The sequence below is a fragment of the Devosia sp. MC1541 genome (assembly GCF_012847305.1).
In the GTDB taxonomy this organism is placed as follows: domain Bacteria; phylum Pseudomonadota; class Alphaproteobacteria; order Rhizobiales; family Devosiaceae; genus Devosia.
This window is the reverse complement of record NZ_JABBDZ010000008.1, coordinates 53,911-161,172: the sequence shown is the minus strand read 5'-3', so window position 1 is coordinate 161,172 and position 107,262 is coordinate 53,911. Positions and strand designations below refer to the sequence as shown.

The window sequence follows — 107,262 nt, the reverse complement described above, 5'->3', positions numbered from 1 at the left end:
TGGTTCTTGCGAGGAGCCCAAGACCCGATCCCATCCCGAACTCGACCGTCAAATTCCTCCGCGCCAATGGTACTAAGTCTCAAGACTTGGGAGAGTAGGTCACTGCAAGGTCTGCCAAAAACATAAAATCTCTCGACGATCATCAAAACCAAATACAAAAAGCCCCGCTCACCAGCGGGGCTTTTTGCGTTTGTGACGTCGTCACCCCTACCTGGCGGAGCTCCATGTCTAGAGCGGTGCTTGCCGAAAGGCCCCCTCACCCGGCCCAAGAGGGCCGACCTCTCCCCCGAAGGGAGAGGTAAGAAGGAAGGTTCTGCCGGTTCAGACTACCTCCACCCTCATTCCCTCCCCGCAAGGGGGAGGGAAGCAGAGCAGCGTATGTTGAGGGATGTGTTCAACGGTTAGGGTGCTTGTGTCGTCTGCGCCCGAGGCTTAGCCTTCTTTCTCTTTGGGTGGGGAGAGATGAATGCGTGGGGCGGTGTTCTTTGATTGCGAGTTCCTGTGTATCGAAGGGTCACAGAGGCGGTTTTGGTGTGGGGGGCAGGATCCCGATCCGGTGATTGCCCAGATCGGTGCATTGAAACTGGGCTTGGAGGAGAACTTCCCGATCCTTGAGACTTTTACTCGTTATGTCGTTCCACATGAGCGGGATGGGAAGTGGCGCGGCTTGATCCTTTCTTCTCGCAGCTGACTGGCATTGAAGAACGGCATCTTTCGCAGGAGGGCGTGGATTTGGCGGGGGCGCTCGTTGCGCTCGATCAGTTTTCTCAAGGCGTGCAGATGTGGTCTTGGGGGAAAGACGAGCTCAATATGGTGGCTATTAGCTGCTACGTGGAGGGGATCGCTGCGCCCATTCCCGCGACGCGCTTTGATAATGCGGTCAAGTTGCTCATTGCCGGGGGCATGCCGATAGAGGATTTGGCGCGGACGCCGAGTAGTCGTTTGGCGGACTATTATGGAGTGGCGCCGGAGGGTCTGACTGAACATGACGCGCTCAGCGATGCATTCTCAGTGAGCCTTGCGGTGCAGCATTTGTTGCGCACGGGAGCGCTGACCGCGGCTGACTTCGGCGCTTAGAAAAGAAAAGGGACGCTCGAGCGTCCCTTTTTTGTTTTGGCGTTTATTTGGTTTGGGCGGCCTTTGCCTCGTCCCACCACCAGATCGTGGGGAAGCCCGAGGAGAATTCGGGCAGTGTCTCTGGATGGCTGAAGCGGTTCCAGCGGGCTGTGCGGGAGTATTGGAGGGCGTAGCCGGGGACGACGAGGTGCTTGTGCAGGAGGACACGGTCGAGGGCAGCGCTGGCTGCTTCTTGCGTTGCACGGTCATCAGCAGCGATGAGCTTTTCGATGATGGCGTCTACGCCCTTGTCAGCGAGCCCAAGATAGTTTTGTGAGCCTTCGGCCTCCGCGGAGCCGGTGCCGAAGAAGAAGCGCTGCTCATTGCCGGGCGAAAAACTCTGTGCCCAGCTGGTGTAGATCATATCGTAGTCAAAGCTGCGCAGGCGATTGATATATTGTGGGGTGTCGACCATGCGCAGGGTCATGGCGACGCCGATTTGGCGCAGATTGGTGATCATGTTCTGCGCGATGGGTTCGAGTGAAGCTTGATGCATGAGCAGCTCGATCTCGAGTTGCTTGCCGCTGGCGTCGACGAGCTGGTTGCCTTGTAGGGTGTAGCCCGCTTCGGTGAGGAGGCCGAGCGCGATACGAAGATTGCCACGCAGCTTTTGGGCGTCCCCTGCGACCGGGTTAGTATAGACCTCGGTGAAGACCGAGGCCGGGATAAGGTCTTTGACACTTTCGAGGATTTCCAGCTCCTCGCCTTGCGGGAGGTCTTTGGAGGCGAAGGGCAGGCCGAAGAAGTAGCTGTTGATGCGGTCGTATTGCTCGAAGAAGACCGTGCGGTTGAGCTCTTCAAAGTCGAAAGCGTAGTTAAGCGCTTCGCGGACCTTCTCGTCTTGGAACTTGTCGCGGCGTAGATTGGGAATGAAGCCGGTCATGGCGCCAGAGGCGTTATAGTCCTGCGCGAAGGTTTCTAGGACCACGCGGCCTTCCGCTACGGCGGGGAAGTCGAAGCCGGTGGCCCAGCGGCGGGCGGAATATTCGCTCCAATAGTCGAATTGGTCGCCCTTAAAGCCTTCGAACCAGACGCTCTCGTCGAGGAAATATTCATAAGCGAGGGTGTCGAAATTGTTCTGGCCAAGTTCGGTGGGTTTGCTGGCGGCCCAATAATCGGGGACGCGCTCATAGGTGATGGTTTTGCCCGCGTCGAAGCTTTTCAACTTATAGGCGCCGGAGCCGAGAGGGGGCTCTTGGGTCGAGGCGCCAATATCGCGCTTGTTGCCCGTGGCGTCGGTGCCTTCCCACCAGTGTTGAGGCAGAACCAGAAGCTGGCCCAAAATCAGGGGGAGTTCGCGATTGTTTTTCTCGTTGAAGGTGAATTTCACCTCGCCATCGGTCAGCGCTTCGGCATTGGTGACGCTGGCATAGTACTGAGCCTGATTGGGGCTCAGTTCGATCATCTTTTCAAAGGTCCAGACGACGTCGGCGGCGGTGACTTTTTCGCCATCGTGCCATTTGGCGTCGGGATCGAGGCGGAAGGTGACGGCGCTGTAATCGGGCTCGATGAAGAGCTCTTTGGCCAAGTGTCCGTAATAGGTGTTGTTCTCGTCGAGCGAGGGGGTCATCAGCGTGTCGTAGGTGAGGCCCAGCCCAGCCGCCGGATCACCCTTGGGCAGGATGGGATTAAACGTGTCAAAGGCTCCGCGGGTGCCGAGCCGCAGCGTGCCCGCCTTGGGCGCGTCTGGATTGACGTAGTCAAAATGCTTGAAGTCTGCCGGATATTTGGCAGCGTCGCCCATGGTGAAGGCGTGGGTCCAAGCGCCGGTGACCGTTTCGGCGAAGGCCAAAGCCGATGTGCTCAAGGAGAGAGCGGCGGCAAGGGTGAGGGAGAGAAGGCGTCGCGTCGATGTCATCGGCTGTCTCCTAAGTCAATGTGGGCGCTAATGGGGTGATGTCGAAGGCGGCGGTCAGCAATTGCTGGGTGTAGGCGTGTTGCGGCGCGGCAAAAATGTCTTCGGAAAATCCATGTTCGACCACCTGACCGCTCTTCATGACGATGAGGCGATGGGCAAGGGCGCGGACAACCTTCAGATCGTGGCTGATGAAGAGATAGCTCAACTGGCGGCGTTGCTGCACGGCGCGCAGGAGCGTGATGATCTGTGCCTGTATGGAGACGTCCAGCGCTGAGGTTGGCTCATCCAGGACGAGAAAATCTGGCTCCAGCACGAGGGCGCGGGCGATGGCGATGCGCTGGCGCTGACCACCAGAAAATTCATGCGGATAGCGCGTGGCGGTTTCGGGATCGAGACCTACCTCGCGCAGCGCGTCCGTTACTTTTTGGCTCCGCTCAGTTGCAGTGAGCCTAGGGAAGTGGACGGTCAGCCCTTCTTCTATAATCTCACTGACCGACATACGCGGGCTCAGAGACCCGAAAGGGTCTTGGAAGACGATTTGCATATTGCGGCGCGTCGGGCGCAGGGCGCGGCCAGATTGTTTGGAAATGTCATTGCCGAGGACGACAATGCGCCCTTGCGAACGAATGAGGCGCAAAATGGCATAGCCGAGGGTGGACTTGCCCGAGCCACTTTCACCGACGACGCCGAGGGTTTCACCCCGACGAATGGCGAGGGTGACGCCGTCGACAGCGCGTAAGTGGCCGGTTGTGCGCTTAAGTAGCCCGCGCTGAATGGCGAACCAGACTTTGAGATCGGTGGTTTCGACGATCGTGGGGGCGTCGGTGGCGGGGGGCAGCGGGGTGCCTTCTGGCCCGGCGGCAAGAAGGCGTTTGGTGTAGTCGTGTTGCGGAGCGTCGAAAATGGTGGCGACTGGGTCGGTCTCGACAATGTCGCCCTTATTCATCACTGCGACACGATCGGCGATGCGGCGGACGACACCCAGATCATGGGTGATGAAGAGTAGTGCCATGCCCTTTTCTGCCTGGAGGCGTTTGAGCAGCGCGAGGATCTGGGCTTGTACGGTGACGTCGAGGGCCGTGGTGGGTTCGTCGGCGATGAGGAGCTTGGGATTGTTAGCGAGCGCCATGGCGATCATGACGCGCTGGCGTTGGCCGCCGGAGAGCTGGTGCGGAAAATCATCGATACGGCTGACTGGGTCGGGGATGCCAACCTCGGTGAGCAGTTCGATCACTTTGGCTCGAGCAGCGTTTTTGCGCAGGCCTTGGTGGACTTCCAAGATTTCGCCGACCTGCTTGCCGATGCTGTGAACGGGATTAAGCGAGGACATGGGCTCTTGGAAGATCATGCCAATGTCATTGCCGCGAATGGCGCGTAGTGCGCTTTCGGACGCGCCGATCAGTTCTTGGCCGTCGAACTGTATCGAGCCGGATACGCTGGCGGCCCCGGTTTGGAGCTTTAACAAGGAGAGGGCGGTGATGGATTTACCTGAGCCGCTCTCGCCCACGAGGGCGAGGGTTTCTCCGGGGGCGATATCAAAGGCGATGTTGTTGACAACCTGAGAGGCGCCGAAGCGAATGGTCAGGTCTTTGACGGAAAGCAGGGGCGCGGTCATTTGAATATCTTCCGCGGATCGAAGGCATCCCGCACGGCCTCACCGATGAAGACGAGCAAGGTCATCATGACGGCGATGGTGAAAAAGCCAGTGATGCCCAGCCAAGGGGCCTGAAGGTTGTTTTTGCCCTGCGCCAGAAGCTCACCCAAAGAAGGGGAGCCGGGGGGCAGACCAAAACCCAGAAAGTCGAGCGAGGTGAGGGTGGTCACCGAGCCGGACATGATGAAGGGCATAAAGGTGAGGGTGGCGACCATGGCATTGGGCAGCAGGTGCCGCCATATAATCTGGCCGTCAGAAAGGCCGAGTGCTCGGGCGGCGTTGACGTATTCAAAATTGCGGGCGCGCAGGAATTCGGCCCGGACAATGGCTACGAGCGAGACCCAAGAGAACAGCAGCAGAATTCCAAGGAGCACCCAGAAGCTTGGGATGATCACTGACGAGATGATCAGCAGGAGATAGAGCGAAGGGACAGAGGTCCAGATTTCGATGAGGCGCTGGGAAATTAGATCGACCCAGCCGCCGAAGTAGCCCTGCATGGCCCCTGCCAGAATGCCAATGGCGGAGGAAGCAATGGTGAGGGTGAGCCCAAAGAGAACCGAAAGGCGGAAGCCATAGAGCAGGCGAGCGAGCACATCGCGGGCGCGGTCGTCAGTGCCGAGATAATGGTAATTGCCGGAGTGGCAATCAGGGTCCGCTGTGCCTTGCGGGTAGCGCGCGCAAATGGTTTCGCGGTCCATCAGCCAGCTTGGCGGATTGGCGCCAGAAAAGGCGATATTGCTGTCCACAGTGGCATCGCTGAAGTGGACCAAGGGCCAGAGGGCCCAGCCATTGGCGTTGATCTCATCGGCGATAAACGGATCGCGATAATTGGTGGTGGCGAGGAATCCGCCGAATTTTTCTTCCGGGTAATCGATGAAGGCCGGGACCAGCATCTCGCCCTTATAGGAGACGAGAATGGGCTTATCATTGGCGATGAATTCGGAGCCGAGGGTCAGAATAAAGACGGCGAGGAAAATCCAAAAACTCCAATAGCCGCGTTTGTTGGCGCGGAAATTGGCAAGGCGACGCTGATTTATTGGCGAGAGCTTGCTCATTGGCCACGGCTCTCGAAATCAATGCGTGGATCGACCCACATGTAAGTGAGGTCTGAGATAAGGCTGATGACGAGGCCAAGAAGCGAGAAGATGTAGAGCGTGCCGAACACCACCGGGTAGTCGCGGTTGATGATGGATTCAAAACTCAGAAGGCCAAGGCCATCGAGCGAGAAGATGGTTTCGATCAGCAAGGACCCGCCAAAGAAAGCGCCGATGAAAGCGCCGGGGAAGCCAGCGATGATCAGCATCATAGCGTTGCGGAAAACGTGGCCATAGAGAACGCGATGTTCGGTGAGGCCTTTGGCGCGCGCGGTTGTGACATACTGCTTGGAGATCTCATCCAAGAAGGAATTCTTGGTGAGGAGCGTTGAGGTAGCAAATGCCCCAAAGCCCATGGCGGTGATGGGCAGCACCATATGCCAAGCGTAGTCGAGGATTTGCTGCCACCACGGCATCACGGCAAATCCGGGCGAGGTGAGTCCACGCAGCGGGAAGATTTGCCAGAAACTGCCGCCGGCAAAGAGCACGATAAAGGCAATGGCGATGAGAAAGCCGGGCACGGCATAGCCGATGATGACGATGGTGGAGGTCCAGACGTCAAAGCGCGACCCATCGCGAGTGGCCTTGGCAATGCCGAGAGGAATGGAAATGCCATAGGAGATAATGGTCATCCACAAACCGAGCGAGATCGACACCGGCATTTTCTCAAGGATGAGATCGATGACCGAGATGTCTCGATAATAGCTCTCGCCAAAGTCGAAGCGCAGGTAGTTACCGATCATAGAAAAGAAGCGTTCGAGAGGCGGCTTATCGAAGCCGAACTGCTTTTCGATTCTGTCGACCAGCTCAGGAGGGAGACCTTGAGAGCCGCGATAGCCAGTGGCGTTGGGGCCTTGGTTGCTGCTCGGTGGCGCGATTTGATCGCTGCCGCCCCCCGTGACGCGCTCCATTATGCCGCCATTGTTCTGGCCGGAAAGGTTGGCGAGTGCCTGTTCAACCGGGCCGCCGGGGGCAAATTGGGTGATCAGAAAAGAAATGGCCATGATGCCGAACACGGTCGGTATCATCAGCAAAAGGCGGCGGAGAATATAGGCGCCCATTCTGTCTCCGATAGGCCAGACGCGTCGACATGCGCTGCAAGATCATAGGAGTACAGAATGCACGCATCGCCGCTTAAGGTCCAACAAATCTATAATTTATTCGGCGGAGTTTTGGCCAATCTGTTCTCCTCAGTGTGAGGAGCGGCAAGGGGATATGGGGTTGTATCGAACAAGGGCTTGGTTCACGGTTGCAGCACAAACAGGAGCCGCAGATGCGCTTTGAGACGATTGCCCGCGTGAAAGACCTTTCTGTGGCGAGGATTCTACTCGTGGCCTTGCGCGCCCATGGCTTTCACCCGCTCGAATTGCGCGAAGGCGGATTGCCGGGCGTGCCGAACCTTTTCGCCGAGGAAGGCGTTGGTATTGAGGTCCCGGACGATGAAGCGGAAGACGCAAAGCTCCTCGCGGGGGAATTGCTCAAGGATATGCAAGAGAGCTGAGCGTGAATGCGCCACAGTTCTGAGCAATAGGGGGTGCTTGGGATGTTGATTGAATGATGTTGGGGCTTTGCATATAAGCCGCCACAAGTGTTAATATGCCTTAATTCTTTGCGGCAGGAGTCTAACAATGCAGGTTTGGACGCGCAGCGTTTCTACCCTGACGAGCCTAGCGGTTATGGCCCTTGTGGTCGCTGCTTGTTCGCCAACGAGCCGGACCAATACGGCGAATCTTAATGTGGTCGGTACACCCCAGCAGCTGCAGCCAGTGCAGACCTCGGCTGTGCAAACCAATAGTTTGCCTCCTCTCGGTGGCGTTTCTGGCACTGTGGCGCCGGGTCTTTCTGGTCAGCCGGTTTTGGGCGGTCAGCAGACGTCGGCTCTTCCGCCTCTCGGTGGTACTTCGAACACCTTTGCAACAGCTGGTACCACTGGCGGTTCGTTCGCCAGCGTGCCAACGGCTTCCGGTCCAGAAGGCTCTTGGAATGTCGCAGCAGCCGGCCAGGCTTGCCAGTTGAATCTGCCGCTAACCTCCAAGACCGGTACGAGCTACTATCGTGCTTCGGCTCCGGGTTGTGGGATCCCGCAGGTTGCGGCCATCACTGGTTGGCAGCAAGTTGGCAGCCAGCTCCAGCTTTATGATGAGAACGGCAATATCGCAGCCTTCCTCGCACCCTCTAGCGGCCGTTATATCGGCACTATGAGTGGTGGCCAGGCGCTGTCGATGTCGCGCTAAAGCTTCGAAAGCCGGTCCTAGGGACCGGCTTTTTTGTTTGACGGCTTCCGCACCGCGCCCCTAAACATGCGCCCGTCGCCCCCGCACGCGCGGGGGACACTGTTTGACCGGCAGCAGACAGAGGTTTCCGGGATGCCCGGAAAGGCCGTGCTTAGATCGCTGCCGATAAAGTTGCCCATGTCCGTTCCTGCTTTTGGTCCCGTACGCCGCGCCTATGAAGATCTGGTCGCACGGAAAACTTTGACGCCCGATCCGGCCCAGCGTGATGCTGCGGGCGAGTTCGACCGCATTCTTACCGATCTCACCGGCGCCAAGACCAAGGGCGGTTTCTTCGGTTTGTTTGAAAAGCCGGTGTCGGTGAAGGGTCTCTACCTTGTTGGCGAGGTGGGCCGCGGCAAGACCATGCTGATGGACCTGTTCTACACAGCGCTGCCTTTCGCCGAGAAGCGGCGCGTGCATTTCCATGAGTTCATGGACGAAGTGCATGTGGCGATCTCGGCTTTTCGCAAATCTGCGAAAGATAGCGCGGCAGACCCGGTGGATGCGGTAACCAAGCCCATTTTGAAGTCCGGCCTGCGCGTGCTGTGCCTAGACGAATTCCATGTGCATGACATTACCAATGCCATGCTGCTCGATCGGCTGTTCTCAAAACTGTTTGCCGGTGGCGTGACGTTGGTGGCGACTTCCAATGTTGAGCCTGATGGCCTTTATAAGGACGGGCTCAACCGGCAGCTTTTCCTGCCATTTATCGCGCTCTTGAAAGAAAAGACGGTCGTGGCCACGCTTCTTAGCGATCAGGATTATCGCCGCCTTAAGTTTGCAGGCCAGCATGTTTACGCATTTGGCACTGGGCCTGAGGTGGACGCGGCCATGGATAAGATGTGGCTGCGCATAACCGGAGGTGGGCAGGGGGCTCCCGGCGTGGTGGAAAGCATTGGTCGGCAGATCCCTGTGCCGTTGGTGGCGATGGGCGCAGCGCGCTTCAACTTTGCCGATCTTTGCGAGAAGCCACTTGGCACGCGCGACTTCGTGCGGATTTCGCACGAGTTTGATTCGCTCGTGCTCGACAATATTCCGCAGATGGGACGGACAAAATCGGACGCTGCCAAGCGTTTCATACTTCTGATCGATAGCTTGTATGATCGTGGCGTCAAACTGGCGGCAAGCTTTGCGGTGCCGCTGGAGCAATTGGGCGCAGACGAAAAGACGGCGTTTGAGTTTCAACGCACGCTCTCGCGTCTCACCGAGATGCAATCGGAAGAATATCTCGCTAAAGGCCTACGTGACGCGCCGAGCGTATAGGCGGGTTGATTGGACCGTCCGACGACTGCCATTCAAAATGTACTGCGCAAGGCGTTTGGGTATTTCGTTCGGATAGGGAATGTTCTTGGCTAAGCTATCCGGGGAACGTAATTTTTATCGTCCAGGCTCTTGCCGTTTTCGGATTTCTTGATCTAGCGCCGATAAATCGTGTCGGCTGATTTGGGTGGATAAATGGCCGAAAACGCCGTTTTCCATACCACCCTCCGAATTGCTAACTTGTTCGGTACAGGGAAATCCGTAAAAGCCCAAAACCCCGGAATATCAGGGAATTTTGGGCGGAATGACCGACAGCTTAGGTTATTTCCGTCCTCTTTGTCGGCTGCCAATTGGGCATTACCCCATCGCTCATCGGCATGAGCGTTTTGGCAATTACGACGAAGGGTTCACTTGCCCGGATTTGGCACAAGCGGTATGAACTGCGCCAATTCAACGCAGTCTGGGATGAGACTTATGGCGCGCAAGAAAATTGCCCTTATCGGTGCAGGACAGATCGGCGGTACGCTGGCCCTGTTGGCGGCTCAGAAGGAATTGGGCGACGTAGTCCTGTTCGACGTGGTCGATGGCGTAGGTCCGGGCAAGGCGCTCGACATCGCGCAGTCGGCAGTGACCCAAGGCTTCGATGCCGTCATGAAGGGCACTTCTGAATATAAGGACATCGAAGGCGCTGACGTTGTTATCGTCACCGCAGGCGTGCCGCGCAAGCCAGGCATGAGCCGCGATGACCTTCTCGAAATCAACCTCAAGGTTATGGAGCAGGTTGGGGCGGGTATTGCAAAATACGCACCAGACGCTTTCGTCATCTGCATCACCAACCCGCTCGATGCGATGGTTTGGGCGCTGCAGAAGTTCTCTGGTCTGCCGACCAACAAGGTGATCGGCATGGCTGGCGTGCTCGATAGCTCGCGCTTCTGCCACTTCATCGCTGAAGAACTCGGTGTGTCGATCCAAGACGTCAACGCATTCGTTCTTGGCGGTCACGGCGACACCATGGTGCCGTTGGCGCGTTACTCGACCGTTGCAGGCATTCCGCTGACCGACATCGTTAAGATGGGTTGGATGACCAAGGAGCGTCTTGAAGAGATCACTCAGCGCACCCGTGATGGTGGCGCAGAGATCGTTGCTCTGCTCAAGACCGGTTCGGCTTTCTATGCTCCAGCCTCGTCGGCCATTGCTATGGCTGAAAGCTATCTCAAGGATAAGAAGCGCGTGCTTCCGTCCGCGGCTTACCTCAACGGCGAATATGGCGTGAAGGGCACCTATGTTGGCGTTCCAGTCGTCATCGGCGCTGGTGGCGCGGAAAAGATCGTCGAGATCGCGCTCAATTCGGCCGAACAAAAGGCCTTCGAAAAGTCGGTTGGTGCCGTTGAGGGCCTGATCGATGCTTGTAAGAAAATCGCGCCAAAGCTGGCGTAATACTTCAGAAGCCGCCGGATACTTACCGGCGGCTTTTGCCTCTCCGGTCTCTAGAATTGTCCGGGTCGAAACTGCCCACCCAAGGGGAATACGATGAACATTCATGAACATCAGGCCAAGGCACTGCTGAAAGACTACGGTGCTCCGGTCGCTGCTGGCGTCGCCATTTATTCGGTGGACGATGCTGCGGCAGCTGCGCAGTCGCTTCCTGGCCCGCTTTATGTGGTCAAGAGCCAGATCCATGCCGGCGGTCGCGGTAAGGGCAAGTTCAAGGAACTTGGTCCCGATGCTAAGGGCGGCGTGCGCTTGGCAAAGTCGATCGATGAAGTCGTCGCTTTCTCCAAGGACATGCTGGGCAACACCCTCGTTACCGCGCAAACCGGCGAGGCTGGCAAGCAGGTGAACCGTCTTTACATCGAAGACGGCGCTGACATTGCGCGCGAACTTTATTGCTCGCTGCTGGTCGACCGTTCCGTAGGCCGCGTTGCTTTCGTCGTTTCGACCGAAGGCGGCATGGACATTGAAGCTGTCGCTCACGACACTCCGGAAAAGATCCATACCATTGCGATCGATCCAGAAGCTGGTGTGACCGCGGCCGACGTCGCAACCATCACGAAGGCATTGGAACTCGATGGTGCGGCAGCAGAAGACGCCAAGTCGCTGTTCCCGATCATCTACAAAGCGTTTGTCGAAAAGGACATGGCGCTCTTGGAGATCAACCCGCTGATCGTCATGAAGGACGGGCATTTGCGCGTTCTCGACGCCAAGGTTTCCTTCGACGGAAATGCGCTGTTCCGCCATGACGATATCAAGGCGCTGCGCGACGAAACCGAAGAAGACGCCAAGGAAATCGAAGCCTCCAAGTGGGACCTCGCTTACGTGGCGCTCGATGGCAACATCGGTTGCATGGTGAACGGCGCAGGCCTTGCCATGGCGACCATGGACATCATCAAGCTCTATGGCAAAGAGCCAGCGAACTTCTGTGACGTTGGTGGCGGCGCGGGCAAGGAAAAGGTTGCTGCAGCGTTCAAGATCATCACCGCTGACCCGAAGGTTGAAGGCATTCTGGTCAACATCTTCGGTGGCATCATGAAGTGTGACGTTATTGCTGAAGGTGTGATCGCTGCGGTGAAGGAAGTTGGTTTGAAGGTGCCGCTGGTCGTGCGCCTTGAAGGCACCAATGTCGAACTCGGCAAGAAAATTCTCAATGAATCTGGTCTCGCCATTACGGCAGCAGACGATCTCGACGATGCGGCGAAGAAGATCGTCGCAGCGGTGAACGGCTAAGTTAGAGGACCGGAAACAATGTCTATTCTCGTCAATAAAGACACCAAGATCCTCGTTCAGGGCCTGACCGGCAAGACCGGCACGTTCCACACCGAGCAGGCGCTGGCTTACTACGGCACGCAGATGGTCGGCGGTATTCATCCCAAGAAGGGTGGAGAAACCTGGACCGGCGCTGGTGGCGAAAACCTGCCGATCTTCGCGACCGTTGCAGAAGCCAAAGAACGCACTGGTGCAGACGCATCGGTGATCTATGTGCCGCCTGCTGGCGCTGCTGACGCGATCATCGAAGCCATCGAGGCGGAAATCCCGTTCATCACCTGCATCACCGAAGGTATTCCGGTGGCTGATATGGTGCGCGTCAAGGCTCGCCTTGACCGTTCTAAGTCGCGCCTTCTGGGCCCGAACTGCCCAGGCATACTGACCCCAGAAGAATGCAAGATCGGCATTATGCCGGGTTCGATCTTCCGCAAGGGTTCGGTCGGTATCGTTTCGCGCTCTGGCACACTGACCTATGAAGCTGTGTTCCAGACTTCGAACGAGGGCTTGGGCCAGACCACGGCCGTCGGTATCGGTGGTGACCCGGTTAAGGGCACCGAATTTATCGACGTCTTGGAAATGTTCCTTGCGGACGACGCGACCGAGTCGATCATCATGATCGGTGAAATCGGTGGTTCGGCTGAAGAGGACGCTGCACAGTTCCTGATCGACGAAGCCAAGAAGGGCCGTAAGAAGCCAATGGCTGGCTTTATCGCTGGCCGCACGGCTCCGAAGGGCCGTACCATGGGCCATGCTGGCGCTGTGGTTTCGGGCGGCAAGGGCGATGCAGAATCCAAGATTTCTGCCATGGAAGCTGCTGGTATTCGCGTTTCGCCATCGCCAGCGCGTCTGGGCACCACTCTTGTGGAAGTGCTCAAGGGCTAAGCGCTTCGCGCAGGCTCGGACATGAATTAGACCCAATCGCCTTTCAAAGGCGGTTGGGTGGAAAATAATCCCACTAGGTCAGTGAAGTTGTCTTTTCTCGCCTGGGCTGGATAACGAAATATACCGCAGGCCCGCTCGGGTTTGTCTGGGGCGCGACAAGCATATGCCGCGTGTCATTTAGAACGATGCTAGCCGTCAATTAGGCCAAGGTCGTTCGAAATTGAGCCGCACACCTGCTCAGGGTGTGCTCACTTAACAGGATACTAAGGATAAGCGGTCAGTATCCGATCGAAATTAAGGACCGCGTTAAGGCCGGTTCACCGGCTCGTTTTAAAGGATGGCGGGGCGAGCGCCTCGCACAAAAAGCGATGACACGACAGGAAAAGAACGAGACGTTCTTACTGACCTCCTTCTTGTATGGGGGCAACGCCGACTACATCGAACAACTTTTCTCTCGCTATAAAAGCGATCCTTCCAGCGTCGATGAGACTTGGCAGAATTTCTTTGCGCGCTTGGACGACAGTCCGGCAGACGCGCAGAAGAATGCCGATGGCCCGAGCTGGGGGCGCGCTGATTGGCCGAAGGCCGAGAGTGGCGACCTTGTTGCTGCACTTGACGGCAACTGGGGCGAAATCGCGGTAAAGACCGAAAAAGCTGCTGCGAAAAAGGCTACCACCGAGGGTAAGCCCGCGCCAAGCACGGCAGACGTGCTGCAGGCCACACGCGACAGTATTCGCGCCATCATGATGATCCGTGCTTACCGCATGCGCGGTCACTTGCATGCCGATCTCGACCCGCTGCGCATGCTGGCTAAGGAGCCAGCTCCGGAACTCGATCCGGCAAGCTATGGCTTCACGGAGGCTGACTACAGCCGCAAGATTTTCATCGATAACTATCTGGGCCTCGAATACGCGACGCTTCCAGAAATGCTCGCCATTCTGCAGCGCACCTATTGCGGCACGATGGGTATCGAGTTCATGCACATCTCCGATCCGGAAGCCAAGCAGTGGCTGCAGGAGCGGATCGAGGGTCCAGATAAGGAAATTACCTTCTCGCCGGAAGGCAAGAAGGCGATCCTGAATAAGCTGGTAGAAGCTGAAGGCTTCGAGAAATTCCTCGACGTGAAGTATACCGGCACCAAGCGCTTTGGCCTTGATGGCGGCGAAAGCACCATTCCTGCACTGGAGCAGATCATCAAGCGCGGTGGCGCGCTGGGGATCAAGGACATCGTCCTTGGCATGGCGCACCGTGGTCGTTTGAACGTGCTGACGCAAGTCATGGCCAAGCCGCATCGCGCGCTGTTCCATGAGTTTAAGGGTGGTGCATTCTACCCAGAAGATGTCGAAGGTTCGGGCGACGTGAAGTACCACCTTGGTGCATCGTCGGACCGTGAGTTCGATGGCAACAAGGTTCACCTGTCGCTGACGGCAAACCCATCTCACCTTGAGATTGTTGATCCTGTAGTGTTGGGCAAGGCTCGCGCTAAGCAGGATAAATTTATCGCGCCTGATGCGAAGCTGGTGAACATGGACCAGTCGGCAAAGCCCGACCGTTCTGTCGTTCTGCCGCTGTTGATCCACGGCGACGCGGCCTTTGCTGGGCAGGGCGTTATCGCCGAATGCTTGGGTCTTTCGGGCCTTAAGGGGCACCGTACAGGTGGTTCGATCCATTTTGTGATCAACAACCAGATCGGTTTTACCACGAGCCCGATGTATTCGCGTTCGTCGCCCTATCCGACCGACGTTGCCAAGATGATCGAAGCGCCGGTGTTCCATGTGAATGGTGACGATCCGGAAGCTGTGGTTTTTGCGGCCAAGGTCGCTGTTGAGTATCGGCAGAAGTTCGGCAAGCCAGTCGTTATCGACATGTTCTGCTACCGTCGCTTCGGCCACAACGAAGGCGATGAGCCAAGCTTCACGCAGCCTTTGATGTATTCCAAGATCCGCTCGCATAAGTCGACGCTGGAGATCTATTCGGACAAGCTCGTTGCGGAAGGTCTCTATTCGGCTGCCGAAATCCAGAAAATCAAGGCGGACTGGAAAGCGAACCTTGAAGCTGAGTTTGAAGCGGGCCAAGACTACCGCCCGAACAAGGCTGACTGGCTCGATGGCGCTTGGAAGGATTTCAAGCCAGCTGAGCTCGAAGGCCCACGACGCGGTCAAACCGGCGTTGGGCTCGATGTTCTGCACGATATCGGCACCAAGCTGACCACCGTTCCGGCTGACTTCAACGTCCACAAGACTGTTAAGCGCTTTATGGACAACCGTCTTGGCGCGATTGAAAGCGGCGAAGGCATCGATTGGGCAACTGCAGAAGCACTGGCGTTCGGTACGCTGGTGACTGAAGGTCACCCAGTCCGACTCTCGGGCCAGGACTGTGAACGCGGCACCTTTAGCCAGCGCCACTCGGTGTTGAACGATCAGCAGGTTGAGAACAAGACCTACACCCCGCTCAACAATCTGTCGGCTGACCAGTCCCGCTACGAAGTCATCAACTCGATGCTGTCGGAAGAGGCTGTTCTGGGCTTTGAATATGGCTACTCACTGGCAGAGCCGCGCGCTCTGACCCTTTGGGAAGCGCAGTTCGGTGACTTTGTGAACGGTGCGCAGGTCGTTATCGACCAGTTCATCTCTTCGGGTGAACGCAAGTGGTTCCGCATGTCGGGCCTCGTGATGCTGCTGCCGCACGGCTACGAAGGGCAGGGCCCAGAGCACTCTTCGGCGCGTCCGGAGCGTTTCTTGCAGCTTTGCGCGGAAGACAATATGCAGGTCGCCAACTGCACGACGCCAGCGAACTATTACCACGTCCTGCGCCGTCAGCTGAAACGCGACTTCCGTAAGCCGTTGATCCTGTTCACGCCAAAGAGCCTGCTGCGTCACAAGCGTGCCGTTTCTGGCTTGGTCGAACTTGGGCCAGATAGCTGCTTCCACCGTCTCCTCTGGGACGATGCTGAAGCACCAGGGCTACCAAAGACCACGATCCGCCTCACGTCAGACGAAAAGATCCGTCGCGTGGTGCTGTGTACTGGTAAGGTCTATTACGACCTGCTGGAAGACCGCGAAAAGCGTGGAATTGACGACGTCTACCTGCTGCGCGTTGAGCAACTTTATCCGTTCCCGGCGAAGGCTCTCCACGATGAGTTGAGCCGCTTCCCTAATGCTGACGTTGTTTGGTGTCAGGAAGAGCCTCGCAATATGGGTGCCTGGGCGTTCATCCAGCCCTATGTTGAATGGGTATTCGACCAGATTGGTCGTGAGGGGCAGCGCGTTCGCTACGTCGGTCGTCCGGCCGCAGCATCGCCGGCAACGGGTCTGATGCGTACGCACCTTGCGCAGTTGCAAGCCTTCCTCGACGACGCATTCGCTAAGTAAACCAGTACAAGGACAACAAATATGTCGACTGAAATCCGTGTCCCGACCCTGGGCGAAAGCGTATCTGAAGCCACTATTGGTCAGTGGTACAAGAAGGTTGGTGACACCGTCACCGCCGATGAACCGCTCGTGGAACTCGAAACCGATAAGGTCACTATCGAAGTGCCCGCACCGGCTTCGGGCGTGCTTGAAGCTATTGTTGCAGAAAGCGGCGCGACAGTGGACGTTGGCGCTCTGCTCGGCGCGATTGGCGTGGGCACTGGTGCTGCAGTTTCAGCTCCGGCTGCAGCAGCCGCACCGACTCCTGCAAAGAGCGAAGTTCCAGCGGCCAATGCCGCTGGTCCGGAGCCTGTTAAGCCAGCAGCGGCTGCAACTGACCGTGCACCGACCCCATCTGCTCAGAAGATGATCAACGAAAAGGGCCTCGACGCAGGCTCAATCGCTGGTTCCGGCAAGGCCGGTCAGGTTCTGAAGGAAGACGTGTTGGCTTCGCTGGCACGCCCTGCTGCTGTGGCTGCTGCACCGGCTCCTGCCGCTGCGCCACGCGCACCGTCCAATCCAGATGATGCGGCCAGCGAAGAACGCGTGAAGATGACACGCCTGCGCCAGACCATCGCGCGTCGTCTAAAGGATGCACAGAACACGGCCGCTATGCTGACCACTTTCAACGAAGTGGATATGCAGCCGGTTATGGACATGCGCGCGCGCTACAAGGACCTCTTTGAAAAGAAGCATGGCGTAAAGCTCGGCTTCATGGGCTTCTTCACCAAGGCCGTCGTGCAGGCTCTCAAGGAAATCCCAGCTGTAAATGCTGAGATCGACGGCGATGAGCTGATCTACAAGAAGTATGCCCACATTGGCGTCGCCGTTGGCACCGACAAGGGACTGGTGGTTCCTGTTGTTCGTAACGCGGACCAGATGTCGATTGCTGAGATCGAAAAGGAAATCGGCAACCTCGGCAAGAAGGCGCGCGACGGGCAGCTGTCGATGGCAGACATGCAGGGCGGCACTTTCACCATCTCCAACGGTGGTGTTTATGGCTCGCTGATGTCGACCCCGATCCTGAACGCACCGCAGTCCGGTATTCTGGGCATGCACAAGATCCAGGAACGTCCAGTGGTGGTTGGCGGTCAGATCGTCATCCGTCCGATGATGTATCTCGCGCTTAGCTACGATCACCGAATTGTTGACGGTAAGGAAGCTGTGACTTTCCTCGTTCGCGTCAAGGAAAGCTTGGAATCCCCAGAGCGTCTCGTTCTCGACCTCTAAAAGGTCACAATTGCGCTTTCAAAAGGCCCGCTTCGGCGGGCCTTTTCGTGTGTGCTGCCGGGCCGCGGTTGAGTAGTTTTGGAGATAATTTTGCGACGGTTTGTATTGTGTGTCGCCGCACTATCCTTGTTTCCCTTTACGATTTCCGCTCAGGAACAAGCCAGCAATACGCCACTAATCGGCGAGTTGATGGCGTTCCATGGCTCGAAGGCTATCGTCGATGCCATGACGACCCATTGCTACGAGAATACAGGCCTCGACCCGATCTATAAGGACGCGGCGGCCAACTGGTATCTGCGCAACATCAGCTATTTAGACTTGGCGGATCGGGTCATCACGCGCCTTGGGGGCGCTGCTGAAGGGCAACAACAAGCTGCTGAAACTTATGGCGGCAGCCAGATCATGTCGGCCTTCAATCAGGCGGGCGACAAGGATGTGTTCTGCAAAACATTCTTGGAGCAGGTGCAGAGTGGCACCCTCGATATCGATAAACAGCTGCCCAGTGTCTTGAAGCAGGCACAAGAAATTTCCGCAGGTTGAACCAAACGCGCTTTATCGGCGTAGTATCCTGAGATCGCAGGAGGGTACTATGTCGATAGAGTTGACTTATCTCGTTTGGAGCGCCGCGCTGGCGCTGGCCTATTTGTTCGTGCAGTCAACGTTTTATCGGCTTGATTATGGCGTGGATTACGCCAACAGCCAGCGCGATGAAAATGTGCCCCCGCCGAGCAAGCTTAACGCTAGAGCGCAAAAGGCCCTCGCCAATTTCCTCGAAACTTATGCTGTCTTTGTGGCCCTCGCCATTGCGACGGAAGTTTCAGGCCGCAGTGATGGCTTGACCCAGTGGGGCGCTCATTTGTGGTTCTGGGCACGTTGCGCTTATCTGCCCGCCTATTTTATTGACGTAAAGCAATTGCGCTCAATGATCTGGGTCGTGTCTTTAATTGGCCTGATCTTGATGTTCGTCGGCGTTGCTTTCTAAACTGCCATGCTAAACGGGCAGGGGCACTTGACCATGCTGGCGTTGTGATGGGACGTTGGCTCGTATAACCCTTGTCGTGGCCGTTTGAAGGGCGGGTTGATGAGCTTTCCGTGGTTTGAATTCGCAGGCCTCATGTTGGCCTTCGGTATCAACGCCGTTATTCCCGGCGCGGATTTCGCTATGGTTCTACGCCAAGCCGTAGTGCACAACCGCCGCGCCGCGCTCTTCACATCCGCTGGTATCGCCGCATCCATTCTGGTCCATGGCACCTATACGCTTTTGGGCGTTGGTTTGATCGTTGGGCAGTCTTTGTTGTTGTTCAATGTTTTGAAGTGGGCCGGCGTCGCGTATCTCGTTTGGCTCGCCATTTCGGCCCTGCGCGGTCCGCCGCCCAAAGCGCCAGAAATTGGCGCGAACGATGATGCAGCGACGAGCGATCTTGGCGCGTTTGCCTTAGGGTTTTTGACCAATCTTCTTAACCCCAAGGCGGTACTGTTTTTCTTGGCTCTCTTCACGTCCTTAGTCTCGGTCCGTACGGGTTTTGAGACCAAGGTTTTCTACGTGGGAAGTATGAGCCTAATGCTTTTTACCTGGTTCGCATTGGTGTCGTTTTTCTTTACGACAGCCAGTGTTCGACAGGGCTTTTACCGTGTCGGCCGGTGGTTCAATCGGGTTACCGGCATAACCTTCCTTGCGCTGGCGTTTCGAGTCGCCATCGCGCAGCAGCGCTGAACTCATTGAGGCTTAAACAATGGCAGACCAATTCGACCTTACCATCATCGGTTCGGGCCCCGGCGGGTATGTGTGCGCGATCCGCGCCGCTCAGCTTGGTATGAAGGTGGCCGTTGTCGAGAAATGGCAAACCCTCGGCGGGACGTGCCTCAACATCGGCTGCATCCCATCGAAGGCGCTGTTGCACGCCTCTGAGCTTTTCGAAGAAGCGAACCACAATTTTAAGGCGCTCGGCATCGATATTTCGACGCCTAAGCTGAACTTGCCCCAGATGATGAACCACAAGGCTGATGTGGTGTCGTCCAACGTTGGTGGCGTTGAATATCTCTTCAAAAAAAACAAGATCACCGTATTCCGCGGAATTGGCTCAATCCCTGCTGCGGGCAAGGTGCTGGTCACGCCGCAGTCTGGTGCTCAGACTGAAATTCTGACGAAGAACATTGTGATCGCTACCGGATCGGTCTCGGCAAACCTGCCGGGCATCGAGATCGACGAAGAAACCGTCGTCACCTCCACAGGGGCGCTTGAACTTCAGGCTGTGCCGAACAAGCTCGTGGTGATTGGTGCTGGTGTCATTGGCCTAGAACTCGGCTCGGTGTGGATGCGTCTTGGCGCGCAGGTGACCGTTGTTGAATATCTCGACCGTATTTTGCCGGGTATGGACAGCGAAGTCGCGCGCCAGTTCCAGCGGATGCTGCAGAAGCAGGGTATGGAATTCAAGCTGTCGAGCAAGGTCGCTGGTGTTGATCGCGAGGAAGATGGCTCGATCAAGGTTCGTGTTGAAGCAGCACAGGGCGGGGCAGCAGAAGTGCTGGCTGCTGACGTTGCATTGGTTGCCATCGGCCGTAAGGCGAACACCGAGGGGCTTGGCCTCGATATCGTCGGTGTTGCCGTTGATGAGCGCGGCCGTGTTCAGGTGGATGGCCATTACAAGAGCTCGGTCGATGGCATCTATGCAATCGGCGACGTCATTGCTGGCCCAATGCTGGCGCATAAGGCGGAAGACGAGGGCATTGCCGTTGCCGAAATTCTGTCCGGTCAGGCCGGCCACGTGAACTATGCAGCTATCCCGGGTGTGGTTTACACCAATCCGGAAGTGGCGACCGTCGGCAAGACGGAAGATGAGCTCAAGGCTGAAGGCGTCGATTACAAGATCGGCAAGTTCCCCTTCACCGCCAATGGTCGTGCCAAGGCGATGATGTCGACGCAGGGCTTCGTCAAAATTCTTGCTGACGTGGAAACTGACCGCGTGCTTGGCGCGCATATCATCGGCAAGAACGCTGGCGAGATGATCCATGAGCTCGTAACGCTCATGGAATTCTCCGGCGCATCGGAAGATCTAGCCCGCACAACGCACGCGCATCCGACGCTTTCTGAGGCGATCCGTGAGGCTGCGCTTTCGCTCGGCGATGGGGCAATTCACATCTAAATCTTCGCACCGAAATTCGTCATCTGAGCCTCCAAGCCTATACGGTTTGGCGGCTTTTTGTTTGTTGCTAGAGATTTAGTCGTCATACAAATTCTGCAACTTGTCTGTTGACTCGGTTTTTCTACTTCCATACAAGTTGCTCCAGTATCGTCTTGCATACTAGATGGTATGGGCGGTAAACGTCCGGGCTCGATATGAGGATACGAGTCTAAAAGCACCTTGGGAGGTTCTATATGTTCCATATGCAGAAGAAGGCTATTCTGGCCTTCGTTGTCTCCAGCCTGATGGTTTCAGCTGCTAGCGCACAGACTGTGTTGCGCTCGTCCGATACCCATCCTGATGGCTACCCAACCGTTGAAGGCGTAAAGAAGTTCGGCGAGCTTCTTTCGGAAAAGACCGGCGGGAAGTATAGCGTAGAAGTGTTCCACTCGGCGCAATTGGGTGGTGAAGCTGATACCATTGAGCAGACGCAGTTCGGTGTCATCGACATGAACCGCATCTCCATTGGCGCTTTCAATACACAGGTTCCAGAAGCGACCGTCACTCAGCTTCCTTATATTTTTCGCTCCACTGAGCACTTCCACAACGTTCTGGACGGCCCAATCGGCGAAGAAATTCTCGCAGCCTTCGAGAAGGTGGACGTTATTGCGTTGAACTTCTACGACGGTGGCGCGCGTTCGTTCTACAACAGCTCCAAGCCGATCACTTCCCCGGCCGATATGTCCGGCATGAAGTTCCGCGTGATGCAGTCGGACATCTTCGTTGACATGGTTGGCGCTCTCGGCGGTAACGCTACGCCAATGCCATATGGCGAAGTGTACTCCAGCATTCAGACCGGCGTTATAGACGGTGCTGAAAACAATTACCCCAGCTATGACACTGCCGGTCACGCTGAAGTTGCTAAGTTCTTCTCGCTCGACGAACACCTGATGGTTCCAGAAGTACTGGTCGTTTCCAAGGTAGTTTGGGACGGACTGGACGCAGAGACCCAGCAGGCCATGCGCGAAGCTGCCAAGGAATCTGTCGCTTACCAGCGTGAACTCTGGCAGGCGAAGGAAGTTGAATCCAAGGCTGCTGTCGAAGCGCTCGGTGCCACCATCAACGAAGTTGATAAGGCCCCATTCATCGAAGCGATGAAGCCTGTCTACGACAAGTACGTTACCGATCCAAAGCTGCAGGATCTGGTTGCCCGCATTCAGGCAACCGAGGGCTAAAACCCGTACGCACCGGGCCCGCAAAAGTCGCGGGCCCGGTTTCCACCCTGCGGAGGACATCCTATGAAAACATGGCTCCCCACTTTCAGCATGCTGCTGAGAGGGCTCTCGACTGCCGCGCTTTGGCTTGCTGGTATTGGCATTGTCGTCATGACTGCCATCGTCTTCTATCAAGTCTTTATGCGCTACGCGATGAATTCGTCGCCGCCTTGGACTGAGGCGACCGCCATTATGTTGATGAGCTGGACGATTTTCCTAGGCGCAGCCGTTGGCGTTCGCGAAAACTTCCATATGGGTTTTGACGTTTTGATCTATGTTTTGCCGCCAGCCGCCAAGGGTGTGCTGCGGGCGATCAGCGACGTTGCGGTTTTCGCATTCGCTTCAGGCATGATCTATTACGGCGCACTTCTGGCCATTCGTGGTTGGACGGTGACCATTCCCGTTCTGCATGTGCCGCAGACCATGACCTACCTCCCTGTCGTTATTTCGGGTGTTCTGATGTGCCTGTTCTCGCTTGAGCGCCTCCTGCGGCGCTGGGCCGGTGAACCCATCGATGAACCCGTTTCTGAACTCGTGACCGAGGCCTAAACACCATGGAATACTGGATCCTTTTCGGTGTTTTCACCGCGCTTATGCTGGTCGGTACACCAATCGCCTTCTGTCTTGGCATCGCTAGCTTTGCGACCGTTCTCTATCTGGGACGCCCGGCGATGGTGGTGTTTCAGCAGCTCAACTCGGGTCTAGCGGGCTTTACGCTCCTGGCAATTCCGTTCTTCATCTTCGCTGGCGATCTCATGATGCGCGGTGGCATTGCTGCACGCATTATCGCCTTTGCGGGGTCCATTATTGGACACGTGCGCGGTGGTCTCGGCCAGGTGAACGTGGCGGCATCGACTTTGTTTGGTGGTATTTCCGGTTCTGCTGTCGCTGAAGCGGCGGCGGTTGGCGGGATCATGATCCCGCAAATGAAGGAACGTGGCTACGGTGCTGACTATGCGGTGAACGTCACCTCAATGGCGGCTTTGATCGCTCTGTTGCTGCCGCCTTCGCACAATATGATCATTTACTCGCTCTCGGGCGGTGGTCGCATCTCGATTGCGGATCTGTTCACTGCCGGCATTATTCCGGGCCTTTTGCTCGCCGTTGCGCTGATGATCACGGCTTACCTCGTGGCTGTGAAGCGCGGGTACCCGACTGAGCCATTTCCTGGTTTCCGTAAGGCCTTCCAGTATTTCCTCATTTCCATCCCCGGCCTGATGCTGATTGTCATCATCTTCGGTGGCGTACGCTCGGGAATGTTCACGGCGACGGAAAGCTCGTGCATCGCGGTGATCTATGCTCTGCTTGTGACGCTGTTCGTCTATCGCAGCCTGAGCTGGGGTGAGTTTGTTCACGCTGTGCTGGGTGCTGTGCGCACGACCTCGATGGTGTTGTTCATCATCGGTGCCGCAGCTTCGTTTGGTTGGCTAATGGCTTACCTGCGCGTTGCTCCGATCTTGACGGACTTGATCTCAAACATCACCCAAGACCCGCTCATGGTGCTGCTGCTGATCAACATCGTCTTGCTGCTGCTCGGCACCTTTATGGACATGGGTCCGCTGATCATCATCACCACACCGATCTTCCTACCGATGGTTACCGCCTTTGGTGTGAACCCGGTGCACTTCGGGGTGATCATGATCCTCAACCTAGGCATTGGCTTGAATACCCCGCCCCTTGGACCGGTGCAGTTTGTCGCGGCGGCGGTGGGCAAGATAACGGTCTGGGAAGCAATGAAGAGCATTTGGCCCTTCTATCTTGCTGGTCTGATTGTCTTGGGTCTCGTTACATACATCCCGGCGCTGTCGCTTTGGCTCCCAAGCCTGTTCCGGTGATGTCATGGCTTTGCAAGAAGCGGGCGCCGAGCGCGCCCGCAAACCCAAGCTTGCGTCAGTGGTCGCAGAGACATTGCGACAAAGAATTGGAGCCGGGGAGTTTGTTCCTGGCGCCAAGCTTCCCAGTGAAGCCAAGCTGACAAGTGTCTTTGGCGTTAGCCGCACAGTCATCCGTGAAGCCATTGCTGCTTTGGCCGCTGATGGGATCGTTGAACCTCGGCAGGGTGCAGGGCTCTACGTCATGGCCAACGCGGCCTCGACGTTCAGTGCCTTGGGTGGTGCCGGGACGCACAAAATCTCGGTCGCCCTCAACGTTCTTGAAGTGCGTATGGGGATCGAGATCGAGGCGGCTGGCTTGGCGGCGGTGCGCCGTAGCTCGAGCCAAGAAGCAGAGATGCGGGAAACGTTCAATGAGTTCGGGCGTCTTCTGGAGCAAGGGACCCCAACCGGGCGCACCGATTTCGCATTTCACCGATCCATCGCGTCGGCGACCAACAACCCTTTCTATCTTGAGGTGCTGGAGGCACTCGGTAGCCGAACCATACCCTGCGATGTTGCCTCTCCCTGGGGCACAGAGAGCGTACTGACTTACGACTATCAAGCCGGATTGCATGAAGAGCATCGCGCCATCCTGAACGCGATTTGCGACCAAAACGAAGACGCCGCGCGTGAGGCCATGCGCGACCACCTATCTCGCAGCCAGCAGCGCTATCGCCAGCGGTTGGACGAACAGAACTAAGTGAGGACTGTCATGAGCACTGAGTACGAAATTCGCTTTGCTATCGATCCGATTGCCGCATCGGTAATGGGCACTGAGGAGCTACGCGACGCCTTCTTGGTTGAAGACCTCTTCGAACCGGACACGGTGCGTTGGGTTTACACACACTATGATCGTATGGCCGTCGGTAGCGCGGTACCTGCTGGCGCTCCCCTGGCGCTCTTGCCCATCAAGCCGACAGGCACGGAACACTTCCTAGATCGCCGCGAGTTGATTGCCGTGAATATTGGTGCGCCAGGCACAATCGTCGTCGACGGCGAAAACCACGCGGTCGGGTCGCGCGACATGCTCTACATTGGCATGGGCAACAAAGACGTTCAGTTCGCGGGAGAGGGCGCAAAGTTCTATCTCCTCAGCGCACCAGCCCACGCGTCCTATCCGACAAAGCTGTTGCAGCAGTCCGGCGCAAAACGCTTGGAAGCAGGCGCTGCGGATACCGCCAATGAGCGGACAATCTTCCAATACGTCAATGCTGACAGTGTGAAGACCTGCCAGCTCGTCGTCGGTCTTACACAATTCGCGCCCGGCTCTGTGTGGAACACCATGCCCGCTCACGTGCATGACCGCCGAATGGAGGCCTATCTCTATTTCGACCTCAAGCCGGATGCTTTTGTCATTCACCTAATGGGTGAGCCAGAAGAAACCCGTCATCTCATCGTTCGCAACGAAGAGGCTGTTATCTCGCCGCCTTGGTCCATCCATTCCGGCGCAGGCACGGGCGCTTACACCTTCATCTGGGCGATGGCGGGCGACAATGTCGATTACACCGACATTGAAAAGGTAGAGATGGGAGATCTCTACTAATGGACCTGTCCGCGTTTAGCCTTTCGGGCAAGACCGTGATGGTGACTGGTGCCAACACCGGCATTGGTCAGGGCATTGCGCTCAGCATTGGCCGAGCGGGAGGCCGCGTTATTGGTGTTGGGCGTTCCAGCATGGATGAGACGGCGTCCATTATGGAGGCTCAGGGTTCGGGCTTCATCGCCGTTCAATCAGACCTAAGCTCTCCCAGTGCCGCGCAGGCTATGTTCGACGCAGTTTGGGCAGAGCATGGCCCAATCCATGGCTTGGTCAACAATGCCGGGATCATCAAGCGCGTTGATGCAGTCGACTTCTCTGAAGAGGACTGGGACAGCGTCATGGATGTAAATCTTAAGACGGTGTTTTTCCTCTGCCAGTCGCTGGGGCGCAAAGCCCTTGCCGAGGGGCGACAAGCGCGGATCGTCAATATCGCGTCGATGCTCAGCTATCAGGGCGGTATTCGCGTTGCCAGCTACACGGCATCCAAGTCAGGCGTGATGGGCATCACCAAGCTTTTGGCCAATGAGTGGGCGGCCAAGGGAATCAATGTGAATGCTATCGCGCCCGGTTATATCGAGACCAATAACACTGAAGCGCTGCGCAATGATCCGGACCGGTCGGCATCGATCTTGGGGCGTATTCCAGCAGGTCGCTGGGGCGTGTCGTCGGACATTGGCGATGCAGCGGTTTTTCTTTTGGCACCGGCTTCCAATTACATGCATGGGGCGACGATCCCCGTGGATGGCGGCTGGCTAGCGAGGTAACGACATGAGCCAACAAGCGTTTTTTGCTCAGCCAAACGCCAGTGAATGGATTGAATTGTCGCCCGGCAATACGCGGCGTGTGCTGATCCATACCCCGGAAATGATGCAGGTCGAATTCGGCTTCGATAAGGGGGCCGTCGGCGCATTGCATAGCCACCCGCATATTCAGGTGAGCTATGTCGCCGAAGGCTCCTTTGAGGTGACGATCGACGGCAAAACCGAGATCGTGGGGCAGGGGGGCAGCTTTATTGTGCCGTCCGGCTTGGTGCACGGCGTCGTCGCGCTTGAGAAGGGGCGGCTGGTTGATGTGTTCACGCCGCACCGCGCTGATTTTCTGTAAGCGATCAGCTGTGAACACTTGTGCCAAAACGATGGGTGAGACAGAGGACATGCGGTGCCGTACAGTGGCCGCAGATTCTTCCGTCCCCCCACAGGCTGGCCATGCTGCTTATTGCATTCTATATCGCCATTACCGCCGAAGCCATGACAGCGGCGCTCGCTGCGGGTCGTCGGAACATGGATTGGTTTGGCGTGTGCCTCATCGCCTGTGTCACCGCGCTTGGCGGGGGCAGCATGCGGGACGTTCTAATCGGCCACTATCCGCTCACCTGGGTCGCGAACCCTTATTTGCTGCTGTTGGTGTGTGGCGCGGCTTTGCTGACCATCCCATTGGCGCGCGTCGTCGATCGGCTGAAGTGGCCCTTCCTGGCACTCGACGCGTTCGGTCTGGTGGTGTTTTCGATCATTGGCTGCAACATTGCCATGGAACTCGATCTGCATCCGATGATCATCATCGTCTCGGGCATCATCACCGGGATCGTGGGCGGTATTCTGCGCGATGTGCTGTGCAACGATATTCCCTTGGTGTTCCAAGGCGAGCTTTATGCGACCGTTTCGCTGATCACGGGCGCGCTCTATTACGCCGGGCTCATGCTGAACTTCTCGCCGGATCTGACAGCGGCGGTCGCCATCGCGGTGGGCTTTACGCTGCGTATGCTGGCTTTGACCTTCAAGTGGGAAATGCCGCGCTTCGTCTACGACAGGCAAATGCGCAAGTAGCGCAGCGCAACCGAGCGACCAGCGCTCGTTCATTACCATCACATATCGAGCCAGATCCCCGCGCGCGGCAGCATCCGCACGCGGGTGTTTGTGCGCGCCTATCACATTCAAGAACAATCGAATTTATGGAGCTTTAAGTGCGACAGACATGGAGATGGTTTGGTCCGAAGGATTTGACCAGCATCGATGACATCACCCAAGCTGGCGCCGAAGGCGTGGTCAGTGCGCTGCACCACGTTCCCAATGGTGTCGTCTGGACGAAGGAAGAGATTGCCAAACGCCATTCGGAAATTTCTACGCGTAAGGACGGTTCTGCTTCCGGGCTCACTTGGGATGTGGTCGAAAGTCTTCCTGTTACCGAGGACATGAAAAAGCAGAAGGGCGATTGGCGGGAGCATATCGCCAATTACAAAATTTCGATGCGCAACCTCGCTGACAGCGGCATTGAGACGATTTGCTACAATTTCATGCCGGTTCTGGATTGGACGAGGACCGATCTGCGCTGGCAGGTTGCGCATGGCGGCTCCTGCATGCGTTTCGATATCGCCGATTTTGCCGCTTTTGATATTCATATCCTCAAGCGCCCTGGCGCACCGGCGGACTTCACAAATGCCATTGCCGATGAGGCAGGGCGGCGCTTTGAAGCGATGTCGGAAGACGACAAGAAGCAGCTCGCACGCAACGTCACCATGGGCCTGCCAGGCTCAACGGAGTCGATGTCGCTCGAAGACGTACAAGCGCACCTCAATGAATATGGTGCGATCAGTCGCGATCAGCTCCGCCAGCACTTTATCCACTTCCTTGAAGAAGTGGTGCCAACAGCGGAAGACCTCGGTTTACGGCTGTGCTGCCATCCTGATGATCCGCCGTTCGCTTTGCTCGGCTTGCCACGCATCATGTCGACGGCTGAGGACTACAAATACATTCTCGACGCGGTGGATAGCCCAGCGAATGGCATGACGTTCTGTACGGGGTCCCTAGGGGCGCGTCCTGACAATGATCTGCCAGCCATCGTTGAGCAATTCGCCGAAAAAATCCACTTCCTGCACCTGCGTAACGTCAAGCGTGACAATGACGACATCATGGGCTCGTTCTATGAGGCCGAGCATTTGGGGGGCGATACGGACATGGTTGCGGTTATCGCGGCTGTGATCAAGGAAGAGCGCCGCCGCAAGGCTGCGGGTCGCAAGGATTGGCAGATCCCGATGCGTCCGGATCATGGTCAGGATATTTTGGACGACCTCGGTCGCCGGGCGCAGCCGGGCTATCCCACTATTGGCCGGATGAAGGGCTTGGCGGAGCTGCGTGGCGTGTTCACCGCGCTTGAGCACGGAGCGTTCGGGCTAAAGTAAGCCGATAAGCGCTAGGAATAAGAAAGGGCTGGATCATCGATCCAGCCCTTTGTGTTTAGTCTTCGAGAAGGTAACCGCCAGCGCGGCTGGGGAGGACTTCCTTGCCTACGATCTTGGCGATGGACGCACCTGCTGGCACATACTTGGCCATGACGCGGGACAGCACAAAGCCATCTGCACTGGTGGTGATTGGCGTGCGGGCGATAAAGGCCTCGGGGCCGTCCATGGCGATGAGATCGGCGATCACGTCGCCCTTCTTGACTTCATCGCCCAGCTCGACGCGATAGGCGAGAAGGCCCGGGCGGTCTGTGCGCAGAACCTCTGTCGCTTCAAACGGCACGAAAGCGGGTGCTGGCGTAGCGGGATTAACAGTGTCGTTGATCAAGCCGCGATCACAGAAGAAGCCATAAAGACCATTAGCGTCCTTGCTACCGATGTGATCGAACACGTCGGCTTGGCCGCGATATTCGAGGGTCGCGGTTTCAGCGGCCATCGGGATCGGCAGGCCTGGATTGGCGGCCTGTGCCTTACGATAGAGGTTCGGGAGCACTTCGTCGAAAGAGCCGCCGCCGCTGTCTTCAGCGGTCAGCGTTGCCGCCACACCCATACGATCTGCCAAAGTCTGAAGGCCGGTCATCTCGGGCGAAGTGAAGATATGTTGGAGACTATCGTCATCGCAATGCAGGTCGAGCACGATGTCCGCGTCATGCGCGGACTTCATGACCAGAACCCGCAGCTTCTGGTTTGCGGTGAGTGGGATCTGGCTGTCGAGCCATTCACCAACTGCAGCACGCAAAGTTTTGACGTTCTCAGCGCCGCTCGTTCCGAGCTTGCCAGCGACGTTGTCCGCAATCGCCGGATAAAGGTCTGGCCAACGGCGGTTGAAGTTGATGCCACTGCCGAGATCATAGCGACCGATGTGACGGCGCAGGACGCGCGTGTCGAGACCGAGCGGATTGACCGACGGGAAAATTACAAAGCGTGCGTTGAGCTTTCCGTTGGCGTCAGCATCACGCAGCATGGGCAGCAGGTGATGGAGCGCCATGGTGCCGGGCTGTTCATCGGCATGCATGGCCGCTTGAAGATGCACCTTGGTCTCGGCGGTTTCAGGACCGACGGTGTACCAATAAAGCGTGGTTGAGTGGCCAGGCGCATCGCCGGCCACGACAGTGGAGTGCTGCTGGAAAGTCATGTTCTTAGCGGAACCATTTGGGCGCAAAACGAAGGCCCGGCTGGGAGGGGAGGTGGCGCATGAGGCGCTGATAAATCACGCCGAAGATGGCGAATATGACCAACGAGACAGCGAGGAAGATAACGGCTGCTGCCGAAAAATGTAGGAAGGCGTTGAAGTCGCGTTCGACAAAATCCTTGGCGGTGAGCATAAGCTCACGTTGACCGCTCAGCACCGGCACCGCGAAATAAACAATGGCTGTCGCGTGGAACAGGAACACCACTTCATTGGTATATGCGGGCCAAGCGAAGCGGATCATGTTTGGCCAGATAACGCGTCGGAACTGCTGCGAACGGCTCATCCCATAAGCCCGGGCGGCTTCAATCGCGCCCTTGGGAACAGCACGCAAAGCGCCGTAGAAAATCTCGGCGGTGTAGGCAGCGGTGTTGATGGTCAGGACCAGCGGCGCAATAAACAGCGGGTGTAGCACAAAACCGGAAATGCCCAAAGGACGCCAGACGCTCAAGTTCAGCGACAGCGCTAGAGAATAGAACATGAAGAACTGGATGAAGAGCGGCGAACCTCGGAAGGCGTAGATAAAGCCGCGCGACAAATGGTTGATCATCTTATTGGGCGAGGCTTTGCCAAGTGCGAGAAGCACCGCGAACCCGAAGCCAAGTGGGATCGATGCGGCAGCAAAGTACAGATTGTACAATACAGCCGGGGCCATCACGATCACGTCGTCGATGAATTCCTGGATCATGCTGCCACCTCGCTAAGAATCCCACGACCAGCCTTGCGCATAATCGCTTCAAACACGCGTTCGGAAACCCATGTGACCAGGATGTAGAAGAGGAAGAGGACGAGGTAATACCGCCAGCGCCAATCGTCGTGGACTAACCCTACAGCGGGTAGGAAATTTGGCGCACCCAAACGATCAGCCCAGAGCACGATATCGGCAATCTGCAGGAGCGAGAGCAGCGAGGTTGCTTTGACGAGCAACAGCCAGACGTTCGAGAGACCGGGCAGGGCATAGACCCACATCTGGCGGACATGCACGCGCCACAACACCTGGCTTGAGGACATGCCAAAGGCACGCGCCGCTTCAAGCTGGCCATGGGGCACGGAGCGCATCGCCCCGTGAATGACGTTGGTCGCGAACGCACCATAGACGAGGCCAAGGGAAACGCTAGCGAGCAGCAGGTATTCGGTGGTGCCCAGGAACCAGTTAGCTTCCTTACACGGAGGCCAAGGTGCGTTCTGTGCGGCGATCATGTCGGCGCTACACACTTGGGTCGAGATGAACCACTCTACGCCCTGCTCGAAGGCGAGCGGGAAGAAGAGGAAAAAGAGGATGTCTGGGACGCCGCGAACGATAGCGGAGTAGGTGGACCCGATCAGACGGAGCGGTAGAAAGCGCGAGCTTTTCAGCGTCGCGCCAGTTAGCCCGAAGACAACAGCAAGCGCCCCACCGAGCAGGGCTGCAATAACGGTAAACTGAAAGCTGGCGTACCAGGTCATGTGCTTACCGTTGGTGAGGTAGGCGACCCAGAATGCAAAGTCTTCGAACATATGGGAATCTCTAAAAGGCCTTTCCCGATGGCGGGAAAGGCCGATGTTGGGCTTTAAGCCTTATTCAGCGAAATATGGGCCGTGGCCTTCAAACCACTTCGCAATGATGGTGTCGACGGTGCCGTTCTTCTTCAGAGCGGTGATCGCGTCATCAACCTTGGTCTTGATTTCGGAATCCTTGCGGACGCCAGCGCCAACGCCGCCACCGATGAGCACGTTTTCGCCCTTGAATTCGATCGCGCCGCCAGAAGCTGCAACGACTGGTTCAAGATAAGCGCCGTCGGCGAGGATGGTGTCGATGTTGCCTGCAGCAAGATCGGCCATCGCCTGGTCGGCGGTCGCGAAGGTGATGATGGTGTTGTTGGCGGCGTGGTGTTCTTCGGCATAGCCAGCCTGAATGGTGCCGCCCTGAACGCCAACGCGGGCGCCGGAGAGGTTGGCATAATCAAGCTCGGTCGCTGCCATAGCAACATACTTGGAAGGATCTGGTGGGAAGTAGTTTTGGGTGAAGTCGATCGTCTTGAGACGCTCTTCAGTGATCGACATGCCAGCCATGATCAGGTCGTAGTTGCCAGCGAGCAGGTTCGGGATGATCGAATCCCAGTCGTTCAGGATCCACTCGCAGGTGAGACCTGCTTCAGCGCAGATTGCATTGCCCAGCTCGATTTCAAAACCGGCAGCATTGCCGTTGTCATCGAGGAAGTTCCAAGGTGCATATGCACCTTCAGTTGCGATACGGACGGTTTCCTGTGCGGAGACCGCGCCGGTCAGCGCAAGTGCGGCAACGGCGGCAAACATAATTTTCTTCATAACGCTCTCTCCTATAATTCTTGGTTTTTGCCTTAAGGCCAATCCTCGTCAGTCGTGGTTCGCTGCGTTGAGGAATTGTTTAAGACGCGCCGACTTGGTTGCACCAAACACCTGATCAGGTGTTCCCTCTTCCTCGATAAGCCCTTGATGCAGGAAGATAACATGGTCGGAAACCGACCGCGCAAAATCCATATCGTGGGTCACAAGGATCATGGTGCGCCCCTCGTCAGCGAGAAGCTTGATCACGCGTAGCACTTCAACACCCAACTCCGGATCGAGAGCCGAGGTAGGTTCGTCAAACAGCATGACGCGCGGGTTGATGCACAGTGCGCGCGCAATTGCAGCGCGTTGTTGCTGGCCGCCCGATAGCTGGGATGGATAAGCGTCCGCCTTCGCACCGATGCCGACCTTGTCGAGCATGGCGCGAGCCTCTGCTTCCACCTCGGCGCGCTGGCGCTTTTGAACGATCAATGGGGCTTCCATGACGTTCTCAAGAACAGTCATGTGCGCCCAGAGATTGAAGGACTGGAACACCATGCCCAGTTCCGAGCGGATGCGACGGATCTGATTTTCATCGCCGATACGGCGCGCATGGCCGTTGCCCACCAGTGAAATGACTTCACCACCAATGGCAACGTCACCTTGATTGGGCACTTCAAGCATATTGATGCAGCGCAGTAGCGTCGATTTGCCAGAGCCGGACGAGCCGATCAACGAGATGACCTGACCTTCATTCGCGGTGAACGAAACGCCTTTTAAGACCTCAAGCTCACCAAAGGACTTATGGATATTCCGCAGTTCGACAACGGCATTTGCCCCGTTCACAACGGGTTCGGCTTGACTCATACTGACCTTAGCCCTCGAAAGAGCCTTCCTGCTGACCGGTGATCGCTATTTTTGAGGCACGCAATCTTGACCATTTGGTAGAAAACCAGAAGTCGGTGAGATAGCAAGTGAAAAAGGGTTCTTTACCCAAAGAGGGTGTAAGATCGGGGGTAGCGTTGTTCTTCCTGCTATCGAAGATTTTTTGGCTCATCGCTCAGCCATTAAGCATTATTTTGATACTCTTAGTCGCAGCGATGATCGGCACCTTCTTCCGCAAGCGACGTATGGCCATCAGCTTTATCGCCTCGGCGATTGTCTTCACACTGCTTGCAGGTTTCTCCAACTTTGGCGCGGTTTTAATTGCGCCGCTGGAAAATAGATTCGAGCGTGCGGTGCTTCCGGACGGCCTCGATACAATTCTTGTTTTGGGTGGCTCAACCTATGGGCGGATCAGCGCGGCGCGCGGCGTTACGGAGCTGAATAGCGCTGGGGATCGGTTTATGGAAGCTGTAACCCTGGCACAGCGTTTCCCTCAGGCTAAGATTGTCTTTAGCGGCGGGTCCGGGTTGCTAGTGCCCGAGATCGAGACGGAGGCGGAATCGGCTGAACGTCTCTTTGTTCAGCTCGGAATTGATCGATCGCGGCTCGTTTTGGAAGGACGGTCTCGGAATACGGCGGAGAACGCAGCGTTCACGGCAAACGTCCTTAAGGACAGCCGGAACATTGCGCTGGTGACGTCAGCTTTTCACATGCCGCGATCTGTCGGGCTATTTCGGGCGCAAGGCGTAGAGGTGTTTGCTTGGCCAACCGACTACCAAGGCTCGGGCAATGAGCGTTTTGGGTTGAACCTCGACGATCCTGCTCTCAACCTTGAAGTGCTTACCGTTGCCATGCGCGAATGGATTGGCCTTGTGGCTTACAAGCTTACCGGCAGAATTGGGGATATCCTGCCTGCCCCAAGGCAATAAAAAAAGCGGTGCCGGAGCACCGCTTTCTGAAATTAGGTTTTACGGCGCATCAGGCCAATGACCAGCGATATGACGAGGAAGGCCAAGAACAGGAAGAACAGAATCTGCGCGATGCCCGCAGAGGCGCCTGCAATGCCGCCGAAGCCGAGCACGCCAGCGATAAGAGCGATAACGAGGAATACGAGAGCGTAGTACAGCATCTCAATCTCCAAAGTTTGAATTGAAATATAAACTGTTCCGCCGCCCTTCGAGTTCCGTTCGACAAAGAAAAAGGCCGGTATGAACCGGCATTCTGCTTTAGATTTGATTTTGCAGTTTATGCTGCCGCCCGGGAACCTTCGTCAAAGAATAGGGCCTGACTGATCAACGCCTTGACCATGTCTGGGTTGAACGGCTTGGTGACGAGGAAGGTTGGCTCCGGACGTTCACCTGTGAGCAGTCGTTCGGGAAAGGCTGTGATGAAGATGACCGGCACAGACGCAGCGTTGAGAATGTCGTTTACCGCATCAATGCCCGAGCTTCCGTCAGCAAGCTGAATGTCGGCGAGGATCATGCGTGGCTTGGTGTCATTGAACATCGCCACAGCTTCTTTGTGGGTGCGGGCAATGCTGACGACCTTATGGCCGAGGCTTTCGACCATCTGCTCAATGTCCATTGCGATGAGCGGTTCATCTTCAATGATCATAATTTCGGTCGCGACCTGACGGGAGATGTCGGTCGAGGCTTCGCGCAGGAGAACTGTGAACTCTTCAGCGCTTACATCCAGAATTTCTGCAGCCTGATCATTGGTGAAACCTTCGACTGCAACCAGCAAAAATGCCTGGCGCGGGCGCGGGGCCAAATTGGCAAGATTAGACGCCGCACGCTGCTCCCAAATGAAACTGGAAACAGGCGATGGGATCGTAATGGCAGAGGAGGAGAACAAGGCGGAGAAGAGTTTGTAGATCGCTATGCGATCGCTAGACGCTTCTGGGAATAGGCTAATATCGGCAATTAGAGTTTCTAGAGTAGCGGCGACATAGGCGTCGCCAGAAGTTTGTGAGCCAGTCACTGCGCGCGAAAAACGACGGAGGTAGGGCAGGTGCGGCGCAATCCGCATAGATAGTGACATAGAAAATAGCTCCCCAGTGACGCTCGTGCAATCTTGCACTTTATCCTTAACGACCATGATAAAGGAAAGTTCCGATGTACTGGAACTTTTGCCCTATGTGTGCATTGGTAACTGTTAAATAGAGTAGTGCAAGACTGAACGGTCGGGTGAATGACAAAGGATAATCGTGTGACTCAGCCGAACATGCGAAAGCATGAGGGGCGGGTAGACGACGGGTTGGGGCCGAATTCCGATATTGGTTCGCGTTTGCGTGCTCTTTATGGAGCAGTGCAGGACGAGGGGGTTCCTGACCAACTTCTAGATTTACTAGAAAAACTGGATGAGGCCGAAAGGGCTCAAGCTGCTAGTGCCCAAACGGGTGGGGAGTAACCTCATGGCAGCCGAGACTCCCTCGTTTAAGAGAGAAATGCTGGCGACCTTGCCTAGTCTTCGCGCGTTTGCTGTGTCTTTGACCGGCAAGCACGACAAGGCTGATGACCTGGTGCAGGATACCGTTATGAAAGCGTGGGCGAAGCAGTCCAGCTTTGAGATGGGCACCAATATCAAGGCATGGCTTTTCACCATTCTTCGCAATGAATTCTATAGCCAGATGCGCAAGCGCGGCCGCGAGGTGCAAGATAGCGACGGTGCTTTTACCGAACGACTATCTGTGCATCCCTCGCAGTATGGCTCCATGGATCTTGAGGATTTCAAGAAGGCATTGGCGCAGCTGCCAGATGATCAGCGTGAAGCTGTTATTCTGATCGGCGCTTCGGGCTTCTCCTACGAAGAAGCGGCAGCCATCTGTGATTGCGCGGTGGGAACCATGAAGAGCCGGGTCTCCAGAGCGCGGTCGCGCCTCACTGATATTCTCAAAGTCAGCGGCGAGTCTGACTATGGTCCGGATGCTGTTTCAGCGCAGGTGACATCAGGAAACCACTCGTTCTAGGGGTGAGTGAGGCACCTATTGCCATCTCTCTCGCCCTGAGCCTCAATACTGCCATTGATGTGATGCAAGGCCGTCTTGATGTCGGCCTTGAGCGGGGCAGTGGAGTTGAATATCGGATCGGGGCCTTTGACGATGGAAACCAAGTCGGCAGAGACGAGACCCATGTTGCGCCCGCAAATGCGCAGGGTCGCTATTTGGTCGTCTTTGGCCTTGGTGTGCTTGGGCGTTGTGACGTCACTGCTTTTGCTGCGTGGCTTCGAACGTCAGCTTGAAGATGTCACCAAGACCTTCGCTGTGCGGACATCTGCTAGCCAATTGAGCCAATCGCTTGTTGAGGCGGAAGCGAACCAGCGTGGCTATCTGCTGACCGGCGATGAGCAATTTTATCAGGCTTATCAATCCGCTATCGCTGGCATCAGTGACGATGCCGACACTCTACTGACCATGACAGAAGACGACCGCGCCCAACACGCGCGGCTTGAAGGCATTACAGGTTCTTTCGTGGGTAAGCTCGCCGAGATGCAGCGGGTTGTCGAACTCGCGCGGCTGAATGAAGGCGGGCAAGCGCTCAATCTCTTGGAGACTGGGCTCGGTGCGCGGTTGATGAGTGAAGTCACTCAGACGCTGGCGGACTTTGTGGCCGAAGAAGACGAAAAGCTCGCGCAGAGAAACGAGGCGATCCGTCAGACAAGAAGCCTATCCGCCTTCGCGATGATTGCCGCAGTGTTCGCCTCCGTGGTGTTGGCCTATTCGCTACTGGCGCGCACGCAGCGCCAGGTGAGCCTTTTGGCGATGGAGCGGCATGGCCTGAAATCGCAGAACGAATTGCTCGAATCCGAGGTTGCTGAACGAACAAAGGTTATCGAAGAGGCGAAAACCCTTGCTGAAAAGGAACGGGAACGCGTCGAGACGCTTCTGCAGGATATGAACCATCGTATCGGCAATTCCTTGGCAACGGTCTCGTCTCTCCTCGCTTTGCAGGCAATGCGCTCTAACTCCGACAAGGTGAAGACTGCGCTTGAGGCAGCGCGTCAACGCGTCCATGCCATCGCTTCCGCGCATAGGCGGTTGCGACTGGGTGACGATCTTGAAACCACGAGTGCGGCTGAGTTTTTGGGTGCTGTTGTCGAGGATATCGCCGACACCCAAGCGGACAGTGGGCGTGTCAGCATTTCCGCTGAGATCGAACCCATCGAGGTTGGTGCGCGAGATGCAACGACCTTGGGTATTCTCGTGGGCGAATTGATTACCAATGCGCTCAAGCATGCGTTTCCCAATGGCCAGAACGGGGCCATCATCGTCAAGCTTTACAAGGGTGATGATGGGATTGCCGTTCTTGACGTCGAGGACGATGGGGCGGGGCTGCAGAATGAAACGAGCGATGAGGGGCTTGGGTCGGTTATCGTCAAGCAGCTCTCCAATCAGTTTGGCGGGGAACCGAAGTACATACGCCGCGATACCGGTGGTCTAACCGTGCGTATAACCATGCCGCAGCTGGGGCAGTTGCTCCACGGTCACGAGGCCTAGATTGCGCTTCCGCATGATCCTCAATCGGGATGGTGGAACGATGAAAACCACAAATCTTGACGCTTTCACCGCGCTGGCGACGACCAGTTTTGAGGCGGAAGGGCACAAGCTTGAGTGTGTGCAGGTCCGTGGCAATGAGGTCGAGGCAGCATTGCAGGCGGCCGCGGAGGATGATGGGGTGGACGGCATTATAGCCGGTGGTGGCGATGGAACGATCTCTGTCGCCGCAGCTGTGGCCTACCACTGCGGCAAGCCGCTGGGTGTTCTGCCAGCGGGGACAATGAACATGTTCGCGCGCGCCATAGGTGGGCCGATGGACCTGACGGCGGCGATTAGCGCTTTGGCTGCGGGGCGCATAGCCCATGTCGACGTCGCAACGGCCAATGGCCGACCGTTCGTCTTTCAGTTTGGTGTCGGCGTTCATGCACGGCTGGTGCGGATCCGTAATTCGATGACTTATCATGGCCGGATCGGCAAAATGCTGGCGAGCCTGCGCGCGGTGTTTTCGTCAATGGTGAACCCGCCGCGCTTTGCGGTCGAAATCGAAACGGCGCAGGGCTTGGTGTCTCAGCATAGCTCTGGCCTGGCGGTATCCAACAACCCGGTTGGTGCCGGTGGACTGCCCGTGGCAGCGCGGCTCGATAGCGGCAAGCTCGGCGTCTACGTGGCTGGTGCACTGACATCCAATGCGCTGTTGGGTCTCGTTAAAGATATCGTGACCGGCCAATGGCGGGACAACCCATCGGTCACCGAGATCGAGGCGCGCAAGGTCGTGCTCACTTTTCCCAAGCGCAAACGCGGCGCTTTCGCCGTGATCGATGGGGAATTGATACCGCTGGAGGAGAGGGTGGTGCTCGAATTGAAACCACTGTCACTGGCAATTGTTCAGCCAGCAACAGTGGTTTGAGACGGTTACTCTCGGTTCCGGAGCAGAGCTAGGGCACCGATAATAGCAGCAGGCAGTGCAAGCTTAGCCGCCATTGGTGCGCGCAGGATCATCGGAACAGCAGTGAGCGCTGCTGTGGTGATGAAGGCGCCGGTTTCACTGGACCGACGACGCTGAGCGACCTTGCGCTTTTGTTGGTTCTTTCCAATCTGAGCGCCGAGGAATAGCGCCACTGCAAGCAAGACAAATAGGCCAGCGAGCAGGAGCGCGGCGATCACCGGGCTAAAAAGATCAGCAAGTGCCAGATAGGCAGCGACAAGCAGGAAGACGATGGCAATGGTAGAGAACAAGCCCAGCAGGCCATAGACGATTGCTGCCGCCTTTGCCTTGTCGGCAATGTTCTCTACCTCTAAGCCGAGTAGCGCCGCGAGGGGCGCTATCAGACCCATAAGGCTTACCGTGTCAGAAGGGCGAGGACGAAACCAATACCCACTGCAGTCGCAACCGAAGTCAGTGGCTTTTCACGAATGGTGTCCTTGAGCTGCTTTTCATACTGCTCTGCCTGACCCTGGGCCTCGCCGATCAGGTCCTGACCCTTGGCCTTGAGGTGTTCAAGTTCATTGGCCGCAGCGTCTTTAACTTCGTTCAGCTTGCCCTTGGCCTCTTCGGTCTTGCTGTTTGCGAGTTTTCCAACAGTGTCCGTGATCGACTTAATGTCTTCGCGCAGTTGTGAAATCTGAAGCTCCAGTTCTGCTTCGCGCGTTGTGCTTTTCGCCTTGGCTGCTGCGGTGGTGACGTCTGAACTTGCCATAAATAATACTCCCCTATGTGTGTGTACTAAACGCGAATGCTGGGTCTGAGTTCCGAAGGGGCCAATAAAGAATGATCCCGGCAAGACCGTTAGGTCGCCGGGATCATGGGCAAGACGGGCGGGGGCAATGCCGTCTTGCAACGGGCGGGCTCAAAGAGCCTGAGGGAAGTCTGCCCGTTTTTGGGTGTTCTTATCTAAATTCGTCCCATCAGCAGCAGGATGATCACGACGACCAAAATTACGCCCAGAATGCCGGACGGGAAATAGCCAAAGTTACGCGAGTAGCCCCAATTGGGCAGTGCGCCGACCAGAAGCAAGATGAGAATAATAAGAAGTATGGTGCCTAGTGTCATAAGACCTCCTAAGTGGCGCGAACGCAGCTCTGACCCTAGAGTAGCGCGACCAGCAAAATCGCGGCGACGACTAGGATGAGCGACGCCGGAAGAAGCGCGAAGGCAACGCTTTCAAGGCGGGATGGTTTCTCCGAAATATCGGAAGACCAGACTGCAGTGGTGCGACCAGCATCTTCGAGGGATTTGAGTTCGATATTCTGCATGATCGTATCTCCATAAACCGGCTTGGGGGGTACAAGACGGCTGCAGTCATCGGGGCTGCAGGGAGAACGAGACATAGCGAAATTAGTTCCGCTAATGTTTCCAGCGCATTGTCCTTATGCGTAGGCATCTAGCTCGGCGCGATGCGCGAGCATTTTCAAGAAGATATCGTAGTCGCGAGAAAAAGCGGTTTCGTCGTTGCGGTGGGGTGTGTGGGCGGTGCCGGCTTGGTGCATCGCAATGGTCGCTTGCGCCAGGCCATCATATAGCCCAGCGGCATTCGCGGCGGCCATCGCCATGCCCAGGAGCGTTGCGTCTGGAGTGTTGGGCTCGATCACTGTGCAGCCGGTCGCCTCAGCGTAAAGCTCCATCAATAGTGAATTTTTGGTGTGACCGCCGATGACGTGGATCGTTTCAATCGCATAGGGGCCGGTGTTGATGGCGTCGAGAATGTGGCGAATGCCTAGGGCTATTCCAACACATGTCCGCCAGTAGAGGCGGCAAAGGCTATCAAAGTCACTATCGAGGGTAAGCCCAGAAATGACGCCCAAAGCATTTGGGTTTGCTAGGGGTGAGCGATTGCCATGGAAATCGGGGACGACATGAAGGCGCTTGGCGAAATCGACACCCTCGATGGCGCGCAACTGCTGAACGCGATCAATAATGTCGCGATGACGCTCGGCTGTGGGGTCGCCGCCCGCAGCGTGCCAATGGACAATGTGATCGAGCAGGGCGCCGGAGGCCGATTGCCCACCTTCCATTTGCCAATAGCCGCCTAGGATTGTCCCATGATGAGGCCCCCAAACGCCCGGGGTGGGCGCGAAGTCGGGTGCCATGGTCATCACGCAACTTGAGGTGCCCGCAATTAGGGCGCAGTGGCGATTGAGGTCGAGTGGGGTACTGGTCAGCGGGCCAAGAGTGGCCAGCGCGCCTGAATAGGCATCAACGACGCCTGCGCCGACGTGGCATTTCGTGGTTAAGCCGAGCTCCGTCGCGGCCTTAGAGGTCAAGGGGCCCAGATCGCCCCCGACAGGGGTAGGATGCGGCGGGATGCTGGTGCGATCGACGATATCCTCGAGGCCGATTTGTTCAAAAAAGTCGTGCTGCCAGCCCGCGCCATCTCCGGATTGATAGGTCCATTTGGTGGCAAGGGTGCAGAGCGAGCGCTGATTTGAGCCAGTGGCCTTCCAAGAGAGAAAGTCTGCCAAATCAAAGATCTGTTTGGCGCGTGACCAAGATTGGGGCAGGTGACGCTTGAGCCACATCAGCTTCGGTACTTCCATTTCCGGCGACATCACGCCGCCGATGGAGGAGAGCACGCGGTGGCCCGTGCGGGTGCATTCTTCAGCCTCGGCAATGGCGCGATGGTCGAGCCAGACAATAGTATCCCAACGCGCGTTGCCATCAGGGGAAACCGTAACTGGCACGCCGTCTGCATCCCGGACGACCAGCGAACAGGTGGCATCGAAAGCGATGCCGACGACTGCGGCAGGATCGGCTTTGGCGTGATTGAGAATTGCCCTCACGGCCTGGCAGACAGAGGACCAAATTTCTTCGCTATCATGTTCTGCGTGATGGGCATCTGAGCGCCGCATCGAGATGGGGACTTCGTGGCGCGATAAAAGCTTGCCTGCTTTGTCGAAAAGCCCGGCGCGGGCGCTGCCTGTGCCGACATCGACGCCAATCAGAAGATCCTGTGACACGCCTTACCCTCCGCTCCATCCGGCGCGGACCATAGCCCACGATAGGGTGTGGGGCTAGGCAGGAGCGTTAGCGCAGAGTTTGAGAAATCTTCTGTCGCTCAGAGGCTTATCGGGGCAGGTCGGTCTGGGTGGGGCGTAGATTGGTCATGCTGGCAAGCGCGGCGCGGATGTCGGATTCGGTGTCCTTGAGATGGACACGCATGGCTTCACCGGCCGCGCGCCCGTTGCCGGATCGAATGGCGTCGAGAATGAGCTGGTGGGCATTTATCGTGTCTTGGATCGTGTGGCCGCGCGCGGCCTGGCCGTGACGGCTGATGCGAACGCCATTGCGCAGGGGACCGGACATGGCCTCGAACAGATAGCCTAAAACGCGATTGCCACTGGCGAGGGCAATGGCCTCGTGAAAGGCAATGTCCGCGTTATGAAAATCGGCTTCTGCGTCCGGACTGTCGGAGGCGGCAGACTGGCGCATGCGCTCCAAAGTGGTTTCGATTGCGGTCAGCCCGGCGCGGTTGACGCGCTTGGCAGCAAGAGTGGCGGATTGCATTTCTAGCGAGAAACGCACCTCGACGAGGTCGAAAAGCCCCTTGCTATCATTGTGCAATATGGCTGTGAGGAAATCAGCGAAGACCGAACCATCTGGCTCGCGCACAACCGCGCGCCGTCCTCGCGCCAAGTCCAGCAGGCCGCGACCAGCCAGGAGTTTGACGGCCTCGCGGATGGTGAGGCGCGACACGCCATAACGTGTTGCTAACTCGGCTTCGCTGGGCAGGCTCGCGCCGGGCGCCATCTGTGTCAGGATCATGTCTGCCAGATCGCGAGCGACCGAATCTGCGGCGCTGATAGTGCCATCGCTGGATAAGGGTGATGGCTCATTACTATCAAACATATCAGATACCTTTGATGTGTTTTACATCCTCACTACCGTATAATTTGACTAGGTCCGCGGCAGAGCCCGGACGTTAGTCTGAGAATTTTTTCTGATCAAGCAAGCAGTCCAATTTTCTTCTGGGTTCGAAAAAATATTCTGAAGCACGTGTGGGGACTTTACAGAAGCTATCAGATTGCACTAGCTTTTCGGCCATGAGCAGGGGAGGGCTCAACAGGCGCATGTCGCCTGCACCGGAGGAATTCATTGGCACCGTGGTTTGCGTTGGACGCAGGCCCCCGTTTGCGCGCTGACTGGCGCGCGAGATGCTTTTGCATGGCGAGGAGCCGGCAAAGCTGCGCCAGAAATCATCCGGCTCCTAAGTCGTGACCATAAACAGTCATCTCGAAAATTAGGGAGTCGAGACGTGAAGGTTCGTAACTCAATTCTGGCACTCGTTGGTGCTGCTGTTCTGTCGACCACTGCGCTGTCGGGCGTTTTCGCTCAGGACAAGGGCTCGGTTGGTATCGCTATGCCGACCCAGTCGTCTTTGCGCTGGATCTCGGACGGCAATGAACTCAAGGGTGCGCTTGAAGGCATGGGCTACACCGTCGATCTGCAGTACGCAGAAGACGATATCCCGAACCAGCTCGCGCAGATCGAAAACATGGTCACCAAGGGCGTCGACGCTCTGGTTATCGCTTCGATCGACGGCACCACGCTTTCCGCTGTTCTGCAGCAGGCTGCTGATCAGGGCGTCAAGGTTGTTGCCTATGACCGTCTGATCCGCGAAAGCGGCAATGTCGACTACTACACCACTTTCGACAACTTCCAGGTTGGTGTTTTGCAGGCAAACAGCCTAGTAAAGGGCCTCGAAGAACGCTTTGCAGACCAGAAGCCTTGGAACGTTGAACTGTTCGGCGGCTCGCCAGACGACAACAACGCCTTCTTCTTCTACGACGGCGCCATGTCTGTTCTGCAGCCACTGATCGACAGCGGTGACGTTGTCGTAAAGTCCGGCCAGCAGGGCATGGACGTTGTTGGTACCCTGCGTTGGGACGGTGCTGTTGCACAGGCTCGCATGGACAACATCCTGTCGGCCAACTACTCCGATGGCTCGATCGTACACGGTGTTCTGGCACCATACGATGGTCTGTCGCGCGGTATCATCTCCTCGCTCCGTGGCGTTGGTTATGGCTCTGGCGACCTGAAGTGGCCAATCGTTACCGGTCAGGACGCTGAAGTTCCTTCGGTTAAGGCGATCATCGCTGGCGAACAGTACTCGACCATCTTCAAGGACACCCGCGAACTGGCTCAGTACACCGCGCAGCTCCTCGACACCGTTATCGGTGGCAGCGAGCCAACCGGCCTCGACACCACCACCTATGACAACGGCGTCAAGGTTGTGCCTTCGATCCTGCTGACCCCATACGAAGTTGACGCGAACAACTACGAAGAACGCGTTATCGCTTCCGGTTACATCAAGGCCGAAGAACTCCAGTAAGCTTTAAACGGATGGAAAGGCCCGGCGTTGTCCGGGCCTTTTCGATCCTTGTGAGCGAGCGAAGAGAGGCGGAGCCTTAGGGCCCCGCCATATGACTTGGGACAGCACTGGCGTCTGGCGGGGCGCTGTGGCTCTAAATCATAGGGTCAGCATGACCAAAACTATTCTGGAGATGCGCAGCATCACCAAGACATTCCCGGGTGTGAAGGCGCTACAGGACGTCAATCTGGACGTTCGTGAAGGCGAAATTCACGCCATCTGCGGGGAAAATGGGGCCGGTAAATCCACCCTGATGAAGGTTTTGAGCGGGGTCTATCCGCATGGCTCATACGAAGGCCAGATCGTTTATCAGGGACAGGAACAGCAATTCCGGTCCATCCGCGACAGCGAACACAAGGGCATTGTGATCATTCACCAAGAGCTTGCTCTGGTGCCGCTTCTGTCCATCGCAGAGAATATTTTCCTCGGCAATGAAGTGGCCAAGAGCGGCGTTATCGATTGGGATGAAACCCGCGATGGCGCGCGTAAACTGCTTGGCATGGTCGGCCTATCGGAAGACCCAGACACGCTGATCACCAATATCGGCGTAGGTAAGCAGCAGCTGGTGGAAATTGCCAAGGCCCTGTCCAAGCGCGTGCAGCTTCTTATCCTTGACGAGCCGACAGCGTCGCTCTCGGAAAAAGACAGCCAGGCGCTGCTCGATCTGCTGCTGGAATTCAAAAAGCAGAACATCACCTCCATTATCATCAGCCATAAACTCAATGAGATTTCGCGCGTGGCGGACCGGGTAACGGTTATTCGCGACGGCAAGACCATCGAGACGATGGATACGCAGGATATTACCGAGGACCGGATCATCACCTCCATGGTGGGCCGCTCCCTTGAAGATCGCTATCCGGCCCGGCAGACCCATGCTGGTGAGGTTATTCTCGAAGTTAAAAACTGGAATGCCTACCACCCACAGCATCGGGATCGGCACGTTATCAAGGACGTCAACATCACTCTGCGCAAGGGTGAGGTCGTTGGTATTGCAGGCTTGATGGGTTCGGGCCGTACCGAATTTGCCATGAGCCTCTTTGGTAAGTCCTGGGGGCAGAAAATCTCCGGGCAAGTGACCAAGAACGGCCAGCCCATTGATATTTCGACCGTTGGTCGCGCGATTGCTAGCGGCATCGCCTATGCCACGGAAGACCGCAAAACCTATGGTCTCAACCTCATCGACCATATCAAAAACAACACCACGATTGCCAATTTGGCGGGCGTTTCTCGCCTCGGGGTGATTGACGATCTGGCCGAGCTGGACGCGGCCAATGACTATCGCAAGAAAACCAATATCCGCTCTTCGAGCGTCTATCAGGTGACGGGTAATCTTTCTGGCGGCAACCAGCAGAAGGTTGTGCTGTCCAAATGGCTGTTCGCCAATCCAGACGTGTTGATTTTGGATGAGCCGACCCGCGGCATCGACGTGGGCGCGAAATATGAAATCTACACCATTATCAACCAGCTGGCGTCACAGGGGAAAGCTATCCTCGTGATTTCTTCGGAAATGCCCGAACTGCTGGGGATCACGGACCGCCTCTACGTGATGAATGAAGGCCGCATCGTTGGCGAAATGCCGACCAGCGAAGCCAGCCAAGAAAAGATCATGCGCTCTATCGTGCGCGCCGAAGGAAAAGCATCATGACCACAGACACCGCACCAACTGGAGCTGCAGCGCCTGCACAGGGCCAAGAGCTGACCCTTGTCGGAGCATTGAAGGCCAATATGCGGGACTACGGCCTGCTGCTGGCGCTGATCCTGATCATGCTTTTCTTCCAATATTTCACCAATGGCGTGCTGTTTAAGCCGGTGAATTTGACCAATATTATCCTGCAGAACAGCTATATCATCGTGATGGCGCTGGGCATGCTGCTGGTGATCGTCGCGGGCCATATCGACCTTTCGGTCGGCTCAGTCTCAGGCTTTGTCGGGGCTTTGGCGGCGATGCTGATGGTGGGGTGGAAGTTCCCGCCAGAGCTGGCATTCCTTGCGAACCCGATTGTGGCCGGGGCGATCTGTCTGGTCGTGGGCGCCGCTATCGGCGCGGCACAGGGCTATATTATCGCCTATCACCGCGTTCCGGCATTTATCGTGACGCTGGCGGGCATGCTGATCTTTAAGGGCCTGTCGCTGGCCATTCTCGCGGGTAAGTCGGTTGGTCCGTTCCCTGCAGAATTCCAGATGCTGTCGGCCGGTTTTATCCCTGATCTTATCGGCCCTTTGACCACGCCATTTATCGCCGAGAACGGCAAGCCGGTTGTGCTTCACACCACCACTATGGTGATCGCGATCGTGGCGATTGTGGCGATGATGTTCTTCAGCCTGCGTACGCGGTCGCGTCGCATTGCGCGCGGCTATGTGGTTGAACCCTTTAGCCTCTTCATCATCAAGAATGTGGTGATCGCGGCGCTGGTGCTGTTCTTCGCCTATATGCTGGCGTCCTATCGCGGCCTGCCAAACGTGCTCGTCGTTATGGGTATCCTGATCGCGGGCTTTGTGTTCCTGACCAAGAAGTTGACCTTTGGTCGTCGCATTTATGCGATTGGCGGCAACCTCAAAGCCGCAGCGCTTTCGGGCATCAAGACCGAACGCACCACCTTCTACATCTTTGCAATCATGGGTGCTTTGGCGGCTCTGGCCGGGATGATCTATGCGGCGCGCCTCAACTCGGCGACGCCGAAGGCGGGGCAGGGGCTGGAGCTCGACGTGATCGCCGCGGTGTTCATCGGCGGCGCTTCGGCGCTGGGCGGTGTCGGTCAGGTGGCGGGTGCGGTGATCGGTGCTTTCATCATGGGTGTGATGAATAACGGCATGTCGATCATGGGCGTGAACATCGATTGGCAGCAGATGATCAAGGGCGTCGTGCTGCTCGCAGCGGTGTTCTTCGATCTCTACAACAAGAACCGCTCGGCCTGATTTTAGCTGGCCGCGAAGCGTTAGAAACCGGGGCGAGAGTCCCGGTTTTTTGTTGAGTTTTTGGCTGTGGCGTCCATTGGCCCCGATGTGGCTTTTGGCTGGCACTTTTGGGCACGTGGCTGGGCGGGGCATTGGCGGAGCTTAGGCATGGGCCACAAAGGATCGGGACCCAAAACGCATGGGACGCGGCAGAAGGTTTTCTTGGAAAAGGGATTTTGCGACGGCGACTGGCTGGGCGCAGCACGTAGTCCAGCCCGGAGCGTGGGGGCTCAGGTTTTTGCCGTGGCGGCAGGGGGAAGATTAAGACGGCCGGGCCGTGCGGGGATAGATGGACCGGCTTAGTGTCGGTTTTGCGGGAGGCCGTCGGTGATGGCTTAGTAGTCGCCTTTTTCGGCGGTGAAGATGTGTTGCGCCAGTTTGGTATGGGTGGGGCCGTCGAAGGCACCCATGAAAATGCCAATCCAATCGCCATGGATCGGATCAAAGAAAAGGGCTGAACCGCAGGTGCCGCAAAAGCCGCGACGGACTTTTTCCGAGGAGTGATACCAGCGCAAATTCTCCTCGCCCGTCACGCTGAGGGCGGATTTGGGCACATCGGTTCCTGCCTCAAAATGCCCTGTCTGCTTGCGGCACTGAATGCAGTGGCAGGCGGTGGGCGGGGCGAGCGGCGCTGAGACTGAAAACTGGATAGCGCCGCAGAGGCAGGAGCCTTTGTGCATGGTTTCCCCTAGGGCTGGACCGTCTGGAAGGTGATGGAGCCCTTGTTCAAAAAGGCTCCCACGCTGAAGAGGTGCGGTGCGATTGGGTTGGGCAGGCGCAGATCATCGATGTCGGGAAAGCGTTTGTCGTTATCGTCAAAGGCGCGGTCGATCTGGCTGATGAGGCAGATGATGGCGCTGTGATCTTGCGCTGCGGTTTTGAGTATTTCCAATTGCGTGCCCAGATCGGGCTTGCTGCGCTGGTGATCAAGGGCCTGCATATAGTCGATGAGGATAAACGAAGGGCGACCGGCTTGGGCGAGGTCGTCAGCAATGGTCTGAGCGCTCACCTCGTCCGAGCAGTTCAGCGCAATGGCGTCGTCCGCGTCCTCAGTGGTGAGGTGATTGCGCAATTCGGCGTCGGTATACTCAAAGCTATAAATTTTGGTCCAGAGCCCGGCGCGCGCTGCGAGGCGGGCCAGGTCTAGGGCGAAGCGGGTTTTGCCCTGGTTGCGGCGTGCCGCAATAAGGGTCAGGTCACCCGGCGACATAAGCGCGAAAAACTGCTCAGGCGGCGTGAGTTGCGGGTTTTGGGCGATCAATAAGGACCAGCGGGCAAAACCGTTTTGTTGGGCAATGGTGTCGAGTGCCACATGCAAGGGAACGGCGTTGTCACGCGACATCGTCTTGGCTTGGCGACGCAGGCGAGAGACGGATCGGGTAAGCTTCATGGTCAAACCTCATGGCTAGAGCGAATGAAGCAACCCCTCCTTATGCAACCGCTCGAGCGATGTGTTTGCTCAAAATTGTGGCCCTACAGGTGACTGCTTACCCATTGGAGGGGGGCGGCATGGGCTTATGCCGAGCACGAAGATTAGCGGGAAGCTCTCGATTTTGCAAAGGGGGCGACCTAGCCATTTTCACGCACGTGGGTGGTGAGGGCGGTGAGGAGGGTTGGGAAGGCGTGGGTGGGGAGTTCGTGGCCGGTGTTGGCTAGAACGGTGAGTTTGGCGTGGGGGATGTGATGGGCGAGGACTTCGCCGTTGGGAAGGGGGAGGAGCGGATCAAGCTTGCCGTGAATGACCAGCGTGGGGACGGCGATGCGCTTATAGGCGCCGGTCCAATCGCGCGACGTGGTGAGGCTGGCGTGGTTAAACATGGAGGGCACGGACGGCGCGTAATCGAGGAGGCGCTCGACATCGGCGCGGGCGAGCGCTGGATCGAAAGGGGCTTTGCCGGTTGAGAGGCGCTGGATTTCGACAAGGAAGGCGATGACGTCTTCCCGGTTGGACCAGTCGAGGTCTGCAAGGCCGCCGAAATGGGCAAAGAATTCAGGTGGCAGGGTGGGAAGTTCGGCTCCGTCCCAGCCAAGAGGCTCGGCGGCGATGAGGGTGATGGAAGCGAGCTCGGGCGGGGGCTCGGTGGCGATCATCTGGGTGATGAAACCGCCCAAGGACATGCCGACGAGATGATAGCGCGTGAGCTTACAAGCGTGGGCGATGGCGAGGACGTCGGTGACGAGGTCTTCGACTGTGTCGGCGGCGGTGCCGAAGGGGCGGGACGTGGAGCGACCGGTGTCGCGGTGATCAAAGCGGATGACGTAATGACCGGAGGCAGCCAGCGCTTCACACAGAGCATCGGGCCAGCCGAGCTTGGAGGTGGTGGCGCCCATGACGAGCAGGATGGCCGGATGGTCGGGAGACCCGAAACTTTCAGTTTCGAGCGTGATGGCGCCGTTTTGGACGGATTGCATGCGGCCTCCTTGCTTTGGGGCGTCTACGGTTGCCCATAAACGCCCCTAAGGCAAGAAGGGTTACTCTGCCGGAGTGGGCTCCGGCAGGTCATTGGCTTCGTCTAGCTCGCGCTCGAGACGGGCTTCTTCTTCAACCTTTGGCTTGGAGAAGCGCGCGAGGAGCTTATAGGCGACCGGGGTGAGGTAAAGCGTGGCGACCGACGCAATGGAGAGGCCGCCAACAATCACCCAACCCAAGGCCGCACGGGCTTCGGCACCAGCACCAGTGGCCACGACCAAAGGAACGCCGCCCAAGATGGTGGCGATCATGGTCATGAGAACGGGGCGCAGGCGGATGTTGGAGGCTTCTTCGATCGCCTCGTTGACCGACATGCCGCGATCTCGCAGCTGATTGGCGAACTCGACAATGAGAATGCCGTTTTTCGCCATGATGCCGACAATCAGCACCAGACCAATCTGAGCGAAGATGTTCGACGAGCCGCCAGTGAGCTGAATGGAGTAGATGCCAGCAGCGACGCCGAGCGGCACGGTGGTCATGACGATGATCGCGCTCCAGAAGCTTTCGAACTGCGCTGCCAGCACCAGAAGGATGATGATCAGCGCAAAGCCGAAGGTGAGGGCGAGAGCATTGTTCGCCTGACCCAAGGTTTTGGCTTCTGCCATCGGCAGGATCGACTGGCCGTTTTCGAGAAGCGGGGTCGCGATGCGCTGGAGCTCGGCATAGGCGTCGCCCATCGCAAGACCATCTTCAAGGCTGGCGGTGACGTTGACAGCGCGGCGCTGTTCTTCGCGGCGAAGCGAAGGGGGCACCGGTGCTTCGGTGATGGTGGCGATGGTTGAGATCGGCACGAAACGCCCGTCGCCGGTTTTGACGAAGAGGGATTCGAGATCCTTAGGGTCATTGACCGGATTGGTGGTCGATACCATGCGCACCGAATAGGAGGTGTCGTTGATGAAGATCGAGCCGACTTCGGAGCCGTCGATCATCGCCTGCATGGTGGCGGCGAGGCCATTGATGTCGATGCCCAAGGCATCGGCGCGCTGGCGGTCGATGGTGAGGGTCAGCTGAGGCTGGGTGGTGTCATAGCCGACGGTGACGCGGCCGAAACGACCATCTTCCTCAAGAGCTTTGGAAATGGTCTGGGCCGTGGCTGCCAGTTCGGCATAGTCGGAACCAGCAACAGCAAATTGCAGACCAGAACCGCCGCCGCGAATGCCAAGACTATTGCCCTGACGAATGCCGCCACGAACGCCGGGAACCTGCGCGAGCAGACCATTGATCTCGGTGGCGATCTGGGCCTGCGACCGTTCACGATCCTTCCAATCGGCAAGGGTGAGGGTCATGAAGCCACCATTGCCCCAGCCGGACAGAACGAAGAGCGAGGTTGCTTCGCCGCTTTCGAGATAGGGCGTGAGCATGGCTTCGACCTGACCCAAACGGGTGCGGACGAAATCAAGGCTGGCGGTGTTGGGGGCCGAGACGTTGACCGAAATCATCGAGCGGTCTTCGGGCGGGGTAATTTCCTGACGAAGGCCGGTGAAGACGAAGACGGAGGCGACGGCGAAGAGGGCGGCAATGACGATGACAACCAGCGGGTTGTTCAGCGCCATGCGCAGCGAGCGACGGTAGAAGCCTGCGAGGAGGCCGCCCAGCTTGCCAACGGCGCCGTGAGATTTGTGCTCGGACGATTTGAGGAGGCGCGAGGCCACCATGGGCCCCATGGTGAGCGCCACCACTGAGGAGAGCAGCACCGCGATGGCGAGGGTAAAGCCGAACTCGCGGAAGAGGCGGCCGGTCTGACCATCGAGGAAGGAGAGCGGGACAAAGACCGCAGCGAGCGTGAGGGTGGTTGCGACGACGGCGAAAAACACTTCTTGCGTGCCAAGTACGGCAGCGGCGCGGGGGCCCGCGCCCATGTGTTTGCGCCGGACGATGTTTTCGAGAACGACAATGGAGTCGTCCACCACCAGACCCGTGGCGAGCACGAGCGCGAGCAGGGTGAGAATGTTGAGCGAGAAGCCCGCGGCATACATGCCTGCGACCGCGCCGAGGAGGGCGATGGGCATGGAAATGGCGGGCACAATGGTGGCGCGCCAATCGAGCAGGAAGAGGAAGATGATGGCAATGACCACCACTAGCGCCACGATGAGCGCGATTTCAACTTCGTGCAGCGCGCCCTTGATGAAGACGGCCTCGTCGCTGGAAATCTTTACGGTGACGCCTGCGGGCAGGGTTTCGTTGAGCGTTGCAACGGCGGCGTGGACGCCTTCGGAAATGGTGATGGCGTTGGACTGGGCCTGACGCACAATCCCTAGGCCAATGCCGGGACGACCATCGGCGCGGATGGAGGAGGTGCTGGCGGCGGCGTCGAAAACGACGGTGGCGACATCGCCAAGCAGGGTCTTGTTGTTGCCGACGGGGAGCTTTTCGAAGTCCGCGGGGCTTGTGACTTCGGAAATGGCGCGGACGGCGATGTTCTGATTGGGGCCGTTGATGGAGCCGGCCGGGGTGTCGAGCGCGATGGTGGAGACCGCCGCGCGCACGTCGGCGACGGTGAGGCCGCGGCTGGCGAGCTTGATCGGATCGACGTCGATTTCAAAGCTCGAGGTGCGGGTGCCATAAACCTGCACTTCGGCAACGCCATCAACGGCGGCGAGGCGCTCGGAGATGATGTCGTCGACAAGGGTCGAGAGTTCGGCCGTGGTCAGATTGTCGGAGGTGACGGCGAGCTGAATTACCGCCTGTGCGTCGCTATCGGCCTTGAAAATGGTTGGCTCGTTGGCGTCATCGGGCAGATTGCGAACGGCGCGGGAGAGGGCGTCGCGCACGTCGGACGTGGCGGTGTCGAGATTGGTGCTCTCGGAAAATTCGAGCGTGACGCGGCTTTGGCCAACCGAAGAGGACGAGGAAATCGAGGTGACGCCCTGCACGCGGGCAACCGCACCCTCGACAATAGCGGTGATTTCGCGGTCCACCGTTTCGGCGGCGGCGCCGGGGAAGCTGGTGGAGATGGAGAGGACGGGCTGTTCGACACGCGGCAGCTCGCGCACTTCAATGCCCAAAAGCGCGGCGAGGCCCGCAACCACGATGAGGGCGTTGATAACGATGGCCAGGACGGGGCGTTTGACGAAAAGGGTGGCGAGTGCGCCGCCCCTCTCATTTTTCTTCTCGATCGACATGGCGTCCCTCCTTAGTTGCTCGGGCGGGTGCCGCTTGGGCGCTCACCGGAGTTTGCGCCATTTGCGGGGCGCTGACCATCGGCTGATGGGGCGGGACGCTCTTCAGCGCCGGGACCATCGAGCACGGTGACGCGCGCGCCCTCCTGCAGCTGCAGAATGCCTTCGGTGATGATCGGATCGCCCGCCTCAAGATCGCCGCGCACGAGCACGCCATCGCTATTGCGCTGAACGATTTCGGCCATGACCTTTTTGGCTGCGCCGTCTTCAAGGGTCCAGACGTAAGAGCCTTCGGCGGACCAGAGGATGGCGAGCGGATTGACTGCCGGATAGGTTTCGCCGGGGAAGGCGACGGCAACCGAGAAGCTCATGCCTGCGCGGAGGACGCCGTCTGGGTTCGGGATTTCGGCCTGAACTTGCAGCGTGCGGCTGGCGGCGTCGATGCGGCTGTCGATAGCGGCGATTTCACCAGTGAAGCTTTTCCCGGGCAAGGCGACTGCGGTGACCGTAACCGGCATGTCGGCACTGAGCTTATCGGCATAACGCTCTGGCACCCAAAAATCGATGAGGATGGTGCCGGTGTCATCGACGGTGGTCACTTGGGTCTGCGCGGTGACGTAATTACCCGGGGTGACGCGGATGAGGCCGAGCGTGCCATCAATGGGGGAGGTGATGGTGCGGCGGTCGAGGTTGAGCTTGGCCGTGCGCAGCGCCAATTCGGCATTGTTGGCGGCAAGCTGCGCGGCGGTGAGGGCGGTGCCGGAGACGACATTGGTGGTCGCTAGACCTGTCGTGCGATCGAGCGTTGCCTTGGCATCGGCGGCGGCAAGGGTGGCGCGGTCAAACTCGATCTGCTCGGCGGCAGAATCGATGCGGGCGATGACGTCGCCGGCTTTGACTGTTTGTCCGGCGCGCACGAGCACTTCGGCCAGCGTGCCTGCGGCCGGGGAAATGACCGTGACCGAGCGGGACGGTGTGCCTTCACCAATGGCCTGAAGCGTATCGTTGATGGTCGCCATCGTGACCGGGGTGGTGACGACATTGGTGGTGCGGGCGCGGGCGCCGGGACCACCAGGACCACCGGGGCGCGGGCCGCCTTGCGCGACTGGAGCGCCGCCAGCGGGCGCTGGTTCAGCGCTGGTTTGCGGACCAAAGGGCAGCGAGATGCCGAGCTGCGTCAGCGTCGACGGAGCGCCCGGAACGAAATAAAGCCATGCCAGTCCCGCAATCACGAGGACAACAAAAGATGCCAGAAGCTGCCGGATCAACAAAAACCTCGGTCGTAAGATGGTCATAAGAATGCCCGACCCTAACAGTGACGGAAGGAAAGCGGGCATTACAATGCTGTAAGGTGCTGCGAAAAGTCCGTTTGGAGCGGTTAGGGCTCGATCGGGGCATCGGCGCGCGAACCCCATTCGGTCCAAGAGCCATCGTAAATCGCCACCGACTGTGCGCCCGCGCGTTGAAGCGCCAGCGTCAGAACCGCAGCCGTTATGCCCGAGCCGCAGCTGGTGATGATCGGCCGATCAAGATCCACGCCGCGCTCAGCGAACAGGGTTTTGAGCTCTTCATCGGAACGCAGAATGCCGGCCTCGGTGAGGGTGCCTACGGGGACGTTGATGGCGCCCGGCATGTGGCCGCTGCGCAGACCAGCGCGCGGTTCGGGGACTTCTGCGTTAAACCGCGGGGCAGGGCGGGCGTCGAGGACTTGCGCTTTTTTGTCGGAGAGGCGCGCCAAGACGGTGTCGAAATCGGCGACGGCTTCGGGTTTGAATTGGGCACTAAACACCGCAGGCTGGGCCTGATGCTCGCCGGTTTCGGTGGGGCGCTGTTCGCTCCGCCATTTTGGGCCGCCGCCCTCCAGCATGAAGACGTTTTGTGCGCCGAAAATCTTGAAGGTCCACCAGACGCGCGGAGCGCTGAAGAGGCCGGTTTCGTCATAGACGATGATGGTGCTGGTTTCGCTGATGCCTAAAGCGCCGACAGCTTGGGCAAAAGCCTCTGGCGTCGGGAGCATGTGCGGTAAATCAGTGGATTTATCCGAGATGGCGTCGATGTCGAAGAACACAGCGCCGGGGATGTGGCCTTCGCGGAATTCTGCCTGAGCATCGCGAGACACATTGGGCATGTGCCAGCTGGCGTCGACGATGACGAGGTTGTCGTCTTCTAAATGGGCCGCAAGCCAATCAGTGGTGACAAATGGTGTCTGCACAGCACGCTCCAAGTCTTTTCAGTGTCGTAGCGCGGAAGGCTGATCGGCGACAAGGGCAGTTAACGTGTTGGCGCGGGGCCGGAGCTTTCACGCAGCACGAGTTCTACCGGCCAGACTTCATGAAGGTCGGCTGAAGATTTGCCCGCCAGGATCTGACTGATCAGCTCGGCAATGCGGATGCCCGCCTGGCGTATGGAGGAGCGCGTCGTGGACATGCTGGGGTACATGTTGTCGGCGTTGAGATAGGGGAAGACGTCATCATGGGCGATGATGGAGACGTCTTTGCCCAAGGTCAGGCCAGCCTGACGGATGGCGCGGAAGACGCCGAGCGCGGTCATCATTGAGCCGGGCAGGAACGCCGTTGGCGGATTTGGGGCTGCGAGCATGGATTGGGCGATGCGGAAGCCCAATTCGTCGGTGAACGGGGTGTTGACGACCATGTTTGGGTCGCAGGGAATGCTGCGGGCCTTCAGCGCCATGCGGTAGCCCAGCTCGCGGTGCTCGGCAAAGGTCTGCCCCTTGATACCATTGAGCAGGGCGATGCGCGTGTGGCCGAGATCGAGCAAATGGGTGGTGGCGCGTTCGGTGGCCCCCTGATTGTCGATGTCGAGATAGGCGATGGGCTTGCCGATGGCAGTGCGGCCGTGGAGCACGAAGGGCAGGCCAAGTTCCATGAGCAGCTTGGCGCGCTTATCGTGGGTGGTGGGCGAGTGCAGGATGACCGCATCGACCTTTTTGCTGGCCGCCAAACGCCGATAGGCCGCCATTTCTTCTTCAAGACTGTTGACCACAGTCACCAGAATATCTTGGTCGCGATTGGTGACGACGCTGCCGACGCCGGAGATGAACTCTGACATATGCGGTCCGAGAATTTCGGAGGCTGAGGTGACCAGCCCAACCGCGCCGCTGCGGCCCGTCGCCAGGCGCAACGCGCTGGCATTGGGGCGATAGCCCAAGCGATCAGCCGCTTCGGACACGCGCTTGCGCGTTTCCTCATTGACTTCGGGATAGCCATTTAGGGCGCGGCTCACTGTGGTCTGCGAAAGGCCCAAGTGCTCGGCCAGATCTTTTAGTCTCATGGCGTGGTTCGCTTCGAACGCGTCGGTGTCTCAGCTGAGTGCTGATTGTGTACCTTGGCTCTAAAGCAGGCGGGCTCCCTTTGATAGGGACTCCGCGCTTCTCCTCAGATTCCATTCAAAGCGATTTCAAATTTCTGCGCAAGATGGTGTTTGAAACCGATTGGAGCAGATTGCGGTTCGTACCTCAGATTTGGTGGGTGGCCAAATACTGCGGATTTAAGTGCATGATCTTCTTGGAGGAAAAGTAACGCTCAAGAATGCGTGCTGGAAAATGTGTTAAGTCTTGCTTGACAGTTTTCGGGCCGTCTGGTTCCTTCTCGTCCAAAGCGCTTTGAAAGACGCTACCGGAAACAGGTAACAGCAAAGTCGCTTTGGGAGGAAAAGCAGTACGGCTGGAGTGCGGCTGACTGTCTTTGTCTCCCCCATTTATATTCTCTCGGGAGGACTCCGAATGAATCTAAAGACCCTTATCGCCGGATTGCTGGCGAGTGTGACGATGGTTGGCGCTGCAAACGCGGCGTCCCTCGCTATCGTTTCGGGCGACACCGGCACCGGCCTGCAGTTCCTGCAGTCGGAACTGGATCTGTTCAAGGCCGAAAGCGGCCATGACGTGACCATCGTCCCAATGCCTTCTTCGACCAGTGACCAGTTTGGTCAGTACCGTCTGTGGCTAGCTGCGGGCAACGCAGACATCGACGTGTACCAGACCGACGTTATCTGGGCGCCGCAGCTGGCCGATCAGCTCGTTGACCTGACCGAAGCTGCCAAGGACGTTGTTGGCGTTCACTTCCCGTCCGTGATTGAATCGCAGACTGTGAATGGCAAACTGGTTGCCGTCCCAGGCTTTACAGACGCGCCAGCGCTGTTCTACCGCAAGGACCTGCTGGAAAAGCACGGCAAGGAAGTTCCAAAGACTTGGGTTGAGCTGCACCAGACCGCTCAGGCGATCATGGATGCTGAGCGCGCCGAAGGTAACAAGGACATGTGGGGCTATGTCTTCCAGGCGAACGCCTATGAAGGCCTGACCTGTAACGCTCTCGAGTGGGTTAACGCTTACGGCGGTGGCCAGATCATCGAAGCTGACGGCACCATCTCGATCAATAACGAGCAGGCTGTAGCGGCGCTTGAAGAAGCTGCAAGCTGGATCGGCACCATCGCACCAGAAGGCGTTCTCGCTTATGGCGAAGAAGAAGCTCGTGGTGTTTGGCAGCTGGGCAACTCGGTGTTCATGCGCAACTGGCCATATGCTTATGCACTGAGCAATTCGGCCGACGCGCCTGTTAAGGGCAAGTTCGACGTAGCTCCGCTTCCTGCGGGTGAAGGCCCAGGCGCTAAGGCATCGGGTACGCTGGGTGGCTGGAACTTCGCGGTTTCCAAGTATTCCAAGGAAGTCGATGCAGCGACCGAACTGGCGCTGTTCCTCGCTTCGGAAGGCTCCCAGAAGCGTCGTGCGATCAGCCAGAACAATCTGCCGACCGTTCAGACCCTCTACAAGGATGCTGACGTCTTGGCAGCTGCACCGTTCATGGCTGCTTGGGAAGAAATCTTCAAGAACGCTGTTCCGCGTCCTTCCGCACCAACCCAAGCCTCTTACAACGAAGCCTCGTCGCTGTTCTGGAGTGCAGTCCACAACACGCTCTCGGGCAATGGTTCGGCTGCCGAGAACCTTGAAGTTCTCGAAATCGACCTGACCGATCTGCTCGCTAAGTAAGCGCTTCGGATGAAGTTAGGGTGCGGGCACCTATGTCCGCACCTCCTCTGCCTTGAACCATGGGGGAAGGCTGATGACGACTGAGGCGGTTTCTTCGCAGATGCCCAGAGGCGCGGCCCACAACAAATCCGAACTGATGCAGCAGCGCGTGCGTGCTGCTCGGCTGTTCCTTCTGCCAATGTTGATCGCCCTAGCGGTCGTGGCAGGGTGGCCATTGCTTCGGTCTATCTATTTTTCTTTTACAGATGCCAAGCTCAACAGCATTGGTGACGCTCAGTGGGTTGGGTTTGCGAACTATCTGCAAATCCGCACGCTTGAGAGCGGCCGTGTGCTGTATCGTGGCGTTTTGGCCGACCCCGATTGGTGGAACGCCGTTTGGAACACCGTGCGCTTCGCGTTCTGGTCCGTGCTTTGGGAAACCGTGCTCGGCATGATCGTGGCGCTGGTGCTCAACGCTGAATTCAAAGGCCGCGGTTTTGTCCGCGCTGCCGTGCTTATTCCATGGGCGATCCCGACCATCGTGTCGGCCCGTATGTGGAGCTGGATGCTGAACGATCAGTTCGGCATTCTCAATGATCTCGGCATGAAGCTGGGCCTGTTGGACGGGCCAGTGGCTTGGACGGCATCGCCCGATACCGCCATGCTGGCCGTGCTGATCGTTGATATCTGGAAGACGACGCCGTTTATGGCGCTGCTCATTCTGGCGGGCCTGCAGATGATCCCCAAGGACATCTATGAAGCTGCTGAAATCGACGGCGTGCATCCGGTCAAGCAGTTCTTCAAGATCACGCTGCCGCTGGTGCGTCCGGCGCTGATGGTGGCGATCATCTTCCGCGTGCTCGATGCGCTGCGCATTTTCGATCTGATCTATGTGCTGACGCCGAACTCCAAGGCAACCAAGACCATGTCGGTCTTGGCGCAGGAGAACTTATTCCAGTTCGACAATTTCGCCGAAGGCTCGACGCAATCGACGCTGCTGTTCCTCATCATCGCGCTCTTCACCATTCTCTACATCTGGTTGGGCAAGGTGAATTTTGACGGAGGTTCTCGCTAATGGATAGCTCACTGAACCTTTGGAAATTGACCAAGACGGTGCTGTTCTATGCGCTCGTCGTGGCGATTGTGGTGGCTGCGGTGTTCCCGTTCTACTACGCCATTCTAACGAGCTTTAAGTCGGGCACCGACCTTTACCGCGTCAACTATTGGCCGACCTCGTTCAGCCTCGATAACTATATCTCCGTGTTCAGCCAGGGCTCGTTCCCGCGTAATCTGCTGAACTCGGTGTTCATCGCGACGACGACCGTGGTGTTCGCGCTGTTTCTGGCGGTGACGGCATCCTTCGCATTGAGCCGCGTGCGCTTTGCGGGGCGTGGCCTGCTTTTGATGTGCATTCTGGCCGTCTCGATGTTCCCGCAGATTGCGGTGTTGTCGGGCCTGTTTGAGGTGATCCGTGCCTTGGGGATCTACAACACCCCTTGGGCGCTGATTTTCTCCTACACCATCTTTACGCTGCCCTTCACCGTCTGGGTGCTCACCACCTTTATGCGTGATCTGCCCATCGAGATCGAAGAAGCAGCGATTGTGGATGGGGCATCGCCTTGGGTGATTATTACCCGCGTATTCCTGCCGCTGATGTGGCCAGCGCTGGTGACGACGGGCCTATTGGCCTTCATCGCGGCGTGGAACGAGTTCCTCTTTGCACTCACCTTCACCGTCAGCAACCAGACCCGAACGGTTCCCGTGGCTATCGCCATGCTGTCGGGCGGGTCTCAGTATGAAATCCCATGGGGCATCATCATGGCAGCCTCGGTGATTGTAACCGTGCCGCTGGTGGCGCTCGTGTTGATCTTCCAGCGCAAGATTGTCAGCGGGCTCACCGCCGGCGGCGTCAAGGGCTAAGGAGTAAGTCGAAAATGGCAAGCATTGAGCTTCGCAATATCCGTAAGGCCTTTGGCGCGGTTGAGGTGATCAAAGGCGTCGACCTCGACATCAAAAAGGGCGAGTTCATGGTCTTCGTCGGCCCTTCGGGGTGCGGGAAGTCCACGCTGTTGCGCCTCATCAGCGGGCTCGAGGACATTACCTCCGGCGACATGCTGTTTGACGGGCAGCGGGTGAACGCTTTGGCACCATCCAAGCGCGGTATCGCCATGGTGTTCCAGTCCTATGCGCTCTATCCGCATATGACCGTTTACGACAACATGGCTTTCGGGCTGACGCTCGAAAAGGGCAAGAGCAAGGAAGACATTCGCAAGCGCGTCGAACGCGCAGCGGACATGCTGCAGATCCGGCAGTATCTCGACCGTCTGCCCAAGCAACTTTCGGGTGGTCAGCGCCAGCGTGTGGCGATTGGCCGTGCGATCACGCGCGACCCAAAGGTGTTCCTGTTTGACGAACCGCTCTCGAACCTCGACGCGGCGCTGCGCGTGGCGACCCGTATCGAGATCGCCAAGCTGCATGAAGAAATGAACGACGTGACGATGATCTACGTCACGCACGATCAGGTGGAAGCGATGACGCTAGCCGACCGGATTTGTGTGTTGCGGGATGGTCTTGTCGAGCAGGTCGGTACGCCGATGGAGCTTTACGAAACGCCAAACAGCCTGTTTGTCGCGGGCTTTATCGGATCGCCAAAGATGAACTTCATCACCGGCGATAAGGCTGCGGCGCATAATTGCACCACCGTCGGCATTCGTGGCGAGCACATGACCGTGTCGCCCGATGGCGTTTGGGAAGGCAAGGTGATCCACACCGAAAACCTCGGTTCGGACAGCTATGTCTATCTCGATATGGGGCAGGAAGAGCCCGTGGTCGTGCGCTTGGATGAAGCGCGCGAATATCGCAGCGGCGATGTCATTCGGGTGTCGCCTCTGAATGAGAAAATCCATCGGTTCGACGAGGCCGGAAAACCCATTCGCTAAAGTTTGCGCCTGAGGGCGCATGAAAAGATCGGGTTGGCGGGACGCTCGTGCTTTCCGCCAACCTCCGTAACCTCAGCAGACGTCGACCAAGGGGTCGACAGCATTAGGAGCCTACCATGCCCATCCGTACACTCGTTTGGGGCGAGAATGTTCACGAACAAAAGAACAAGGTTGTCGCCGAAAACTATCCAAATGGCATGCACAACCAGATTGCCTCGCTGCTCAAGCAGGATGGCAATATCGAGGTGAAGACCGCGACGCTTCAGGAGCCGGAACATGGCTGCACCGAAGACGTGCTTGCGAACACCGACGTTCTGGTTTGGTGGGGCCACGCCGCGCATGGCGACGTTTCCGATGAAGTTGTTGAACGCATTGCCAAGCATGTTTGGCAGGGCATGGGCCTGATCGTTCTGCACTCGGGCCACTTCTCAAAGATTTTCAAGCGCCTGATGGGTTCGCCTTGTGCGCTCAGCTGGCGTGAAGCGGGCGAACGCGAACGCCTGTGGGTCGTCAATCCGGGCCACCCGATTGCCAAGGGTCTGCCGCCATTCTTCGAACTCGAAATGGAAGAAATGTATGGCGAACCCTTCTCGGTGCCAGAACCACTCGAAACCGTTTTCGTGTCGTGGTTCCAGGGCGGCGAAGTGTTCCGTTCGGGCCTGACCTATCGTCGCGGCGCAGGCAATATTTTCTACTTCCGTCCGGGTCACGAAACCTACCCAACCTATCACGACGACACCGTTGGCAAGGTGCTGCGCAATGCGGTGAACTGGGCCAATAACGGTACGCGTTTCCCAGCGCTGCTGGACGCACCGAACGTGCCGGTTGGTGAAGCGCTCGAAGCGATCGAAGAACGCGGTCCGACCCTTCATGAAGGCCGCGAAGGCTTCAAATAAGCTGAGCGACACACTCTTTGAAATCCCGGCGTTCGCGTCGGGATTTTTGAATGGACGGAAATCGGCTCGGTACAAGAGCTGAACCGTTGGTTGAGAAACAGCGCGGCGCGGGCCGCAGGGATAAATGACAATGCGTATCCTCATCCTGGGTACTGGCGGCATGGCAAACACGCACGCCAAGAATTTTGCGGCCATTGAAGGCGTGACCCTTGTGGGGGGCGTGGACGTTGATCCGGCGCGCGTTGAGGCGTTCTGCTCGGCACACAATATTGAGCGCGGCTTTGGCTCGCTCGATGCAGCGCTGGCTTGGGGCGAATTTGACGCCATTGCCAATGTGACGCCTGATAGCGTGCACTACGCGACTACGATTGCAGCGCTCAATGGCGGCAAGCATGTGTTCTGCGAAAAGCCGCTGGCGACCGACCATGCGCGTGCGCTGGAAATGACCGAAACCGCCGAGCGCCTTGGCCTCGTGAACATGGTCAATCTGACCTATCGGAACGTCTCCGAGCTGCAAAAGGCCCGTGAGATCGTGCAGTCGGGACAGGTCGGCCAGGTCAAGCATTTTGAGGCGAGCTATCTGCAGAGCTGGCTGGTGTCGAAGGCTTGGGGTGACTGGCGCACGGAGTCGCAGTGGCTTTGGCGCTTGTCCAAAAAGCATGGCTCGAATGGCGTTTTGGGCGACATCGGCGTTCACATTCTGGACTTTGCCGCCTATGGCGCGGGCAGCGATTTCTCCAAGGTCTTCTGCCGCTTGGAAACCTTCGACAAGGCTCCGGGCAATAAGATTGGCGAATATGATCTGGACGCGAACGACAGCTTTGCCATGACGGCGCAGCTGGAAAATGGCGCGCTGGGCGTGATCCACGCGACCCGTTGGGCAACCGGCCATGTCAATGAGCTGCGCTTGCGCGTTTATGGTGAGTTGGGCGCGGTGGAAGTGCGCCATCGTCATGATGGATCGCAGCTTATGACCTGCCTTGGCGATGATGCTGAGACAGCGACATGGACCGAGGTTCAGGTCGACAAGGTGCAGACCAATTACGAGCGCTTTGTTGAAGCGTGCCGCACCGGCAAGAACCTTGAGCCAAGCTTCCGCCACGCCACAAATATTCAGAAGGTTCTGGATTTGGGGACGGTGACTGATCGCGACCGCACCGAGCAACACGTCTAAGCGACACGGTGCAAAGCAAGAGGCCCGCAGCGATGCGGGCCTAATTTTTTGAATTAGAGGCCGAACATCTGCTTGGCCGCGTTTTCGGCGGCATCGCCAGCCTGCTTGACCTGTTCGTCCGTGAGGCCCGAGCTTTTGGCCATGGTTTCGGCCTGAGTGCGGGCCTGGGCAATCGCCTCCTGCTTTTCAGCATCGGTCAGATTGAGCTCTTTTACCTGGTTCTGCAGATCGTCCATGGCCTGCTTGACTTCAGCGTCCGACGGCAAAGTCGCGGTCGGGTCTGCCGGAGCAGGCGTTGGCGCTGGCGTCGCTGCAGGCGCTGGGGCAGGTGCAGGCGTTGGAGCAGGGGCCGGGGCTGGTGTCGTCGTGGTCGTTGACGCGGCTGGGGGTGTTTCGCTTGGCGCGTTATCACACGCCGCAAGGGTCAGAGCAGAAACGGCGATGGCAGCAAAGAGTAAGGGCTTCATGCTAAGGGTCTCTAAATTATCGCGTTGGCTAGGCCGATCACAAGGCGTGAAGGCGCCAGTTACCCCCTAACGGACGGGCTCACGAATTGTTCACCGCAGGGGTGATCACAATTTTCGTTTGAGGGCACAAAAAAGGGCGCTCGGAAGCGCCCTTATAGTCTTGGCTGTAGTTTGGGTTAGTCGAGTTGGGTGATGCGGCCATCCAAGAATGGGGTGTAGGAGCCACCGTGCTCGGCGATGTAGTCGGCCAAAACCTGTTCAAGCGGCGGGCCGAAGTCATAGGGGTCTTCGCCCTCGGCAAAAACTCCAAAACCGTCACCGCCGCCACGGACGAAGTTATTGGTGACGATGATGTAGTCAGCCTCTTCGTCGATCGGCACCCATTCATCGCCTTCGCCCTTGACCAGAACGTCGGAGATGCGCTCGCCCACCGGCTTGGAGAGCGAGAAGGAATACTTCATGCCCGCGACCTGGCTGAAGCGGCCAGCGCCGTTTTCGACGTCGCTGACGGCGTTTTCGAGAGCCTCAATGACGTCTGCGCCGGAAACTTCGACGGTGGCGAGGGTGTTGGAGAACGGCAGGACCGTCAGCACTTCACCCATGGTGATTTCGCCGGTGTCGATGGACGCGCGAATGCCACCAGAGTTCTGGAAGGCGATGGTTGCGCCCTGGTCTTTGGTGCGCTCGAGGATCGCTTCGGCGAGCAGATTGCCGAGGTTACATTCTTGCACGCGGCAGACTTCACGCGAGCCTTCAAGTGGTGCGGTGGTTGAACCGACAACGACAGCTGCCATTTCGGCGAGGGGGCCAGCCAGATCGGCAAGCTGGGTCTTGAAGTCTTCATTGCCGACGACGGTGGCGTCGATCAGATAGGGCTCGCCTTCGGCCTTGGTGACAACGCCATTGTCGTCCCAAGTGACGGAGAGATCGCCGAGATATTTGCCATATTGATTGGCTTGGACGACGGCGACTTCAATCCCGTCCGGATTGGTGACCATGGTCGGATAAGGGCCGACGGCGTTTTCAGCTGTGTTCGAAAGCAGCGAGTGGCTGTGACCACCAACAATGATGTCGACGAGCGGGACCGCTGCGGCAACTTGCAGGTCTACCCCATAGCCAATGTGGGAGAGCAGGATGATTTTATTGACGCCAGCGGCGTCAAGCGCTTCGGCCGCGCCGCGGACATATTGAATGACGTCGTGGAATTCGACATTGCCCACGGAAGCGATTTCGGGTGTGTCCTCGGCGGTGGCCCCGATAATGCCGATCTTTTCGCCGCCGATTTCGACGACATAGGAGCCCTTGATCTTGCCGCGCAGGTTATCGTCACGCGAGACGTCAAAATTGCCGCCAATGATTGGGAACTCGGCAGCGTCGATAAATTTGAGGAACTCTTCAGGGCCGTCGTCAAATTCATGATTGCCGGTGGCGACGACGTCAAAGCCCATTTGGTTGAAGAAGTCGGCCACGATCTTGGACTTGTAGGTCGAGTAATAGAGCGAGCCTTGGAAGTTGTCGCCCGCGGACAGCAGAATCGAATTGCCAGAGGTGTATTTCTCGCGGGTGTCGTCGATGATAGTTTTCAACCGCGCGATGCCGCCGAAGCATTCGCCTTTGGCGTCCGTTTCCGCATTGCAATTGGAGTCCGATCCCGTGATCGGGTCAAACCGCGAGTGGAAATCGTTGATGTGCAGGATGTTCAGTGTGAAGTCGGCATAGGCGGCGCCAGAAAGACCGGCGAAAAACGTGAGCGCGGTGGCGCTCAAAAGCAGTTTCTTCATCCCCGTAATTCCTCGTTCATTGTCCTTGCTGCAGTCCGTGGCGGGCACGGAACGCGCGGGTAGTTAAGCAGGTCTTTGTAACAGTGCAAAGTGCGGTGTTTTTTGAGGGCGGGGCTGATGGAGGGGAGGCACCGGGACCCCCACCTAACCTCCCCCTGGTAGGGGGAGGGATGGATCGGGTGGGTTGAGGGATTGGGGAAGGAGCTGCGGGGAGGTAAGGGGCCCCCCATCTGACCTCCCTCCTGTAGGGGAGGGATGGATCGAGTGGGTTGGTGGGGGCGTTAAGATGAAGGGCGAGAAATTTTCTTTATAGTAAGAGACTTAAGGGCTTGTCGGCGGTGCGTGGCTAGATTTGGCAATGAATTGGCTTAGTGGGCTTACATCTCCCGATCACTCCGTTATTGTTGCCACGGTTTGATTTGCAGGGGATTGCGCATGCGCAGTGCATTGATCGTTTATGGTGGTTGGGAGGGGCATGACCCTGAGGAGTGCGCCACGATTTATCGTCGATGGCTCCATGAGGACGGATATTCTGTCCGCACCTCAACCGAGACCAGCGCTTTTGCCGATCCTGATATTGCCAATCTGTCGTTGATTATCCCGATTTTCACGATGAGCAAGATTGGCAAGGACGAGGTCGCGAACCTGACCAAGGCGGTCGAAAACGGCGTGGGCCTTGCCGGGCATCACGGGGGGATGAGCGACGCGTTTCGCGATAGCGTCGAGTATCAATTCATGGTCGGTGGCCAGTGGGTGGCGCATCCGGGCGATATCATCGACTACACGGTCGATGTGGCGCGGCCGGAAGATCCGATCATGGCGGGGATCAAGTCGTTCCCATACACGTCCGAGCAATATTACATGCATGTCGATCCATCGATCGAAGTGCTGGCGACGACGACATTTTCGGGTGAGCACGCCGCTTGGACCAAGGGCGTCGTTATGCCTGTCGTCTGGAAGCGGCAGTACGGCCAGGGCCGCGTGTTCCACATGACTTTAGGCCACCAAGCCAAAGAATTCGAAAACCCTAATATGGCAACCATCATCCGCCGTGGTATGAATTGGGCGGCACGCGACGTTTAGCGTGAAGTGCCTACCGCGCCGCATGAGTGGCGCGGACGCTTATCTCTCTTGAGGAGGCGAATACCGTGGCGTTGAACGCAGAAAAAACCACACCAGCGACCAAAGGGCCGCTGGTCTATCGGCAATCGATCTGGACGCGGTTAACCCATTGGTCCTGGGTGATCTGCCTATTCTTTCTGCTGTTCTCTGGGTTGCAGATTTTCAACGCCCACCCCACGCTCTATATCGGCCAGCAATCTGGCTTTGAGTTCGACAACGCCATTCTCGATATCAGGGCGGTCAATACGCCTGAGGGTCCGCGCGGACAGACGACCGTCTTCGGGCAGACCTTTGATACCACCGGCGTTTTGGGCATGAGCGGATCGGCCGTGCGGCCCGATTTTGTGGCCTTTCCGGGGGCTGTGACCATTCCCTCGTTCCGCGATCTGGCGACCGGGCGGGTGGTGCACTTCTTCTTTGGCTGGATTTTCGTCGGCACGATGTTCGTCTGGTTTGTGGCCAGCGTGCTCAATGGGCATATTGAGCGCGACATTATCCCGAAAAAGGGCGATTGGCGGGGCCTGCCAGGTGACATCTGGAACCATCTGCGGTCCCGGATCCATCATGGGCGACGCTATTCGCCTTTACAAAAGCTCACCTATTTCATCGTTTTCGTCGTGCTATTTCCAGCGATTATCCTGACCGGGCTGTGCATGAGCCCGGGTATGAATGCAGGGTTTCCGTGGCTTCTGGATCTTTTCGGGGGACGACAGACGGCGCGCACCATCCACTTTATCGCCATGGCGCTACTGGTGCTGTTTTTCGTCGTCCATGTGATCATGGTGATTGTCTCCGGGCCGCTGAATAATCTGCGCTCGATGATCACGGGGCGCTATCAGACCAGCCCCGATACGCCAATTCAGGAGAAGGACAAGCTATGAGCAAGCTCATTCTCAATCGGCGAAAACTCATTCTGGGCGGCAGTGCTGTGGGCGCGGGACTGGCGATGACTGGCTGTAAGCCGTTCGATTTTCTGGCGCGACGCGGCGATCCGATCCGTGAGGTTATGGAAAGCGCCAATGTGCTGACCTACAGGGTGCAGCGGGCGCTGATCGGGGAGCAAGTGCTGTCGCCCGAATATAGCGAAAGCGAAATTCGGCAGGGCATGAAGCCCAATGGCTCAACAGAGCCGACGACCGCCGAATATAATTTCCTGCGCATGGCCAATTTTGGACCCTATCGCTTGACCATCAAGGGGATGGTGGAGCGCGAGGTGAGCTATTCGCTGGCGGAATTGCGCAATATGCCCTCGCGCACTCAGATTACGCGGCATGATTGTGTTGAAGGCTGGAGTTGCATCGCCAAGTGGACCGGCACCCAACTTGGGGCGCTGCTCGATGAGGCCGGAGTTAAAGATGGCGCGCGATATTGCGTCTACCATTGCTTTGACAATATCCAGCGCACGCTGAGCGGCGACATTCTTTATTACACCAGCTCCGACCTCGTTGACGCCTATCACCCGCAAACGATTTTGGCCTATGGGCTTAATGATGAGACGCTGCCGGTGACTAATGGCGCGCCGGTGCGGCTGCGGATCGAGCGGGCGCTGGGCTATAAGCAGCCGAAATATCTCCACACCATTGAGCTGGTGGATGATCTCTCCAAAATCGGCCTCGGCAAGGGCGGGTATTGGGAAGATAATGGCTATGATTGGTATGGCGGGATTTAGAGCTTTTCGCTGCGCTCAAGGAGGCTCGTGAGCTTGTCGATTTCCTGCGCGTAGACGCGATAGCTGCGGATCCAGCCGGCGGGCCAGTTGCCGGTTTGCTGGGCTATGATGGCAGGGATGCGCGCGCCGATTGGGTTTTCGGTGATGGTTGCGAGCGAGGCGATGCCCCAACGATCATCAATGAGCAGGATGTCGCTATCGTAATTGCGAATGTTTTCCCAGCTGGTGGCGTGATAGTCGCCGGAGGTGGGGACCAGCTCGACAATGTTGACGCCCCAGTTGCGGAAATCGACCAGTTCGCCAAAGCGGCTGGCAACGCCAAGGGCGATCTCTGAACGGCCGGGCGAAATGGGCAGGACCGTCAAATCGGATTTGCTGGCCGCAGTAGCGATGAGGGCGTCGCGGGCTTTTTCAAAGGCGGCTTTGTCGGCAGCAAGGCGCTCTTCATTGACACTGTCTGTGAGGCTACGCGCAAAACCTTCATACTCAACAATCGTCGCGAGCGTTGAATTGGGCGTGGCGATGCCGATGAGGGGCGCAATGGCTTCCAGCCGGGATTTGAACGGCTCTTCATGGGTGCCGCCAGCATAGGAATAATACTCTGGCGCGTATTCGGTGATGATGATGTCGGGGGCGAGGGCAAGAATGGCCTCGGCGTCGATTTCGCCCCAGCCTTGCGAGACGACAGGAATATGGGAAACGTCGACGCCCTCGAGCGCGCGCTCGAGCGAGGGTTGGCCATTGAGCAAAATGCCTACAGGTTCGATGCCTAAGGGAATAAGTGCGGCGGCAACGCTAGTATGCGCAACAATGCGCTGAGGCGGTTCTGAAAGGACGACTTCTGTGCCCGCGCCGTCGGTGTAACGCCATTCGGAAGCCAGAGCACTGGCGGGAAGGGCGAGGAGGGCGAGAAGAACAAGGGCGCGGATCATGGTGCTAGATCGCACTGTCATCGCGGCATGGCAAGTGGGATGCATGAAGGGTATGCGCAGGCGCACACTCGAAAAACCTTGCGTTTTTGTGATCTCTCGCCCATATGAGGGCCACGTCCCCGGCCGGAAAGGCCGATGATGGGCTTCTCTTCTTACTTAAGCGGTGAGCGGCGAAGTCATCCCGGAAGCAACAGGCTCCGGGCTTGAGCCAGCACCCGCGCGATAACTCTATCGCCCGTTTGCAGAATTTTATTCGGCGGCCGCTGTGCGGTGCGCTGGCGCGTTGTATCGCGCAGCAAGAAAGACACACGTTTGACTTCTTTCATCGAATTGGGTTTGCCCGAACAGCTCACCACCAGCCTGACTGCAGGTGGTTTTACTGAAGCAACCAAGATTCAATCGCAGGCTATTCCAAAGCTTTTGGAAGGCCGTGACATGCTGGGCATCGCCCAGACCGGCTCGGGCAAGACGGCGGCTTTCGGCCTACCAATCCTTGCTGGCCTTATGGGCCTGACCGGCCGTCCACGCCCAATGACAACCCGTGCGCTGATCCTGGCGCCGACCCGCGAATTGGCCGTGCAGATCGAAGAGAACATGCGCAAGTTCGCAGGTTCCAAGATGCGCCTTGATACCGTTCTCGTGCTCGGCGGCGTGTCGCGCTACCATCAGGTTGGCAAGATCGCCAAGGGCGTTGACGTTGTGATTGCAACGCCGGGCCGCCTCAAGGACCTGCTGGACGACAACAAGATCAAGCTCAACGAAACCCGTTGGCTGGTGCTGGACGAAGCTGACCGCATGCTCGACATGGGCTTTATTGCTCCCGTTCGTGCTATCGCCAAGCAGATCGGCCTGCGTCGTCAGACCATGCTGTTCTCGGCAACCATGCCGGCGGAAATCGAAGATCTGGCCAAGACGCTGCTGAAGGAACCAATCAAGGTTGAAGCGGCGCCGCAGGGTTCGACCGTGGTCAAGATCGACCAGCGTGTAATCATGTCCGGTTCGAAGGCAAAGCGTGGCGTTCTCAACGACCTGCTGGCCGACGAGAAGGAAGGCATGGAACGCGTCATCATCTTCTCGCGCACCAAGCATGGCGCCGACCGCGTGGCCAAGAACCTTGCCATCGATGGTCACGAAGCAGCGGCTATTCACGGCAATAAGAGCCAGAACGCCCGTCAGGCAGCTCTCAAGGGCTTTGCCACCGGTCAGGTTCGCATTCTGGTTGCAACCGACATTGCAGCGCGCGGTATCGACGTTAAGGGCATCACCCACGTCGTGAACTACGAACTGCCAGACGATCCGGAAAACTACGTTCACCGTATCGGCCGTACCGGTCGTAACGGGGAAAGCGGCATCGCCATTACCCTCGTTGATGGCTCGGAAAAGGCCAAGCTGCGCGATGTGGAACGCCTCATCCGTCGTACGCTGCCAGTCTCGGGCGATGTGAACCTCGTCGAAACGGATGCAACTCCGCGTGGCGCACGCACGAGCCCGGGTGCTCCGGCTGGTGCGCGTACTGCACGCAATCCGAAGCCAAATCCGCGCAAGTTCAACACCCCACGTCCGGGTGGTGAGCGCAGCAAGGGCGGGGCAGCACGCGAAGGCGTTGCTCGCGATCCGAAGAACCCATTGGCTCCGGCTAAGTCGATTAAGCCGCCACGCGCAGATGGTCTCAAGACCAAGCAGCGCTGGAGCACAGCGGCTAAAAAGACCGCAGCGCGCAATCGTCGCGACGGCTAAAGATCACGAAAAAGGCGGCTCACGGGCCGCCTTTTTTATTGTCTGCTTGGGGTATCAGGCGACCGAATTGAGATAAATATGGTCGTGCTGGGGAGCGCTGTCCCCGGGCTTGCGGGCGAGGTGGGAGAGAAACTCTTCAGCCCAATCACCGACATTGTGTTTGCGGGCGGCGGCCATGAGCGCCTCGTATCGGGCACGCCGTTCCTCAAGCCCCATTTCGAGTGCAACGCGGATCGCCTCGGCACTTTCGTCGGTGTCGAAGGGATTGACCTGAAGCGCGGCAGGGAAGATTTCGGCCGCTCCGGCGAAGCGCGAGAGGATCAGTACGCCCGGGTCCTCGGGGTTTTGCGAGCCGATATATTCGTGCGCCACAAGGTTCATGCCGTCTCGTAATGGTGTGATCAGCCCGACGCGCGCGAGGCGATAAAGACCGGCCAGGCTTGGTTGTCCATAGGCGCGTTTGACATAGGTGAGGGGTTGCCAATCTGGCTCGGCAAACTTGCCCATCACCCGACCACAAACGGCATCCAAGGTTTCAGAAGTGGCTTGATATTCCTTGATGGTGTCGCGCGAGGGGGGCGCGACCTGCAGGAAATGCACGCCGCGGCGGAAGCTTGCGTTGTGAGCGAGGAATTTCTCATAGGCTTCAACGCGCTGCGGCAGGCCTTTGGAGTAATCGAGACGATCAACCCCGAGAATGAGCCGCTCATCGCCCAAGGAACGGCGCATGCGCGTGATCATCTTTTGCGCAGCGGGGCTGACCGAGAGGCTTGCGAAAGCATCCGGATCAGAGCCGATGGGGAAAGCGAGGATTTCGGTTCGGGAGAAATCGACGTGGTGCTTGGCGCTTGAAGCAAAGGTTGGCGGGGCTTGGTGCTCCGCGAACTCCAGAAAGGCGGCGACGTCGCGCTTGGCCTGCATGCCGACAAGATCATAGTGCGAGAGATCGCGCATGAGATCGGTGTGATGGGGGATGGCATAGAGCGCATCCGGCGTCGGGAACGGGATGTGCAGGTAAAAGCCGATGCGATTGCGGACGCCAAGTTGGCGCAATTCGGTGGCCAGCGGGATCAGGTGATAGTCGTGCACCCAGATGATGTCGTCGGGTCGTAAGAGTTTGGCAAGCGCGGCGGCGAACTGCGCATTGACGCGGCGATAGCCTTCGTACCAGTGGCTCTCGATGGTGGTGAGATCGAGCCGAAGGTGGAAGCTGGGCCAGAGGATGGAATTGGCAAAGCCAGAGTAATAGGCCTGATGATCGTCGCGGGTCAGGTCGATCTGGGCGACCGAAAGACCATCGACGTCTTGAATTTGCGCGGTGGGACTTGGGCTCTCGGTGAGCTTGCCAGACCAGCCGAACCAAAATCCCTGACGTTCGGCGAGTACTTTTTTGAGTGCGACTGCGAGACCGCCAGCGGCTGGGCCTTTGGCGGGGGTGCGATTGGAAACAATAACTATACGGCTCATAGGTCTTTCGGGTTTTTCTCGATCTAGGGATCGGAGCTCAAGGCTCCGATCAGTGGGTGATGGTCTCCGGCGGTGTGGTGTCGGTCTGTGCGGTTGCGCTACGGCTGGCGATGTCGATGAGACCTTCGATCAGAGCATTGACAGAGGCGACGTCGGCAATGCGCATGCGCGCTGCGGTATCACCAGGTCCAAGCTTGATGCCAATGCCGCCCAATTCCTGCGCGGCGCGGAAGGCATCTTCATCGGTCACATCATCGCCGATGAAGATCGGCGTGCGCCCAGCAAAAGGTGCCTCCTGCATGAAGGCGCGCAGGGCATTGCCCTTGTCGAAACCGGCAGGGCGAGCTTCGAAAACCATTTTGCCCGGCACCATGGTGAAGATCGAATGGGCCGTGAGCACCTCGGTCATGGCTTCGCGGCACAGCTCTTCAAGCTCGGGTGCTTGGCGATAATGCAGGGCAACGGCGCCATCTTTCTCTTCGAGAATGAGGCCTTCGTTCTCCGCCACGATCGGGGCCAAGGCTTGCGCAATTTCGGAAGCGCCCTTGGTGTAGATTTCCAAGACTTCTTCAAAACTGCCATCGGCGCGACGGCGTTGCGCGCCATGAGCACCGGCGATGGGGAGATGCAACTCGCCCAGATAGGTGTCGATGTCGGCGATTTCGCGCCCTGTGAGGATGGCAAAGGCGTGATCGAATTCGTTGATCGCCCGCGCCAAACGTTCCGCCAGCTCGGTCGGAACATGAATAGCATCAGGGGTTTCGGCTAGCTCGACCAGCGTGCCATCGAAATCGGTAAATATAGCCAGGAGCGGTGAAGGGCTCCCGGAAAAAAGAGATGGATCGGACATCACGCTTTCCCACGAACAACTAATCAGTTGAGGGGGGAACGTGACTCTTGATGAAAAGGTTCGAATATTAGCGAGAGATGATGAACTTGGTTAAGCAGCGGCGTTGCGGGATAGCTCTAAGAGCACCGCGCCAGACGTGCCAATGAGCTGCAGCACATCGTCTTGGCGAACAAAGCCAACGATTTCGGCAAGGGCTGAAAAGAACGCAGCTTCCCGGCCCATTGTGGCGGCGTCGCAGGCCATGTTGGTGGTGCCACCGACGCCGAAGCTGATCGCTGTTCCGGCGATGGTCGCGGTCGTGAAGTAGCGATTGCAGCCTCCGGTTCCGTAGACGCGACCTTCATGATCAAAGCCGATTGAGGGCTTGCGCGGACCTTCAATGGCTTGGCCGTTGACCGACTGAACTGTCCAATCAGTATCAATAAGCGGGGACGTGGTTGGGGTCATGGCGTTGAAATTGAGAACCTGTGGTTCTTCGATGAGGGGCTGCACATCGCCAGCGCGATGCACGAAAATTGTCGTCTGCTTGGGAGAGGCAGGGTCGACAGCGATGGGATCATAGTTCTGGAAGACTACGGCGCCACGGCTGAGGATTTTGGCCACAAGGCCATAGTGGTTTTCTGGCGCAGGCTGCTGATGCAGATTGAGCGAATAGGAGAGGGGAACCTGACCCCGATCTGGAATTGGCGCGGTGGCGCTGGCGATTTGCGTGCCGGTTGTGAGGTCGACAAGGGTAACGACAAGCTCAGCGGGAATGGGGAGGGCAATGCGCTCGCGATAGGTCACGTCGCCGGTCAGCGTGGTTGCTTGCGCCAGAGCGGGGGTGGCGAGCAAAACACTGCAAAGGGTGAGCATGATCCATGTGCGCATGAGCAACTCCATCACCGAACGGAACAGAAGACGAGGTAGCATTTCCGTTCGCTATCAGGGGTAAAGTATTTTTGCGGCGAGATTAAGCGTCCACAAGCCAGGGGTCATCAAAGAAATGTTCCTCGAGATTTCTGTCTAGTCCGCCGCGGTCAATGACGATGAAACTTGCAGGCTTTTCGATGGGGCAAAGCACGCCATGCCAAGTGTTGATGGCGATGTTGACCCCTTGCCCCGGAGCCGGGCGGAAAGCACGGATGCGCACCGGCTTTTCGTCTTCGTTCTCCGCCACGATGACAAGCCATGAGGCAGCGCTCGTGGGGTAGAAGGCCTGACTGCCCAAGGGGTGACGTTCGACCATATCGAGGCTCAGCGGCAGGGCGTAGGGCTGGCCAGCAAAGAGCGAAATAATCGGGCGGGGATCGGTGCCGCCCAATTGGATCGTGGCCAGATCATGGTAGCGCTCGGTCATGCCACGATTGATGGTGAAGTGGTTTGAGCCCTCGGTCTGGATCACCTGACCGAAGGGAGCAAATGCTTCTGCGGTGAGCGGCTCGATGCGAAGTGTGCGATCGTTCATGATCAAAACGGCAGCTTGGCGTGACGGTTGACGTCTTTATAGAGCAGATAGCGGAAGCGTTCCGGGCCCGTGTAGCAGGCCTGCGGGCAGAAGGCGCGGAGCCACATGAAATCGCCGGGCTCGACTTCGACCCAGTCGCGATTGAGGCGATAGACGGCCTTGCCTTCGAGGACGTAAAGGCCGTGCTCCATGACATGGGTTTCCTCGAACGGGATGACCGCGCCCGGCTCGAGAGTGACGATGTTGACGTGCATGTCGTGGCGCAGGTCGATCGGCTCGACGAACCGTGTCGTGCCCCAACGATCGTTTGAGCCGGGCATCCAGCGGATGGGTTCGACCTTGTCGGAAGTGACGAAGGCTTCCGGCGCCTCGACGCCTTCGACGCGTTCGTATTTTTTGCGGATCCAATGGAAGCGGCAGAACTCGGTGCCGTTGTTGACGGCGGTCCAGTTGCAGCCGGGAGGCAGGAAGGCGTAGCCGCCTTCGGTGAGGGTATGCTCAGTGCCCTCGATGGTGAGGGTGATCTCGCCAGCGACAACGAAGATGACGCCTTCGGCCTCTGGATTGCCCTCAGGCTTATCGCTGCCGCCCTGCGGGGCAACTTCCATAATGTATTGCGAGAAGGTCTCGGCAAAGCCGCTTAACGGGCGGGCGATGACCCAAAGGCGGGTGAGACGCCAATGGGGGAGATAGGAGATGACGATGTCGCGCATCGTCCCATGCGGAAGCACGGCATAGGCCTCGGTGAAAACCGCGCGCTGGGTGTGAAGCGCCATTTGACTGGGTAGGCCTGCAGGGGGTGATGCGTAATGTGATGACATCTCGGGCTCGGGCAAAAATTCGGACAAAGGGCAGGGCGCGGCTTAGGGCAAGACGGCGCTGAGACGAAGGAGGGCGATGCGCTCGACCTGACGGCAGGCGGTGGTGAACTCCTGCTCGGCGGAATTTGCGAGCCGGGTTTCGAAGTTCGCCAAGATCGACGCCTTAGTGTGGTCGCGCACGGCGATGATGAAGGGGAAACCGAATTTGTCGACATAAGCGGTGTTGAGGCGCGTGAAGGTTTCGCGCTCTTGGTCGGTGAGAGCGTCGAGACCGGCGGACTTTTGTTCGGCAGTGCTTTCGGCCGTGAGGCGCTTGGCAGCGGCGAGCTTGCCCGCGAGATCAGGGTGGGCGCGCAGAACGCCCATGCGCTCGTCGTCTGTTGCCATGCGGAATTGACTGCGTAGGGTGAAGTGGAGGCCCTGAGCGGTGTCATTGGCGGGACCTAATTCACCATCCCAAGCGCGCTCGGCGATCCACGGCGAATGCTCAAAGATCGAGCCGTAGCGGGAAATGAAATCGTCGCGGTCGAGCGTGCTGGGGAGCACGTCCTGTGCAATGAAGGGGTGTTCCTTGGCCCAGTGCTCGGCGATTTGAAGGCGGGTGGGGACCCAGACGTTGTCGAAGGTTTTGATGTAATCAACGAACTTCTTGAGGCCCTGAAAGCGCCCCGGCTGACCGACGAGGCGGCAGTGGAGGCCAATGGACATCATCTTGGGGCTACCTGCCTGACCTTCGGCATAAAGGCAGTCAAAGCTGTCTTTGAGGAAGGTGAAGAACTCGTCGCCCGTGTCAAAGCCCGGGGGCGTGACAAAGCGCATGTCATTGGCCGAGAGCGTATAGGGGATGATCAGCTGTGGGCGATCGCCGTGAAGCCGCCAATAGGGCAGGTCGTCGTCATAGGTGTCGGAGATATAGGCCATTGAGCCTGTTTCAGTGACAAGATCGACGGTGTTGAGACTGGAGCGGCCCGTGTACCAGCCTTGCGGCGGGATGCCCGTGGCGACGGTGTGGAGACGAATGGCTTCCGCGATCTGGCGGCGCTCTTCAGCGGGGGGCATGTCCTTATGCTGGACCCATTTGAGACCGTGGCTGGCGATTTCCCAACCTGCGTCGAGCATGGCCTGAACCTGCGCTGGCGCACGCATGAGCGCGGTGGCGACGCCATAGACGGTGACAGGGAGACCGGCCTGCGTGAAGAGGCGATGAAGGCGCCAGAAGCCAGCGCGCGAGCCATATTCATACATGCTCTCGACATTGGCATGGCGTTGGTCTGGCCAAGGCTGCGCGCCCAGAACGTCGACGAGGAAGGCTTCCGACGCGCCATCGCCGTGCAGAATATTGTTTTCGCCGCCCTCTTCATAATTGAGGACAAACTGCACCGCGACATGCGCACCACCGGGCCAATTGGCATTGGGGGGATTGGCGCCATAACCGTGCATATTGCGTGGGTAGCGAAGCATCTGCGGTATCCATCAGCGTCGAATAATTCTGCGTGATGGTAGGAGCAGGTTTGCACTTAGGCTAGCGGGTTTAAGTGCAAAATCTTTCGGTGAAGCGCGTTTCTTTCGCGAGTTATCAACAATGCCTATTTTGCACTCTGCTTGTTCAAAGAAGCGGCGGCGCGGATGAGGTCTTTAAATCCGTCGTGATCTATCGATCCGCCTTCGGTGAAGTCGATGGCGCGGCGGGCATTGCCCTCCAGACTGGCGTTAAAGATACCAGAGGGGTCGGGCAGCGATGCGCCCTTGGGGAAGGTGGTCTTTACGGCGGCTTTATAGGCCTCGCCGGTGCACAAAATGCCATTGTGAGACCAGACTGGCTGACCCCATTTCCACTCTTCAATGACGTCGGGCAGCGCTTCGTGGATGAGCTTGCGCAAGAGGGCGAGGGTTTCGCCGCGCCAACCGGGCAGGTCGGCGATGCGCTGGTCAATCAGTTGGGAGGGCGTCGCGCCGGTGGCGAGGTCGGCCTTGCTGTTGCGGGGGAAAGCCATGGCTACATTTTCTCGCCGGGGAGTTGAGCGGCGGCCTTTATCCACGCGGAGAACTGGGCGTGATCAAAGCCCGCCTCGGTGACATGGAGATAGCGCACGTCTGGATTCTTGGACGGCTCTGGTGGCGCTGGCACGAGCTGCCCGCCATTGAAGAAGCCGACCTTGAGGTAGTTTTTCATGGCATGGAAGGAGGTGAAATAGTGGTGCTCGGTGACAGCATACATCGGCGAGTTCCACTTCACGGCTTTGAGCACATTGGGAACAGCCGCGGTGATCAGGCTATCGATGATTTTGGCTTCGCGTTGCTGCCAACCGTTGAGGGCGGCGATGTAGTTCTGCACCACCTCATCGCCATAGCCTTTGGCGATTTGAGGATTGCCACCACTGAGGCGGGTGACGCCATCAGCATCGGGTTTAAGGTCTGATATTTTAGGGTTCATAGCCACGGGCGCTCCTCGCAAAGCCTTGATCGTGCATGGTGTCCTGAGGGGGAGTGTGGCACCTGTCTAAGGCGGGGTGAAGGCTAAAAATTAGGCAGGCAAATATGTCTGGGTAACTTCTGGCTTTCCTGTGTGAAATTGGGCTAGCCGCAAGATTGCTAAATGCTATGGTCTTGGGGGGACGACGAATAGGAGTAGCAACATGGCAGGCGGACGCCTCACGACCCATGTTCTCGATACAATGCATGGTACGCCGGCGCGGGGTATGCGCCTTGAACTTCACTATGTTCATGGCGACCACACGCATCATCTGGTTGATAGCTACACCAATTCTGACGGTCGCGTAGATCAGCCCCTGTTGGACGATGAGTTCCAGCACGGCGAATATGAAATCCGCTTCCACGTGGGGCAGTTTTTCGAGCGTATTGGCGTTGAGACTGAAACGCCGTTTCTTGATGTCGTGCCGATCCGTTTTACGATTTCTGAAGACAAGCACTACCATGTGCCGCTGCTTGTCAGCCCATTTGCGTATTCGACCTACCGCGGGAGTTGAGCCTTGGTAGACGTGACCAACGCCATTCGCTTTTTGCTCAATGGTGAAGATATTGCCCTGACGGATGTGGCGCCTGATCAGACGCTGCTCGACTGGTTGCGCCTTGAGCGCCGACTGCGCGGCTCAAAAGAGGGCTGTGCTGAGGGCGATTGCGGTGCCTGTACGGTATTGGTTGGTCGCGTTTTTGGCGATGAAGTCATTTATGACAGCGTAACAGCCTGCATTCGACTGCTGGGGAGCCTCAATGGCTGCCACGTCGTCACCGTTGAACATTTGCGCGGGGAGAATGGCCAGCTCCATCCGGTGCAGCAGGCGATGGTGGATCAGCACGGGAGCCAGTGTGGCTTCTGTACGCCGGGGTTTGTCATGAGCCTTTATGGGCTGTGGATGCGGAACCCGCACCCAACGCGCTCAGCTATCGAGAAAGCATTGCAGGGCAATCTTTGTCGTTGCACCGGCTATGCGCCGATCATTCGCGCGGCTGAGGCGATTTCGAGCTATGGGTTGCCGCAGGGCGATGTGCTGTGGGCGGAGCGGATTGCGGTCAAGGATAGGCTGATCGCTTTGAGCCAGACAGGGCGCGTCGAGATTGGTGCGGATGAAAATCGCATCATCATTCCCGCAAGTCTTGATGATCTGGCGCAGCTTTATGCGCAATATCCGGAAGCGCGGATCGTCGCCGGTTCAACGGACGTTGGGCTGTGGGTGACCAAGTTCATGCGTCGCATTGGGCCGGTGATTTTTATCAATCATCTGCAAGAGCTGAAGGCCGTTACGGTCTCGGACGCGGCCGTGAATTTTATGGCGGGTGTGACCTATTCGGAAGCGCTGCCCACGATCGAAGAGCATTTCCCGCAATTGCGTGAGCTTTGGAGCCGCTTTGCTGGGGAACAGGTGCGCAATATGGGCACGCTGGGCGGCAATATCGCCAATGGCTCGCCTATTGGTGACACCCCGCCGACCTTTATTGCACTGGGTGCACGCCTTACGCTGCGCAAAGGCAATGAGCGGCGCGAGATGGCGCTCGAGGATTACTTTGTTGCCTATGGCAAGCAGGATCGTGGGCCGGGTGAGTTTGTCGAAAGCCTCTTTGTACCAAGGCTGCCTGCGGGTGAACACTACGCCGTCTACAAGGTTGCTAAGCGCAAGGAAGAGGATATTTCATCGCTGTGCGGGGCCTTCCGCGTGGGGACCGACAATGGTGTGGTGACCTCGGTGCGCATCGCTTTTGGCGGCATGGCGGCGACGCCAAAGCGCGCCGCGGTGGTGGAAGCAGCGCTGATGGGCAAGGCCTGGTCGGAAGAAACGATTGAGGCGGTGCTGCCGCTGTTCGGCGAGGATTATCAGCCCATTAGCGATATGCGCGCGTCGGCGGACTATCGTCTGCTGGCCGCCAAGAACCTGCTCCGTCGGTTCTACATGGAGACTGAAGGCACCGCAGAGCGGTTGAGCCGTGAGGTAGCATGATGAATAAGCATTCTTCCGAAATTTCATTGGCTGTGCTGCATGCCAATACCCGCCATGACAGCGGCCCCAAGCACGTGACCGGATCGGCAGAATATATCGACGATATGATTGAGCCAGTGGGCACGATGCACGCCTATTTGGGCCTGTCGAACCGCGCCCATGCCACGATCAAGTCGATTGATCTCGATGCCGTTCGCGCGGCGCCCGGCGTTATCGGCGTGCTGACCGCAGAGGATATTCCGGGCGAGAATGACGTCTCGCCGAGCCATAAGCATGACGAACCCATTTTCGCGGTTGGTAAGGTGCATTTCTGGGGCCAGCCGATGTTTGCGGTGGTGGCAGACACGCGCGACGCCGCGCGCCGCGCAGCACAGCTGGTCAAGATTGACTACGAAGACCTGCCGCATGCGCTCGATGTACGCGCGGCGCAGGGCGCGGGCGGAAAGCTCGTGACCGAACCGCTCAAACTGGAACGGGGAGATGTCGAAGCGGGCCTCGCCAGCGCGCCGCGTCGCGTTCAAGGGGCAATTACGATCGGCGGGCAGGATCACTTCTATCTCGAAGGGCAGATTGCACTCGCCATTCCGGGCGAAGACGAGGACGTGACCATCCACGCCTCGACCCAGCACCCGAGCGAAGTGCAATTGATGGTGGCGCAGGTTTTGGCCATTCGCCACCATGCTGTGACCATCAATATCCGCCGTATGGGCGGTGGCTTTGGTGGCAAGGAAACGCAGGGCAATCTCTTTGCTGCTGTCGCCGCGCTGGCGGCGAAGAAGTGGAACCGCGCTTGTAAAATCCGTCCGGATCGGGACGACGATATGCAGGCGACGGGCAAGCGCCATGACTTCGTGGTCGATTATGACGTTGGCTATGATGAGACCGGCAAAATTCTTGCCGTTGATGCAAACTATGCTGCGCGCGCGGGGTTTTCATCCGATCTTTCGGGGCCAGTAACAGACCGCGCGCTGTTCCATGCGGATAATGCCTATTGGTATCCGGCGGTGCGTCTGCGGTCGCAGCCGCTTTATACCAATACTGTCTCGAACACCGCGTTTCGTGGCTTTGGTGGGCCGCAGGGCATGTTGGCGGCGGAGCGCTGGGTAGAAGACATCGCCTATGCGCTGGGCAAAGATCCGCTCGATATTCGCAAGGCCAATTTCTACGGCACGGACACCGACAATATTACGCCCTACCATCAAACGGTGACGGACAATGTCGTTGACCGCGTGGTGGCAGAGCTGGAAGCCAGCGCGGATTATCAGGCGCGCCGCCGCGCGGTGATCGCCTTCAACAAGACCAGCAGAGTGCTCAAGAAGGGCATTGCGCTGACCCCGGTGAAGTTCGGAATTTCGTTCACGGCGACCTGGTACAATCAGGCTGGTGCCTTGGTGCATGTCTATAAAGATGGCTCGGTCCATCTTTCACATGGCGGCACGGAAATGGGGCAGGGGCTGCACACCAAGGTGGCGCAGGTGGTTGCCGATGCCTTTGGCATCAATCTCGACACCGTCAAGATCATGGCGACTTCCACGGGGAAGGTTCCCAATACCTCGGCGACGGCTGCGTCTTCAGGCACTGACCTTAATGGTATGGCGGCGCTCAATGCGTGTGATCAGATCAAGGCTCGGCTGGTCGCCCATGGGGCCGCTCTTCACAAGGTTTCAGAGAGCGAGTGCTCGTGGGTGCAGGGTGGACTGCAGGCAGGGCCCACCTTTGTGCCGTTTGGGGAGCTGGTGGCTTCGGCCTATCTGAATCGCGTTCAGCTTTCGGCAGCGGGATTTTACAAGACCCCGGATATCAATTGGGATCGTGCGGCGGGCCGTGGTCGACCGTTCTACTACTATGCCTATGGGGCATCGGTGAGCGAGGTCACCATCGACACACTGACGGGTGAATATACCGTCGACCGAGTCGATATTTTGCACGATGTCGGCAAGTCGCTGAACCCCGTTATCGACGTTGGACAGGTCGAAGGCGGCTTCATTCAGGGCATGGGATGGCTCACCAGCGAAGAATTAGTGTGGGATTCTAAGGGACAGCTCCGGACTCACGCCCCTTCCACCTACAAAATCCCTTTGGCTTCTGATATCCCGCCGGTCTTCAACGTGAAGCTGGCGGAGTGGTCGGTGAACAAAGAACCGACCATAGGTCGATCCAAAGCGGTCGGTGAGCCGCCCTTTATGCTGGCCATGAGTGTGGCTGAAGCATTGGGCATGGCTGTGGCCAGCGTGGCCGATTATAGAATCGCGCCGCGCCTTGATACGCCGATTACGCCCGAGCGCGTGTTGATGGGCGTAGAGCGACTCCAAGCGGAGACGCGCGCGTGAAAAACTCGGTGGGCGCAAAGTCTGGTGTCCCACCGTACCTCCCCCAAATTGGGGGAGGGGAACTGACCGGCCGCGCCTACGGGGGAGAATCATGACCCCTCAAGCCCTCAGCGCATTTTTCGCCGAAAATCCCGACGCCATATTGTGCGAAATCACGCATGTGAAAGGCTCCTCGCCGCGCGCGGAAGGCACTTTCATGGTGGTGGGCGCGACACTCGCGCTTGGGACTATAGGTGGCGGTGCCCTTGAATATATGGTTATTGACCACGCGCGCCGGCTGATCACAGCAGGGCGCGCGCATGAGGTCATGGACGTGCCTTTGGGGCCTGAAATCGGCCAGTGTTGTGGCGGGCGTGTTCGTGTCGATCTTTCTTTTGTTACCGACACGATGCGGACCGAGCTTGTGGCGCGGTGCGAGGCCGATCTGGCGCGACGTCCGAGCGTTTTCATTTTTGGCGCGGGCCATGTTGGCCGTGTCTTGGCGCAAATTCTCTCGCTTATGCCAGTGAGGCTTGAGGTGATTGATACGCGCAAAGAGGAGCTGGCTGCACTTGCGCCTCAAATCGCTTCTCGACTTGTCGCTATGCCCGAGATGATTGTGCGCCAAGCGCCTGCGGGCAGCAGCTTTGTGATCGTCACGCATGATCACGCTTTAGATTTTCTCATTGCATATGAAGCATTGTCGCGACGTGACACTGCCTATGTTGGAATGGTCGGCTCACAAACGAAAAGAGCAAAGTTCACGAGCTGGTATCGTGACCAAGGGGGTGACGCATTGGCGTTGAACAAGCTCATTTTACCTATCGGCGCGCAGGGCCTTGGCGACAAACGCCCCGCCGTTATAGCGGCCTTCGCCGCAGCTGAAATTATGGCACATGTTGGAAGTCAGGGCATTTGTGCACGTGACAATTCCTCCTTTGAACAAACGGGAGTGGCGCGTGGTTTCTGACCTGCCCAATCGGCTCGAACTGAGCGGTATCACCAAGCAATTCCCAGGCGTTCTGGCCAACGACAATGTGTCGTTTTCGGTCAAGCCAGGGGAAATTCACGCGCTTCTCGGTGAGAACGGGGCGGGTAAGTCCACCCTCGTGAAAATGATTTATGGCATCATGCAGCCCAATGCTGGCGAGATCCGCTGGAATGGGGTTCCCACTGTCGTGCAGAGCCCTAAGGCCGCGCGCAAACTGGGCATCGGCATGGTGTTCCAGCACTTCTCGCTGTTTGAAGCGCTGACCGTTCTCGAAAATATCGCGCTCGGCATGGATGCGAAGATACCGCAGCGTGAGCTCGAAGAGCGGACGCGGCAGATCATGCAGACCTATGGGCTGACGCTTGATCCGCACCGTACCGTTGCAACGCTTTCGGTGGGCGAACGCCAGCGTATCGAAATCGTGCGCGCGCTGCTGCTCAATCCAAAACTGCTGATTATGGATGAGCCGACTTCGGTTTTGACGCCGCAGGAAGTGGAGCAGCTGTTCACCGTGCTGCGCCAGTTGGCGAGCGAAGGCTGCTCGATCCTTTATATCTCGCACAAGCTGCATGAGATTAAGGCGCTGTGTGACACAGCGACTATTCTGCGCGGCGGCAAGCTCGTGGATACGTGTGATCCCAAGGTCGAGACCTCGCGCTCGATGGCCGAGAAGATGATCGGGGCCGGGCTAAAGGATATCAACAAGGGTGAAGGGCGCAGCTTTGGCGAGCCTAAGCTCGTGGTGAACGGCCTTTCGACCAAGAAGACGGGCGACTTCGATGTGCCCGTCAACAACATCTCATTTACTGTGCATGCTGGTGAAATTCTGGGCATTGCGGGCGTGGCCGGCAATGGGCAGAACGCGCTCTTGGACGCGCTATCGGGCGAGTTGCTCGGCGAAGACCGCGACGCCATCAGCCTTGATGGACGCAGCATTGGCTTGCAGCACCCAACCGACCGTCGCCGGTCGGGGATTTCGGCGGTGCCGGAAGAGCGCAATGGTCACGCGGCGGTTGGTGATTTCTCGCTCTCGGACAATTCGGTGCTCACGGCGCGTGATCGTATCGGCATGGTTATGCTGGGGCTGATCAATTTCGGCACGGCCAAGAAATACACCGACAAGGTGATCGCGGGTTTCTCGGTGAAGGCCATCGGCTCGCAGTCGACCGCGAGTTCGCTCTCGGGCGGGAATTTGCAGAAGTACATTATGGGCCGCGAAATCATGCAGAGCCCCAAGGTTCTGGTGGTGAGCCAGCCAACTTGGGGCGTGGATGCGGGCGCGGCAGCGGCGATCCATCAGGCTTTGGTCGATCTGGCCGCGTCGGGCTCGGCCATTGTCGTGATCAGCCAGGACCTTGATGAGTTGCTGGCCCTTTCCGACAGCCTTGCGGTAATCAATATGGGGTCGCTCTCTGAAGTGCGGCCGGTGAAGGACTTTAGCGTGGAAGAGATCGGTCTGCTTATGGGCGGTGTGCATGGCGAGGCGGGAGCAGCATGATGCAGTTTCGTCTCGAAAAGCGCGCTGAACCATCCAAGTTCATGCTCTATGCAACGCCGATTGCGGCTGTTGCTCTGACCATGCTGGTGGGCGTGATCCTGTTTTCGGCCATTGGTTACAATGGCTTTGCGGCGGTTGGGGAGATTTTCCTTACCCCACTGACCAATCCCTACAAGTGGCAGGAATTGGGCGTTAAAGCTGCGCCGTTGATTATTATCGGTGTTGGTCTGTCGATCGCTTATCGGGCCAATGTCTGGAACATTGGTGCTGAGGGCCAGTACATCGTTGGTGCTTTGGCTGCGACCTGGGTGGCGCTGGCCACGCACGGGCAGGGTGGCTTCTGGATTTTGCCGCTGATGGCGGTGGCAGGGGCGATTGCGGGCATGGCCTATGCGGCGATCCCGGCGTTTCTCAAGACCAAGCTCAACGTCAATGAAATTCTCACCAGTTTGATGCTGACCTATGCGTCCGTACAGCTGATTTTCTTCCTCATTCGTGGTCCCTGGAAGGACCCAATGGGCATTGGTTTCCCGCAGTCGCGTCGCTTTGACGTGGCGGCGCGCTTGCCAAACCTGACGGTCGAAAATTTTGACTTCCTCGGTGACGGCGCATTGATCCTCAAGGGGCTCGTGGAACGCGTGCACTATGGCGTGCCGCTGGCGATTTTCATTGCACTGGTCGTGTGGTTCATCATGACCCGTACCGTGTTTGGTTATCGTATGCGCGTTGTTGGTGCGGCGCCGCACGCAGCGCGTTACGGCGGCTTTTCGCAGAACAAAACCATCTGGATGGCCATGCTGGTGAGCGGCGGTTTGGCGGGTCTGGCGGGGATGCTGGAAGTGGCTGGCCCGTTCCAGCGCATGGTGCCGGGCTTTGCCACCAACTACGGCTTTACGGCCATCATCGTGGCCTTCCTCGGACGGCTTAATCCACTTGGCGTAATATTTGCAGGTTTCGTGTTGGCGGTCACATTCGTTGGTGGGCAGATTGCTCAGACAACCATGGGTCTTCCGGATGAAACGACAGGTATCTTCCAGGCGCTAATGATGTTCCTGCTGTTGGCTGGTGACATTTTGATCAAATATCGCATTCGGCGCGTTCAGCCTGATGCCCGCGTGGGAGCTGCATAATGGATCTTACCATTGCGATCATCGTGACCGTCGTCGGCGCGTCCACTCCTATTCTGATTGCCGCTTTGGGCGAACTGGTCGTTGAACGGGCAGGGGTGTTGAACCTCGGCGTTGAAGGCATGATGCTGATTGGCGCTGTCGTCGGCTTCATCGTTCAGTTCCATACCGGTCAGCCCCTGCTGGCTCTTCTGGCAGCGGCCGTTGCTGGTGTTCTCTCGTCTCTGATCTTTGGTTTCCTGACGCTCTCGCTTTCGGCCAATCAGACAGCGACCGGGCTGGCACTGACGATTTTCGGGACAGGGTTTTCGGCTCTCATTGGGGCCAACTACTCTGCTCGTCCGGTCCCGCTTATGGACTCGGTCTTGCCCGAAACCATCGCGGACCATCCCATTGCGCGCGTGCTGCTGGGCTATTCGCTGCCGGTTTACTTCGCGTTCTTCATGGTGTTTGCCGTTTGGTTCTTCCTCAAGAAGACCCGTTCGGGCCTGATCTTGCGCGCTGTCGGCGAGAACGACCATTCGGCGCACTCGATTGGCTATTCGGTATTGGGTGTCCGCTACCTCGCGATCATGTTTGGTGGCGCTATGGCAGGGATCGCCGGTGCGTGCTTCCCGCTGCTGCTGACGCCACAATGGGCCGAAGGCATGACGGCGGGCCGTGGCTGGATTGCCGTGGCGCTGGTGGTGTTCGCCTCGTGGCGCCCAATGCGCCTGTTGTTCGGCGCTTATCTCTTTGGTCTGGTGATGACCATGGAAGTGTACATCAAGGCGGGTGGCGGTCTTTTCTCCGCTATACCTGCTGAATTGTGGGCAGCCTTGCCCTATCTCGCAACGATCGTCGTGCTGGTGCTAATTTCGCTGAAGCGCGACGCGTCAACTAATGCTCCGGCCTGCCTTGGCAGGCCGTTCATGCCGGGTAATTGAGGCGGCGCCAACGAACGCCTCAATTCATAAAAATGTCGTCAATCAGGAGAAAAATGATGACACTGTCGCGTCGTACTTTCATCAAGGTTGGTGGGGCCGCCTTGTCTCTGCCACTTCTCGGAAGCACTGCTTTCGGTCAAGAAAAACTGAAGATCGGCTTCATCTACGTGGGCTCGATCAACGACAACGGCTACAACTACGCGCACAATCAGGGCCGTATCTTCATCCAGGAACAGCTGGGTGAACAGGTTGAAACCATGTTCGTCGAAAACGTGGCTGAAGGCCCGGATTGCGAACGCGTTCTGCGCGAACTGGCTCAGCAGGGCTGCAAGCTGATCTTCGCAACCAGCTTTGGTTTCGGCGACAGCGTTATCAAGGTTGCAGAAGAGTTCCCTGATATCGCGTTCGAACACGCAACCGGCTACATGAGCGGCCCGAATGTTGGCCTCTACAACGCGCGCTTCCATGAAGGTCGTGCGATCTGCGGTATCATCGCTGGTCACATGTCCCAGACCGGCAAGGCTGGTTACATCGGCTCGTTCCCGATCCCAGAAGTTGTGATGGGCATCAACTCCTTCACGCTCGCTGCGCGTAAAATCAACCCAGAATTCACCCTGACCCCGGTCTATATCTCGACCTGGAACGACCCAGCCAAGGAAGCTGACGCTGCCCGCGCTATGATCGACCAGGGCATGGACATCATTGCTCAGCACACCGACGGTCCAGCGGCTCTGCAGGTTGCTGCGGAACGCGGCATCATCGGCGGCTTCGGCCAGGGCGCAGACATGAGCGCATTTGCTCCTGACACCCAGCTGACCGCGATCATCGACAACTGGGGCCCGCACTACCTCGCGTCGGCCAAGGCTGTTCTCGATGGCTCTTGGGCTCCAGGCAACACCTGGGAAGGTCTCAAGGAAGAAGTCGTGACCATGACCCCTTACCACTCCAAGGTTCCAGAAGCTGCCGTTAAGGACGCAGAAGCTATGCGTCTCGGCCAGATCGATGGTTCGGTTGCAATCTTCACCGGTCCGATCAAGGACCACACTGGTGTTGAACGCGTTGCGGCTGGCGTCACCATGACCGACGCTGAATTGCTCAGCATGGACTGGTATGTTGAAGGCGTGATCCCACCAGCCTGATAGACATTTCGAGATGATCAGGGGCGGGTTTACCCGCCCCTTTTTATGAGGGTGGGACATGGGCGATTTAGTTATTTTCTATGAATGGGCGATGTTCGCCGCGCGCTGGTTGCACGTGGTCACAGCGGTCGCTTGGATTGGGTCTTCTTTTTACTTTATCGCTCTCGATTTGGGTCTACGAAAGACCCCGAGCTTGCCGCCGCTAGCCCATGGCGAAGAATGGCAAGTGCATGGTGGTGGCTTCTACCACATCCAGAAGTATCTCGTTGCGCCGGAGTTTTTGCCCGAGCACCTCACTTGGTTCAAGTGGGAAAGCTATGCAACCTGGCTCTCGGGCGCGCTGCTGCTGGCGCTGCTGTATTACATCGGCGCGGACCTCTATCTGGTCGATCGCAATGTGCTCGATATTCCGAGCTGGGGCGCAATTGCGCTCTCCATCGGCTCGATTGGTCTGGGCTGGTTGCTCTATGACACGCTGTGCAAGTCCAAGATCGGGCAATCGACCACGGGCCTGATGCTCGTGCTGTTCGCCATCCTTGTGGCGATGAGCTGGGGCTATACGCAGCTGTTCACTGGCCGCGCGGCCATGCTGCATATGGGCGCGTTTACCGCGACCATTATGACCGCCAATGTCGCGATGATTATTATTCCCAATCAGAAGATTGTGGTTGCCGATCTCAAGGCCGGGCGCACGCCCGACGCGAAATATGGCAAGATAGCTAAGCAGCGCTCGCTGCATAACAATTACCTCACCCTGCCGGTGATCTTCTTCATGCTATCGTCCCACTATCCGCTGGCTTTCGCCACGCAGTGGAACTGGATTATCGCATCGCTGATCTTCCTCGTTGGCGTGGTCGTGCGGCAATATTTCAACACGCGCCATGCTCGTAAGGGCAATCCGCATTGGACCTGGGCTGTTGCTGTGATCCTGATGTTGATCATCGCTTGGCTCTCGACCGGTCCGCGCCTGCCTGAAGGGGCCGAGACGCAGATTAGCGCGGGTGGGCAGCAATATATGGATAGCCAGCATTTTGCGGCCGCTAGCCTTGCAGTGCAGACGCGCTGCGCCATGTGCCATACGGCCGAGCCGGCCTATGAGGGGGTGTATCGTGCGCCCAAGAATGTCGTGCTTGATAATGACATCGCGATTGCCAACCACGCCCGCGAGATTGTCATTCAGTCTGGGTGGAGCCACGCGATGCCGCCCGGTAATGTGACGGAAATGACTGCGCAAGAACGGGCGTTGCTCGTAGAGTGGTATAGAGAGGGTTCTAACTCGTGACGAAAACCATATTGCGAGGCAGAGTTCTCAGCTTCCACCGGGCCCCGCAAGATATTGGAGACACCGAGAGCTATCTCTATCTCGAAGATGGTGCCGTGACGCTCGAGAACGGCAAGGTCATCGCAGTCGGTGATTATGCGAGCGCTGAGACTGCTGGGGCCGAAGTGGTGGACCACAGGCCTCACCTGATCATGTCCGGCTTTATCGACCTCCACGTGCATTATGTGCAGAGCCACATCATGGCCGCCTATGCTGGGTCGCTCCTCGAATGGCTCAATACCTATACCTTTATCGAAGAGCAAAAGTTCAGCCAGCAGGGACATGCCGCAGCGGTCGCTGTTGATTTTTACGACGCGCTGATCCGGCACGGCACGACCACAGCCGTCGCCTATTGCTCAAGCCATCCGCGCTCGGTTGATGCGTTCTTCGCCGAGGGCGAGAAGCGCAATATGCTTATGGTCGGCGGCAAGGTGATGATGGATCGCAATGCGCCCGAAGCGCTCTGCGATACGGCTCAATCCGGCTATGACGACAGCAAGGCGCTCATTGCCAAATGGCACGGGCGCGGTCGCGGCCAGTATGCGATTTCCCCCCGTTTTGCCATCACCTCGACTCCCGCACAGCTCGAAGCCGCGCAGGCTTTGGTCGCCGAGCATCCCGAATGCTACGTGCAGACGCATTTGAGCGAGAATGACGAAGAAATTCGCTTCTCGATGGAGCTCTATCCGGCGTCAAAGGACTATACGGGGATTTATGAGGACTACGGCCTATTGGGTCGGAAAACGCTGCTCGGTCACTCGATCCATCTCAATCATCGCGAAACGGCCGTCTTGGCGGAAACCGGGGCGGTGGCGGTTTTTTGCCCGACGTCAAACCTGTTCCTAGGATCAGGCTTATTTGACCGCGAACGCCTTCTGGCCAACGGGGTTCGGATTGGCATTGCCTCGGACATTGGTGGCGGCACCAGCATGAGCATGCTGCGGACATTGGACGAAGGCTACAAGATTTTGCAGTTGCGCAAGCAGCGCTTCAATCCATTGTCATCGTTTCATTTGGCAACGCGGGGTAACGCAGAAGCATTGGGCTTAGAAGACAAGATCGGATCTATAGCGCCGGGGCGCGATGCTGACTTGGTCGTGCTCGATTCTGGAGCAACGCCAACTATGCAAATGCGCCAAGGAACAGTGACATCTTTGGTTGAAGAGCTATTCTTACTCCAAACCATGGGCGATGATCGCTCCATTGTGGAAGTTTATGTTGCTGGAGCCGCTACAAAGTCGACTTTAGCCGGGTTGTGAAACCAACCGCTCTTGTCATAAACCAGTGTACCCCAAACTGTTCGAGCAGAGTTTTAACATGACCGAATACGTGACGAAGTCCGGCCTCTCCGTTCACCCCTTACTGGTGGATTTTTTAGAAAAAGCGGCCCTTCCAGGACTTCCCGTATCGGTAGACGCGTTTTGGGCGGGGTTTGCAGCGCTGTTGGCCGAACATGTGCCAGTGAATGCGCAATTCCTCGCAAAGCGCGACCAGCTGCAGAGCCGGATTGACGATTGGCACCATCAGAATGGACCCGTCGCGAACAATCCTGAGGGCTATGAGCAGTTCTTGCGCGAGATCGGTTATCTGGTCGACGAGCCGGGTGACTTCTCCATTTCGACCAGCAATCTAGACCCAGAAATTTCTTCGCTCTGTGGCCCGCAGCTGGTGGTGCCTGTTTCGAACGCCCGCTATGCGCTCAATGCTGCCAATGCCCGTTGGGGCTCGCTCTATGACGCGCTTTACGGCACGGATGTGATCAGCCGAGATGGCGATCTGGCGCCGGGCAAGGCGTTCAATGCGGCACGTGGCGCAGCCGTTGTTGCGCGGGCGGCAGAGTTTCTCGATGCCTCGTTTCCGCTGACTTCAGGCAGCCACACATCTGTCACGCAGTATAGCGTGGTGGAGCAGAGTGGCGTCGCAACCCTTCTGATCAAAACCGCTGCGGGTGACGTGTCTCTCGCAGATGCTGATGCCTTCGTGGGGTACTCGGGCGTTGGCGATAAGCAGGAGATCGTGCTCAAGCACCACGGTCTGCATGCGATTTTGCTGATCGATAAATCGAGCATGATTGGCGCGACCCACGCAGCCGGTCTGGCTGATGTGATTGTCGAGTCGGCGCTCACCACTATTCAGGACTGCGAAGACTCGGTTGCCGCTGTAGATGCTGAGGACAAGGTTGGCGTTTACGCCAATTGGCTCGGCCTGATGCAGGGCAATCTGGAAGATACATTCGATAAGGGCGGCAAGACCGTCACGCGTCGCCTCAAGGCGGATCGGGTTTATCGCGGCGTGAATGGCGAAGAGCTGGTGCTCAAGGGCCGCTCGCTCTTGCTGGTGCGCAATGTCGGGCATTTGATGACCACGGACGCGGTGCTGCTGAACGGCAAGCCCGTTGGCGAAGGGCTGATGGACGCGGCGATCACCGCACTGTGCGCCATGCATGATCAGGGCAACAACTCGGCGACGGGCTCAATCTATATCGTCAAGCCGAAGATGCACGGTCCGGAAGAAGTGGCCTTTGCCTGCCGGATATTTGCGTCGGTGGAAGGCTTCCTTGGTCTTGCGCCTAACACCATCAAAATCGGCATCATGGATGAGGAGCGCCGCACGTCGGCAAACCTCAAGGCGGCGATTTATGAAGCGCGTGAGCGCGTGTTCTTCATCAACACCGGCTTCCTTGACCGTACAGGTGATGAAATTCACACCTCGATGGAAGCTGGCGCGGTGTTGCGCAAGGATGAGATCAAGTCCGAGCGCTGGATTTCGTCCTACGAAGATCGCAATGTGCTGATCGGCTTGGCCTGTGGGCTTTCCGGCAAGGCGCAGATCGGCAAGGGCATGTGGGCGCGGCCAGACGATATGGCCGCCATGATGGACGCCAAGATCGGTCATCCCAATGCTGGCGCCAATACCGCTTGGGTGCCTTCGCCGACAGCGGCAACCCTGCATGCGCTGCACTATCATCAGGTTGATGTGTTCGAAGCGCAGCGTCGCCGGCATAATCAGGCGATGCCGGGGCTTTCTGAGCTTTTCTCGATGCCAATCCAGAAGCCGTATTCGCTCAGCCGCGAAGAGATTATCCGCGAGCTCGAAAACAATGCTCAGGGGATTTTGGGCTATGTGGTGCGTTGGGTGCAGCAGGGCGTTGGTTGTTCCAAGGTTCCGGACATCAACAATGTTGGCTTGATGGAAGACCGTGCGACCTGCCGCATTTCTTCGCAAGCCGTCGCCAATTGGCTGCGTCATGGACTGGTGAGCCGGGACGAAGTGACTTCGGTGTTCGAGCGCATGGCACAAGTCGTGGATGATCAGAACCAGGGCGATCCGCTCTATCGCCCGATGTCTGGCAATTTCCAATCGATCTCATTTGTTGCGGCGCTTGATCTGGCGCTGCATGGCGCTGACCAGCCGAGCGGCTATACCGAGCCGCTGCTCCATGCCGCCCGCCGCAAGGTGAAGGCGCGCGACGCCAAGTAAGCTTTTGGCTGGTTTGGTCCGATTTTAAGAGCCCTCGCAGAGACCCGTCTGCGAGGGCTTTTGTTTGCCGTTAGTTTGATTGGTCGCTCAGAGCGATGCGTGCGGTTTTGGCCATGGCGACGACCTTGAGATGAAAATCCTGCGGCACGGTGGCGGGTTCGTCAAAGTAGATGCGGCGCATGTCATCGCCCAGAACGATGGTGATGCCATCGGCATCGAGACTGGCAAGCCGCCAATTGCCAAGCTCGGCGCCGCAATAGTGGCGCGCATAGTCGGCCGTGGCATCGATATGGTCGTCATTCATGTGTTCGAGCGCATGGTGCTCGGCTTTGGCGAGGTCTGGGTTTTGAGGCGTGAGCAGATCGCTGGCGGTGAGGGCATAAGCTTTGCCGAAACCGGCGTTGAGGCTTACGGATAGAGGCTCAAGCACGACAAAGCGGAAATCGCCCAAGTCGACGTAGAGCTTGGCTTTGGGATTGTGGTTCAAATAGCGCCAGGCGAGGCTTTGATGCTCTTCGCTGTCGCGATCCACAAAACGGGCTTCGGCCGCAATGGTGATGCGGGCATGGGCCAAGGGGTCGCCCTTGCCGGGTTCGCCTAAGAGTAGAGAGCAGCGTGGATCGGCTTGTAGCGCCTTATAGTGGGCGGTGAGACCGGAAATGAGCAGGACAGGGCGGCCATAGAAATCACTCGCTGTACCAACGCGGGAGGCGACTGGAGCGCCACTCGTTGGGTCCAGCGTGGCCAAAGCTCCATAGCGCGAAGTGCGCAGTAGCGTTTTGGCACGGCGAATGGCATCGCCATCGGTATCTTGGAGAACGGAGCGGGGCGTGTCGGTCTGAGGCGTTTCAGTCATAGCAGGTCCAGTGCGCAGTGGGCGCACTAGACTAAATTATTTCATGACCGGCAAGTTCAACTTATGTGCGGTTAGTCGACGAAGTCGAATTTGTCGACGTCGAACAGGCCACGGTCCGTGAGCTTGAGATGGGGAATGACCGGGAGCGCGAGGAAGGCCACCTGCAAGAAGGGCTCGGGCAGCACGCAGTCTAGCGCTTTGGCGGCTTCGCGCAGGATGTGGAGGTCGTGTGCGACCTCTTCGAAGGGTTTTAGGCTCATGAGACCCGCGATGGTCAGGGCCAGCTCTGCTGTGATCCTGCCCTCATTGGCGACGACGAAACCGCCGCCCAGCTCGATGAGACGATTGACGGCCAACGCCATGTCGGCGTCGGTGGCACCCACAACGGTGATGTTATGGCTGTCGTGGCCGACGGACGAGGCTATGGCGCCGCGCTTGAGGCCGAACCCCTTCACGAAGCTGCGGCCGATGTTGCCATTTTTGCCGTGACGTTCGATGACGGCGACTTTGATGACGTCTTCTTCAAGATCGGGTTGAAGGCCGAAATCGGTTGAGGCGAGCGCGGCTTCTTCGCGGAAGGTGAGGATGAGGCCGGGTTTGACACCGATGACAGGAACGCGGTTTTGGCCGGGTTTGGGTTCTGTGATGAAGGCGTCGGCGGTAATAGGCTTGGCCTTAACCGAGGTTAGACCAACTGGGGCGACGGGATTGCGCGTTTCAAAAAGTTCGGGGGTGACGAGGCGGCCGGCAGAGATGACATCGGAGACGCGGCAGTCTTCGAGGCTGTCGAGAATGGCAATGTCGGCGCGGTAGCCGGAGCCGAGGATGCCGCGATCCTTGAGGCCAAAGATGCGGGCGGCGGAATGGCTGGCTGCGCGGTAAACGTGGTGCAGCGGGCAGCCACGGGCGATGAGGCGGCGGATGGAGCTGTCGAGATGGCCTTCTTCGGCAATGTCGAGCGGGTTGCGATCATCAGTGCAGAGGGCGACAAAGCTCGAGGTGTTTTCGTCGAGAATTTCAGCCAGGGCTTCGAGGTCTTTGGAGACCGAGCCTTCACGGATGAGAATGGCCATGCCCTTGCGCAGCTTCTCACGCGCTTCGGCGGCGCTGGTGGCTTCGTGGTCGGTGCGGATGCCGGCCGCCAGATAGCCGTTGAGGCCCATTCCGAGCAGCAGCGGGGCGTGACCGTCGATGTGGCCATCCTGATAAGCGATGAGCTTGGCCATGATGCCGGGATCGGCATTGAGCACCCCGGGGAAGTTCATCATTTCAGCAAGGCCGACGACCTTGGGGTGGCTACGGAAGGGGAGAAGGTCTTCGATTTCAAGCTGGGCACCTGCCGTTTCGAACGGTGTCGCTGGGACGCAGGACGAGAGATTGATCCGAACATCCATGATGGTCTGTTCGGCACTGTCGAGGAAGTATTGTATGCCCTCGGTGCCGAGGACATTGGCGATCTCATGAGGATCGCAGAGCACAGTGGTGACGCCGTAGGGCAGAACGCAGCGATCAAACTCGTGTGGGGTGACGAGGGAAGATTCGATATGCAGATGCGTGTCGATGAAGCCGGGGACGGCGAAGCGTCCGGTGCCGTCTATGGTGACTTTGCCCTCGTAGGTTTCATGGGTTCCCACGATCCGATCACCAACAATAGCGATGTCGGTGACCGTGACTTGGCCAGTGATGATGTCGAGCAGACCGATGTTCTTGATGACCAGATCGGCGGGCTCCTTGCCTTGGCCTGCCATTATCATTCGGGTCAAAACTTCGGTGCTGATCATATTCGCCTCAAGTTGAATTCGCCTTTAGGGTCGACCTCTCGCGGCTCTACGTCAAGCGCAATGGCACTTGGGAACCATGGCTTACCCCCATCGTTGGGACTTGATGAAACCGGAGAATGATATGCCGACCTATGATCCGCATAAATCTGAGAACGAAGTGCGACAGGGCAATTCGCGCAAGATGAATTCGCGAGTTTTGATCGTGTCGCTGGTGGCTATCGTCGTGCTTTTCGCGATTGTCTATCTCGTCAATGGAGCAATGCAGCCACCCGCCAGCTAAGTTCACGCAACTCGGAACCCCCTGAGGCGTCGACAGTTTGTTTATTGTCTTGTTCAAGGGATGAGCTCAGATGGACATGGGTAACAGCTTTGGGATGGTCGATACCTACCTCCCGCTCCACATCATCGCCATTCGCATTGGCATCGCGGCCCTGTTTGGGGCGCTGATCGGTCTCGAACGCGAACTCAGCACCGCAGAAGCTGGGTTAAGGACGCATATGCTGGTGTCAGTCGCTGCAGCGCTGTTCACCATTCTCGCCTTTGAAATCTTCCACACAATTGAGTCAGTTGCAGGCGGCGAAATGCGTGCGGACCCGATCCGCGCGGTCGAAGCGGTGACGGCGGGCATCGCGTTTCTTGGAGCGGGCGCAATCTTCCGCTCCGGAGCGGGCGTGCAAGGGCTGACAACCGGCGCAGGGATGTGGCTGGCGGGAGCTGTGGGGCTCGCAACAGCACTCGGCTATTATGTGGTCGCAGGCGGCGTGGCTCTGCTCGCCGTGATCATCATGGCGGCGTTGCGAACGTTTAGTCGGAAAGTGCATGCGCGCAGCGATATGCGGGAGGGGCGCGGGGAGGAAGAGGCAAATTCGCTGAGGGACTAGCGCCTTTGCAGATCATTCCTCCCCCCGGAGCGGCACAGCAGGGAGGAGCCGTAACCGCGCCCAAGCACAGAGCTGAGAGTGCCCTGCGCATCAGATCAACAGTGGTGCAGACCGTTGATCTAAACTGAGGCGGCGGAGAGGACGCAGGGAACGCAGTTGAAGTCGGGGGGACCCTTCTGCAGCATCTCTCTCCGCCTAGGTACGCGACCTGTGGACGCAGTTGTCGCTTACCTGTTTAGTGGATGCCGAAGCATCGGTAGTCTTGATCCATGCACTCGCCGACTTAGCGCGGCGTTTGGTGGGGCCCGTGCATTTCACTTTGGATATCCAGCGGGAAATAATCGCTGGCCAGCGTCGCTACGAAAGCGCCGCGACGAGGACTGGTATGCGGGAATTGTTTCTGCACCGGAAGCAAATAGGCGTTAAACGCAGGTAACAAACGCTTGCGTTTTACATGTAAAACGGTGCTAGTTCGGACCGCGTGGGGGGACTTTTGTGGCCAGCGACAGACCAGCAGAAAAAGACGTTCTTGCGGCCTTGCAAAACCTGCTGTCGTGGCCAGAAATTGCACGTTCTACGCAGCTTAGCCGCTTTCTCGATTATGTCGTTCGCGCCACTCTGCGGGGCGAAGAAGGCAGCATAAAAGCCTACTCCATCGCCGTGGACGTGTTCGATCGTCCGGCCCATTTTGACCCCCAGGCCGACCCAATAGTTCGCGTGCAAGCGCGTAGATTGCGTGCGTTAATCGCCCAGTATTATGCGAGCGCCGGGCAAGGTGAGTCTGTTCGTATTGAACTGCCAACCGGTCGATATGTACCGGAGTTTGTTGTTGTTGATCCGGTTACTGTTTTAAGTCCTTCGACGACACCAAGAGTTTACCCCGAAGCCGGGGTAGACGCGGTGGAGATAGCGCCAAAATCGTCACCGCGTGCTCCGTTGGTGAGTCGACAGAGCCTCTTGCGATCGTGGAGTGTGCTGGCATTGGCGACGCTGATGTTTGCCGCGGTCGCGATTACTTTTGCTATTCGCGGCATGGAAGAAGAGCGCACTGAGCAGGCGCGTTATCTCACCCAACCATTGTCGGTAAAGGTGATGGAGTTTCAGCGCCTCAGTCAAACAGGTGACGATGTTTCGCTGACCGCTGGTCTCGCCATTGATTTGGTGTCCAAGTTGAATAGCTCAGGCTTGGTGATGGCCAAATATGGTGGCACCAGCCTGACGCAGCTGGTTGATGCTGACTTTGTTTTGAGCGGCACGGTGCGTCGCGATGGTGACGAGGCGCAGTATAGTGCGATCCTGACTGATACCGCGACGGGCCAGGTGAGCTGGAGCAAGGTCATTACGACCAATGTTGATGGGCGCGGTTCTCAGGGCCTAACCGATGCAGTGAGCCTGCGACTGGCGACAGCGCTGAGCAATATCAATGGGCCGGTGCTAGCGCCTGTTCGGGCGATTTTGGCGGATCAAGAGATCAATGTCGTGCCTTCGCTCTATCTGTGCAGAGTGATCTACTCTGGCTATCGCGCTGATCTTTCGCCCGATGCCGCTGCGCGCAGCAATCGCTGTTATGCGCAGTTGAGCCCGGATGTACGGGCGACCGGGGAAGTGCAGGCGGCACAGGCGCTGCTGATCATGGGGGGAGCGGCCGGTAGCGGCTATGAAAACGTCGATATGGGCGTGCGCACGGCGATGGCCGAAGAACTGCTGCGCGTGGCGGTCTCCAGCGAACCCCTGAATGCTTTCGTTTGGACACAGTTCGCCCGCTTTAGTCGGGAACGGGGGGACTTTGAAAGCGAAGAAATGGCCTATGGGACGGCGCAGAAGCTTGACCCGGCCAATTCTGAACTTCTGGCGGCCTACTCTCAATCTCTCGCGATTGCGGGACGTCGACGCGAGGCGATGGAGCTGTTTGATATCGCGCTTGAAAGTTCGAGCAATCCGCCGGGCTGGTATTACATCACACCGGCGATGGTGGCACTGGCTGAGGAAGACTGGGAAGCGGTTGGGCGCTATGCGGTGTTGCTACAGAATGCGGACAACATGACGGCGCCACTGTTCGGGGTGCTGGCGGGATACGGGCTGAACGATTCAAATCAACTCAATCGGTCTTTGCCGCGCCTTTTGGATACACGTAGCTTTCGCGAAAACGGGATCATGCCGCAGCTGGCGCGCCGGATCACCGACGCGCAGCTTCTCAATGTTATTCGCAAGAGCCTGTCCGCTGCGGGCGTGCCGAACGATCGGCTCGACGGCCCGTATTAAGCGGTCGCAAATAGCGCCTGAGCGTAGGCGATAAAGCGGGCACCGCGCTCTTCAAAGTTTTTGAATTGGTTGTACGACGGCGCGCCGGGCGAGAGGATGATGGTGTCAAAACGCTCGCGCTGCGCGAGGAGCGTGTGCATAGCGGCTTCAAGATCAGGCACTTCGGTCACGACAATCTCGGGCGCGGCGATGCGGGCGGCATCAGCGAGGCGCTTGCCCGTGACGGGAAGCGTGACCAAAGTCGTGACGCCGCGCAGGGCCAGAAGCGTGGCGAGCTCGGCATAGTCCTGTTCGCGCTCGTGCCCGCCAGCGATCAGCGCGATACGGCGGCCAGGATAGGCCGCAAGGGCTGCCTTGGTGGCTTCAGGCGTGGTGGAAATGCTGTCGTCAACGAAGGTGACGCCGCCGATGCTGTGCTCTTCCAAACGGTGGGGCAGAGGGCGGAAGGCGGCGATGCCAGCAAGGATGCCTTCCATAGTTCCGCCTGTGGCCAAGGCGATCTCGGCCGCGAGGAAGGCGTTATCGAGATTGTGTGCGCCTTTGAGGCGGGAGTGCGCTGCAGCGTTTTCTATGGCGCGTTCTTGATCCGCCGTCAGATCTTGGACTAGACGGCGATGATCACGCACTGCCTTGGCGACCAGTGCATTGCCCTTGGCTTTCGCACCGAGCGCTACCGGGAAATCACCATCGCGATCAATGAGGTGGAGCTTGTCGGCGTAATAGCGCTCGACAGAGCCGTGCCAATCGACATGTTCGGGGTAGAGATTGGTGAGGGCAGCAATATCGGGCAGAAAACTCATGTCCGAGGTTTGGTAGCTCGAGAGCTCAAAAATCACGACGGCATGTTTGTCGGCAATGTCGATGGGCGCGAGGCCAACATTGCCAGCCAGACCTGCATCAATGCCCGAACGGGTGAGCATGAGATGGGTGAGCGTGGCTGTGGTCGACTTGCCCTTGGTGCCGGTGATGGCGATGACGGTGCGGCCCGCGCGATAGCTTGACCCCCAGAGATTGAGGTTCGAGGTTACGGAAATGCCAGCATCGGCGGCGATCTCAAAGATCGGCTTGTAGCGCGACACGCCGGGGCTTTTGATGATGTAGCTAAAGCGTCGCTCGGCAATGGCGCGCGGCAGCTCATCTGCCGGGATCTGCACAGTGTCCGGGATGTCGGCTGCGCCGCTATCGACGGCGACGAAGACCGGCAGGTTGGGCTGCTGGGCTTTTAGGAAAGCGCGCGTCGACAGGGCTTCCTTGCCTGCGCCGTAGAGCAGGACCGGTTCTTCAAACCGCATAAGCTTGCACCTTGGCCGAGAGGGCGGGCGGGATGTGATGATCGCGACTGTCGGTGAGGCACTCCGCCATGGCGAGTTGGAGTTTTTCTTCGCCGTATTGGGCGAGGAGGTCATCCTTGAGAGCTTTGACGATGGTGTCCTGATACCAATCGGCGTGGCGCGACAGCGTGTAGAAGCACGCAGCGGCTTCGAGAATTTCGCCAACGCATTCCCAGGGCTTTTGGCCAGCAAGGCCGGAGAGCTCGCGGAAGGAATGTTCGTATTCAGCGACATCAAGCAGGTTCTTGCCGAAGATGCGCAAGAGCCGTTCCTTCTTCATGAAGGGCGCGAAGATCAGGAAGACGAAGTGGCATTTTGGGCATTCGCCGCACCACAATGCGCCGTCATTGCCGTTGAGACGGAAGTTGCGATTGCAGCTTGAAAAGACCGCGTCGAATTTATCGCTCTTGGTGAAAAGCGAGGCAATGCGGGCTTCCGAATAGGGACGGAGCAGCGAGAAATATTTCAGCGCGCCGCCAGTGGCATTGGCGAGCGTATCGGCAATCAGCAGCTCAAAGCCGAGGGACTTTGAATATTGGTGATTGGTCTCACGGCCATCGAACACGACATTGCCTTCGCTGGCAGAGCGCTCGTTGGACAGAACGATCTGGTCGTAGCCAAAGAGCACAGCGCAAAGCGAGGCGATCATGGAGTTGATCGCGGTCGAGGGCACGTGGCCGTTGTAATACCCCGGTTCCTTGGAGAGGCGGATCATCTCAGCGTCGAGTTTTCGCGACACGTAAACGGGCGCGGTGCCGATGGCATCCACGCAAGAGACGATCGGGCCCTTTGGGTTGACCGCAAACGGGGTGAACGGCACACCGGTGTGCGTCAGGAGATCAACGCTGACGAGACTATCCTTGCCGCCGCCAATGGGCAGCAGGGTGCGCTCGAGCAGAGTGATCTCGGGTTTGCGGGCAATCGTGTCCTCGGGCGCGGTGAGCGTGAGCTTACCGAAGCGGGCCAGTTCATTGCGGGCGTAGAACTCGCCGAGGCCGTTTTCATAGATGTCGATGACGAAGGCGCGTTCGGCGGAGGTAAGGGGAATGCCCGGCGCTTCGATGGTGAAAGGGGCGCGGAGCTTAAAGTAGCTCACGCCCAAGGTGATCGCGGTAAGCCCGAGGAGTTTTTCGAAGTTAGAGGTTTGTGCCGCTGCGCTGTCCGCGCCTTGCGGCAGGGTCAGCACTTCGGTGAAGCTGAGATCGTTCAGCGTATAGGTAAAGCGGGCCTCTCCCGTGGCGGGATCAAAGCTCGGGCTCTCAATGCGGAAAAATTCAGTCACGGGCTACTCGCTGCGTTTGTCCATCATATAGGTGATTTGCAGCTTGGGCGGGAGTAGGGCGGTGGCGAGTTGATCGCGCTATTTTTTGTCGCGCACTAACTGTCCTTGGTGGCAGCCAAGATTGCGCGGATTTCGAACTCCACATTGTCGATCACTTCGCTGATCGCTTGGACAGCCCGATCTGGATTGCTGGCGAGAATTGCGTCGGCCAGATCCTTGTGCATGGGGAAAGACCCAAGACCGAAGGCATCGCGATTGTAGGGCGAGTTCACGTCACGTTCGAGGGCGTGATCAAGATTGGTGAGAATCTGGCCGTACATCGGATTGCCGGAGGCATGATAAATGGCGTCGTGGAAAGCATGGTCTTCTTTACGCCAAGGGTGACCACCATTGACTGCCTTGAGAAGAATGTCGCCCAGTCGACTGATCTCTTTGCGCTGCGCATCGCTGGCGTGGATCGTGGCTTTGCGCACGACGTCGATTTCGAGCGTGCGGCGAATTTCGAGAAGGCGGAGCAGGGCTTCGCCTTCCAAGCGCACCATGGTGGGAATGAGCCCGCGCGAGGTTTGCACATTGGCGGTGAGATAGGTTCCGTCGCCACGACGGCGACGGATGACGCCAAGGCCTTCCCAGCGATTGAGGGCCTCCCGAATTGTCGAACGGCCGACGCCCAAAGACGAGGCTAAGGACAATTCTGGCGGGAGGCGGTCACCGATTTTGAGACCGGCGCGCTCGACCATTTCGGCGAGCGCATCCTGTACCGCCACGTTGCGTGTGCGGTTCTCTAAAGGCTCCAGATAGTTAAGGGCATTTTCCCGATCCATGGGTGCCCGATCCTCTCGGTGTGGCGGCTAGGTGCTCTTTCTCACCACATCTGAGAGCGTTTGTCAGCCTTTGCCTTGTTTAAGTTCAGAAGCGCCGTGAGAGCCTCAACCAAGCGATCCATTTGTGGTTTGGAGTTGTAGCCCTGCACAGAAACACGTGCGACGCAGTGGTCCTTCCAGCGGAAAACCGGGATTTCGATTTTATACTGCTCAAAGAGCGCCGTGTGGATGGCCAGTGGATCGCATTCCGGGATCGGCATGGCGACCATTTGCGGGGCGCAAAACTCGGGCGAGCTGAAGGGTTCAAGGCCCGTGAGTCTGGCAATGCGTTCGCCGGTGTCTTGCGCCAAGGCGCGGCAATGTTCGGCAACAGCGGGCCAATCATTGTCGTCGCGGAATTTGAGCGCGGCAGGAATGGCGAGGAAAGCCGAAGGGTCACGCGTGCCCATCATTTCGATTTCGTCGACAAAGGGGGAGTTGTCGAATGCACCTTTGGCGCCGGGGTCCTTGGATTGCGCGGTCCAGCCGTGGCTGACAACCAGAGGGTCGAGCAGGGATTGGACCTCTGGGCGGGCATAGAGGAAGGCTGAACCCTTGGGAGCCATCATCCACTTGTGGCAATTGCCAGAGTAGAAATCGGCGCCAAGCTTTTGCATGTCGAGCGGGATATGGCCGGGGGCGTGGGCACCGTCGATAACTGACCAGATGCCGCGCTTACGGGCCTCAGCAATGGCGGGCTCGACCGGGAACACGAGGGCTGTTGCGGATGTGATGTGGCTAAGGAAGAGCACTTTGGTGCGCTCCGTCATGCCGGACACGATGGCCTTGGTGAACTGCTCTTCGCTGGTGAGCGGCAAGGGCACATCGACGACGACGATTTCTGCGCCAGTTTGGCGGCAGATAAAGGCCCAGGTTTTTTCCAGAGCGGAATATTCGTGGTCTGTCGTGAGGATCTGATCGCCCGGCTTGAGGTCGAGCGAGCGCGCAACAATGTTGAGGCCGGTGGTGGCGTTGATGACGCCCACAACGTCCTGTTCGTCACAGTTCAGTTCGGCAGCGAGGGCCTGACGCGGCACGCGCATGTTTTCAGTGAGCTTGCGGCCTAGGAATTCGACGGGTTCGCGCTCCAATTCGAGCTGCCAGCCTTGGTAGGTCTCAAACACCGGGCGCGGACACGCGCCAAAAGAGCCGTGGTTGAGGAAAACGACATCCTCGCGGATGAGGAACTGTCGAGCAAGATTTTCAGACACGATTAACGGCCTTTCAGGGTCGGATCGAGGGCGTCTCGCAGACCATCGCCAAACAGCGAGGTGGCGAGCACAGTGATAGCAAGGGCTGCCGTGGGGAACACGGCAAGGTGCCAATAGAAGAACATGAAGTTGATGCCTTCATTGATCATCTGACCCCAGGTGGGGGTTGGCGGGGGAACACCAATTCCAAGGAAGCTCAATGAGGCTTCGAGCATCATGGCGAGGGGGATCGCAAGCACGAAACCGACAATGATCGGGCTAATGGAATTTGGAATGAGATGGCGACTGATGATGTACCAAGGGGAAGCTCCGAGGGCCTCGGCGGCGCGGACAAATTCCTTCTCGCGCGATGCCTTCACCTGGGCACGGACGAGAAGGCACACTTGCACCCAGCCAAAGAGGGCCGCGATGGCGACAATAGTGGGATAGCCGCCACGGGTGAGGGCACCCAAGAGCATTGCGGCGAGCAGCGGTGGAACTACCGAGAAGAGCTCGATGATACGCATGATGACCCAATCGACTTTGCCGCCGAAATAGCCTGCCAAAGCGCCAAGGGGAATTCCTATGAGGACGGAGAACCCAGCCGCAATGAAGCCGATGGAGAGCGAGACGCGCGCGCCATAGACGATGCGGGTGTAAAAATCGCGCCCGAGATTATCAATTCCCATCCAATGCTCGGGGGAAGGGAAGGCGAGGGCTTGGGTGAGAAAGAGCTGCGCTTCGGGTTCGACGGGGGTCATGATCGGGGCGAAGATCGCCATCCAGATCAGCACCACCATGACGATGCCGCCGACGAGGGCGGCTTTGTTTGAGCTAAAGCGCATCCAAGCGAACCAAAGCGGGCTGCGGTTGCTCGCGGGCGGTGGGGTGAGGATGTCGGTCATTGGCTTCCTCCTACGCGGATACGCGGATTGATCAGCGCATAGACGATGTCCGAGAGCAGATAGGCGATGCAGTACATGAAGGTGATCATGAGCATGAGCGCCATTTCCAGCGGATAATCGCGGTTCTGGATCGAGGAGACGAAGTATGTCCCAAGGCCGGGCACGCGGAACATGGCTTCGACAAAGATCGAGCCTGTTGCTGTGCCAATGAACATGGGCAGGAAGACGGTGACCAGTGGAATTGCCGAATTGCGCAGCACATGCTGGAAGATGATTTTTCGTTCGGAAAGGCCCTTGGCGCGCAACACGTTGACAAAGGGCTTACTCAGGGTGTCGAGCATGGCCGAGCGGGTGTAGCGCGCGTAAGTGGCGAGCGGAATTGCGGCATAGGCGATAACTGGCAATACCCAGCGATTGGGGTGGGGCCAACCGCTCGCGGGAAACCATTTGAGCCAGACGGCAAACACCAAGATCAGCAGCATCGAGGTGACGAACACCGGAATGGTGAGGCCAATGGTTGCGACAGTGGAGGCCACATAGTCGATCCAGGTGTTGCGATTGAGCGCTGCCGCCATGCCCAAAAGAATGCCCAAGGGCGCGCCGACCACAACGCCGAGGCCCCCCAAGACAAGGCTGGGGACCCAAGCGCGGGAGAGCAATTGCAACACGCTTTCGCCAGGGCTTTGATAGGGCACGCCGAAATCGAGATGGAGCACGCCCCACATGTATTTGAAGTATTGCACGTAGAGCGGCTGATCGAGCCCAAGTTGGGCCATAAGCTTTTCACGGACGGCGGCGGAGACCGGCATGTCGTTGGCGTCGAACGGGCCGCCGGGGACAGCGTGCATCATAAAGAAGATGATCAGCGACACCACGATGAAGGTGAACGCAACTGAGACGAGGCGGCGCAGGATATAGCTCAGCATGGTCGCTCCTCCTTTAGGTCGTCACAATCGCTTCGACCCGGTGGCCGGGAGCGATGGTGACGAGTTGCGGCGTTTTGTTCGGCGCGGCGCCGGTTTGAATGACGGTAAAGCGTGGGGTGCGAGCGGCGATCTCTTCCGCTGTTAGGAAGGTGCGGCTGCGTTTGTCACGCGGATTGGTGGCCGGGACGGCGTCAAGCAGGGCCTGCGTATAGGGATGCTGAGCATCGGCGAAAATGCGCTCAGTTGGTGCCTCTTCGACAACGCGCCCCTTATACATAACGACCACGCTGTCGGTGAGGGACTTCACTGTAGAGAGGTCGTGGCTGATGAAGAGGATGGACAGACCCATCTCCGCTTGCAGCTGTTTGAGAAGCCCAATGATCTGCGCTTTGACCGTGACGTCAAGCGCTGATGTCGGCTCGTCGGCAACGAGCACGTCCGGCTCCAAAATAAGGGCGCGGGCGATGGCGACGCGCTGGCGTTGGCCGCCCGAAAGCTCGTGTGGATAGCGGGTGGCAAAGCTGCGGTCGAGGCCGACGCGTTCAAGCCAAGCGATGGCTTTCTCAGCCTGTTCTTTTGGGGTGCCCAGCTGATGAATATGGAGAGGCTCAGCAATGATCTGCGTCAGCGTCATCATGGGGTCGAGCGCTGAGTAGCTGTCTTGGAAGACAACCTGCATTTTCTTGCGCCACGCCTTGAGGTCGGCGGGGGGGAGCGAAGATATGTCCGTGCCGTGCAAGAGGATTTGCCCAGCGGTGGACTCGAGGAGGCGTAGCGCCATCATGCCGGTGGTGGTTTTGCCTGAACCGCTTTCGCCCACTACGGCAACGATGCGGTTTTTCGGCAGGACGAGGTCCACTTTTTGGACTGCGTTGAAATCGGAATATTCAGTGCGAAAACCGCTGCGGCGGCGGATGCGATAGGTTTTCTGAACGTCCTTTAGTTCAAGTGCCGGGGTCTCATCATCGCTGCCGCGCGACGGCTCGAAACTGGAATGAAGCGAGGCCAAGAGTTGCTTGGTGTAAGCTTGTTCGGGCGCGTCGAAAATCTGCTGCACGGAGCCTTGCTCAACCACTTCGCCGCGATACATGACCAGCACACGATCGACGGTTTCGGCGATGACGCCCAGATCGTGGGTGATCATGATTAGGGCCATGCCAAACTCGGCCTGAACCTTCTTTATGAGCTCTAGGATCTGGGCCTGAATGGTGACGTCAAGCGCGGTGGTTGGCTCGTCTGCGATCAGAACTTTGGGTCGGCAAGAGAGTGCCATCGCGATCATAGCGCGCTGCAACATGCCGCCTGAAAGCTGGTGCGGGTAATAATTGACGACATCCGCTGCGTTTTTGATTTCGACGCGGCGCAGCAGGTCTTCGGCTTCCGCCAGAGCCTGCTTCTTGGGCAGGTTGCGGTGGGCCTGAATGGTTTCGGCGATTTGGTGGCCGATGGTGAAAACGGGGTCAAACGCCGTCATCGGATCTTGGAAGATCATGGAGGCAAAGCGACCGCGAAGGCGCGCCAGATCTTCCTTATTGGCTTTGGTAACGTCGATGCCGCCAAGCATGAGTTTTGTGGCACTCACTTCGGCGGTGGCGGGTAGAAAGCGCATGAGAGCGCTGCAGCTCACGGACTTCCCTGATCCACTCTCGCCCACGATACCGAGGCTTTCGCCTTCGTCGAGCGTGAAATTGACGCCACGAACAGCATCAATTTTGCCGCCGTATTGACGGAAACTGACGCGCAGGTCTTCGATTTCGATGAGGGGCATGGGCTGACCTAATTGGGCTAGCGCCCCTCGGCACGAGGAACCAAGGGACGCTAGGATGCTGCTGGATTACTTCGTCAGGTGCGTGAAGAAGTAGTGGCCAAGGCGGTCAAGCGGGGTGAAGCCAAGAGAGTTTGGCTGCGAGGCTTCGCCGCCCAAATCGCCAGAGATCACAGCAGTGGTAATCGGGTGCACCAGCGGCACGATCAGGCCCTGATCGATCATGACCTGTTCGGCCTGAGCGTAGAGATCGTAGCGGGTATCCCAGTCGCTTTCGGCGTCAGCCTTGGCGACGAGCGCGTCATATTCCGGCACGAAGTAGCCGTGACGGCCACCATTGTAGAAGATGCCGTAGAAGTTTGACGGATCGAGATAGTCGTATTCATACGGGGCGATGAAGATGTTGTTCTTCTTGCCACGCAGGCCGTCCATCCATTCAGCGCCGGGGAGCTGACGGATTGAGACCGTGATGTTGAGGTGTTCCTTCAATTCAGCCTGAAGGTACTGCGCCATAGCCGGAACGATAGCGCCGTTATAGCCGCCCTCTTCCCGGATCCAGATGTCGACATTTGGGAAGCCTTCGCCGTTCGGGAAGCCTGCATCGGCGAGATGCTTTTTGGCCTTTTCGGGGTCGAAAGTTGCCTGCGCAACGACGTCTGGATTGTAGCCAGGATAGCCTGGGGGCAGGATCGACCCGGCTGGGATGGCGATGTCCTTGAGAACGGTTGAGGTCAACTCAGCACGGTCCACGGCGTGGTAGAAGGCGCGGCGGACGTCGACATTGTTGAAGGGTTCGGCGTCCAAATCATAGGAAATGTAGGACGTTGCGAACACGGCGTTCTTGCGGATGCCGTCAGGATTGGTGGCGGTGGCGACAGGAACCTGTCCGGTGTTGAGGAAGGTGTAATCCGCATCGCCCGCGAGAAAGGCTGGCAGGCCAACTTCTGGCGCGCCAATGGTCGGATCCACTTCGAGGCGATCGACCTGTGCCTGCCAGGGACCGGTGTAGGTCGGGGATTTTACGAAGACGACAGAATTGTTCGACTTCTCCCAGCTCTCGACCGAGAACGGACCGGAGGACACAACGTTTTCGACATTGAGCGCCCAATCGTCGCCGAACTTATCCTGCTGGTGCTTTGGCACCGGATACCAGAGGCTGGTGACGGATGGGAAATAGGGTTTTGGCGCGACGGTGGTGATCTCGATGGTCAGATCATCGACAGCTTTGACGGCCAGTTCGGAAGCATCAGCGCCTTCCGTGACTTCCTTCCAGCCCTTGATCCCACCAGCAAAATCCCAATACCAAGCAAAGTCATAGCCCGAATCGGCTGCACGCTGGAGCGAGA

Annotated in this window: 99 protein-coding genes, 1 rRNA gene and 1 pseudogene (1 of these 101 only partly in view); 55 read left to right on the top strand and 46 right to left on the bottom strand. The window is 57.9% G+C overall.

All coding sequences use genetic code 11. The annotated features are described in order from the left end of the window. Together rrf and HKD40_RS10860 are read left to right on the top strand one after the other, a co-directional pair. Nucleotides 1-111 (top strand): 5S ribosomal RNA (gene rrf, locus HKD40_RS10865); the annotation flags it as partial. A 355-nt stretch (nt 112-466) separates the two neighbouring features. Then, nucleotides 467-1,077, top strand: a pseudogene (locus tag HKD40_RS10860) (exonuclease). 43 nt (nt 1,078-1,120) lie between these two features. Here HKD40_RS10860 and HKD40_RS10855 read toward each other — a convergent pair. From HKD40_RS10855 to HKD40_RS10840, 4 genes are read right to left on the bottom strand one after another with little or no spacing between them, the layout of a single operon-like run. Continuing rightward, on the bottom strand, nt 1,121-2,974 hold the full coding sequence (locus HKD40_RS10855) for an extracellular solute-binding protein (RefSeq protein WP_210257084.1): 1,854 nt from the start codon (nt 2,972-2,974) through the stop codon (nt 1,121-1,123). Between the two features lie 10 nt (nt 2,975-2,984). Further along, on the bottom strand, nt 2,985-4,589 hold the full coding sequence (locus tag HKD40_RS10850; RefSeq protein ID WP_169195772.1) for an ABC transporter ATP-binding protein: 1,605 nt from the start codon (nt 4,587-4,589) through the stop codon (nt 2,985-2,987). Beyond that, the gene (locus HKD40_RS10845; protein WP_169195771.1) at nt 4,586-5,683 is read right to left on the bottom strand and encodes an ABC transporter permease; all 1,098 of its coding nucleotides are present in this window, start codon (nt 5,681-5,683) and stop codon (nt 4,586-4,588) included. The genes HKD40_RS10850 and HKD40_RS10845 overlap by 4 nt, the downstream gene beginning before the upstream one ends. Beyond that, nucleotides 5,680-6,783: a microcin C ABC transporter permease YejB gene (locus HKD40_RS10840; protein WP_169195770.1), complete on the bottom strand. Its 1,104-nt coding sequence runs from the start codon at nt 6,781-6,783 to the stop codon at nt 5,680-5,682. Before HKD40_RS10840 ends, HKD40_RS10845 begins: the two co-directional genes overlap by 4 nt. Before the next feature lie 212 nt (nt 6,784-6,995). Here HKD40_RS10840 and HKD40_RS10835 point away from each other — a divergent pair, with 212 nt between their 5' ends. The 21 genes from HKD40_RS10835 to uxuA all read left to right on the top strand — a co-directional run bounded on the left by HKD40_RS10835 (nt 6,996) and on the right by uxuA (nt 28,525). Next, nucleotides 6,996-7,223, top strand: a complete 228-nt coding sequence (locus HKD40_RS10835; RefSeq protein WP_169195769.1) for a hypothetical protein — start codon at nt 6,996-6,998, stop codon at nt 7,221-7,223. Nucleotides 7,224-7,350: 127 nt separating this feature from the next. Next, nucleotides 7,351-7,956 carry an AprI/Inh family metalloprotease inhibitor gene (locus HKD40_RS10830; RefSeq protein WP_169195768.1) on the top strand — a complete coding sequence of 202 codons (606 nt, stop codon included), beginning with the start codon at nt 7,351-7,353 and terminating at the stop codon, nt 7,954-7,956. Between the two features lie 177 nt (nt 7,957-8,133). Further along, complete coding sequence (gene zapE, locus HKD40_RS10825; RefSeq protein ID WP_169195767.1) at nt 8,134-9,258, top strand: cell division protein ZapE; 1,125 nt, start codon at nt 8,134-8,136, stop codon at nt 9,256-9,258. A gap of 471 nt (nt 9,259-9,729) precedes the next feature. Next, on the top strand, nt 9,730-10,692 hold the full coding sequence (gene mdh / locus HKD40_RS10820) for a malate dehydrogenase (protein ID WP_169195765.1): 963 nt from the start codon (nt 9,730-9,732) through the stop codon (nt 10,690-10,692). Between the two features lie 93 nt (nt 10,693-10,785). Next, nucleotides 10,786-11,979, top strand: a complete 1,194-nt coding sequence (sucC, locus tag HKD40_RS10815; RefSeq protein ID WP_169195764.1) for an ADP-forming succinate--CoA ligase subunit beta — start codon at nt 10,786-10,788, stop codon at nt 11,977-11,979. 18 nt (nt 11,980-11,997) lie between these two features. Next, nucleotides 11,998-12,900, top strand: a complete 903-nt coding sequence (gene sucD / locus HKD40_RS10810; protein WP_169195763.1) for a succinate--CoA ligase subunit alpha — start codon at nt 11,998-12,000, stop codon at nt 12,898-12,900. A gap of 368 nt (nt 12,901-13,268) precedes the next feature. Next, nucleotides 13,269-16,271 carry a 2-oxoglutarate dehydrogenase E1 component gene (locus tag HKD40_RS10805; protein WP_169195762.1) on the top strand — a complete coding sequence of 1,001 codons (3,003 nt, stop codon included), beginning with the start codon at nt 13,269-13,271 and terminating at the stop codon, nt 16,269-16,271. 21 nt (nt 16,272-16,292) lie between these two features. Continuing rightward, nucleotides 16,293-17,540 (top strand): 2-oxoglutarate dehydrogenase complex dihydrolipoyllysine-residue succinyltransferase, encoded by a 1,248-nt coding sequence (odhB, locus tag HKD40_RS10800; protein WP_169195761.1) that lies wholly within the window; start codon nt 16,293-16,295, stop codon nt 17,538-17,540. A 90-nt stretch (nt 17,541-17,630) separates the two neighbouring features. Further along, entirely contained in the window at nt 17,631-18,080 is a 450-nt protein-coding gene (locus tag HKD40_RS10795; RefSeq protein WP_169195760.1) for a hypothetical protein, read from the top strand. Nucleotides 18,081-18,129: 49 nt separating this feature from the next. Next, nucleotides 18,130-18,522, top strand: coding sequence for an MAPEG family protein (locus tag HKD40_RS10790; RefSeq protein WP_169195759.1), 393 nt, complete (start codon nt 18,130-18,132; stop codon nt 18,520-18,522). Nucleotides 18,523-18,621: 99 nt separating this feature from the next. Next, entirely contained in the window at nt 18,622-19,254 is a 633-nt protein-coding gene (locus HKD40_RS10785) for a LysE family transporter (RefSeq protein ID WP_169195758.1), read from the top strand. 19 nt (nt 19,255-19,273) lie between these two features. Next, complete coding sequence (gene lpdA, locus HKD40_RS10780) at nt 19,274-20,683, top strand: dihydrolipoyl dehydrogenase (protein ID WP_169195757.1); 1,410 nt, start codon at nt 19,274-19,276, stop codon at nt 20,681-20,683. A gap of 233 nt (nt 20,684-20,916) precedes the next feature. Then, nucleotides 20,917-21,897: a TRAP transporter substrate-binding protein gene (locus HKD40_RS10775; RefSeq protein WP_199368532.1), complete on the top strand. Its 981-nt coding sequence runs from the start codon at nt 20,917-20,919 to the stop codon at nt 21,895-21,897. 63 nt (nt 21,898-21,960) lie between these two features. After that, a complete protein-coding gene (locus HKD40_RS10770; protein WP_169195756.1) occupies nt 21,961-22,485 on the top strand; it encodes a TRAP transporter small permease in 525 nt (174 codons plus the stop codon). Between the two features lie 5 nt (nt 22,486-22,490). After that, the gene (locus HKD40_RS10765; protein ID WP_169195755.1) at nt 22,491-23,771 is read left to right on the top strand and encodes a TRAP transporter large permease; all 1,281 of its coding nucleotides are present in this window, start codon (nt 22,491-22,493) and stop codon (nt 23,769-23,771) included. Nucleotides 23,772-23,775: 4 nt separating this feature from the next. Continuing rightward, nucleotides 23,776-24,510 carry a FadR/GntR family transcriptional regulator gene (locus HKD40_RS10760; RefSeq protein ID WP_169195754.1) on the top strand — a complete coding sequence of 245 codons (735 nt, stop codon included), beginning with the start codon at nt 23,776-23,778 and terminating at the stop codon, nt 24,508-24,510. A gap of 12 nt (nt 24,511-24,522) precedes the next feature. Then, nucleotides 24,523-25,353: a 5-dehydro-4-deoxy-D-glucuronate isomerase gene (gene kduI / locus HKD40_RS10755; protein WP_169195753.1), complete on the top strand. Its 831-nt coding sequence runs from the start codon at nt 24,523-24,525 to the stop codon at nt 25,351-25,353. Continuing rightward, nucleotides 25,353-26,114: a 2-dehydro-3-deoxy-D-gluconate 5-dehydrogenase KduD gene (kduD, locus tag HKD40_RS10750; RefSeq protein ID WP_169195752.1), complete on the top strand. Its 762-nt coding sequence runs from the start codon at nt 25,353-25,355 to the stop codon at nt 26,112-26,114. Before kduI ends, kduD begins: the two co-directional genes overlap by 1 nt. A gap of 4 nt (nt 26,115-26,118) precedes the next feature. Then, a complete protein-coding gene (locus HKD40_RS10745; protein WP_169195751.1) occupies nt 26,119-26,454 on the top strand; it encodes a cupin domain-containing protein in 336 nt (111 codons plus the stop codon). Nucleotides 26,455-26,555: 101 nt separating this feature from the next. Continuing rightward, nucleotides 26,556-27,173, top strand: coding sequence for a trimeric intracellular cation channel family protein (locus tag HKD40_RS10740; RefSeq protein ID WP_169195750.1), 618 nt, complete (start codon nt 26,556-26,558; stop codon nt 27,171-27,173). 137 nt (nt 27,174-27,310) lie between these two features. Next, a complete protein-coding gene (gene uxuA, locus HKD40_RS10735) occupies nt 27,311-28,525 on the top strand; it encodes a mannonate dehydratase (RefSeq protein ID WP_169195749.1) in 1,215 nt (404 codons plus the stop codon). A 55-nt stretch (nt 28,526-28,580) separates the two neighbouring features. On the opposite strand, the gene HKD40_RS10730 is transcribed toward uxuA, so the two are convergent. From HKD40_RS10730 to HKD40_RS10710, 5 genes are read right to left on the bottom strand one after another with little or no spacing between them, the layout of a single operon-like run. Next, on the bottom strand, nt 28,581-29,717 hold the full coding sequence (locus HKD40_RS10730) for a succinylglutamate desuccinylase/aspartoacylase family protein (protein ID WP_169195748.1): 1,137 nt from the start codon (nt 29,715-29,717) through the stop codon (nt 28,581-28,583). A gap of 4 nt (nt 29,718-29,721) precedes the next feature. Next, nucleotides 29,722-30,459, bottom strand: a complete 738-nt coding sequence (locus HKD40_RS10725; RefSeq protein WP_169195747.1) for an ABC transporter permease subunit — start codon at nt 30,457-30,459, stop codon at nt 29,722-29,724. Then, complete coding sequence (locus HKD40_RS10720; RefSeq protein WP_169195746.1) at nt 30,456-31,268, bottom strand: ABC transporter permease subunit; 813 nt, start codon at nt 31,266-31,268, stop codon at nt 30,456-30,458. The genes HKD40_RS10725 and HKD40_RS10720 overlap by 4 nt, the downstream gene beginning before the upstream one ends. Nucleotides 31,269-31,328: 60 nt before the next feature. After that, entirely contained in the window at nt 31,329-32,078 is a 750-nt protein-coding gene (locus HKD40_RS10715) for a transporter substrate-binding domain-containing protein (protein ID WP_169195745.1), read from the bottom strand. Between the two features lie 48 nt (nt 32,079-32,126). After that, nucleotides 32,127-32,924 (bottom strand): amino acid ABC transporter ATP-binding protein, encoded by a 798-nt coding sequence (locus tag HKD40_RS10710; RefSeq protein ID WP_169195744.1) that lies wholly within the window; start codon nt 32,922-32,924, stop codon nt 32,127-32,129. Nucleotides 32,925-33,136: 212 nt separating this feature from the next. On the opposite strand from HKD40_RS10710, the gene HKD40_RS10705 reads away from it, so the two are divergent. After that, nucleotides 33,137-33,871 (top strand): YdcF family protein, encoded by a 735-nt coding sequence (locus tag HKD40_RS10705; RefSeq protein ID WP_248306015.1) that lies wholly within the window; start codon nt 33,137-33,139, stop codon nt 33,869-33,871. Between the two features lie 32 nt (nt 33,872-33,903). Here HKD40_RS10705 and HKD40_RS10700 read toward each other — a convergent pair whose 3' ends face one another. Beyond that, complete coding sequence (locus HKD40_RS10700) at nt 33,904-34,071, bottom strand: DUF1328 domain-containing protein (RefSeq protein ID WP_169195742.1); 168 nt, start codon at nt 34,069-34,071, stop codon at nt 33,904-33,906. Nucleotides 34,072-34,187: 116 nt separating this feature from the next. Continuing rightward, nucleotides 34,188-34,982: a response regulator gene (locus tag HKD40_RS10695; protein ID WP_169195741.1), complete on the bottom strand. Its 795-nt coding sequence runs from the start codon at nt 34,980-34,982 to the stop codon at nt 34,188-34,190. 150 nt (nt 34,983-35,132) lie between these two features. Here HKD40_RS10695 and HKD40_RS10690 point away from each other — a divergent pair, with 150 nt between their 5' ends. Then, nucleotides 35,133-35,351, top strand: a complete 219-nt coding sequence (locus tag HKD40_RS10690; protein WP_169195740.1) for a NepR family anti-sigma factor — start codon at nt 35,133-35,135, stop codon at nt 35,349-35,351. Between the two features lie 4 nt (nt 35,352-35,355). Beyond that, nucleotides 35,356-35,910 (top strand): RNA polymerase sigma factor, encoded by a 555-nt coding sequence (locus HKD40_RS10685; RefSeq protein ID WP_169195739.1) that lies wholly within the window; start codon nt 35,356-35,358, stop codon nt 35,908-35,910. On the opposite strand, the gene HKD40_RS10680 is transcribed toward HKD40_RS10685, so the two are convergent. Next, nucleotides 35,907-36,074 carry a hypothetical protein gene (locus HKD40_RS10680; protein WP_169195738.1) on the bottom strand — a complete coding sequence of 56 codons (168 nt, stop codon included), beginning with the start codon at nt 36,072-36,074 and terminating at the stop codon, nt 35,907-35,909. The two genes, HKD40_RS10685 and HKD40_RS10680, sit on opposite strands and share 4 nt — an antisense overlap. On the opposite strand from HKD40_RS10680, the gene HKD40_RS10675 reads away from it, so the two are divergent. Both HKD40_RS10675 and HKD40_RS10670 read left to right on the top strand, forming a co-directional pair. Then, on the top strand, nt 36,073-37,437 hold the full coding sequence (locus HKD40_RS10675; RefSeq protein WP_169195737.1) for a CHASE3 domain-containing protein: 1,365 nt from the start codon (nt 36,073-36,075) through the stop codon (nt 37,435-37,437). The two genes, HKD40_RS10680 and HKD40_RS10675, sit on opposite strands and share 2 nt — an antisense overlap. 13 nt (nt 37,438-37,450) lie before the next feature. Further along, the gene (locus HKD40_RS10670) at nt 37,451-38,344 is read left to right on the top strand and encodes a diacylglycerol kinase family protein (RefSeq protein ID WP_282567892.1); all 894 of its coding nucleotides are present in this window, start codon (nt 37,451-37,453) and stop codon (nt 38,342-38,344) included. A gap of 5 nt (nt 38,345-38,349) precedes the next feature. Here the strand turns inward: HKD40_RS10670 and HKD40_RS10665 are convergent, their stop codons facing one another. From HKD40_RS10665 to HKD40_RS10640, 6 genes are all read right to left on the bottom strand, one after another. Then, complete coding sequence (locus HKD40_RS10665) at nt 38,350-38,772, bottom strand: hypothetical protein (protein WP_169195735.1); 423 nt, start codon at nt 38,770-38,772, stop codon at nt 38,350-38,352. Nucleotides 38,773-38,777: 5 nt separating this feature from the next. Then, the gene (locus HKD40_RS10660; RefSeq protein ID WP_169195734.1) at nt 38,778-39,134 is read right to left on the bottom strand and encodes a DUF883 family protein; all 357 of its coding nucleotides are present in this window, start codon (nt 39,132-39,134) and stop codon (nt 38,778-38,780) included. Between the two features lie 194 nt (nt 39,135-39,328). Continuing rightward, nucleotides 39,329-39,487 (bottom strand): DUF3309 family protein, encoded by a 159-nt coding sequence (locus tag HKD40_RS10655; RefSeq protein WP_169195733.1) that lies wholly within the window; start codon nt 39,485-39,487, stop codon nt 39,329-39,331. A 35-nt stretch (nt 39,488-39,522) separates the two neighbouring features. Continuing rightward, nucleotides 39,523-39,690, bottom strand: coding sequence for a hypothetical protein (locus HKD40_RS10650; RefSeq protein WP_169195732.1), 168 nt, complete (start codon nt 39,688-39,690; stop codon nt 39,523-39,525). A 114-nt stretch (nt 39,691-39,804) separates the two neighbouring features. Further along, entirely contained in the window at nt 39,805-41,391 is a 1,587-nt protein-coding gene (locus tag HKD40_RS10645; protein WP_169195731.1) for an FGGY-family carbohydrate kinase, read from the bottom strand. 106 nt (nt 41,392-41,497) lie between these two features. Further along, nucleotides 41,498-42,280, bottom strand: coding sequence for a FadR/GntR family transcriptional regulator (locus HKD40_RS10640; RefSeq protein ID WP_169195730.1), 783 nt, complete (start codon nt 42,278-42,280; stop codon nt 41,498-41,500). Nucleotides 42,281-42,731: 451 nt separating this feature from the next. Between HKD40_RS10640 and chvE the strand changes: the two genes are divergently transcribed. The 3 genes from chvE (at nt 42,732) to mmsB (ending at nt 46,718) form a co-directional block, all read left to right on the top strand. Further along, the gene (gene chvE / locus HKD40_RS10635) at nt 42,732-43,763 is read left to right on the top strand and encodes a multiple monosaccharide ABC transporter substrate-binding protein (protein ID WP_211198469.1); all 1,032 of its coding nucleotides are present in this window, start codon (nt 42,732-42,734) and stop codon (nt 43,761-43,763) included. 151 nt (nt 43,764-43,914) lie between these two features. Further along, nucleotides 43,915-45,447: a multiple monosaccharide ABC transporter ATP-binding protein gene (gene mmsA / locus HKD40_RS10630; RefSeq protein ID WP_169195728.1), complete on the top strand. Its 1,533-nt coding sequence runs from the start codon at nt 43,915-43,917 to the stop codon at nt 45,445-45,447. Beyond that, nucleotides 45,444-46,718: a multiple monosaccharide ABC transporter permease gene (gene mmsB, locus HKD40_RS10625; protein WP_169195727.1), complete on the top strand. Its 1,275-nt coding sequence runs from the start codon at nt 45,444-45,446 to the stop codon at nt 46,716-46,718. The genes mmsA and mmsB overlap by 4 nt, the downstream gene beginning before the upstream one ends. 374 nt (nt 46,719-47,092) lie before the next feature. On the opposite strand, the gene HKD40_RS10620 is transcribed toward mmsB, so the two are convergent. The 7 genes from HKD40_RS10620 to HKD40_RS10590 all read right to left on the bottom strand — a co-directional run bounded on the left by HKD40_RS10620 (nt 47,093) and on the right by HKD40_RS10590 (nt 55,637). Next, nucleotides 47,093-47,437 carry a GFA family protein gene (locus HKD40_RS10620; protein ID WP_169195726.1) on the bottom strand — a complete coding sequence of 115 codons (345 nt, stop codon included), beginning with the start codon at nt 47,435-47,437 and terminating at the stop codon, nt 47,093-47,095. An 8-nt stretch (nt 47,438-47,445) separates the two neighbouring features. After that, entirely contained in the window at nt 47,446-48,147 is a 702-nt protein-coding gene (locus HKD40_RS10615) for a DNA helicase (protein ID WP_169195725.1), read from the bottom strand. A gap of 179 nt (nt 48,148-48,326) precedes the next feature. Beyond that, the gene (locus tag HKD40_RS10610; RefSeq protein ID WP_169195724.1) at nt 48,327-49,169 is read right to left on the bottom strand and encodes an alpha/beta hydrolase; all 843 of its coding nucleotides are present in this window, start codon (nt 49,167-49,169) and stop codon (nt 48,327-48,329) included. Nucleotides 49,170-49,229: 60 nt separating this feature from the next. Beyond that, nucleotides 49,230-52,349 (bottom strand): efflux RND transporter permease subunit, encoded by a 3,120-nt coding sequence (locus HKD40_RS10605; protein WP_169195723.1) that lies wholly within the window; start codon nt 52,347-52,349, stop codon nt 49,230-49,232. Nucleotides 52,350-52,360: 11 nt separating this feature from the next. Beyond that, nucleotides 52,361-53,641: an efflux RND transporter periplasmic adaptor subunit gene (locus tag HKD40_RS10600; RefSeq protein WP_169195722.1), complete on the bottom strand. Its 1,281-nt coding sequence runs from the start codon at nt 53,639-53,641 to the stop codon at nt 52,361-52,363. Nucleotides 53,642-53,724: 83 nt separating this feature from the next. Then, nucleotides 53,725-54,558: a 3-mercaptopyruvate sulfurtransferase gene (sseA, locus tag HKD40_RS10595; protein ID WP_169195721.1), complete on the bottom strand. Its 834-nt coding sequence runs from the start codon at nt 54,556-54,558 to the stop codon at nt 53,725-53,727. A 59-nt stretch (nt 54,559-54,617) separates the two neighbouring features. Then, complete coding sequence (locus HKD40_RS10590) at nt 54,618-55,637, bottom strand: substrate-binding domain-containing protein (protein WP_169195720.1); 1,020 nt, start codon at nt 55,635-55,637, stop codon at nt 54,618-54,620. Nucleotides 55,638-56,088: 451 nt separating this feature from the next. Here HKD40_RS10590 and HKD40_RS10585 point away from each other — a divergent pair, with 451 nt between their 5' ends. From HKD40_RS10585 to HKD40_RS10560, 6 genes are all read left to right on the top strand, one after another. Continuing rightward, nucleotides 56,089-57,348, top strand: a complete 1,260-nt coding sequence (locus tag HKD40_RS10585) for an ABC transporter substrate-binding protein (protein WP_169195719.1) — start codon at nt 56,089-56,091, stop codon at nt 57,346-57,348. 73 nt (nt 57,349-57,421) lie between these two features. Further along, entirely contained in the window at nt 57,422-58,402 is a 981-nt protein-coding gene (locus HKD40_RS10580; protein ID WP_169195718.1) for a sugar ABC transporter permease, read from the top strand. Then, nucleotides 58,402-59,247: a carbohydrate ABC transporter permease gene (locus HKD40_RS10575; protein WP_199532266.1), complete on the top strand. Its 846-nt coding sequence runs from the start codon at nt 58,402-58,404 to the stop codon at nt 59,245-59,247. The genes HKD40_RS10580 and HKD40_RS10575 overlap by 1 nt, the downstream gene beginning before the upstream one ends. A gap of 14 nt (nt 59,248-59,261) precedes the next feature. Beyond that, nucleotides 59,262-60,266 (top strand): ABC transporter ATP-binding protein, encoded by a 1,005-nt coding sequence (locus HKD40_RS10570; protein WP_169195717.1) that lies wholly within the window; start codon nt 59,262-59,264, stop codon nt 60,264-60,266. Nucleotides 60,267-60,382: 116 nt separating this feature from the next. Continuing rightward, nucleotides 60,383-61,162 (top strand): ThuA domain-containing protein, encoded by a 780-nt coding sequence (locus HKD40_RS10565; protein WP_169195716.1) that lies wholly within the window; start codon nt 60,383-60,385, stop codon nt 61,160-61,162. A 130-nt stretch (nt 61,163-61,292) separates the two neighbouring features. Then, nucleotides 61,293-62,336, top strand: a complete 1,044-nt coding sequence (locus HKD40_RS10560) for a Gfo/Idh/MocA family oxidoreductase (RefSeq protein ID WP_169195715.1) — start codon at nt 61,293-61,295, stop codon at nt 62,334-62,336. A gap of 53 nt (nt 62,337-62,389) precedes the next feature. Here the strand turns inward: HKD40_RS10560 and HKD40_RS17685 are convergent, their stop codons facing one another. Continuing rightward, nucleotides 62,390-62,803: a hypothetical protein gene (locus HKD40_RS17685; RefSeq protein WP_182394223.1), complete on the bottom strand. Its 414-nt coding sequence runs from the start codon at nt 62,801-62,803 to the stop codon at nt 62,390-62,392. 176 nt (nt 62,804-62,979) lie between these two features. Next, entirely contained in the window at nt 62,980-64,584 is a 1,605-nt protein-coding gene (locus HKD40_RS10550) for a bifunctional metallophosphatase/5'-nucleotidase (protein WP_169195714.1), read from the bottom strand. A 435-nt stretch (nt 64,585-65,019) separates the two neighbouring features. Here HKD40_RS10550 and HKD40_RS10545 point away from each other — a divergent pair, with 435 nt between their 5' ends. The 3 genes from HKD40_RS10545 (at nt 65,020) to HKD40_RS10535 (ending at nt 67,375) form a co-directional block, all read left to right on the top strand. Next, entirely contained in the window at nt 65,020-65,667 is a 648-nt protein-coding gene (locus HKD40_RS10545; protein ID WP_169195713.1) for a ThuA domain-containing protein, read from the top strand. A 71-nt stretch (nt 65,668-65,738) separates the two neighbouring features. Continuing rightward, nucleotides 65,739-66,587, top strand: coding sequence for a cytochrome b/b6 domain-containing protein (locus HKD40_RS10540; protein ID WP_210257087.1), 849 nt, complete (start codon nt 65,739-65,741; stop codon nt 66,585-66,587). After that, nucleotides 66,584-67,375 carry a molybdopterin-dependent oxidoreductase gene (locus tag HKD40_RS10535; RefSeq protein WP_169195711.1) on the top strand — a complete coding sequence of 264 codons (792 nt, stop codon included), beginning with the start codon at nt 66,584-66,586 and terminating at the stop codon, nt 67,373-67,375. The genes HKD40_RS10540 and HKD40_RS10535 overlap by 4 nt, the downstream gene beginning before the upstream one ends. Here HKD40_RS10535 and HKD40_RS10530 read toward each other — a convergent pair. Next, entirely contained in the window at nt 67,372-68,307 is a 936-nt protein-coding gene (locus tag HKD40_RS10530) for an ABC transporter substrate-binding protein (protein WP_169195710.1), read from the bottom strand. The two genes, HKD40_RS10535 and HKD40_RS10530, sit on opposite strands and share 4 nt — an antisense overlap. A gap of 336 nt (nt 68,308-68,643) precedes the next feature. Here HKD40_RS10530 and HKD40_RS10525 point away from each other — a divergent pair, with 336 nt between their 5' ends. Then, the gene (locus HKD40_RS10525; protein ID WP_248306020.1) at nt 68,644-70,044 is read left to right on the top strand and encodes a DEAD/DEAH box helicase; all 1,401 of its coding nucleotides are present in this window, start codon (nt 68,644-68,646) and stop codon (nt 70,042-70,044) included. Between the two features lie 54 nt (nt 70,045-70,098). On the opposite strand, the gene HKD40_RS10520 is transcribed toward HKD40_RS10525, so the two are convergent. From HKD40_RS10520 to HKD40_RS10485, 8 genes are all read right to left on the bottom strand, one after another. Beyond that, nucleotides 70,099-71,511 carry a trehalose-6-phosphate synthase gene (locus HKD40_RS10520; RefSeq protein WP_169195709.1) on the bottom strand — a complete coding sequence of 471 codons (1,413 nt, stop codon included), beginning with the start codon at nt 71,509-71,511 and terminating at the stop codon, nt 70,099-70,101. 49 nt (nt 71,512-71,560) lie between these two features. After that, nucleotides 71,561-72,361, bottom strand: coding sequence for a trehalose-phosphatase (gene otsB / locus HKD40_RS10515; RefSeq protein WP_169195708.1), 801 nt, complete (start codon nt 72,359-72,361; stop codon nt 71,561-71,563). Between the two features lie 90 nt (nt 72,362-72,451). Next, a complete protein-coding gene (locus HKD40_RS10510; protein ID WP_169195707.1) occupies nt 72,452-73,273 on the bottom strand; it encodes an META domain-containing protein in 822 nt (273 codons plus the stop codon). Nucleotides 73,274-73,313: 40 nt separating this feature from the next. Next, nucleotides 73,314-73,808 carry an ureidoglycolate lyase gene (locus tag HKD40_RS10505; RefSeq protein ID WP_169195706.1) on the bottom strand — a complete coding sequence of 165 codons (495 nt, stop codon included), beginning with the start codon at nt 73,806-73,808 and terminating at the stop codon, nt 73,314-73,316. Nucleotides 73,809-73,810: 2 nt separating this feature from the next. After that, the gene (locus tag HKD40_RS10500; protein WP_169195705.1) at nt 73,811-74,629 is read right to left on the bottom strand and encodes a bifunctional allantoicase/(S)-ureidoglycine aminohydrolase; all 819 of its coding nucleotides are present in this window, start codon (nt 74,627-74,629) and stop codon (nt 73,811-73,813) included. Nucleotides 74,630-74,671: 42 nt separating this feature from the next. Then, entirely contained in the window at nt 74,672-76,090 is a 1,419-nt protein-coding gene (gene puuE, locus HKD40_RS10495; RefSeq protein WP_169195704.1) for an allantoinase PuuE, read from the bottom strand. A gap of 125 nt (nt 76,091-76,215) precedes the next feature. Further along, the gene (locus tag HKD40_RS10490) at nt 76,216-76,623 is read right to left on the bottom strand and encodes a DUF1801 domain-containing protein (RefSeq protein WP_169195703.1); all 408 of its coding nucleotides are present in this window, start codon (nt 76,621-76,623) and stop codon (nt 76,216-76,218) included. Between the two features lie 2 nt (nt 76,624-76,625). Next, complete coding sequence (locus HKD40_RS10485) at nt 76,626-77,063, bottom strand: DUF1801 domain-containing protein (RefSeq protein ID WP_169195702.1); 438 nt, start codon at nt 77,061-77,063, stop codon at nt 76,626-76,628. 202 nt (nt 77,064-77,265) lie between these two features. Between HKD40_RS10485 and uraH the strand changes: the two genes are divergently transcribed. The 11 genes from uraH to HKD40_RS10430 all read left to right on the top strand — a co-directional run bounded on the left by uraH (nt 77,266) and on the right by HKD40_RS10430 (nt 91,874). Next, a complete protein-coding gene (gene uraH / locus HKD40_RS10480; protein ID WP_169195701.1) occupies nt 77,266-77,616 on the top strand; it encodes a hydroxyisourate hydrolase in 351 nt (116 codons plus the stop codon). A gap of 3 nt (nt 77,617-77,619) precedes the next feature. Beyond that, nucleotides 77,620-79,083 (top strand): xanthine dehydrogenase small subunit, encoded by a 1,464-nt coding sequence (gene xdhA / locus HKD40_RS10475; protein WP_169195700.1) that lies wholly within the window; start codon nt 77,620-77,622, stop codon nt 79,081-79,083. Further along, nucleotides 79,083-81,413: a xanthine dehydrogenase molybdopterin binding subunit gene (gene xdhB / locus HKD40_RS10470; protein WP_169195699.1), complete on the top strand. Its 2,331-nt coding sequence runs from the start codon at nt 79,083-79,085 to the stop codon at nt 81,411-81,413. The genes xdhA and xdhB overlap by 1 nt, the downstream gene beginning before the upstream one ends. A gap of 91 nt (nt 81,414-81,504) precedes the next feature. Continuing rightward, the gene (xdhC, locus tag HKD40_RS10465; RefSeq protein ID WP_169195698.1) at nt 81,505-82,362 is read left to right on the top strand and encodes a xanthine dehydrogenase accessory protein XdhC; all 858 of its coding nucleotides are present in this window, start codon (nt 81,505-81,507) and stop codon (nt 82,360-82,362) included. Then, nucleotides 82,352-83,881, top strand: coding sequence for an ABC transporter ATP-binding protein (locus HKD40_RS10460; protein ID WP_248306522.1), 1,530 nt, complete (start codon nt 82,352-82,354; stop codon nt 83,879-83,881). The genes xdhC and HKD40_RS10460 overlap by 11 nt, the downstream gene beginning before the upstream one ends. Continuing rightward, complete coding sequence (locus HKD40_RS10455) at nt 83,878-85,011, top strand: ABC transporter permease (RefSeq protein ID WP_248306014.1); 1,134 nt, start codon at nt 83,878-83,880, stop codon at nt 85,009-85,011. The genes HKD40_RS10460 and HKD40_RS10455 overlap by 4 nt, the downstream gene beginning before the upstream one ends. Next, nucleotides 85,011-85,934: an ABC transporter permease gene (locus HKD40_RS10450; protein ID WP_169195696.1), complete on the top strand. Its 924-nt coding sequence runs from the start codon at nt 85,011-85,013 to the stop codon at nt 85,932-85,934. Before HKD40_RS10455 ends, HKD40_RS10450 begins: the two co-directional genes overlap by 1 nt. Nucleotides 85,935-85,990: 56 nt before the next feature. Next, a complete protein-coding gene (locus tag HKD40_RS10445) occupies nt 85,991-87,073 on the top strand; it encodes a BMP family ABC transporter substrate-binding protein (RefSeq protein WP_169195695.1) in 1,083 nt (360 codons plus the stop codon). A 58-nt stretch (nt 87,074-87,131) separates the two neighbouring features. Beyond that, nucleotides 87,132-88,355, top strand: coding sequence for a urate hydroxylase PuuD (locus HKD40_RS10440; RefSeq protein WP_169195694.1), 1,224 nt, complete (start codon nt 87,132-87,134; stop codon nt 88,353-88,355). Next, nucleotides 88,352-89,653 (top strand): guanine deaminase, encoded by a 1,302-nt coding sequence (guaD, locus tag HKD40_RS10435; RefSeq protein ID WP_169195693.1) that lies wholly within the window; start codon nt 88,352-88,354, stop codon nt 89,651-89,653. Before HKD40_RS10440 ends, guaD begins: the two co-directional genes overlap by 4 nt. Before the next feature lie 58 nt (nt 89,654-89,711). Continuing rightward, the gene (locus tag HKD40_RS10430) at nt 89,712-91,874 is read left to right on the top strand and encodes a malate synthase G (protein ID WP_169195692.1); all 2,163 of its coding nucleotides are present in this window, start codon (nt 89,712-89,714) and stop codon (nt 91,872-91,874) included. 70 nt (nt 91,875-91,944) lie between these two features. Here HKD40_RS10430 and HKD40_RS10425 read toward each other — a convergent pair whose 3' ends face one another. Continuing rightward, nucleotides 91,945-92,730 (bottom strand): DUF2470 domain-containing protein, encoded by a 786-nt coding sequence (locus tag HKD40_RS10425; protein ID WP_169195691.1) that lies wholly within the window; start codon nt 92,728-92,730, stop codon nt 91,945-91,947. 71 nt (nt 92,731-92,801) lie between these two features. Then, nucleotides 92,802-94,511 (bottom strand): adenine deaminase, encoded by a 1,710-nt coding sequence (gene ade, locus HKD40_RS10420; protein ID WP_169195690.1) that lies wholly within the window; start codon nt 94,509-94,511, stop codon nt 92,802-92,804. 103 nt (nt 94,512-94,614) lie between these two features. Between ade and HKD40_RS10415 the strand changes: the two genes are divergently transcribed. The 3 genes from HKD40_RS10415 to HKD40_RS10405 all read left to right on the top strand — a co-directional run bounded on the left by HKD40_RS10415 (nt 94,615) and on the right by HKD40_RS10405 (nt 97,654). Then, complete coding sequence (locus tag HKD40_RS10415; protein ID WP_169195689.1) at nt 94,615-94,791, top strand: hypothetical protein; 177 nt, start codon at nt 94,615-94,617, stop codon at nt 94,789-94,791. Nucleotides 94,792-94,861: 70 nt separating this feature from the next. Further along, the gene (locus HKD40_RS10410; RefSeq protein ID WP_169195688.1) at nt 94,862-95,392 is read left to right on the top strand and encodes an MgtC/SapB family protein; all 531 of its coding nucleotides are present in this window, start codon (nt 94,862-94,864) and stop codon (nt 95,390-95,392) included. 495 nt (nt 95,393-95,887) lie between these two features. Then, entirely contained in the window at nt 95,888-97,654 is a 1,767-nt protein-coding gene (locus tag HKD40_RS10405; RefSeq protein ID WP_169195687.1) for a hypothetical protein, read from the top strand. On the opposite strand, the gene murD is transcribed toward HKD40_RS10405, so the two are convergent. The 8 genes from murD to HKD40_RS10365 form a co-directional block, all read right to left on the bottom strand. Continuing rightward, complete coding sequence (gene murD / locus HKD40_RS10400) at nt 97,651-98,946, bottom strand: UDP-N-acetylmuramoyl-L-alanine--D-glutamate ligase (RefSeq protein WP_169195686.1); 1,296 nt, start codon at nt 98,944-98,946, stop codon at nt 97,651-97,653. The genes HKD40_RS10405 and murD overlap by 4 nt on opposite strands. Next, nucleotides 98,936-100,267, bottom strand: coding sequence for an endonuclease domain-containing protein (locus tag HKD40_RS10395; RefSeq protein WP_169195685.1), 1,332 nt, complete (start codon nt 100,265-100,267; stop codon nt 98,936-98,938). The genes murD and HKD40_RS10395 overlap by 11 nt, the downstream gene beginning before the upstream one ends. Nucleotides 100,268-100,362: 95 nt before the next feature. Beyond that, nucleotides 100,363-101,091 (bottom strand): FadR/GntR family transcriptional regulator, encoded by a 729-nt coding sequence (locus HKD40_RS10390; RefSeq protein WP_169195684.1) that lies wholly within the window; start codon nt 101,089-101,091, stop codon nt 100,363-100,365. Nucleotides 101,092-101,132: 41 nt separating this feature from the next. Next, nucleotides 101,133-102,341, bottom strand: a complete 1,209-nt coding sequence (locus HKD40_RS10385) for an aminotransferase class V-fold PLP-dependent enzyme (RefSeq protein ID WP_169195683.1) — start codon at nt 102,339-102,341, stop codon at nt 101,133-101,135. 2 nt (nt 102,342-102,343) lie between these two features. Then, on the bottom strand, nt 102,344-103,225 hold the full coding sequence (locus tag HKD40_RS10380; RefSeq protein WP_169195682.1) for an ABC transporter permease: 882 nt from the start codon (nt 103,223-103,225) through the stop codon (nt 102,344-102,346). Then, nucleotides 103,222-104,151: an ABC transporter permease gene (locus HKD40_RS10375; protein ID WP_169195681.1), complete on the bottom strand. Its 930-nt coding sequence runs from the start codon at nt 104,149-104,151 to the stop codon at nt 103,222-103,224. The genes HKD40_RS10380 and HKD40_RS10375 overlap by 4 nt, the downstream gene beginning before the upstream one ends. Before the next feature lie 13 nt (nt 104,152-104,164). After that, entirely contained in the window at nt 104,165-105,919 is a 1,755-nt protein-coding gene (locus tag HKD40_RS10370) for an ABC transporter ATP-binding protein (protein WP_169195680.1), read from the bottom strand. Nucleotides 105,920-105,985: 66 nt separating this feature from the next. Beyond that, nucleotides 105,986-107,262 carry the 3' portion of a peptide ABC transporter substrate-binding protein gene (locus tag HKD40_RS10365; RefSeq protein ID WP_169195679.1) on the bottom strand. 322 nt of this gene lie beyond the right edge of the window, so the window shows 1,277 of its 1,599 coding nt (coding positions 323-1,599); its start codon lies beyond the right edge, outside the window; it ends in the stop codon at nt 105,986-105,988.

Coding starts and splice junctions, on each gene's coding strand:
- HKD40_RS10855 (WP_210257084.1), bottom strand. CDS start 2,974: ATGACATCGACGCGACGCCTTCTCTCCCTCACCCTTGCCGCCGCTCTC.
- HKD40_RS10850 (WP_169195772.1), bottom strand. CDS start 4,589: ATGACCGCGCCCCTGCTTTCCGTCAAAGACCTGACCATTCGCTTCGGC.
- HKD40_RS10845 (WP_169195771.1), bottom strand. CDS start 5,683: ATGAGCAAGCTCTCGCCAATAAATCAGCGTCGCCTTGCCAATTTCCGC.
- HKD40_RS10840 (WP_169195770.1), bottom strand. CDS start 6,783: ATGGGCGCCTATATTCTCCGCCGCCTTTTGCTGATGATACCGACCGTG.
- HKD40_RS10835 (WP_169195769.1), top strand. CDS start 6,996: ATGCGCTTTGAGACGATTGCCCGCGTGAAAGACCTTTCTGTGGCGAGG.
- HKD40_RS10830 (WP_169195768.1), top strand. CDS start 7,351: ATGCAGGTTTGGACGCGCAGCGTTTCTACCCTGACGAGCCTAGCGGTT.
- zapE (WP_169195767.1), top strand. CDS start 8,134: ATGTCCGTTCCTGCTTTTGGTCCCGTACGCCGCGCCTATGAAGATCTG.
- mdh (WP_169195765.1), top strand. CDS start 9,730: ATGGCGCGCAAGAAAATTGCCCTTATCGGTGCAGGACAGATCGGCGGT.
- sucC (WP_169195764.1), top strand. CDS start 10,786: ATGAACATTCATGAACATCAGGCCAAGGCACTGCTGAAAGACTACGGT.
- sucD (WP_169195763.1), top strand. CDS start 11,998: ATGTCTATTCTCGTCAATAAAGACACCAAGATCCTCGTTCAGGGCCTG.
- HKD40_RS10805 (WP_169195762.1), top strand. CDS start 13,269: ATGACACGACAGGAAAAGAACGAGACGTTCTTACTGACCTCCTTCTTG.
- odhB (WP_169195761.1), top strand. CDS start 16,293: ATGTCGACTGAAATCCGTGTCCCGACCCTGGGCGAAAGCGTATCTGAA.
- HKD40_RS10790 (WP_169195759.1), top strand. CDS start 18,130: ATGTCGATAGAGTTGACTTATCTCGTTTGGAGCGCCGCGCTGGCGCTG.
- HKD40_RS10785 (WP_169195758.1), top strand. CDS start 18,622: ATGAGCTTTCCGTGGTTTGAATTCGCAGGCCTCATGTTGGCCTTCGGT.
- lpdA (WP_169195757.1), top strand. CDS start 19,274: ATGGCAGACCAATTCGACCTTACCATCATCGGTTCGGGCCCCGGCGGG.
- HKD40_RS10775 (WP_199368532.1), top strand. CDS start 20,917: ATGTTCCATATGCAGAAGAAGGCTATTCTGGCCTTCGTTGTCTCCAGC.
- HKD40_RS10770 (WP_169195756.1), top strand. CDS start 21,961: ATGAAAACATGGCTCCCCACTTTCAGCATGCTGCTGAGAGGGCTCTCG.
- HKD40_RS10765 (WP_169195755.1), top strand. CDS start 22,491: ATGGAATACTGGATCCTTTTCGGTGTTTTCACCGCGCTTATGCTGGTC.
- HKD40_RS10760 (WP_169195754.1), top strand. CDS start 23,776: ATGGCTTTGCAAGAAGCGGGCGCCGAGCGCGCCCGCAAACCCAAGCTT.
- kduI (WP_169195753.1), top strand. CDS start 24,523: ATGAGCACTGAGTACGAAATTCGCTTTGCTATCGATCCGATTGCCGCA.
- kduD (WP_169195752.1), top strand. CDS start 25,353: ATGGACCTGTCCGCGTTTAGCCTTTCGGGCAAGACCGTGATGGTGACT.
- HKD40_RS10745 (WP_169195751.1), top strand. CDS start 26,119: ATGAGCCAACAAGCGTTTTTTGCTCAGCCAAACGCCAGTGAATGGATT.
- HKD40_RS10740 (WP_169195750.1), top strand. CDS start 26,556: ATGCTGCTTATTGCATTCTATATCGCCATTACCGCCGAAGCCATGACA.
- HKD40_RS10730 (WP_169195748.1), bottom strand. CDS start 29,717: ATGACTTTCCAGCAGCACTCCACTGTCGTGGCCGGCGATGCGCCTGGC.
- HKD40_RS10725 (WP_169195747.1), bottom strand. CDS start 30,459: ATGATCCAGGAATTCATCGACGACGTGATCGTGATGGCCCCGGCTGTA.
- HKD40_RS10720 (WP_169195746.1), bottom strand. CDS start 31,268: ATGTTCGAAGACTTTGCATTCTGGGTCGCCTACCTCACCAACGGTAAG.
- HKD40_RS10715 (WP_169195745.1), bottom strand. CDS start 32,078: ATGAAGAAAATTATGTTTGCCGCCGTTGCCGCACTTGCGCTGACCGGC.
- HKD40_RS10710 (WP_169195744.1), bottom strand. CDS start 32,924: ATGAGTCAAGCCGAACCCGTTGTGAACGGGGCAAATGCCGTTGTCGAA.
- HKD40_RS10700 (WP_169195742.1), bottom strand. CDS start 34,071: ATGCTGTACTACGCTCTCGTATTCCTCGTTATCGCTCTTATCGCTGGC.
- HKD40_RS10695 (WP_169195741.1), bottom strand. CDS start 34,982: ATGTCACTATCTATGCGGATTGCGCCGCACCTGCCCTACCTCCGTCGT.
- HKD40_RS10690 (WP_169195740.1), top strand. CDS start 35,133: ATGACAAAGGATAATCGTGTGACTCAGCCGAACATGCGAAAGCATGAG.
- HKD40_RS10685 (WP_169195739.1), top strand. CDS start 35,356: ATGGCAGCCGAGACTCCCTCGTTTAAGAGAGAAATGCTGGCGACCTTG.
- HKD40_RS10675 (WP_169195737.1), top strand. CDS start 36,073: ATGTTGCGCCCGCAAATGCGCAGGGTCGCTATTTGGTCGTCTTTGGCC.
- HKD40_RS10680 (WP_169195738.1), bottom strand. CDS start 36,074: ATGGGTCTCGTCTCTGCCGACTTGGTTTCCATCGTCAAAGGCCCCGAT.
- HKD40_RS10670 (WP_282567892.1), top strand. CDS start 37,451: ATGATCCTCAATCGGGATGGTGGAACGATGAAAACCACAAATCTTGAC.
- HKD40_RS10665 (WP_169195735.1), bottom strand. CDS start 38,772: ATGGGTCTGATAGCGCCCCTCGCGGCGCTACTCGGCTTAGAGGTAGAG.
- HKD40_RS10660 (WP_169195734.1), bottom strand. CDS start 39,134: ATGGCAAGTTCAGACGTCACCACCGCAGCAGCCAAGGCGAAAAGCACA.
- HKD40_RS10655 (WP_169195733.1), bottom strand. CDS start 39,487: ATGACACTAGGCACCATACTTCTTATTATTCTCATCTTGCTTCTGGTC.
- HKD40_RS10650 (WP_169195732.1), bottom strand. CDS start 39,690: ATGCAGAATATCGAACTCAAATCCCTCGAAGATGCTGGTCGCACCACT.
- HKD40_RS10640 (WP_169195730.1), bottom strand. CDS start 42,280: ATGTTTGATAGTAATGAGCCATCACCCTTATCCAGCGATGGCACTATC.
- mmsA (WP_169195728.1), top strand. CDS start 43,915: ATGACCAAAACTATTCTGGAGATGCGCAGCATCACCAAGACATTCCCG.
- mmsB (WP_169195727.1), top strand. CDS start 45,444: ATGACCACAGACACCGCACCAACTGGAGCTGCAGCGCCTGCACAGGGC.
- HKD40_RS10620 (WP_169195726.1), bottom strand. CDS start 47,437: ATGCACAAAGGCTCCTGCCTCTGCGGCGCTATCCAGTTTTCAGTCTCA.
- HKD40_RS10615 (WP_169195725.1), bottom strand. CDS start 48,147: ATGAAGCTTACCCGATCCGTCTCTCGCCTGCGTCGCCAAGCCAAGACG.
- HKD40_RS10610 (WP_169195724.1), bottom strand. CDS start 49,169: ATGCAATCCGTCCAAAACGGCGCCATCACGCTCGAAACTGAAAGTTTC.
- HKD40_RS10605 (WP_169195723.1), bottom strand. CDS start 52,349: ATGTCGATCGAGAAGAAAAATGAGAGGGGCGGCGCACTCGCCACCCTT.
- HKD40_RS10600 (WP_169195722.1), bottom strand. CDS start 53,641: ATGACCATCTTACGACCGAGGTTTTTGTTGATCCGGCAGCTTCTGGCA.
- HKD40_RS10590 (WP_169195720.1), bottom strand. CDS start 55,637: ATGAGACTAAAAGATCTGGCCGAGCACTTGGGCCTTTCGCAGACCACA.
- HKD40_RS10585 (WP_169195719.1), top strand. CDS start 56,089: ATGAATCTAAAGACCCTTATCGCCGGATTGCTGGCGAGTGTGACGATG.
- HKD40_RS10580 (WP_169195718.1), top strand. CDS start 57,422: ATGACGACTGAGGCGGTTTCTTCGCAGATGCCCAGAGGCGCGGCCCAC.
- HKD40_RS10575 (WP_199532266.1), top strand. CDS start 58,402: ATGGATAGCTCACTGAACCTTTGGAAATTGACCAAGACGGTGCTGTTC.
- HKD40_RS10570 (WP_169195717.1), top strand. CDS start 59,262: ATGGCAAGCATTGAGCTTCGCAATATCCGTAAGGCCTTTGGCGCGGTT.
- HKD40_RS10565 (WP_169195716.1), top strand. CDS start 60,383: ATGCCCATCCGTACACTCGTTTGGGGCGAGAATGTTCACGAACAAAAG.
- HKD40_RS10560 (WP_169195715.1), top strand. CDS start 61,293: ATGCGTATCCTCATCCTGGGTACTGGCGGCATGGCAAACACGCACGCC.
- HKD40_RS17685 (WP_182394223.1), bottom strand. CDS start 62,803: ATGAAGCCCTTACTCTTTGCTGCCATCGCCGTTTCTGCTCTGACCCTT.
- HKD40_RS10550 (WP_169195714.1), bottom strand. CDS start 64,584: ATGAAGAAACTGCTTTTGAGCGCCACCGCGCTCACGTTTTTCGCCGGT.
- HKD40_RS10545 (WP_169195713.1), top strand. CDS start 65,020: ATGCGCAGTGCATTGATCGTTTATGGTGGTTGGGAGGGGCATGACCCT.
- HKD40_RS10535 (WP_169195711.1), top strand. CDS start 66,584: ATGAGCAAGCTCATTCTCAATCGGCGAAAACTCATTCTGGGCGGCAGT.
- HKD40_RS10530 (WP_169195710.1), bottom strand. CDS start 68,307: ATGATCCGCGCCCTTGTTCTTCTCGCCCTCCTCGCCCTTCCCGCCAGT.
- HKD40_RS10520 (WP_169195709.1), bottom strand. CDS start 71,511: ATGAGCCGTATAGTTATTGTTTCCAATCGCACCCCCGCCAAAGGCCCA.
- otsB (WP_169195708.1), bottom strand. CDS start 72,361: ATGTCCGATCCATCTCTTTTTTCCGGGAGCCCTTCACCGCTCCTGGCT.
- HKD40_RS10510 (WP_169195707.1), bottom strand. CDS start 73,273: ATGCTACCTCGTCTTCTGTTCCGTTCGGTGATGGAGTTGCTCATGCGC.
- HKD40_RS10505 (WP_169195706.1), bottom strand. CDS start 73,808: ATGAACGATCGCACACTTCGCATCGAGCCGCTCACCGCAGAAGCATTT.
- HKD40_RS10500 (WP_169195705.1), bottom strand. CDS start 74,629: ATGTCATCACATTACGCATCACCCCCTGCAGGCCTACCCAGTCAAATG.
- puuE (WP_169195704.1), bottom strand. CDS start 76,090: ATGCTTCGCTACCCACGCAATATGCACGGTTATGGCGCCAATCCCCCC.
- HKD40_RS10490 (WP_169195703.1), bottom strand. CDS start 76,623: ATGGCTTTCCCCCGCAACAGCAAGGCCGACCTCGCCACCGGCGCGACG.
- HKD40_RS10485 (WP_169195702.1), bottom strand. CDS start 77,063: ATGAACCCTAAAATATCAGACCTTAAACCCGATGCTGATGGCGTCACC.
- uraH (WP_169195701.1), top strand. CDS start 77,266: ATGGCAGGCGGACGCCTCACGACCCATGTTCTCGATACAATGCATGGT.
- xdhB (WP_169195699.1), top strand. CDS start 79,083: ATGAATAAGCATTCTTCCGAAATTTCATTGGCTGTGCTGCATGCCAAT.
- xdhC (WP_169195698.1), top strand. CDS start 81,505: ATGACCCCTCAAGCCCTCAGCGCATTTTTCGCCGAAAATCCCGACGCC.
- HKD40_RS10455 (WP_248306014.1), top strand. CDS start 83,878: ATGATGCAGTTTCGTCTCGAAAAGCGCGCTGAACCATCCAAGTTCATG.
- HKD40_RS10450 (WP_169195696.1), top strand. CDS start 85,011: ATGGATCTTACCATTGCGATCATCGTGACCGTCGTCGGCGCGTCCACT.
- HKD40_RS10445 (WP_169195695.1), top strand. CDS start 85,991: ATGACACTGTCGCGTCGTACTTTCATCAAGGTTGGTGGGGCCGCCTTG.
- HKD40_RS10440 (WP_169195694.1), top strand. CDS start 87,132: ATGGGCGATTTAGTTATTTTCTATGAATGGGCGATGTTCGCCGCGCGC.
- HKD40_RS10430 (WP_169195692.1), top strand. CDS start 89,712: ATGACCGAATACGTGACGAAGTCCGGCCTCTCCGTTCACCCCTTACTG.
- HKD40_RS10425 (WP_169195691.1), bottom strand. CDS start 92,730: ATGACTGAAACGCCTCAGACCGACACGCCCCGCTCCGTTCTCCAAGAT.
- ade (WP_169195690.1), bottom strand. CDS start 94,511: ATGATCAGCACCGAAGTTTTGACCCGAATGATAATGGCAGGCCAAGGC.
- HKD40_RS10415 (WP_169195689.1), top strand. CDS start 94,615: ATGAAACCGGAGAATGATATGCCGACCTATGATCCGCATAAATCTGAG.
- HKD40_RS10410 (WP_169195688.1), top strand. CDS start 94,862: ATGGACATGGGTAACAGCTTTGGGATGGTCGATACCTACCTCCCGCTC.
- murD (WP_169195686.1), bottom strand. CDS start 98,946: ATGCGGTTTGAAGAACCGGTCCTGCTCTACGGCGCAGGCAAGGAAGCC.
- HKD40_RS10390 (WP_169195684.1), bottom strand. CDS start 101,091: ATGGATCGGGAAAATGCCCTTAACTATCTGGAGCCTTTAGAGAACCGC.
- HKD40_RS10380 (WP_169195682.1), bottom strand. CDS start 103,225: ATGACCGACATCCTCACCCCACCGCCCGCGAGCAACCGCAGCCCGCTT.
- HKD40_RS10375 (WP_169195681.1), bottom strand. CDS start 104,151: ATGCTGAGCTATATCCTGCGCCGCCTCGTCTCAGTTGCGTTCACCTTC.
- HKD40_RS10370 (WP_169195680.1), bottom strand. CDS start 105,919: ATGCCCCTCATCGAAATCGAAGACCTGCGCGTCAGTTTCCGTCAATAC.